109 protein-coding genes and 1 riboswitch (2 of these 110 only partly in view) are annotated in these 115343 nt (G+C 63.3%); of the genes, 38 read left to right on the top strand and 71 right to left on the bottom strand.

Going from position 1 to position 115343, the window contains the following annotated elements; all coding sequences use genetic code 11:
* From BB934_RS15705 to flgF, 15 genes are all read right to left on the bottom strand, one after another.
* On the bottom strand, positions 1–169 hold the 5' end (the start) of the coding sequence (locus BB934_RS15705) for a hypothetical protein (protein ID WP_237049984.1). Its footprint begins 281 nt before the window's first position; the window shows 169 of its 450 coding nt (coding positions 1–169); its start codon is at positions 167–169; its stop codon lies beyond the left edge, outside the window.
* Positions 166–510, bottom strand: coding sequence for a magnesium transporter CorA family protein (locus BB934_RS15700; RefSeq protein ID WP_099510467.1), 345 nt, complete (start codon positions 508–510; stop codon positions 166–168). The genes BB934_RS15705 and BB934_RS15700 overlap by 4 nt, the downstream gene beginning before the upstream one ends.
* A gap of 44 nt (positions 511–554) precedes the next feature.
* On the bottom strand, positions 555–1016 hold the full coding sequence (locus BB934_RS15695; protein ID WP_099510466.1) for a rod-binding protein: 462 nt from the start codon (positions 1014–1016) through the stop codon (positions 555–557).
* Between the two features lie 50 nt (positions 1017–1066).
* The gene (locus BB934_RS15690; protein ID WP_099510465.1) at positions 1067–1465 is read right to left on the bottom strand and encodes a hypothetical protein; all 399 of its coding nucleotides are present in this window, start codon (positions 1463–1465) and stop codon (positions 1067–1069) included.
* A 6-nt stretch (positions 1466–1471) separates the two neighbouring features.
* On the bottom strand, positions 1472–2227 hold the full coding sequence (fliR, locus tag BB934_RS15685; protein WP_099510464.1) for a flagellar biosynthesis protein FliR: 756 nt from the start codon (positions 2225–2227) through the stop codon (positions 1472–1474).
* Positions 2224–4299, bottom strand: a complete 2076-nt coding sequence (gene flhA / locus BB934_RS15680) for a flagellar biosynthesis protein FlhA (protein WP_099510463.1) — start codon at positions 4297–4299, stop codon at positions 2224–2226. The genes fliR and flhA overlap by 4 nt, the downstream gene beginning before the upstream one ends.
* A 98-nt stretch (positions 4300–4397) precedes the next feature.
* On the bottom strand, positions 4398–4664 hold the full coding sequence (locus BB934_RS15675; protein WP_099510462.1) for a flagellar biosynthetic protein FliQ: 267 nt from the start codon (positions 4662–4664) through the stop codon (positions 4398–4400).
* 2 nt (positions 4665–4666) lie between these two features.
* A complete protein-coding gene (gene flgD / locus BB934_RS15670) occupies positions 4667–5068 on the bottom strand; it encodes a flagellar hook assembly protein FlgD (RefSeq protein ID WP_099510461.1) in 402 nt (133 codons plus the stop codon).
* Positions 5069–5083: 15 nt separating this feature from the next.
* Positions 5084–5494 carry a flagellar biosynthesis repressor FlbT gene (gene flbT, locus BB934_RS15665; protein ID WP_237049983.1) on the bottom strand — a complete coding sequence of 137 codons (411 nt, stop codon included), beginning with the start codon at positions 5492–5494 and terminating at the stop codon, positions 5084–5086.
* Positions 5491–5838, bottom strand: coding sequence for a flagellar biosynthesis regulator FlaF (gene flaF / locus BB934_RS15660; protein ID WP_099510459.1), 348 nt, complete (start codon positions 5836–5838; stop codon positions 5491–5493). Before flaF ends, flbT begins: the two co-directional genes overlap by 4 nt.
* A 16-nt stretch (positions 5839–5854) precedes the next feature.
* Complete coding sequence (locus BB934_RS15655) at positions 5855–6916, bottom strand: flagellar hook-associated family protein (protein WP_099510458.1); 1062 nt, start codon at positions 6914–6916, stop codon at positions 5855–5857.
* 3 nt (positions 6917–6919) lie between these two features.
* Positions 6920–8383, bottom strand: coding sequence for a flagellar hook-associated protein FlgK (gene flgK / locus BB934_RS15650; protein ID WP_099510457.1), 1464 nt, complete (start codon positions 8381–8383; stop codon positions 6920–6922).
* Between the two features lie 33 nt (positions 8384–8416).
* Positions 8417–9619 (bottom strand): flagellar hook protein FlgE, encoded by a 1203-nt coding sequence (locus tag BB934_RS15645; protein WP_099510456.1) that lies wholly within the window; start codon positions 9617–9619, stop codon positions 8417–8419.
* Between the two features lie 96 nt (positions 9620–9715).
* Positions 9716–11038, bottom strand: coding sequence for a flagellar protein export ATPase FliI (gene fliI / locus BB934_RS15640; RefSeq protein ID WP_099512906.1), 1323 nt, complete (start codon positions 11036–11038; stop codon positions 9716–9718).
* 8 nt (positions 11039–11046) lie between these two features.
* Entirely contained in the window at positions 11047–11772 is a 726-nt protein-coding gene (gene flgF / locus BB934_RS15635) for a flagellar basal-body rod protein FlgF (RefSeq protein ID WP_099510455.1), read from the bottom strand.
* A 197-nt stretch (positions 11773–11969) separates the two neighbouring features.
* Between flgF and motA the strand changes: the two genes are divergently transcribed.
* The 8 genes from motA (at position 11970) to BB934_RS15595 (ending at position 17920) form a co-directional block, all read left to right on the top strand.
* Positions 11970–12851 (top strand): flagellar motor stator protein MotA, encoded by an 882-nt coding sequence (gene motA, locus BB934_RS15630; RefSeq protein WP_099510454.1) that lies wholly within the window; start codon positions 11970–11972, stop codon positions 12849–12851.
* Positions 12852–12853: 2 nt separating this feature from the next.
* Positions 12854–13783: a flagellar motor switch protein FliM gene (locus BB934_RS15625; RefSeq protein WP_099510453.1), complete on the top strand. Its 930-nt coding sequence runs from the start codon at positions 12854–12856 to the stop codon at positions 13781–13783.
* Positions 13764–14078, top strand: a complete 315-nt coding sequence (locus BB934_RS15620; RefSeq protein WP_237049982.1) for a hypothetical protein — start codon at positions 13764–13766, stop codon at positions 14076–14078. The genes BB934_RS15625 and BB934_RS15620 overlap by 20 nt, the downstream gene beginning before the upstream one ends.
* 110 nt (positions 14079–14188) lie before the next feature.
* The gene (gene fliN, locus BB934_RS15615) at positions 14189–14464 is read left to right on the top strand and encodes a flagellar motor switch protein FliN (protein WP_335645626.1); all 276 of its coding nucleotides are present in this window, start codon (positions 14189–14191) and stop codon (positions 14462–14464) included.
* A 31-nt stretch (positions 14465–14495) separates the two neighbouring features.
* Positions 14496–15506: a flagellar motor switch protein FliG gene (locus tag BB934_RS15610; protein ID WP_099512903.1), complete on the top strand. Its 1011-nt coding sequence runs from the start codon at positions 14496–14498 to the stop codon at positions 15504–15506.
* 131 nt (positions 15507–15637) lie between these two features.
* Positions 15638–16702, top strand: a complete 1065-nt coding sequence (gene flhB, locus BB934_RS15605; RefSeq protein WP_099510451.1) for a flagellar biosynthesis protein FlhB — start codon at positions 15638–15640, stop codon at positions 16700–16702.
* Positions 16699–17199, top strand: a complete 501-nt coding sequence (locus BB934_RS15600; protein WP_099510450.1) for a hypothetical protein — start codon at positions 16699–16701, stop codon at positions 17197–17199. The genes flhB and BB934_RS15600 overlap by 4 nt, the downstream gene beginning before the upstream one ends.
* A 25-nt stretch (positions 17200–17224) precedes the next feature.
* Positions 17225–17920, top strand: coding sequence for an AprI/Inh family metalloprotease inhibitor (locus BB934_RS15595; protein ID WP_099510449.1), 696 nt, complete (start codon positions 17225–17227; stop codon positions 17918–17920).
* A gap of 27 nt (positions 17921–17947) precedes the next feature.
* Here the strand turns inward: BB934_RS15595 and BB934_RS15590 are convergent, their stop codons facing one another.
* From BB934_RS15590 to flgB, 16 genes are all read right to left on the bottom strand, one after another.
* Positions 17948–18457 (bottom strand): transglycosylase SLT domain-containing protein, encoded by a 510-nt coding sequence (locus BB934_RS15590; RefSeq protein ID WP_418294757.1) that lies wholly within the window; start codon positions 18455–18457, stop codon positions 17948–17950.
* Positions 18458–18509: 52 nt separating this feature from the next.
* Positions 18510–19901, bottom strand: coding sequence for a flagellar hook-length control protein FliK (gene fliK, locus BB934_RS15585; RefSeq protein WP_099510447.1), 1392 nt, complete (start codon positions 19899–19901; stop codon positions 18510–18512).
* Between the two features lie 12 nt (positions 19902–19913).
* Positions 19914–21158: a chemotaxis protein MotC gene (locus tag BB934_RS15580; RefSeq protein ID WP_157934186.1), complete on the bottom strand. Its 1245-nt coding sequence runs from the start codon at positions 21156–21158 to the stop codon at positions 19914–19916.
* Between the two features lie 5 nt (positions 21159–21163).
* The gene (locus BB934_RS15575; protein ID WP_099510445.1) at positions 21164–22375 is read right to left on the bottom strand and encodes a MotB family protein; all 1212 of its coding nucleotides are present in this window, start codon (positions 22373–22375) and stop codon (positions 21164–21166) included.
* Positions 22376–22381: 6 nt separating this feature from the next.
* The gene (locus BB934_RS15570; protein WP_099510444.1) at positions 22382–23026 is read right to left on the bottom strand and encodes a hypothetical protein; all 645 of its coding nucleotides are present in this window, start codon (positions 23024–23026) and stop codon (positions 22382–22384) included.
* Positions 23026–24669 carry a flagellar basal-body MS-ring/collar protein FliF gene (gene fliF / locus BB934_RS15565; RefSeq protein WP_099510443.1) on the bottom strand — a complete coding sequence of 548 codons (1644 nt, stop codon included), beginning with the start codon at positions 24667–24669 and terminating at the stop codon, positions 23026–23028. The genes BB934_RS15570 and fliF overlap by 1 nt, the downstream gene beginning before the upstream one ends.
* Positions 24670–24792: 123 nt before the next feature.
* On the bottom strand, positions 24793–25530 hold the full coding sequence (gene fliP, locus BB934_RS15560; protein WP_099510442.1) for a flagellar type III secretion system pore protein FliP: 738 nt from the start codon (positions 25528–25530) through the stop codon (positions 24793–24795).
* A 52-nt stretch (positions 25531–25582) separates the two neighbouring features.
* The gene (locus BB934_RS15555) at positions 25583–26092 is read right to left on the bottom strand and encodes a flagellar basal body-associated FliL family protein (RefSeq protein ID WP_099510441.1); all 510 of its coding nucleotides are present in this window, start codon (positions 26090–26092) and stop codon (positions 25583–25585) included.
* A gap of 24 nt (positions 26093–26116) precedes the next feature.
* Entirely contained in the window at positions 26117–26815 is a 699-nt protein-coding gene (gene flgH, locus BB934_RS15550) for a flagellar basal body L-ring protein FlgH (protein WP_099510440.1), read from the bottom strand.
* Positions 26812–27312 (bottom strand): MotE family protein, encoded by a 501-nt coding sequence (locus tag BB934_RS15545; RefSeq protein ID WP_175608885.1) that lies wholly within the window; start codon positions 27310–27312, stop codon positions 26812–26814. Before BB934_RS15545 ends, flgH begins: the two co-directional genes overlap by 4 nt.
* 11 nt (positions 27313–27323) lie before the next feature.
* A complete protein-coding gene (gene flgI / locus BB934_RS15540) occupies positions 27324–28421 on the bottom strand; it encodes a flagellar basal body P-ring protein FlgI (RefSeq protein ID WP_099510439.1) in 1098 nt (365 codons plus the stop codon).
* On the bottom strand, positions 28421–28888 hold the full coding sequence (gene flgA, locus BB934_RS15535) for a flagellar basal body P-ring formation chaperone FlgA (RefSeq protein ID WP_237049981.1): 468 nt from the start codon (positions 28886–28888) through the stop codon (positions 28421–28423). Before flgA ends, flgI begins: the two co-directional genes overlap by 1 nt.
* A 9-nt stretch (positions 28889–28897) precedes the next feature.
* Positions 28898–29686, bottom strand: coding sequence for a flagellar basal-body rod protein FlgG (flgG, locus tag BB934_RS15530; protein WP_099510438.1), 789 nt, complete (start codon positions 29684–29686; stop codon positions 28898–28900).
* Between the two features lie 10 nt (positions 29687–29696).
* Positions 29697–30026 (bottom strand): flagellar hook-basal body complex protein FliE, encoded by a 330-nt coding sequence (gene fliE / locus BB934_RS15525; RefSeq protein ID WP_099510437.1) that lies wholly within the window; start codon positions 30024–30026, stop codon positions 29697–29699.
* Position 30027: 1 nt separating this feature from the next.
* A complete protein-coding gene (gene flgC / locus BB934_RS15520) occupies positions 30028–30444 on the bottom strand; it encodes a flagellar basal body rod protein FlgC (protein ID WP_099510436.1) in 417 nt (138 codons plus the stop codon).
* Complete coding sequence (gene flgB, locus BB934_RS15515; protein ID WP_237049980.1) at positions 30444–30830, bottom strand: flagellar basal body rod protein FlgB; 387 nt, start codon at positions 30828–30830, stop codon at positions 30444–30446. The genes flgC and flgB overlap by 1 nt, the downstream gene beginning before the upstream one ends.
* Before the next feature lie 344 nt (positions 30831–31174).
* Here flgB and BB934_RS50570 point away from each other — a divergent pair, with 344 nt between their 5' ends.
* The 3 genes from BB934_RS50570 (at position 31175) to BB934_RS15500 (ending at position 37361) form a co-directional block, all read left to right on the top strand.
* Positions 31175–33922, top strand: a complete 2748-nt coding sequence (locus tag BB934_RS50570; RefSeq protein WP_099510434.1) for a PAS domain-containing sensor histidine kinase — start codon at positions 31175–31177, stop codon at positions 33920–33922.
* The gene (gene fixJ / locus BB934_RS15505) at positions 33888–34508 is read left to right on the top strand and encodes a response regulator FixJ (protein WP_099510433.1); all 621 of its coding nucleotides are present in this window, start codon (positions 33888–33890) and stop codon (positions 34506–34508) included. The genes BB934_RS50570 and fixJ overlap by 35 nt, the downstream gene beginning before the upstream one ends.
* Positions 34509–34622: 114 nt before the next feature.
* Positions 34623–37361, top strand: a complete 2739-nt coding sequence (locus tag BB934_RS15500; RefSeq protein WP_099510432.1) for a heparinase II/III domain-containing protein — start codon at positions 34623–34625, stop codon at positions 37359–37361.
* A 5-nt stretch (positions 37362–37366) separates the two neighbouring features.
* On the opposite strand, the gene BB934_RS15495 is transcribed toward BB934_RS15500, so the two are convergent.
* From BB934_RS15495 to BB934_RS15470, 7 genes are all read right to left on the bottom strand, one after another.
* Positions 37367–38068, bottom strand: a complete 702-nt coding sequence (locus BB934_RS15495) for a protein phosphatase CheZ (protein ID WP_099510431.1) — start codon at positions 38066–38068, stop codon at positions 37367–37369.
* Between the two features lie 20 nt (positions 38069–38088).
* Complete coding sequence (locus tag BB934_RS15490) at positions 38089–38472, bottom strand: response regulator (protein WP_099510430.1); 384 nt, start codon at positions 38470–38472, stop codon at positions 38089–38091.
* Positions 38473–38584: 112 nt separating this feature from the next.
* A complete protein-coding gene (locus tag BB934_RS15485; RefSeq protein ID WP_099510429.1) occupies positions 38585–39073 on the bottom strand; it encodes a chemotaxis protein CheW in 489 nt (162 codons plus the stop codon).
* A 2-nt stretch (positions 39074–39075) separates the two neighbouring features.
* A complete protein-coding gene (locus BB934_RS15480; protein ID WP_099510428.1) occupies positions 39076–41874 on the bottom strand; it encodes a hybrid sensor histidine kinase/response regulator in 2799 nt (932 codons plus the stop codon).
* A 460-nt stretch (positions 41875–42334) separates the two neighbouring features.
* On the bottom strand, positions 42335–43774 hold the full coding sequence (locus BB934_RS15475) for a methyl-accepting chemotaxis protein (RefSeq protein WP_099510427.1): 1440 nt from the start codon (positions 43772–43774) through the stop codon (positions 42335–42337).
* Positions 43714–44007, bottom strand: coding sequence for a hypothetical protein (locus BB934_RS47110; protein WP_157934185.1), 294 nt, complete (start codon positions 44005–44007; stop codon positions 43714–43716). Before BB934_RS47110 ends, BB934_RS15475 begins: the two co-directional genes overlap by 61 nt.
* A gap of 83 nt (positions 44008–44090) precedes the next feature.
* Positions 44091–44777, bottom strand: coding sequence for a response regulator transcription factor (locus tag BB934_RS15470; RefSeq protein WP_099510426.1), 687 nt, complete (start codon positions 44775–44777; stop codon positions 44091–44093).
* 765 nt (positions 44778–45542) lie between these two features.
* On the opposite strand from BB934_RS15470, the gene BB934_RS15465 reads away from it, so the two are divergent.
* Both BB934_RS15465 and BB934_RS15460 read left to right on the top strand, forming a co-directional pair.
* Positions 45543–48542 (top strand): bifunctional diguanylate cyclase/phosphodiesterase, encoded by a 3000-nt coding sequence (locus BB934_RS15465; RefSeq protein WP_099510425.1) that lies wholly within the window; start codon positions 45543–45545, stop codon positions 48540–48542.
* A gap of 75 nt (positions 48543–48617) precedes the next feature.
* Entirely contained in the window at positions 48618–49493 is an 876-nt protein-coding gene (locus tag BB934_RS15460) for an aldose 1-epimerase family protein (protein ID WP_099510424.1), read from the top strand.
* A gap of 21 nt (positions 49494–49514) precedes the next feature.
* Here the strand turns inward: BB934_RS15460 and BB934_RS15455 are convergent, their stop codons facing one another.
* On the bottom strand, positions 49515–49904 hold the full coding sequence (locus BB934_RS15455) for a response regulator (protein WP_099510423.1): 390 nt from the start codon (positions 49902–49904) through the stop codon (positions 49515–49517).
* Positions 49905–49973: 69 nt separating this feature from the next.
* Here BB934_RS15455 and BB934_RS15450 point away from each other — a divergent pair, with 69 nt between their 5' ends.
* Positions 49974–50210 (top strand): hypothetical protein, encoded by a 237-nt coding sequence (locus BB934_RS15450; RefSeq protein ID WP_099510422.1) that lies wholly within the window; start codon positions 49974–49976, stop codon positions 50208–50210.
* 65 nt (positions 50211–50275) lie between these two features.
* On the opposite strand, the gene BB934_RS15445 is transcribed toward BB934_RS15450, so the two are convergent.
* Positions 50276–50491, bottom strand: coding sequence for a hypothetical protein (locus BB934_RS15445; RefSeq protein WP_099510421.1), 216 nt, complete (start codon positions 50489–50491; stop codon positions 50276–50278).
* Between the two features lie 235 nt (positions 50492–50726).
* On the opposite strand from BB934_RS15445, the gene BB934_RS15440 reads away from it, so the two are divergent.
* The gene (locus tag BB934_RS15440) at positions 50727–51917 is read left to right on the top strand and encodes a YihY/virulence factor BrkB family protein (protein WP_099510420.1); all 1191 of its coding nucleotides are present in this window, start codon (positions 50727–50729) and stop codon (positions 51915–51917) included.
* Between the two features lie 15 nt (positions 51918–51932).
* On the opposite strand, the gene BB934_RS15435 is transcribed toward BB934_RS15440, so the two are convergent.
* The 5 genes from BB934_RS15435 to BB934_RS15415 form a co-directional block, all read right to left on the bottom strand.
* On the bottom strand, positions 51933–52223 hold the full coding sequence (locus BB934_RS15435; RefSeq protein WP_099510419.1) for a hypothetical protein: 291 nt from the start codon (positions 52221–52223) through the stop codon (positions 51933–51935).
* Between the two features lie 71 nt (positions 52224–52294).
* Positions 52295–52756 carry a hypothetical protein gene (locus BB934_RS15430; protein WP_099510418.1) on the bottom strand — a complete coding sequence of 154 codons (462 nt, stop codon included), beginning with the start codon at positions 52754–52756 and terminating at the stop codon, positions 52295–52297.
* A gap of 101 nt (positions 52757–52857) precedes the next feature.
* Complete coding sequence (locus tag BB934_RS15425) at positions 52858–54402, bottom strand: SpoVR family protein (RefSeq protein ID WP_099510417.1); 1545 nt, start codon at positions 54400–54402, stop codon at positions 52858–52860.
* Positions 54399–55703 (bottom strand): YeaH/YhbH family protein, encoded by a 1305-nt coding sequence (locus BB934_RS15420; protein WP_099510416.1) that lies wholly within the window; start codon positions 55701–55703, stop codon positions 54399–54401. Before BB934_RS15420 ends, BB934_RS15425 begins: the two co-directional genes overlap by 4 nt.
* Before the next feature lie 29 nt (positions 55704–55732).
* Positions 55733–57679: a PrkA family serine protein kinase gene (locus tag BB934_RS15415; RefSeq protein WP_099512899.1), complete on the bottom strand. Its 1947-nt coding sequence runs from the start codon at positions 57677–57679 to the stop codon at positions 55733–55735.
* Between the two features lie 587 nt (positions 57680–58266).
* Between BB934_RS15415 and BB934_RS15410 the strand changes: the two genes are divergently transcribed.
* Both BB934_RS15410 and BB934_RS15405 read left to right on the top strand, forming a co-directional pair.
* On the top strand, positions 58267–59331 hold the full coding sequence (locus tag BB934_RS15410) for an NAD(P)-dependent alcohol dehydrogenase (protein ID WP_099510415.1): 1065 nt from the start codon (positions 58267–58269) through the stop codon (positions 59329–59331).
* 225 nt (positions 59332–59556) lie between these two features.
* Positions 59557–60420, top strand: a complete 864-nt coding sequence (locus BB934_RS15405; protein ID WP_099510414.1) for a YihY/virulence factor BrkB family protein — start codon at positions 59557–59559, stop codon at positions 60418–60420.
* Between the two features lie 63 nt (positions 60421–60483).
* On the opposite strand, the gene BB934_RS15400 is transcribed toward BB934_RS15405, so the two are convergent.
* A complete protein-coding gene (locus BB934_RS15400; protein ID WP_099510413.1) occupies positions 60484–62199 on the bottom strand; it encodes a catalase in 1716 nt (571 codons plus the stop codon).
* A 161-nt stretch (positions 62200–62360) separates the two neighbouring features.
* Positions 62361–62660 carry an HlyU family transcriptional regulator gene (locus BB934_RS15395; RefSeq protein WP_099510412.1) on the bottom strand — a complete coding sequence of 100 codons (300 nt, stop codon included), beginning with the start codon at positions 62658–62660 and terminating at the stop codon, positions 62361–62363.
* A 193-nt stretch (positions 62661–62853) separates the two neighbouring features.
* Here BB934_RS15395 and BB934_RS15390 point away from each other — a divergent pair, with 193 nt between their 5' ends.
* Genes BB934_RS15390 through BB934_RS15380 form a run of 3 tightly spaced genes read left to right on the top strand, consistent with a single transcriptional unit; the run spans position 62854 to position 64592 of the window.
* Positions 62854–63207, top strand: coding sequence for a DUF6152 family protein (locus BB934_RS15390; protein WP_099510411.1), 354 nt, complete (start codon positions 62854–62856; stop codon positions 63205–63207).
* A gap of 7 nt (positions 63208–63214) precedes the next feature.
* Entirely contained in the window at positions 63215–63682 is a 468-nt protein-coding gene (locus BB934_RS15385; protein WP_099510410.1) for a hypothetical protein, read from the top strand.
* 58 nt (positions 63683–63740) lie between these two features.
* Positions 63741–64592, top strand: a complete 852-nt coding sequence (locus tag BB934_RS15380) for a lytic transglycosylase domain-containing protein (protein ID WP_099510409.1) — start codon at positions 63741–63743, stop codon at positions 64590–64592.
* Positions 64593–64650: 58 nt separating this feature from the next.
* On the opposite strand, the gene BB934_RS15375 is transcribed toward BB934_RS15380, so the two are convergent.
* From BB934_RS15375 to BB934_RS15365, 3 genes are all read right to left on the bottom strand, one after another.
* Positions 64651–65388 (bottom strand): CYTH domain-containing protein, encoded by a 738-nt coding sequence (locus tag BB934_RS15375; RefSeq protein WP_099510408.1) that lies wholly within the window; start codon positions 65386–65388, stop codon positions 64651–64653.
* Between the two features lie 470 nt (positions 65389–65858).
* Complete coding sequence (locus tag BB934_RS15370) at positions 65859–67334, bottom strand: aldehyde dehydrogenase family protein (RefSeq protein WP_099510407.1); 1476 nt, start codon at positions 67332–67334, stop codon at positions 65859–65861.
* 2 nt (positions 67335–67336) lie between these two features.
* Positions 67337–68515: a fumarylacetoacetate hydrolase family protein gene (locus BB934_RS15365; protein WP_418294694.1), complete on the bottom strand. Its 1179-nt coding sequence runs from the start codon at positions 68513–68515 to the stop codon at positions 67337–67339.
* 269 nt (positions 68516–68784) lie between these two features.
* Between BB934_RS15365 and BB934_RS47105 the strand changes: the two genes are divergently transcribed.
* From BB934_RS47105 to chrA, 4 genes are all read left to right on the top strand, one after another.
* A complete protein-coding gene (locus BB934_RS47105; protein WP_157934184.1) occupies positions 68785–69033 on the top strand; it encodes a hypothetical protein in 249 nt (82 codons plus the stop codon).
* Between the two features lie 55 nt (positions 69034–69088).
* Positions 69089–69877 carry an LOG family protein gene (locus BB934_RS15355; protein WP_099510405.1) on the top strand — a complete coding sequence of 263 codons (789 nt, stop codon included), beginning with the start codon at positions 69089–69091 and terminating at the stop codon, positions 69875–69877.
* Positions 69878–69999: 122 nt separating this feature from the next.
* Positions 70000–70824 carry a chromate resistance protein ChrB domain-containing protein gene (locus BB934_RS15350; RefSeq protein ID WP_099510404.1) on the top strand — a complete coding sequence of 275 codons (825 nt, stop codon included), beginning with the start codon at positions 70000–70002 and terminating at the stop codon, positions 70822–70824.
* 49 nt (positions 70825–70873) lie between these two features.
* On the top strand, positions 70874–72223 hold the full coding sequence (chrA, locus tag BB934_RS15345) for a chromate efflux transporter (protein WP_099512894.1): 1350 nt from the start codon (positions 70874–70876) through the stop codon (positions 72221–72223).
* Between the two features lie 49 nt (positions 72224–72272).
* Here chrA and BB934_RS15340 read toward each other — a convergent pair whose 3' ends face one another.
* From BB934_RS15340 to BB934_RS15325, 5 genes are all read right to left on the bottom strand, one after another.
* Positions 72273–73052: an SDR family oxidoreductase gene (locus tag BB934_RS15340; RefSeq protein WP_099510403.1), complete on the bottom strand. Its 780-nt coding sequence runs from the start codon at positions 73050–73052 to the stop codon at positions 72273–72275.
* A 21-nt stretch (positions 73053–73073) separates the two neighbouring features.
* A complete protein-coding gene (locus BB934_RS15335; protein ID WP_099512892.1) occupies positions 73074–73985 on the bottom strand; it encodes a dihydrodipicolinate synthase family protein in 912 nt (303 codons plus the stop codon).
* A 101-nt stretch (positions 73986–74086) separates the two neighbouring features.
* Positions 74087–74209 carry a hypothetical protein gene (locus tag BB934_RS50235; RefSeq protein ID WP_257792373.1) on the bottom strand — a complete coding sequence of 41 codons (123 nt, stop codon included), beginning with the start codon at positions 74207–74209 and terminating at the stop codon, positions 74087–74089.
* Between the two features lie 103 nt (positions 74210–74312).
* Positions 74313–77099, bottom strand: coding sequence for a phosphoenolpyruvate carboxylase (ppc, locus tag BB934_RS15330; protein ID WP_099510402.1), 2787 nt, complete (start codon positions 77097–77099; stop codon positions 74313–74315).
* 92 nt (positions 77100–77191) lie between these two features.
* The gene (locus BB934_RS15325) at positions 77192–78502 is read right to left on the bottom strand and encodes an Hsp70 family protein (protein WP_099510401.1); all 1311 of its coding nucleotides are present in this window, start codon (positions 78500–78502) and stop codon (positions 77192–77194) included.
* Between the two features lie 184 nt (positions 78503–78686).
* Here BB934_RS15325 and BB934_RS15320 point away from each other — a divergent pair, with 184 nt between their 5' ends.
* The 4 genes from BB934_RS15320 (at position 78687) to BB934_RS15305 (ending at position 84517) form a co-directional block, all read left to right on the top strand.
* Positions 78687–81017: a Tex family protein gene (locus BB934_RS15320; protein ID WP_099510400.1), complete on the top strand. Its 2331-nt coding sequence runs from the start codon at positions 78687–78689 to the stop codon at positions 81015–81017.
* A gap of 46 nt (positions 81018–81063) precedes the next feature.
* Positions 81064–81171: riboswitch (TPP riboswitch) on the top strand.
* A gap of 69 nt (positions 81172–81240) precedes the next feature.
* Entirely contained in the window at positions 81241–82245 is a 1005-nt protein-coding gene (gene thiB / locus BB934_RS15315; protein WP_099512890.1) for a thiamine ABC transporter substrate binding subunit, read from the top strand.
* A 9-nt stretch (positions 82246–82254) separates the two neighbouring features.
* On the top strand, positions 82255–83829 hold the full coding sequence (locus BB934_RS15310) for an ABC transporter permease subunit (RefSeq protein ID WP_099510399.1): 1575 nt from the start codon (positions 82255–82257) through the stop codon (positions 83827–83829).
* The gene (locus tag BB934_RS15305) at positions 83816–84517 is read left to right on the top strand and encodes a thiamine ABC transporter ATP-binding protein (protein ID WP_099510398.1); all 702 of its coding nucleotides are present in this window, start codon (positions 83816–83818) and stop codon (positions 84515–84517) included. Before BB934_RS15310 ends, BB934_RS15305 begins: the two co-directional genes overlap by 14 nt.
* 205 nt (positions 84518–84722) lie before the next feature.
* Here BB934_RS15305 and BB934_RS15300 read toward each other — a convergent pair whose 3' ends face one another.
* The 4 genes from BB934_RS15300 to BB934_RS15285 form a co-directional block, all read right to left on the bottom strand.
* Positions 84723–85814 carry an ABC transporter ATP-binding protein gene (locus tag BB934_RS15300; RefSeq protein ID WP_099510397.1) on the bottom strand — a complete coding sequence of 364 codons (1092 nt, stop codon included), beginning with the start codon at positions 85812–85814 and terminating at the stop codon, positions 84723–84725.
* Positions 85815–85837: 23 nt separating this feature from the next.
* Positions 85838–86665, bottom strand: a complete 828-nt coding sequence (locus BB934_RS15295) for a carbohydrate ABC transporter permease (protein ID WP_173909458.1) — start codon at positions 86663–86665, stop codon at positions 85838–85840.
* 13 nt (positions 86666–86678) lie between these two features.
* On the bottom strand, positions 86679–87641 hold the full coding sequence (locus BB934_RS15290; RefSeq protein ID WP_099510395.1) for a carbohydrate ABC transporter permease: 963 nt from the start codon (positions 87639–87641) through the stop codon (positions 86679–86681).
* Between the two features lie 74 nt (positions 87642–87715).
* Complete coding sequence (locus BB934_RS15285; protein WP_099510394.1) at positions 87716–89005, bottom strand: ABC transporter substrate-binding protein; 1290 nt, start codon at positions 89003–89005, stop codon at positions 87716–87718.
* A gap of 370 nt (positions 89006–89375) precedes the next feature.
* On the opposite strand from BB934_RS15285, the gene BB934_RS15280 reads away from it, so the two are divergent.
* From BB934_RS15280 to BB934_RS15260, 5 genes are read left to right on the top strand one after another with little or no spacing between them, the layout of a single operon-like run.
* Positions 89376–90257, top strand: a complete 882-nt coding sequence (locus BB934_RS15280) for a glucosamine kinase nucleotide-binding domain-containing protein (protein ID WP_099510393.1) — start codon at positions 89376–89378, stop codon at positions 90255–90257.
* Positions 90254–91039 (top strand): GntR family transcriptional regulator, encoded by a 786-nt coding sequence (locus BB934_RS15275; RefSeq protein ID WP_099510392.1) that lies wholly within the window; start codon positions 90254–90256, stop codon positions 91037–91039. The genes BB934_RS15280 and BB934_RS15275 overlap by 4 nt, the downstream gene beginning before the upstream one ends.
* Positions 91032–92084 carry an SIS domain-containing protein gene (locus tag BB934_RS15270; protein WP_099510391.1) on the top strand — a complete coding sequence of 351 codons (1053 nt, stop codon included), beginning with the start codon at positions 91032–91034 and terminating at the stop codon, positions 92082–92084. Before BB934_RS15275 ends, BB934_RS15270 begins: the two co-directional genes overlap by 8 nt.
* Entirely contained in the window at positions 92084–93217 is a 1134-nt protein-coding gene (gene nagA / locus BB934_RS15265) for an N-acetylglucosamine-6-phosphate deacetylase (protein WP_099510390.1), read from the top strand. The genes BB934_RS15270 and nagA overlap by 1 nt, the downstream gene beginning before the upstream one ends.
* A gap of 14 nt (positions 93218–93231) precedes the next feature.
* Entirely contained in the window at positions 93232–94299 is a 1068-nt protein-coding gene (locus tag BB934_RS15260) for a Gfo/Idh/MocA family protein (RefSeq protein WP_099510389.1), read from the top strand.
* 158 nt (positions 94300–94457) lie between these two features.
* Here BB934_RS15260 and BB934_RS15255 read toward each other — a convergent pair whose 3' ends face one another.
* From BB934_RS15255 to BB934_RS15240, 4 genes are all read right to left on the bottom strand, one after another.
* Positions 94458–94895, bottom strand: a complete 438-nt coding sequence (locus tag BB934_RS15255; RefSeq protein WP_157934183.1) for a GNAT family N-acetyltransferase — start codon at positions 94893–94895, stop codon at positions 94458–94460.
* A complete protein-coding gene (locus BB934_RS15250; RefSeq protein WP_099510387.1) occupies positions 94892–95716 on the bottom strand; it encodes an ABC transporter permease in 825 nt (274 codons plus the stop codon). Before BB934_RS15250 ends, BB934_RS15255 begins: the two co-directional genes overlap by 4 nt.
* Before the next feature lie 4 nt (positions 95717–95720).
* On the bottom strand, positions 95721–96668 hold the full coding sequence (locus BB934_RS15245) for an ABC transporter permease (protein ID WP_099510386.1): 948 nt from the start codon (positions 96666–96668) through the stop codon (positions 95721–95723).
* 66 nt (positions 96669–96734) lie between these two features.
* Entirely contained in the window at positions 96735–98234 is a 1500-nt protein-coding gene (locus BB934_RS15240) for an ABC transporter substrate-binding protein (RefSeq protein WP_099510385.1), read from the bottom strand.
* 142 nt (positions 98235–98376) lie between these two features.
* On the opposite strand from BB934_RS15240, the gene BB934_RS15235 reads away from it, so the two are divergent.
* The 5 genes from BB934_RS15235 (at position 98377) to BB934_RS15215 (ending at position 103653) form a co-directional block, all read left to right on the top strand.
* Complete coding sequence (locus BB934_RS15235; protein WP_099510384.1) at positions 98377–99474, top strand: anhydro-N-acetylmuramic acid kinase; 1098 nt, start codon at positions 98377–98379, stop codon at positions 99472–99474.
* A 7-nt stretch (positions 99475–99481) separates the two neighbouring features.
* Positions 99482–100498: a serine hydrolase domain-containing protein gene (locus tag BB934_RS15230; RefSeq protein ID WP_099510383.1), complete on the top strand. Its 1017-nt coding sequence runs from the start codon at positions 99482–99484 to the stop codon at positions 100496–100498.
* A 102-nt stretch (positions 100499–100600) separates the two neighbouring features.
* Positions 100601–101491 (top strand): N-acetylmuramic acid 6-phosphate etherase, encoded by an 891-nt coding sequence (locus tag BB934_RS15225; RefSeq protein WP_099510382.1) that lies wholly within the window; start codon positions 100601–100603, stop codon positions 101489–101491.
* Between the two features lie 57 nt (positions 101492–101548).
* A complete protein-coding gene (locus BB934_RS15220; protein WP_099510381.1) occupies positions 101549–102457 on the top strand; it encodes an N-acetylglucosamine kinase in 909 nt (302 codons plus the stop codon).
* 293 nt (positions 102458–102750) lie between these two features.
* On the top strand, positions 102751–103653 hold the full coding sequence (locus tag BB934_RS15215; RefSeq protein WP_099510380.1) for a sugar kinase: 903 nt from the start codon (positions 102751–102753) through the stop codon (positions 103651–103653).
* Here BB934_RS15215 and BB934_RS15210 read toward each other — a convergent pair.
* From BB934_RS15210 to BB934_RS15175, 8 genes are all read right to left on the bottom strand, one after another.
* Complete coding sequence (locus BB934_RS15210; protein ID WP_099510379.1) at positions 103626–105236, bottom strand: ABC-F family ATP-binding cassette domain-containing protein; 1611 nt, start codon at positions 105234–105236, stop codon at positions 103626–103628. The two genes, BB934_RS15215 and BB934_RS15210, sit on opposite strands and share 28 nt — an antisense overlap.
* Positions 105237–105398: 162 nt before the next feature.
* Positions 105399–106982: a peptide chain release factor 3 gene (locus tag BB934_RS15205; protein ID WP_099512888.1), complete on the bottom strand. Its 1584-nt coding sequence runs from the start codon at positions 106980–106982 to the stop codon at positions 105399–105401.
* A gap of 457 nt (positions 106983–107439) precedes the next feature.
* Positions 107440–108555 carry a succinylglutamate desuccinylase/aspartoacylase family protein gene (locus BB934_RS15200; protein WP_099512886.1) on the bottom strand — a complete coding sequence of 372 codons (1116 nt, stop codon included), beginning with the start codon at positions 108553–108555 and terminating at the stop codon, positions 107440–107442.
* Positions 108556–108607: 52 nt separating this feature from the next.
* The gene (locus BB934_RS15195) at positions 108608–109546 is read right to left on the bottom strand and encodes a glucokinase (RefSeq protein WP_418294756.1); all 939 of its coding nucleotides are present in this window, start codon (positions 109544–109546) and stop codon (positions 108608–108610) included.
* Between the two features lie 212 nt (positions 109547–109758).
* Positions 109759–111567: a glycoside hydrolase family 15 protein gene (locus tag BB934_RS15190; protein WP_099510377.1), complete on the bottom strand. Its 1809-nt coding sequence runs from the start codon at positions 111565–111567 to the stop codon at positions 109759–109761.
* A 1-nt stretch (position 111568) separates the two neighbouring features.
* Positions 111569–112321: a trehalose-phosphatase gene (gene otsB, locus BB934_RS15185; protein ID WP_099510376.1), complete on the bottom strand. Its 753-nt coding sequence runs from the start codon at positions 112319–112321 to the stop codon at positions 111569–111571.
* A gap of 22 nt (positions 112322–112343) precedes the next feature.
* Positions 112344–114545 (bottom strand): alpha,alpha-trehalose-phosphate synthase (UDP-forming), encoded by a 2202-nt coding sequence (locus BB934_RS15180; protein WP_237050331.1) that lies wholly within the window; start codon positions 114543–114545, stop codon positions 112344–112346.
* Positions 114546–114831: 286 nt separating this feature from the next.
* Positions 114832–115343, bottom strand: partial view of an HlyD family type I secretion periplasmic adaptor subunit gene (locus BB934_RS15175; protein ID WP_099510374.1) — the 3' end only. 814 nt of this gene lie beyond the right edge of the window; 512 of the gene's 1326 nt are visible here — the last part of the coding sequence; the start codon falls outside the window, past its right edge; the stop codon is at positions 114832–114834.

The following is a 115343-nucleotide window of genomic DNA, read 5'->3' as shown; positions in this document are numbered from 1 at the left end:
CTTCCGCGACGATCGGAATGTTCATGGCCGGCAGCTTCTTGTACTGCAATCCCTCGTAATGCGTCTGCTCTTCCGCAGGCGCTCTTCCGACGATCCAGGTCACCGCCGCATAGCAGGATGCCAGCGTGACGGCACAGACCCAGAATCCGGCCATGACGTTCTTCATCATGCGCCGTAACCGGTCCTGGCCGAATAGGCGGAGTATGTGCTGTCCGACTCGGCGTGCTGGATCGCGTTCGAGATGATGCTTGCCACTTCCTGCACCGCGTGCATGTGGCGCTTCAGGATATCCTGATTGGCTTCGATCTTGACCTGGAGATCCTGAAGGCGCTTCGTTGCCTTGATGTCCAGGTTCCGGATATCGGCCGTCCGCACGATCCGGCTGATCTCGAGAAGGCACTGGCTCTTGCGGCGGTTGAACTCATCGAGGTGGGACAGGTCCCGTGCCATGAGCGCGGCGGTTTCCATGTCCAGGGTTTCTTCAAGGCGGTCGAGCGACTTCATCAACATGTTCCTGTTTCCTGTTTTCGAACCGCGGGCCGATCTGGTGCCTGCTAAACCTTATCGGGCGTCACGCTGACCTTGGGAGCGCCGAGAATATGCTTCGCGATGCCGATCCCGCCCGCCCACGACAGCTGCGCGCCGATCTGCTCGGCCATCATCGATTTCCAGATGGAACCGGCGCTGCCCTTGCCATAGGTGTTCTCCGCGTCCTTCGGCAGCATCGACTCAACGAAGGTCTGGAGGACGAAGGCTTCGAATTCCTGGTGCGCTTTCTTCGCTTTGGCCGCCTCGATGGATTCGGCATCGTTGCGAAGGGAATTGCGCAGCGTATAGATATCGGCACCCGCCGCCATCAGCGGCTGACCGGCTGCCGCCTTGACCGCATCCTCGAAGCTCGCGCCACCGACGGGGGAAGCCCCGTCGAGCAGCTTCTGGGCCGCGGCCTGATAACGGGCGGGATCCGCCGCCCTGGCGACGTCGTTGACAATATCTGAGGGCGGGCTGATCGCCATCTCGCGTCTCTCGGCTACTTTGACTTTGAATAACCTGTAACCCGGCTAGCTTACGGGAAGCTTGTGCCGTCCCTGCCTGCAAGACTCTCGAGGATGGCGACAAGGTCCTTCTTTTCGGTCTGCTGGCGCTCATCGTCCTTGAGGCCGGACAGCATCTTTTCCGTACGCTTCGCCTGCATGGCCCTGACGAACGTCACTGCCTTCTGAGCCGTCTTCGCCGTATCGACGCGGCTGGCCTGTGCCGATAGAACCTGGAGGCGTTTGGCCGCGACATCGACGAACAATCCGTGCAGGGTCTCGTGATCGTTCATCGTGTGGATGAGGATTTCCTGCGCGTTCCTGATCTCGTGCGACTCTCTCTCGAGCTTGGACAGCCTCAGCTCCGCCTCACGCTGGAGATGCTGTTGCACCTTCAGGATACGCTCGATCTTCCGGACCCGTTGCTTCATCTGCGCTCACCCATCCCGCAGCCAGGTCGAGAAGGCCTCCATGAACAGGAGGACATAATCCGTCGCGGCGAAGTAGAGGACCAGCAACCCGCCGATCATGACGAAGGGCGTGGCGAGGAAATAGACCGGGATCTGCGGCGTCAGCTTGTTGGTCAATCCGACCGCCAGGTTCACCACCACCGAGTAGAGAATGAAGGGCGCGCTGATCCGAAGAGCGAGGACGAAGGCGGTGCCGATCTGGTCGACAAGCTGCGTCAGGGAAAGCCGGGCACCCAAGCCCTCGCCGAGCGGCAGCCGGTCATAGGAGGCGATGAGCCCGCGAAAGAACTCCCAATGGAGATCCGAGAGGAAAAGGACGGCTGTCGCAACCATCATGATGAAGGAACTTACGGGTGGGAGCGGCTCGGCGTCGTCCACCGGCGTTCCCGGCATGCCGCCGAGGCCCAGCGCCATGGCGACGCCGTTCACCATGGTCTGGAGGGACAGGAAGTAGACGCGTCCCAGAAGCCCGATCAGGAACCCCGTCAGCAGCTCCGATCCGATAGAGACGAGGATGACCGCAGGTGCCGGGGAGTCGACGCCGCCGCGAATCTTTTCGTACAGGACAGGCGTCAGGGCGAGGCTGGTGGTCAGAGCGATGAACAGGCGAACTTGAACAGGGATCCTGTTGCTCGAGAAACCGGGGGCGATCATCAGACATCCGCCGATCCGGCAGAATATCAGGAAGATCGCCAGAAGAACCTGGGCCGCCTCCTGGCTCACGCGACCGTACCGAGGGAGTTGACTTCGACGCCGCGGGCGATTTCGAGATGGGACAGGACCGGCAGGGACGAGAACATGCGCTCGACGATCATGCGCACATAGGGCCGAGCATCCGGCGCGGTCACGATGGCAAAGGTCTTCACCTGCCCCATGCGGGTCTTGATGGCGTCGGAGGCTTCCGCTCCGAACTGCTCGACGAGGCGCGGGTCGATGTCGAACTCCACCACATCGCCTTTGGGATCGCGCTTCAGGCTCTGATGAAAGGCGATGTCCCATTTGTTGCCGAGGCGAAGCACATTCAGCGCGCCGCCTTCCGCAAGATCCCCGCAGATCTGCTGCGCGATCCGAACCCGGACATGCTCCACCAGCTGCTCGGCACGGCGTGCATGCGGCGCGATCTCGGCGATGGCCTCGAGGATGAGGCTCAGATTGCGGATGGAGACCCGTTCGGCCAGGAGAAGCTTCAGGACGGATTGAAGGCCCGAATACGAGATCTGCGACGGACAGATGTCGTCGAGCAGCCGCTTGTACTCGGAATCGAGCCCATCGAGCAGGTTGCGCACATCCTTGTAGGAGAGAAGCTGAGGCAGATTGTTGCGGATGACCTCGCTCAGATGGGTGAGCAGCACCGAGGCTCCGTCGACGGCGGCAAAGCCCTGCCGCTTGATCTCGCTCACATAGACGTCCGACACCCACATCGCCTTCATGCCGAAGGCAGGTTCGCGCACCTCATCCCCGGGCACATCCGGAACCGGGCCGTCGCCGAGCACCACGAGCAGGTCGCCCGGACGCACCTCCTGCGCTGCGACAACGGTTCCATGAATTTTGATCTGATAGCTCTTCGGCGGGATGATGAGGCTGTCGGAGAGCTTCACATCCGGAAGCACGAAGCCGTAATCCTGCGCGAATTTCTTGCGCATCTTGCTCACCCGGTGCGCCAGGTCGCCGTGCGAGCTCGCAAGATGGGAGGCCAGGTGCTTGCCGAGGCAGAGCTCGATTTCCGCCAGCTTGAGGGATTCCTTGACCGAGTCGCGCGATTCGAGAAGGTTCTGCTGCTGCTCCTGCGCCAGCTTGGCCTTTGCCTGGGCCGCCTGATCAGCCCGCTGCTTCGGGATGGAATAGGCGACGAAGCCCATGCAGCACCCAAGCACGAGGAAGGGAATCATGGGCAGGCCGGGCACGATGGCGAACACGAACATCAGGGCGGCGGACACCATCAGAGCCCGGGGATAGGCACCGAGCTGGCCGAGCACGGCCTGCTGCGCCTGCCCTTTTGTACCGCCTTTGGAGACCAGAAGACCAGCCGCGAGAGACACGACGAGCGCCGGGATCTGGCTGACAAGACCATCGCCGACGGAGAGCTGGACGAAGACATCGGCCGCCTTCGACAACGGCATGCCGTGGCGCGTCACGCCGATGACGATGCCGCCGAAGATGTTGACGGCGATCGTGATCAGGCTGGCGACGGCCTCGCCGCGCACGAACTTGGACGCGCCGTCCATGGAGCCGAAGAAGGCGCTTTCCTCCTCCAGCTCCTGCCGCCGCTTCTGCGCCTCCTTCTCGTCGATCAGACCCGCCGAGAGGTCGGCATCGATGGCCATCTGCTTGCCGGGGATCGCGTCGAGCGTGAACCTTGCGCCCACCTCGGCAATACGGGTCGCGCCCTTCGTGATCACGAGGAAGTTGACGGTGATGAGGATGATGAAGACCACGATACCGATGACGAAGTCACCGCTCATCACGAATTGGGAGAAGCCGCTGATCACGTGGCCCGCGGCGTCGATTCCCTTGTGCCCGTCCGATAGGATCAAGCGGGTCGACGCGATGCTCAATGCCAGACGCAACAGAGTTGCGATCAGAAGGACCGTCGGAAAGGCTGAGAATTCGAGGGGCTTCTGAATCCAGAGCGCCACCATCAGGATCAGGACGGAGATGGCGACCGAGAATGCCAGCCCCATGTCGATCGCCAAAGGCGGGATGGGGAGGAAGAGAATGGCAAGGATGCCGACCACGGCGCCAGCGAATGCCAGATCCCTGCCGCGGCCCTGTGTCGTGACTTCAGCTGCGTCCATGTGCCTGTCAGCTCAGCAAACGAATGTTCAGACCGACAGATGAACCATGAAGCTTGCGCGAGGGTCGCAGCGCTTCGCCCGCAGGCGGATCGGGCTTCTCAGAACCCCGTGACAATCCGTCCGTAGGCCAGTTCCGTGAATGCAAATATCTGCGATCCGACGAAGGTTCCCGTTACCAGGGCCACCACGAGGATCGCGATGATCTTCGGAATGAACGTCAGCGTCACTTCCTGGATCTGGGTCAGCGCCTGAATGAGAGCGATGACGATACCGATGATCATCGCGGCGGCGACGGCCGGCCCTGCCGCTATGATGACGGTCCAGATCGCTGCTCGAACGAGTTCAAGGGCATCGACTTCGTTCATGGTCAGCTCACGACGACGCCAGGACCCAGGAGAAGCGCCTCGCCGCCCTTCAGCTTCGCGACGGCGCCCTCGTTCGTGATCACGACCGAAATCACCTCGCCGGTGACCGTTCCGTCGACGGTCGAAACCGTACGGCCGATGACACCATCCACTTGGGTGAGCGCAGCCGATGTCAGAAGGGCATCGAGCTTGGTGTTGGTCTTGACCGTCTGCTCCACCTGCGAGAAGGTGGCGAGCTGGGACATGTATTCCGTTGATTTCATCGGCTCGGTGGGATCCTGGTTCTTCATCTGAGCCATTAGAAGCTTCAGGAAGTTTTCATAGGTTGCAGTCGCCGTCGAGGATGTCCCGGAGGTGCCGTTGCCCTGGGCGGAATAGGAGTTCGTGACAGAGTTGACATTCATGGTGATACTCCTGGATCAGGCCGCCCGTTCCGCGGCGACGGGGGCTTGAGAAACCTCAGGCTCGAACAGGATCCTGATAGCCTTGAGCGCATCGAAGATCCTGTTCTTCGCCACCAATTCGCCGGCGCCGAGGAGCGCCTGCTTGATCGTCTCGTCCGTCGCGGACTGGAGCAGCGACTCGTGCAGTTTCTGGAACGCTCCCATGACCTTCTCGGCCTCCTGGGGGTTGATCAGCAGCGACTGCACGACGAAATAAAGCTGGCGCATGGGCGTCGTGGCCTCGAACAGCTGCAGGACATGGCTCTCGAGGAGAAACCGCGCCTCGTTCAGTAGGCTCAGGGTGACCTTCTGGCTGACCGTTAGGACGGCGCCGTTGATGAAGATGCGCTCGCCGGCCTTGAGAGAGAATCGCATTTTAGCTTTCATTTCAGGCCCTCCTGAATCATGGCATTGATATCGATCAGAGCCTCGAGGCTCTTCTGCTCGCCCCTGATCACACGGTCGGATTCGCGCATGACCCAGAGGCCGATGGAAATGAGCTGGCCCTTCAGCTTGTCGGGCAATCCATTGTCCGGATGTCCAAGATCCTTGATCAGGAAGGTCCAAAGGCGCTGGACGAATACGATCGCTTCGATCATTTCCTGCGACTGGGCTGGCCTTCCCGCAGCGCCCTTCATCAGTTTGATCGCCTGTTCGAAAAGCTCGAATTCGCGCTGCCGGCATTCCGCTGAGGAGTCTTCGATCACTTCGGCGTAAGAGAAACGGTACATTAGTCGACTCCAACAATCAGATATAATTGATCAGGTTCAGGCCCTTGAGCTGCGCTGTGAGCGAATAGGACGTCTGGATCTGCGTCATCAGCTGATCGACCCTGATCTTCGCCTCGGCAGGATCGACGGCTTCCAGATGAGTGACCTTTTCATCCAGTATGTCCTTCTGAAGGCTCAGGCGTTCGTTGGCCTGCTCGATCTTTTCCTGCGCGGCGCCGAGCTTCGACTGCATCGTGGTCAGGCCGGTCGTCGAAGCCGACAGGATTTCCACCACTCTGCTCACGAGAACGGCCCGCGTCTCGTCATTAAGATTGTCGATGCCGAGATCGATCATCATGGTATAAGCCATGGTCAGTTTCTGGATCGCCTCATCGTTCGCGTTGACGGAGGATTCGACCTTCTCCTGCGGCGAGATGCGGCTTTGGACGTTCTCGCTCGAAGCGGACGACCAGTTCTGCCAGTTGGTTCCCTTGAAGAGATCGGCAAACGGTCCGTCCAGGAAAGCCGTCATCTGGGCGGGCGTGATGGCCGATACACCGGCCGCGCCCTGAGCGATGCCGAAACCGAGCGGCGGCGCCCCAGCGAACGCGGCATCGACGGCAGCTTTTGCAGCCGATGGTCCGAGATCCGAGAAATATGGACTCAACGGCTTCGTCTGAGAGTTCAGGCCGCCGAAGATGAACTGGTCGCCGACACTGCTGTTGAGCGACGATATCGCACCCGTAAGATTGACCTGAGCCTGGTACTTGAGGGTGGCAATGCTCGACTCGCCGACCGGGGTCGCGATCAAGGCGTCCCTGAACTTGTCGGCATTCGTCCTGATCTGGCCGAGCCCCGTCGTTGCGGATTTGATTCGCAGCAGCGCGGAGGCGTTGCTGTCGGCCAGTGCGTCCAGCTCGGCTCGGTCCTGGCGCAGCGATAGGGTCTTTCCCGTCTTGTAGCCGAGCTTCAGACCGACATCGGCTTCGCGACCGGAGACGAGTTCCTTGTTGGCCTTGATCAGGTTTGTCTGAAGCTTGTCCAGCGACGACTTAGACGAGTTCCAGAGGGACATTGTGGAGACGAAAGTCGTTCTCATGGCTTAGCCTACGACGCTGAGAAGAGTTTTGAGCATCTGGTCGATGACCGACAGCAGCTTCGCCGAGGCCGAGTAGGATTTCTCCAACTGCAGCATGAGGGCGGTCTCATCATCCATATTGACGTCTGTCGCATTCGAAAGTGCTTCCGAGGCATGGCCGAGGAGCGTCGTCTGGTATTCGACGCTCTGGCTGGCGCTCTGGCGTGCATTCTCGATCCAGCTTCCGGAGAGAGAAGCCAGCCCCTGCAGCGATGCGGTGGGACCGAACCCGAGTCCCGCGGCGATGGGGCGCTGCGCGGTCATCCCATCCGCAAGCGCGTAGAGACGCTTGGAGAAAGCGGCATTCGTGCTGCCGGCGGGGTTGTAGACATAATCCGCGCCGTTGATGCCGCCATCCCGGATATTCTCGAACTTGCCGCCCTTCGTTGGATCGACGGCGTCACTGACCTTGATCAGACCGGCGAGCCCGGCGGAAGCCGGCATGGTCGGGACGCCAGTGGCACCACCGAAGGTGAACACTCCCGGCATGTCGGGTTGCGCAGTGCCGCTCTGATCGCTTTCGGCGAAGGCCGCGATCAGGCCGCGGGCGATTTCGTCGAGCTGCGTCTGGTAATCGACCGTCACCTCGTCGCGAAGCTTCGCCAGTCCGACGAGATTGCCGGAATTCAGGGGCATCAGCGCCCCCTCGCCCGTCACGCGAATCCCGTCGATGAAGACGTCGCCACCCGTCGTCCCCGCCCCGAACACCGTCGTCGGGTTGAACGTCACCGGTCGCGCGGTCCGGTCGAACAGCGGCACGCCGCCATCCGTATAGAGCGCGATATCGTTGCCGGCGCGCGGAACGACCGTGATGCCCATCTCTTCGGACAACTGGGCGATCAGCCCGTCCCGCGTATCCATGGCATCGCTGACGTCGGCCCCGAGCGCGGTGCCGCTCACGACCTGCTGATTGACCTGCTCGAACTTGGTGAGGAGATCGTTGATCCGCGCGACGGACGCCGCCATGCCTCCATCGGTCTCCAGGCGGACAGCCTGGATCGCAGCCGTGGCCTGGTTCAGGGAATTGGCCAGGTTCGAAGCGGCCTTGATGAAGGCCTGCGCCATCGCGGTGCTGTCGGGAGCATTGGCATATTGCTGGAAAGCGCTGTTCAACGCGCCGACCCGCGCCGCAGGGGATTGGTCGAGTTCCGGATCGCCGATCGTCTGGCTCAGCTTCTGCAACCCCTCGAGCAGGGCCTTCTGGGTGGCAGACGTGGAGGTTGTCTCCAGCATCTTCGTCAGAAGAGCCTGATCGCTTGCGCGAAAGACGGTGACCCGCGCAAACCCACCCGTGGTCGTCAGGACGGCCAGCTTGCGGGAATAGTTGGGATCGGAGGCACCCGACGTGTTGCGCGACACAACCGCTATCTGGGATTGCGACGCCTGCAGCGACGAGCGTGCCGTGTTATAGGCGACAGACAAGGACATGGATCATGGACCCCGGAGCAAGAGAGAACAGGACTACCGCTTCAGGTTCATCAGCACGTCGAGAAGCTCGGATCCTGTCTGGAACACCTTCGAGTTCGCCGTGTAGCTCGTCTGGGCTTCGATCATGGCGGTGAGCTCGGTGCCGATATCCACGTTCGAGCCCTCGAGCGCGCCGGATGCGATGGAGCCGAAGCCGGACATCTCCGGGAAGCCCACCTGATAACCGCCGGAGCTGGCCGTCGTCTCGTAGACGTTGCCGGCGCGGGGATCGAGGTTGTCGGGGCTCGGAACCGTGGCGAGCGGGATGCGGTACGCGCCGACGCGGGTGCCGTCCTCATAGACCGCATAGACCGTGCCGTCGGCGGCGAATTCCACGTCCTTCACCGCGGACGGAGCATTACCGTTGGAGGTGCCGGTGACGTTGTACTCGCCGGCGAGCTGCGTCATGCCCGCCATGTCGAGCGTGAAGGGCTCGCCGTTGGGAATGTTGAAGTTCATGCTGGAGGTACCGGTCACCTGGCCGTCGGCGTCGAAGGTGAGAGCCATCGTCGTCGTTCCGGTGATCGGATCCAAGGGATTCGTGCCGTTGGCGACGCTGATGGTCCATTGCGTATCGCTTATCTTGGCGAGGGTGATGTCGACCTTCACCGGATTGCCGACCTTGTCGTAGACCTGAAGCGACGATTGCTTGCTGACGGCAGGAGGCACGACGGTCGGGGCACCATCGGGCAGGTTGCCCTTGAAGGTTCCGCCCGTCGAACCCGCCGCCTGCATGGCGAAGGAGGACATATTGACCGGCACGACGCCGTCGAGGCTGTTGAGGGAGGGCTCGACCGCCCCCGCGCCCAGCTTGTAGCCCATGAGCGTGAAGCCGTAGGCATTGACCAGATTGCCGGTCCGGCCGTCTTTGACGAAATTGCCGGCGCGGGTCAGATAAGGCGATCCGCCCGGGTCCGTGACGACGAAGAAACCGTTTCCTGAGATGGCGAGGTCCGATGCCGAGGTCGTGTAGGCGATCGGCCCCTGATCGGCGATCGTGTAGCGAACCCTACTGGTGACCGAGCCGGAATTGTAACTCCCCTCGCTCGACGGCAGAATCAGGGACGAGAATTCCGTCGAAGCACGCTTGTATCCGGTCGTGCTCGAGTTCTGGATGTTCTCGGCGACGGTACCCAGCTTGTTCGATTGTGCGTTCATGCCAGAAACGCCGCTACGAAGAACGCCATAAAGACTCATGAGAAACTCCTAGGGTTTCGAGCTGAACTAAACATCACCACGCTTGTGCGAAGCTGTGTTGCGATCCGGAACCAGATGTCCATGGGGCCGGCATTTCTATTGCTTGAGGGCCTGAGCCAGATCCATGAACGCATCGCGGCTCACGGGGCTGGACGGATCCTGGCGCAGCGCCTCATAGATCTTCGGAACCAGGACAACGGCCTGATCGAGCTCTTGGTCGTTGCCCGGGTGATAGCCCCCCATGAGCCGGAGATCCCTGGTGTCCTCGTAGCGCGCGATCAATCCGCGCAGGCGCCGGACGAGCTCCTTCTGGTCCGGCGACCAGACATTGTCCGCAAGGCGCGAGATCGATCCGAGGACGTTGATCGCCGGATAGCGACCCTGGTCGGCGATGGAACGGTCCAGAACGATGTGCCCGTCGAGGGTGCCGCGGATGTTGTCGGCGACCGGGTCGTTATGATCGTCGCCGTCGATGAGGACGGAGAAAATGCCGGTGATCGACCCCTGCCCTTCCTCGCCGGGCCCGGCCCGCTCCAGAAGGCGCGGCAGGTCGCTGAAGACGCTGGGCGTGTAGCCGCGCGCAACCGCCGGCTCTCCGGCGGCAAGCGCAACGTCTCGGGCGGCATGTGCGTAGCGCGTAACCGAATCGACGATCAGCAGCACCGAATCGCCGCAATCGCGGAAATATTCCGCGAGCGTCACGGCCGTTCTCGGGGCCTGGCGGCGCATCATTGGACTTTCGTCGCCGGTGGAGACCACCATGACCGATCTGGACAGGTTGGCGTGGATCGGACCTTCCAGGAACTCGCGCACCTCCCGGCCGCGCTCTCCGACCAGCGCGACGACGATCGTGTCGAAGCCTTCGCATTTCGCGAGCATCGTCAGGAGGGTGGATTTTCCGACTCCGGAACCGGCGAAGATTCCGATGCGCTGCCCCTCGCAGATGGGGGTGAACAGATCGATGGCCTTGACGCCGGTTCGCAACGGCGTCTTGACCCGAGCCCGCGTCATCGCCAGAGGCGGCTCAGCATCGTTCGACACCGAATGATGCCCGGGCACGAGGGGCCCGAGGCCATCGAGCGGCTCGCCGAGCGCATTGATGACGCGCCCCTTCCAACTCGGATCGGGACTGAGATCCATATCGCCGACGATGAAGGCAGGCATGCCGATCGCTGCATCGATCCGGCCATTGAAGGGTTTGACCGTGATGCCGCCGTCGTCAATGCGGACGACCTCGCCGATCTGGGTCCTGTCCTGAGCGGAGAAGCCGACGCGATCGCCGAGCCGCACGAACTGGGACAATCCTGCGACGCGATAATAACTCGGACTGATCTCGCGGATCGTGCCGCTGATCCTGACCCTGCGCTGCACTGCGGTCTCGGTCAGGACGAATTGCTCAAGCTTCTGGAGAGCGTTCATCACTGCCATCAGGAGCTCGGCCCAAGGGACCGGATGGCATCCATGAAGGTCGATTCGCTCTCCTGAATCGTCGTCGCGGCGCTGTCGAAGCTGCGCTGGACGGCGATCATCTTCGTCATTTCCAGGACCGGATTGACGTTGGATCCTTCACTGAAGCCCTGCTGGACCCCGCTCGAGGTGAAATCCTGAACGACCTCGCCGGGGATACTCGACAGGACGCCCGAATTCCCGAAGCGGGTCAGCTTGCTCTCGCTCCGCAGATTGAAGACGCCAATCGCTCCCACCTGATTCGTGCCCTGGCTGACCGTTCCATCCCGTCCGACGATCGGTGATCCCGCCATTGGATCGAGTGCGATGGGTGCGCCGCCGGCATCGAGGACCCGATAGCCGTCGACAGTCAGAAGATCGCCGTTCTCGTTCATCTTGAAGCGGCCATCCCGCGTGTAGATGGGACCGCTCGGGCCCTGGAACGCGAACCAGCCATCGCCCTGAATCGCGACATCCAGCGGGTTGTCCGTTTTGGTCATCGGGCCGGTGCGCCGAGATATGAAATTCTGTCCCGAGGAGGCGAAGGAGACGTTCTCCTTCGCGGCAAGAGAGAGGATTTCCTCGAACTTGACCTCATCGGCGCGGAACCCGCCCGTGTTCATGTTCGCAACATTGTTCGCAATCGTGTTGAGGCGCCGTTCCATGGCCACTTGCGCGGACAACGCGACATAAAGCGAAGATTGCATCGAGAACTCCGGCTTTCCATCGGTCCTATCGTTCAGTCGGGACCGGGCCTTTTGCGCGGCATCTGGCTGCCGCCTGTCTTGTCGCTTCGATAGCCGAACAGCCTTGCACGAGGCTTGCTCTTCCGTTTCCAGCTTCGCGCAAGCCTCCGCAGTTAGGACATCTTCAGCAAACCGGAATTCTCAGAAGGATCATAGCTTTGGGCGTCTTGATCGGACTGGCCGTCGCCATCGGCTCGCTTGTCAGCGGCTATGTCGCCATGGGCGGTCACTTGGCTGTCATCTGGCAGCCTTGGGAATATGTCATCATCTGCGGCATCGCGATCGGCACCTTCATCATCGCCAACCCGATGGCGCTCGTGAAGGACACGGGCCGGGCCGCGCGGGAGGCGATCTCCGGGGCTGTCCCGAAGAGAGACCACTACCTCTCGATCCTCGGCCTTCTATATGCGCTCATGCGGGAGCTGAAGAACCGCCCCCGCAACGAGGTCGAAGGTCATATCGATCAGCCGGAAGAATCCGAGATCTTCAAGGCGTTTCCGAGCGTGCTCAAGGACAAGGATCTCACGCTCTTCATCTGCGACTACGCTCGCCTGATCATCATCGGAAATGCCCGCCCCCATGAGATCGAAGCGCTCATGGAAGAGGAAATCAACACCCTGAAGCGCGACCGGAGCAAGCCCTATTACTCCATCAACACGGTCTCGGAGGCGCTCCCCGCTCTCGGCATCGTCGCCGCCGTTCTCGGAATCGTGAAGGCTCTCGGCGCCATCGACCAATCGCCCACCATCCTCGGCGGACTGATCGCATCGGCGCTCGTGGGAACCTTCGCCGGCATCTTCATCTCCTACGCCTTCCTGTCGCCGCTCGCCAACAAGGTGAAGGCCACCCGCGAGAAGCAGACCCGCGTCTACATCATCGTCAAGCAGGCACTCATCGCCTACATGAACGGCGCCCTCCCCCAGATCGCCGTGGAGCACGGGCGCAAGGGCATTTCCGTCGAGTATCGCCCGACGATCGATGAAGTGGAGGCCGCCACCACCTCGGGCGGTCGTTCCGAAGAGCTGAAAGAGGCAGCCTGATCATGAGTGCAGCCCATAGCGCCACCGATATCCGCGACATGCTTCTAGATGCGGCCGGCCTGTCCGTTGACCGCCTGCCGATGCTGCATGTGATCTTCGACCGTATGTCGACGAGCTGCGCCGAACATCTGCGCCACATGGCGGCCTCGCCCATGTACTACTCGCTAAGCGGGATCGAGAGCGGGCGCATCACCGAGATCCTGGAGATGTACGAGGCCAATGCGGTCGCAGGCATCTTCCATGCTCCCGAATGGGACAGCCATATCCTGATCGGCTTCGACCGCGACTTCATCTACACCATGGTGGAGGTCCTGTTCGGCTCGGACGGATCGGAACCCCCCATCGAGGAAGCGCGCGGCTTCTCGAATATCGAGCTGAGGATGGCCCAGACGCTCTTCGAGCAGGTGGCGAAGGCGCTTCAAGCCTCCTTCTCGCTGATCGCCGACACGAAGTTCAAGCTCGAGCGCATTGAGACCCGCATGGACTTCGCCATCATTGGCCGGCGGAACAACCAGGCGGTCGCGGCGAAGTTTCTTCTCCAGGCGCTCAACCGCGGCGGCGAAATGTTCGTCATCATCCCGCAATCGGTCCTGAACCCAATGCGCAAAGCCCTCTCCCATGTGGTCACCGGCGAATCGTCCGGCCGCGATCCGCGCTGGATGAAGCAGATCGCGACGGAAGTGAGGAAGACCGAGGTCACGCTGAAAGCCGTTCTTGAAGAGCGCTTCCTCTCCCTCGGCGAGATCGCCGATCTGAAAGTTGGCGACGTGATCGAATTGCAGGCAACGCCGCGCAGCAGGGTCAAGCTCGAAGGCAGTCACCAGGGCCTGTTCTGGTGTCATATCGGGCAATCCGAAGGATCCTACGTGCTCAAGGTCGACGAGCACATCGACCAGGAAAAAGAGTTTCTCGATGATGTCCTCCCTCGCTAACACGATTCTCTTCCTTGCCCTCGTGACGACCAGCATCATGGTCGCCGTGATGTACGTGAAGCTCCGGAAGCTCGACCGGTATCATGCCGAGTATCAGCAGATCTTCGATAAGACTGGAACGGCGCTGACAGCGGCTCAGAAGGCGGTTGTGAGCTTCGGCACCGAGGGGAAGGAAACTCTCGCGGCGTTGGCGCAGCGCATCGAGGAAGCCCAGGCCATCACGCGGCAGCTTGAGGCCCTGACTCAAGAAGCACGCGACCAGATCCACTCCCGTTCCGGCACCGTCCGTTCGTAAGGTAGTTTCCCATGACAAATCCCTTCGAAACCAAATCCCAAGACAAGGCGACCTGGCAGGACAGCGCCTTCGGAAAAGGCACCGACGGTCCGTCCAACCAAGACGATAAGCTGGGCGGCCGACGAAATCTGGATTCCATCCTGCGAATTCCCGTGACGATCCAGGTCGTCCTGGGTTCTGCAACCATGCCGGTTGCCAACCTGATGAAGCTGGGACGCGGCGCGATCGTTCCCCTCGATCACAGAGTCGGCGAGCCCGTCGACGTGGTCGTGAACGGACGCATCATCGCACGGGGAGAAGTCGTCGTGGTCGAGGACGACAACTCGCGCTTCGGCATTTCGCTGACCGAGATCGTCGGTCCTCCGACGAATGATATGAACAGCTGATTGGCTCCCCGGCATGGTCGCGCATGTTCCAATGAAAGCAAGCGGCACCAAGGTCCTTAAAGGACCCGAGCGTGTCGCCACGCTCCTCTTCGCCATGGGGAAGCCTGCTGCCAGCAAGATCCTCAGGCATTTCTCCGAGGAGGAAATCCGTCTCGTCACCAAATCTGCGGCTCAGCTGGGTCCCGTCTCGCCCAGCCAGATCGAGCAGCTGGTGGAGGAATTCGCCTCGAACTTCTCCGACGGCGCCGATCTGATCGGCGGCGCGGCGCATATCGAGAAGCTGCTGACGGGAATCTTGAGCCCGGAACAGATCTCCAACATCATGAGCGAGGTCGTCGGCAACGCCAACCGGAGCATCTGGGAGCGGATTTCCACCGTCTCCGAGAGCGCCATCGCCTCCTACCTGATGAAGGAGCATCCGCAGACGGCGGCGCTCATCCTGTCCAGGGTGAAGCCCTCCTGTGCGGCCAAGATCATGACGCAGCTGCCGCAGCCGCTGCGCAACAATCTCATGCGTCGCATGCTCAGCATGAAGCCCATCGTCGACGAGACGATGAAGAGTATCGAGAAGACCTTGCACGACGACTTCATGGCAAACTTCTCCAAGAATGCAGGCGCGGACACGCACGCGAAAATCGCCGACATCATCAACAAGATGGAGCGCGATCACATGGAGGATGTTCTGAGCAGCCTCTCCGCCGTGCGGCCGAAATCGGCCGAAATCCTCCGAGGCCTGCTCTTCACCTTCGACGATATCGTGAAGCTCACGCCCCGGGACCGCACCACCCTCTTCGATCAGGTTCCGCCGGATCGTGTCGTCCTTGCCCTCAAGGGGACGAACGAGGAGTTCCGAAAGGTCGTTCTCTCCGCTCTGTCGTCGCGTGTGCGCCGCATGATCGAGCACGAGCTGAACAGCAAGGAACCATCCGCGCACCGCGATATCGCGGAAGCAAGGCGGACGATCACCGACTTGGCGCTCGAGATGGCCGGCAGGGGAGAGATCGTCATCAATTCAGAGGCTGAGGATGAGGCCTACTTCTAGAGCATCGGACCTAAGAACGGACCCACTTTTGGGGTCAGCTCCGATGCTCCTTCTCCTGGCCGGCGCATCGTTGAGGGCGAAAATCCGGATCCACTTGCCCGCACGATGCGCTAGCGAGCGAAGCTTGGCCGATGTCTGATACCGACGACAAGGACAGCAAGACAGAAGCGCCGTCCGACAAGAAGGTTCGCGACGCCATCGAGAAGGGGAACATCCCCTTCTCGAGAGAAGCGCCGATGTTCGCTTCCCTTCTCGGCATCCTCCTCGTCCTCGCCTTCGCGGCTCGCAGCACGACGAAGTCGTTGACGGAGAAGCTGTCGCTGTTCGTCAATCGCCCGGAAGATTTTCGCCTGGAAAGCGGATCGGATGCCGTGGCCCTGATCCACGCGGTGGCGCTCGAGGTCGGCCAGCTTCTCATCCCCACGATCGTGATCCTGGCCGGCTGCAGCCTCGCGGCCTCGATCCTGCAGAACGTGCCGTCCATCGTCACGGAGCGGATCAGACCTCAATGGAACCGGATATCGCCGGCGGGCGGTTGGAAGCGGATCTTCGGCCGCCAGGGTTTGGTGGAGTTCCTAAAGTCGCTGTTCAAGTTTGGGACGGTGTCTCTCGTCAGTCTTCTGCTCCTGAAGTCGGAGCAATATAAGGTCTTGAATGCCATGTTCAGTGATCCCTCTCTCCTGCCGGAGCTGATGTTGACCATGGCGATGCGCCTTGTATCCGCCATCGCGATCGCCACGATCGTTCTCGTAGCAGCCGACCTCCTGTGGGCGCGCTTCAAATGGCAGAGCGACCTGAAGATGACGAAGCAGGAAGTCAAGGAAGAATACAAGCAGATGGAAGGCGACCCGATGGTCAAGGCGCGCATGCGCTCGCTGGCTCAGGATCGCAGCCGCAAGCGCATGCTTGCCGCGGTTCCGAAGGCGACCTTCGTGATCGCCAATCCAACCCATTTTGCCATCGCCCTACGCTATGAGCGCAGCGAGGCGAACGCACCAATCGTCGTGGCCAAGGGCAAGGACCTCATCGCGCTCAAGATCCGCGAGATCGCCGAAGCGAGCGGCGTTCCGGTGATCGAGGACAAGCCTCTGGCAAGGTCCATGTATGACCATGTGGAAATCGATCGAATGATTCCTCCCGACTTCTACAAAGCGGTCGCCCAGATCCTGTTCTACATCCTCACGAGGTCGAAATGAGAAGCCTGCGCAGCGTCGATACGGCATCCCCGGTGAGAGAACATTGGGAAATGCAAGCCTTCGAGGAAGTCCTGGCATGCAACATCAAGGATGTGATCGCCGATTTCTGCCTGACCGATGCGGATATCATCAGGTTCTACGCCGACAATCGACTGCACGGCAACATGGACGACATCATGATGTCCTCGGCAGAGCTCTTCTTCAAGGGCGAGACCCTGTCCTACGGCTATGCCGCCAGTGCCGACACCGATCGGGATGATTCGTCCATCGTCTTCGACATGGAGTTCGTCCATGGCGCCGTCACGGTGCTCTTCCAGCTGATATTCGGCAACCGCGACATCGGGGTGACGATCAACAAGATCATCCTCGACGACGGTCTCGATGGATCCGAGTTCGATCCTTCGGCCTTCGCACGCATTCTCTCCTCCGCCCGCTTGAGGCCACTGCCGCTGCGGTTCATGTCTTCCTATTGCCTCGGCGAGACCGTTCGGCACTGAGCGCGGGCCGCCTGAAGCCAAGATCATGCAGCGAAAAAAACCAGTCATCGCGATTCTGCTCGGATTGTCAGGCACGGTCTCGGCCTGCAATTCGACGGACATGCTTTACAGCCAGGGTCCGTGGGGGCCGGTGCATGTTCGCAGAAGCTATCCGGAATACTCGGCTCCCTGGGGCCGGCCGGTCATTGTCACGGCGCAGGATGCCGTCGACGGGTCTGTGGCCGTCTATCCGGATGTTCCCGTAATCGACGCTCCTGCGGCCCGAACGCGGCGCTATGAGGTATTCGCGGAGGTCGATATGCTTCCGGCTCCGGGCTTCGGCGACAAAGCTCCAGCCGATCCTGTCCTCGACCCGCCTGGGATCTCCGCGCTTTCGTCGCTGCCCGCGGGTAGCCAGGCGGCCGCGCCGATCCAGGCAAGTCCGCCCGGCGTCTTTGCGAATCCCAAGCGCGCCTCCTCCTATGCAGGATCCTGGAAAGCTACCGTCGGATCATCGAGCTGCAAGGTCCAGCTCTCGAGCGTTCCCTCGTTGGACCTCTACAAGGCTTCGACGCAAGGGTGCTCTCAGGACGCCATGCGAGCCGTGAATGGATGGAGCTTCCGCGACGATCAGGTCGTTCTCTTCTCGCGCGGGCAGCCGGTAGCCCGCCTGTCCGGCGCCGAAGCGTCGCTTGTCGGAACGCTGAGCAACTCAAGCGCCGCTATCGAAATGACACGATAGGACGCGGTATGCGCCGCCGGCGGAGCATCAGCCGTCCGACGACGCCGTCTGTCCCTTGCTCAGGCCTGGAGCGTCGGCGCAGAAGACGCGCGCCGCAGGCGTCCACTGCCCGAACCCGGTTGCGACCATGTTGGCGATCACGCGGCAAACATAATGCTTCTGCGCCGGATCGTTGTTCGGGCCGGCGTGATAGCGGGCAACCGCCATGGTCCAGGTGTCGTGACGGGTCTTGAGCTCCCGCAGGAAGCGGGCGGCATATTCCACATTGGTGCGCGGATTGAGCATGCCTTCCAGGGACGGAAAGTTCTCGCGGTGATAGAGATGATTGATCTGCATGCAGCCGAGATCGATCAGCCTCGCGCCGGACCGGCTCGCTGCTTCGAAATGCTGGACCGCCTCGGCCGCGCTGTTGGCGAACACGGCTCGTCCTTCGATGTTCATCGCATAGGGCTGCAGACTGCCCCTTCGGCCGGTTTCGGTGAGCCCGACGGAATAGAGCATTCCTAGCGGCACGCCGTATTTCGCTGAGGCGCGGATCATTTCCCGCTCGCACAAGCCCGTCTGGGATTGGGCAGCGGCGGGCTGGACACTAAAGATAGACCCCGCCAGAGCCGCTACTGCCAGGGGTTTGAGCTTGGTCCGAGCCTTTGCGGACATCCGGACCGCCACGCTCCTGCTGGCCCTGCCGGTGACGGGACGAGTCGCCCTGCCCGGATGCTGCGCCCTGCTCGAAGGATTGACCTTGCGATTGGGATCCCTGTTGGGGACGCTGGAAGGAGGAACGATCATGTGCAGCGGCTTCGGTGGAGTGAATGGTGATCGCGTCCGGGCGGTACCCGGAGACCCGCAGAAGGCTCGACAGCTTCTCTGCGTCGTTTCTGAGGAGTTCGGCCGTCTCCTCGCTTTCTGTCTGAAGTTCCATCTCGAGGCCGTCGCCGGCAAGCCGCATCTTGATCGTCACGAGGCCGAGTTCAGCCGGCTTCAGCTGAAGGTGAAGGACCCTGAGCGCACCGGCGGAGGCTTTCGCCGTGGCGACGCGGTTCGAACCGTCACCCGGCAAGGATGTAGGTTGCGACCCCGACAGGCTCTCGGCATCGTCAATGATCGTCCCGGCAATCTGCTGAAGGGTTGCAGGAGGCAAAGACGTGCCCTCCGCCTTCGTCCCGCCTGCCGGCGAAGGCCCTTGCACGTCAGAGCGGTCGTTGCGTGTGCCGGGCGAAATCCTATTGATGCCCTCGCGCTCGTCGGCCGTCTGCGCCGACGCGCTGTCGACCGCCTCGGCCGGCGCCGCTTGGGTCGGCAACGTGCGATCGCTCTGCTGCAGACCGCCCGATCCCGCCGCTTTGAGCGCCCGGGTCAGCACGTCATTTACCACCGGACCGGGCTCGCTTGGGTCAACGGCTTCCGGATTCGAGGACGCGAGATCGAACCCCTCCACGATGGGCCTGAAATGAGTTTCCTGTTTCTGGACATCGATCGGAAGCCTTGCTCCCAATCCCGGGTTCGCCAGATCGATCTCCTCGCTGCCCTGCTGCAGTAGAAGCAGATTGGGCACGCCTGACGACGAACCCGATTGCCTGTCACCGACTCGCTCGCCGTTGCTCGCCTGCTCGAGGATGCGGGGCAGAAGCGCTTCGAGCGTGGCAAGGGCGGCGCCGGACGCCTGGAAACCTGTCGCATCGCCGAAGCCGTTGTCCGTCAGCGCGTTCGAAAGCAGCGCCTGCAGCGAATCGCTGTCATCCGGCGCCGGCTCGCCAGTCGCGCGATCCGCTTCATCGCCCGCGAGAGTGGAAACGTCCGAAGCGGATGCGTTGCCGTCCTTTTGAAGATTTCCCGACAGGCCCTCGAGCAAGGCGTCGAAGCCCTGCGCCGCGGAATTGCCGCTGCTCCCCTGTCCATCCGGCGTGGCCGAAGAGCCACGAGCGGATGGAGTGTCAACAAATCTCGGTGCAGCTTGCGGCAGAATGTCGAGTCGGCTCATGCTTCTTCAAGCCTATTTCTTGATCAGTTGGTCGACGCGGCTGAGAGCGTCACGAGCCCTGGATAGCGATTGAAGCTGTTCCAGTCCTTGCGTCGGCTGGCTTTCTGCCACTTTCGTCACGACGGGCTTTGCCTCTTTGGCCTGATCGGCCACCATCCCCGGCAGGGTGCGGATCTGGCTTGCCATCGCGAGGGCCGAATCCAGAAGGGTCAGATCGCTCGCCGCGAGAACGGACCGGTCGAGGCTGCGCAGATCCCCGACCGCGCCGTTGATGCCCTCCGGTGAGGTAATCGCAGACGCGGCCTGATAGAGCTTTGCTCTCGCGGCACTCGGCTTGTCCTGTCCGGCGAGCTCCTGGGCCTTGTCCGCCATCATCCGGGCCGATGTGGTCAATCCCTGCTCGATCGAGGCGCGGGCGGCTAGGAGATAGAGCTCGCGCCGCGCTTCCGGCTCAAGCTCGGACATCATCGCCACGATGCCGTCGAAGCGCGCCGATTCCTTTCCGAAATCGATCCGCGTCAGAGCCGAAGCCAGGCGCTGCCGGAAGTTGCCTGCATAGATGGAATGCCTGTAACGCCGCAGATAATCGGTCGCCAGAGACTGGAACTTCCCGATATCGTTGGTCTGGCTCGCGACGAAGACCTGCCTTCGAAGCGCCGCCTCCTCGAGAAGTGTTCCCGGCGCCTGCAGCCGCACGAAATCGAGCAGCTCGTCGGACTTCGCCGCGCTCTTGCGCACGACCAGCGCCGACTGAACCAGCGCCAGCTGCGCACCGAGCGTGGGAGGAAGCACACGGGGGTCCAAAGCGGCCAGAACGTTCTGCGCCGCCTCCTCCCGCCCCTCCACATAGGCAAGGGCTCCCTCGATCAAGGGACGGTCGGTCTCCGACACCACCGATGAGCCCTGCTCCAGGAGCTTTCTCAGAATATCCGGCTTGCCTCCGCTGAGGACCAGCGAGACCGCAGCGCGGACATTCCTGCTGCTGTGCCAGGTCTCGGGCGGCAGGTTCATGAACCGGTCATCGAGAATCCCGAGAAGACCGCGCTGCCCGAGATGTGCTTCCGTGGATCCCAGGGCAATCTGATCCTGCATCAGTTGCAATGTCCGCACCAGCTGAACCGGGACGGGAGTGCTCGCGACGTGAACATCCTGTTCGACCGGCTGTTCCCCGGTGGATGGCTGCTCCGTCTCAGCCGCCGCCGGGATGGACGAAACCATCAGCGAGGCTAGGAGAATCGCCCGAGATAGACCTTTCACCGCGATCACTCCTGCAGAAGGATCTCAACCCGACGATTCTGATCCGCTTTCGGATCGCTTGGGATCTTCGGCTCCCTGTCGGCATGCCCTTCGACGCGCACGATCCGGCTCTCGTTCAAGCCGCCCCGCACTAGCATGTACAGGGCCATCTGCGCCCTCGCATGAGACAAGCGCCAGTTGTCGTAGTTTGCCGATTTGAAGGGCCGCGCATCCGTATGGCCCCTGATCACGATCTTGCCCGGACGGGACTGAAGGATCTTGGCGATTTCCGCCATCGCGCGCACAACCTTCGCATGAGGCTCTGCCGACCCGACGGCGAACATGGTGAAATCGAAGTCGTCCGTGAGGCTGATGAGCGTTCCGGCTCCCGTGCGCCGCACCTCGACATGAGGCTGCGGCGAGACATCTTTCGATGCCTGGACGGCTTTGAGGATCTCACTCTTCAGCTCGGCGGCCTTCCGATCCGCATCCGTTACTGCGCTCGCATCCGATGCAGCGGATTGAGAGCCGCCATCCGCCGGTGTGTCATTCGGCGCTGGCTGTCCAGGCCGAGCAGCGGCGGCCTTCGAATCCTGTTTACCGGTCGGCGCCTTCAAGGCCGCCACGGCATCCATCACCGCCTTCGACGGTGCGGGAGCGGCGGTTCCCGGCTTTGCGGGCGTCTCCGTCTTCAGCTCATCGATGGGAGCGACCTGCCAGTAGAGAGGATCGAACGGGTCTCTGAACGCTTCACCGGCCTTGAGACCCGGCATGTCGCTTTCGCCGGGCGTGACGTCGGCCCCGAGCGTGTCGTGCGGGGTGGCTTCGACCTCGTCGGCAATGCGCGCGAGCACCGCATAGGGATCCTGGAAGAGAGCGCCTTCCTTGAACCGGGGCTTGCGCAACTGGTGGGACTTGCCGCCGGTCCCCTCGCCGCTTCCTTTTTCCTTGCCGTCCTTGGTGTTGTCCGTCTCGTTGTCGGGCGGCACGTTCTGCGGGTCGTCGAGCCCCTTCTTGTTCGGCGTCGATTCCGCGAGCTGGACGGGGTTGAAATAGTTGGCGACGCCGCTTCGCGTCTCTTCGTCGGTCAGACTGATCAGCCACATCACGAGAAAGAATGCCATCATGGCCGTCATGAAGTCCGCATGAGCGATCTTCCATGCGCCACCCTTGACGACATCCTCGCCATCGCCGCTTCGGCGGACGATGACGATTTCCTGCTTTTCCGCACTAGCCATGACCTGTCAGCCTTCCAGGGCCTGCTTCAGCCGGCTTGACCACGCGTCAAACTGCGTCCGAAGAGTTGTGTCACGGGCGACGACGCTGACCTCGACGTGCTCGCCCGGACTAAATTCGATTGCGTCCCCGTGGGACCCCATTCGGTCTTTCATCGACAGCAGCAGATCCTCAGGGCCTGTGATCTTGAGAAGCTTCGCCTCACCTCCCGACAGGATCGTCGCAAGAGTCTCCTCGAGCTCTTCGAGTGTCTTCTGGCGCATCGCGTCCGATACGAAGGGTCTGAGGATGCTTGCGACCCGTTCGGACAGGAATGCTTCGATGCGCCCCAGGCCTTCCAGGAGCTGAGTCGTGATCTGCAGCGCCTGCTGGTCGATCCACGCCGCGCGCTCGGCCTGCATCTCCTGCTCGTAGCGTGCTCTCTCCGCTGCCACTGCCTCCTCAAGGGCGAGACGAGCGCCCTCCCGTTCCTCGGCGCGTGCCTTCGCTTCGACGGCCTTCAGCAACTCGGCCTGCCGGTCGACCACCAGCTGAACAGGCTCCGGCATCGGCTCAGGCGCGGCCCTGGCAGCTCTCAGAAGTCCGATACCGAGCGCTTCGCCGCCCGACTTCGGCGAGAAGTCCGCCAGCAGGCTTGCGATCGTCACGGCCATTATGCAGCCTCCCGCCCGAGCCACTGCTTGAGCACTGCTGCGGCCTGCTCCTCGCTGAGCTCGACGATCTGCTCCAGCTTGCGCTGCGGTGTCCGCGGCATCTCGATCAGATTCTGACCGGCCTCCGCATCGGCGAGCTGCAGGGCAGTCCCAGCCTCTCCACTATGCTCGAGAGCCTCCTCGGCCTCAGCGGCAGCCAGCGCCGCAGCCTGCTCTCTCTGCAGCTCGAGATCGGCTTGATGGCGTGCCACGAGCATCCTGACCGCGGGACGCAATCCGAACCAGATCATCATGGCGCACAGGGCGAGAATGGTGAGCGCATTCACGACCGTTCCGAACTGGCGCATGAGAATCTCGGCCATGGACGGCCCGGCAACCGGCTGGAGCATGCCGCCATCATCGACGAAGCTCACGGCCGCAACCTTGATCTGGTCGCCACGGGGCTTGCTGAAGCCCGTTACAGACGACACGAGCTGCTCGATCTCCGCAATCTTGGCATCCATGTCCGCCGGCGTCGCATTCTCCCCGAGCAGGGCGGCGATGCGTGACTTGTTCACCAGCACGGCCACCGACAGATTCTTGATCTGGTAGCCGTCGCTGATCGTCTGGATCGTCTTCGAGGAAATTTCGTAGTTCGTCAGTTCCTCGCGGCGCTGATTGTCCTCGCTGGCGCTCTCGCCCGACTCGGCGCGAACGGTCTCGTCCGGCAGGTTCTGCTGGACCGTCGTGGGCTTTTGGCCGCTGCGGTTCTGAGAGACTTCCGTCTCCTTGATGGTCCGTGTCGACCGCTCCACCTTCGATTCCGGATTGAAGATCGTCTCGTTAGTACTGACCTTGTCCGTGCTCAGGCGCGCCGCAACGCTGACCTCGAAATTGCCCGTTCCGAGATAGGGCATGAGCGTGCGCCGGACATTATCCTGGATCTCCAGGCCGACGGTCTTCTCGAGGCGGGCCATCTTGCCGGTCGATGCGTTCGCCGCATCGTCGCCCGACATCAGCAGGGTGCCGTCGGTATTCATGACGGTGACCTTGTCGACGGCCATCCCGGGGATCGCCGCGGCGACGAGATGCCTGATCGCCTGGGCCGACGAGGCGTCGTCTGCGGGAACCGTGCGGATAACGACGGAGGCGGAGGGCGGCTGCTGCTCGCGGCGGAAGGAACCGCGATCCGGCAAGACGATGTGGACACGGGCGGCCTTGATGCCCTTCATGCCCTGGATCGTCCGGGCGAGCTCGCCTTCCAGCGCCCGCACCTTGGTGACCTCCTGCATGAAGGAGGTCAGGCCGAGCGAACCGAGATCGTTGAAGAGCTCGTAGCCGGATTTCGTGCTGTGCGGCAGGCCCTTCTCCGCAAGAAGCATCCGGGCCTGGGCCGTATTGCCGTAGCTGACGAGGAGCGCCGTTCCGTCCGCGCTCACATCGAAGGGGATGCCAGCATCCTTCAGGACGGCGCCCATGCGGCCGACATCCTCGCGATCGAGACCCGTATAGAGCGTTTCCTGCGCCGGGCGGCTCAAGTAATAGGCTCCGATGCCGACCGACAGGAAGACCGCGAGACCGATCGCCGCCAAGGCTGCCAGACGCCGAGCGCCCAGCAGCATCAAACTACTCCATAGTCTTTCGGCATGTTGACGACCAGGCATAGGAAATCTCGATATTATGTGTCTTGTCGAGACCAGTTCTGCGCCGTCAACCTTGTGCGAAGGTTGCTGGTCGTTCCACGGCCGTCAAAAATTGTGGCCGGCTGAGAAAGAAGAGCCAGATGATCAGAAATACGACCGGACCAGCCCGCTCACGAGAATGTTCCAACCGTCGATCAGGACGAAGAAGAGGATCTTGAACGGCAAGGCGAGGACCGTGGGGGGCATCATCATCATGCCCATCGACATCACCAGGGTCGCGACGATCATGTCGATGACGAGAAACGGGAGCGCGATCAGGAACCCGATCTCGAAGCCGCGCCGGAGCTCGGAGATCATGAAGGCCGGGATGAGGATCCTCAGGTCGATCCTCTCTCCCTCGCTGGGCTTGGGATAGTTGACCGCGGCCAGATCGCTGAACATCTGGAGATCCTTCGGCCGCACATGGGTCAGCATGAACTCGCGGAACGGCTCGGTCGTCTTGGTGAACGCCTCGGCCTCCGAGATCCGGTTTTCCGTCAAGGGCCTGACGCCGTCGTTCCACGCCCGGTCGAAGGTGGGCCCCATGACGAAGAACGTCATGAACAGCGAGAGGCTGATCAGGAAAATGTTGGCGGGGGTGCTCTGAAGACCGAGACCCGAGCGCAGGAACGAGAAGGCGACGACGAACCGGGTGAAGCTGGTCACCATGATCAGGAGGCCCGGCGCCAGCGACAGGACGGTCAGCAGAACGACAAGCTGGATGATTCGTCCGCTGACGGCCCCGTCTCCGGCAGGAATGAGCGATTCGAGGCTCGGGACCTGAGCACCGGCGCTCGTTGCCAGAAGCAGAAACGCGCCTGCGGTCATGAAGCGAAATGGCATGAAACAAATTGCTTTCGGATAAGTGGGTCTCAGTACGCAAACGCAATACGAATTACTGAACGATCAGGGTCTCGAGAACCAGTTCCTGAATAGTTCCCTTCGAGCGCAGCCTGACGCGCTCGTTGAGATCTTCCCTCAGGTGGAGCAATCCGCTCGGCCCCTGAATCTGGGCGAGCGACAGCGTGCGGATATAGGCGAGGACATCCTGCCTCGTCTCGGCGGCGATCACGTCGGGATTCTGTTCCGCGTTTGCCTTGTAAACGATCGAGGCTTCCAACCTGACCCAATCGCTCTCCGAGCCCGTCAGATTGGTCACGACGGGAGCGAGCTTCTTGATGGCGATGTCCCCGGTATAGGGACTGACAATTTCAGGCTTCTTCGGCAGGGCCTTGTACTTCTCTTCGACCTGCTTCTGAATTCCCGACACCATGACAAGGCCGAACCCGCCGCCGATGGCGGCCGAGAGCAGCGTCAGAAGGCCGAGCGTCAGAAGCCATCGCAACGATCCTTCTTTTGGCGTCGCGCGGTCGGAAGGCGGTGGGAGCGCCAGAGCCTTGGCCATGGGAGTCGCGTCCTGTGGTTTTTGCTAGAAGGGCGTCACGATGTCGTAGAGCTGCTGCCCGTAGGCCGGCTGCTGGACCTCCATGAGACGCCCACGGCCGCCATACGACACCCGCGCTTCGGCAATCTTGTCGTAGCTGATCGTGTTCTTTGGCGAGATGTCGCGCGGCCGCACGATGCCGGCGATGTTGAGCACGCGCACCTCGAAGTTCACGCGGACCTCCTGCGAGCCGCTGATCACCACGTTTCCGTTAGGCAGAACCTCGTTGACGATCGCCGCCACCGAGAGACGCAGCTTCTCGGAGCGATCGATCGTGCCCTGTCCTTTCGAGGACGACGAGGAATCGAGGCCGAGATCGCCGGTGCCGTCCGCATTCCAGCCCTGGAAGGAAAAGGCATAATCCAGCCCCGCACCGATCGAAGAACGACGCGATCTGTCGCTCGCATTGTCGAACTCGGCCTTGTCGTCGATCTGGATGTTGACCGTGACGATGTCGCCGACCTGCCGCGCCCGCGGGCTGGTGAAGAGGTCGGCGCTGGCATTGCTCCAGGTCGAGTTCGGAGCGGTTCGCCCCGCTCCCTTGAACAGGTGCGGGAGCGGCTCGCGCGCCACCGCGATCCCAGAGCCGACCGGCGTCATGCCCGGCTCGCGCCCGAAATCCTCGGGTCTCGTTGCGCAGGCAGCAAGAAAGCACAGGCCGGCAATGACGATAAGGTTTTTCAATTTTGCCTCACAGCGTTCTTGTCCCGCTTGGGAGCGTCGGTGATGACATTGGCCAGCTGAGCCGCCCGTGCCGGCTCCATCTCGTTCAGCACCGCACTCGCGACCCTGGGATTCAGCCTGGCGATCACGGCGGCCGCGATTTCCTCGTCCATATTGGCCAGCTGGAGGGCAGCGGCATCCGGGCGCATGCGGGCATAGATCGAAACCACCGTCTCGTCCGCCTTCTCGAGAACCTCATTGCGGCGCCGGAGCCACTCCTCGTATTCGGCGCGCTTGGCCTCCAGCACCTTGATGCGGCTCTCGATTTCCCTCTCCATGTCGGCAAGCGCCTGCTTCTGGAGAGAAAAGCGCGCATCCGCGGCGGCATCGGCAATGTTGGCGCAGAACTGGTTGTTCTTAAGAGCAGCATCCGCATTCTGAGCCAGAGCGGTGCACGGCGCCACGAGCCCGAGAGCCAAGCCTGCAAAAGCCACTGCTTTATGAATTGCCTTGATCATCACGGCACTCCTTATTGGATCACCAGTTCTGCCTGCAACGCACCCGCGGTCTTCACCGCCTGGAGAATGGCAATCACATCGGAAGGTTTGAGACCCATCTGGTTGAGGCCCTTCACGAGGGTCTGCAGATCGGCTCCCCTGACGATCGCGAGAGGAACGCGCTCCTCAGTGGCCGTAATCTGGGTGCGCGGGACGACCACGGTCTGGCCCATGGAGAACGGATCCGGCTGCGAGACCTCCGGCGCTTCCGTCACGCGGATCGTCAAGGCGCCATGCGTGATCGCGACCGTCGAAATCTGGACGTTCCTTCCGATGACCACCGTACCGGTCCGCTGATCGACCACGATCCTCGCTGGCGTATCGGGCCTGATCTCGAGATCGCCGAGTTCCGCGATGAAGCGCGTCGCCGCAATACTCTTCGGCTTCTGCAGGACGACGGTCCGATAATCGCGCGGGGATGCAACGCGGGTGCCGAACCGCTGCTGGGTATATTGATTGATGGCATCCGTGATCAGCGTCGCCGTCTTGTAATCGGGATTCTTGAGCTCGAAGGCCATGGGACCTGCGACATTGAATCCTCCCTGAACCTCGCGCTCGATGAGGGCTCCGTTCGGGATCCGTCCCGCGGTCGCGACGCCCGACGTGAGGGTCTCGGCCTGTCCCTGTGCGGAGAATCCGGACACGGCAATCGCACCCTGCGCGACCGCATAGACCTGCCCGTCGCCGCCCTGCAGAGCAGTGAGCATCAGGGTGCCGCCCTTCAGGGAGGTCGCATCGCCCATCGATGTGACGGTCACGTCGATGCGCGATCCTGCTCCGACGAAGGGAGGAAGGTCGGCCGTCACGATCACCGCCGCGACATTGCGCGTCCGCAGGTTGAGATCGCGGACGTTGACGCCCATGCGATCCAGCATCGATTGCAGGGACTGCTCGGTGAACTGCGAATTGCGCAGCGTATCGCCCGTTCCCTGGAGACCCATGACGAGCCCGTAACCGATCAGCTGGTTGTCGCGAACGCCCTGGACCGAGGCCACGTCCTTGATGCGGGTCGCAGCCTGAGCCTCGAAGGCGAAGATGGCCAGAAGAATGAAGGCGACGATGCGGAGCATTACTGGATTCCGATCCGGATCCGGCCGTCGGACTGAACCCGGCCGGTGATGATCCGGCCGCTATCCACGTTCTTGACCTGGATCGTTTCGCCCAAGGTTCCGGATTGCAGAGGGATGCCGGTTCCCATGATGGACAGGCCGCCCTCCTCGAAGACGATCTGAGTCTGGGTGCCGCGCGTCACGAGCTTCGGATCGTCCACGGCGCTCATCGGAATGGGCTCGCCGGGCAGGAGCGTGCGTCGCGCCATCTTGCCCGCAAGAACCCGCGGCGATTCGACCACGGCGGTGCGATAACGGTAGTTCTCCGGGAAGGTCCGGTCCTTCAGCATCGACTCGTTGATCGTGTCGCCGGGATAGATGGTGACCGAAGGAACCGGAAGAATGCGCTCCTCCGCCAGAGCGCCCTGGCCGGTTGCCAATGCGAAAGCAAAGGCCGTGAGAGCGATGTGAGAAAGAGGCTTCATCATAACCTGACCTTAGCGGATGCCCTTCGAGACCGTTCCGGCCATGTCGTCGGCAGCCTGAATGACCTTGGAGTTCATCTCGAAGGCGCGCTGAGCCGAGATCAGGTTCGTGATCTCCTTGATCGGATCGACGTTGGACGCCTCGAGATAGCCCTGATGGATCTTGCCGTAGCCGGGATCCGACGGAATTCCGACCGCCGGAGCGCCCGATGCCAGGGTCTCACGATAATAGTTGCTGCCGATCGGCTCCAGGCCGACATCGTTGGCGAAATTGGCCAGCGTCAGCTGCCCGAGATTCTGCGGCTGAGCCTGCCCATCGACCTTGGCGAAGATCTCGCCCGATTCGTTGATCGTCACGTCGACCGTGTTCGGCGGAACGATGATCGGCGGATTGAGGGTGTAGCCGTCCAGCGTCACGAGCTGGCCGTCGCCGTTCTTGTTGAACGAGCCCGCGCGGGTGTAGACGATCTCGCCGCTCGGAGCGTTCACCTGGAACCAGCCCCGGCCGTTCAGGGCGAGGTCGAACTGGTTGGACGTGTTCGTCAGCGATCCCTGGCGGTGCAGGTTCCGGATTGCGGCCGTGCGCACGCCGAGGCCCAGCATGGCGCCTTCGGGAACCGGGCTCGACCCAGCCTGATTGGGAACCGCCTGCGAACGCTCGGTCTGGTAGAGCAGATCCGTGAACTCCGCGCGCGCTCCCTTGAACGCAGTGGTGTTGACGTTCGAGATGTTGTTGGCAATCACTTCGACATTCAGCTGCTGTGCATTCATACCTGTTGCAGCAATCGCAAGCGCCCGCATCGTATCCTCCTTAGATCGCCATCCGCGCAATTTCCTGGTAGGCGGCAACCACCTTGTCGCGGATCGCGATCGCCGTCTGGAGAGTCTGCTCTGCCGACATGACGGCTTCGACCACCTGCTGCACCGAGGCCTTCCCCTGCACGCCGGATATCGACGCGGCCTCTCCTGCCTTCATCGTATCGATCGCATTCGTCGCGACCTGGGCCATCACGTCGCCGAAGCTCGCCGGGGAGACGCCCGAGACCGCACCGGCTCCCGGCTGGATGCCGAAGGTGCTTACGCCTGCGACGGCCGCAGGGCGATCAATCATCGAGGAAATCGAGGAAACTGCACTGACCATATCAGCCTCTCATGAGATCGATTGTTGCAGAGATCATGGCTCTCGCCTGTTTCATCATCTGAAGATTGGCCTGGTACGAGCGGTTTGCTTCGCGCATGTCGGCCATTTCGACGAGCATGTTGACATTGGGCTTCTTGACCATGCCGTTTTCGTCGGCAGCCGGATTTCCCGGATCGTACTCGACGGGAAAAGCGGACTCGTCCTCCCCGACATCCTTGACTGCGACGGACGCTGCTCCGAGCGCGCGATCGAGTTCGGATCGGAAGGTGATCGTTTTGCGGGTGTATGGGTCGGATCCGGGCGTGCGACCCGTCGATTGCGCGTTTGCGATGTTCTCGGACACCACGCGAAGCCGCGCCGACTGGGCCTCAAGGCCGGAACTCGACAATTTGCTGGATGCAACCAGGGGATCGATCATCACGAAGTCCTCACGCTCGACAGCAGCATCCGGTGGAATGACTTGACGATGCTCGTGTTCAGCGAATGCTGCCGGTTCACCTCGCCGGCCTTGATGAGTTCCTGCTCGAGGCTGACCGAGTTCTTGGAATAGACGGTGTCCCAGCTCTCGGACTTCTTCACCTTCGCGGAATCGGCGTGAGATGGCTCGAAGCCGATATGGCCGCCATTGGTCGCCGCCATGGTCAGCTTGGTCTTGTCCAGAACGTCGGCGAAAGGCTCGACGTCCCTGGCCCGGTACCCGGGCGTGTTGGCATTGGCGACGTTCCCGGAGATCGTGGTCTGACGGGCGGCAAGCCACTGCGCCTGTCGCGATGTCAGATCGAAGAGATAGACAGGTGACGTCACAGGGATCTCCAGGCAGGTATGGTAAAGAGGCATTTAACCCTTCAACCTTGCCCGAGGCTGACCTGGCAGACTGTTGCAGGCCGCAGAGCGGCAACTCTGACGGTGAACCGCCGGATAATGAAACGTTACTCCATATGTAAAACTTGATCGGACCTGCGGCGCACTTTCGGCGCTACGATGTCGCAACCGAATCAGTTGCTTTCCAGGTGTTTCCCCTCAAGAAGTGCCGGAGGTCGAAAACATTGATTTTTTGTTACCGGGCAAGCCTATCGACTATGCTGCTTTCGTGATCTTACGCTATTAAGTTCATCGTTGCATGCAACGCAGCCGTGGGTTGGGGGAAGATGACTCATACTTCTGCGTTAGACGACAGATTCGACGTGCGCGCCGACCGGAAATCCTTTTCGAGCGCCGACGCTGGACGCGTGCTCAATTCCATTCGCGACTTCGCGCTGATTACGCTTGATCCGCAAGGCAATATCGTATCCTGGAATGCCGGCGCCGAGCACATCTATGGCTGGGAGGCTGAAGAGATTCTCGGCCTTCACTTCTCGCTTCTCTACCCATCCGACGCACGCGCACAGGAAAAGCCGCTGCGCGATCTGAAGGCTGCGAAAAGCCTGGGCCATTCGGCGGATCAGGTTCGTTGCGCGAAGAAGAACGGGATTTCCTTTCTCTGTCGCATCACCATCGATGCGGTCGACGACGAGCAGGGCAATCTATGCAACTTTGTTCTGACGGCCCGCGACATCAGCCGCTTCATGGTCGCGGAAGCAGCCCTGAAGACGCAGGAGCAGCGATACCGGGCCCTGATCGAGGCAAGCGCCGCCATGGTCTGGCGTGCCTCGCCCAATGGGTCTCTTATCGAAGGCTTCTCGGGCTGGGCAGGTTTTCCAAGCCAGCCCTCCGACGAGCTTAAGGACTACGATTGGCTCGATGACGTTCACCCCGATGACCGAGAGCGGGTGACATCCACATGGCTGGAAACGCTCGCATCGGAAGAAGCCGCAACGACGGAGTATCGCGCCCGCGGTCCCGATGGCGGCTATCGCTGGGTCCTGACGAGGGCAGTTCCCCTGCGCGCGCCCGACGGAGAGGTGCAGGAATGGGTCGGCACGGTCACGGATATCCATGATCAGAAATCCGCCGCAGAGCGCCTGCGCCAAAGCGAGGAGCAGTATCGCGCCTTGATCGAAGCCAGCGCGGCCATCGTCTGGCGCGCGGCCACGGACGGTGCGATCACGAAGGTATGGGGATGGGAGGCGTTCAGCGGCCAGCCCAAGAGAGAGTATACGGGCTTCGGATTCCTGAGTGCCGTCCATTCCGACGACCGTGAGAAGCTTCTCTCCCAATGGCAGGCGATTCGGGCCACGGAAGAGCCCGGTATGCTGGAATACCGCATCCAGCGCGCGGACGGCCGGTACCGGTGGGTCCTGGCCAGAGCCGTGCCGCTCCTGAACGAAGATGGGACCGTCCAGGAATGGGTCGGCACGGTCACGGACATTCACGATCAGAGACAGGCCGAGATGAAGCTGCGCAGCAGCGAAGAACGGCTGCGGCTGGCAATCGAGACGACGGCGCTCGGAATCTGGGACCTGGACCTCCTGACGGGGCGCCGCCAGTGGATGCCGGAGGCCCGGCAGATTCTTGGCCTGGATGCCGGCATCACCATCACCCGCGAGATCCTGCTCGGCTGCATCCACCCGGACGATCGCGAGCGCATGGCGCACATGTTCTATGACGATGGGATCGGCGGCAGCCTGACCTATAGCGGTACCTTTCGAGTCGTTCGCAGCGATACGGGAGAAGAGCGATGGGTTTCGGCGATCGGCCGCACGATGGTCGATGAGGAGGGGCGCCCCGTTCGCAAGATCGGCACGGTTCAGGACATCACCGAGCGCAAGGTCGCGGAGAACGCCCTGCGCTCGAGCGAAGAGCGCCTGCGCACAAGAGAGGCCCATCTCAGATCGATCCTGGAGACCGTGCCTGATGCCATGGTGGTGGCGGATGAAGGCGGCATCATCCGCTCCTTCAGCGCCACGGCAGTGAGCATGTTCGGCTACGCTCCCGAGGAGGTCGTCGGGACCAGCGTCAAGTTTCTCATGCCCCTCCCTTATCGGGAGCAGCATGACGGTTATATTCGGCGATACCGCGAGACGGGAGAACAGCGGATCATCGGGAGCGGCCGCGTCGCCGTCGCCCAGCGCAAGGACGGCTCGACCTTTCCGATGGAAGTCCAGGTCGGCGAGATGGAGTCGGACGGCGAGCGCTTCTTCACGGCCTTCATTCGCGATCTCACGGAGCGCCAGCGAACCGAGACGCGCATGCAGGAGCTGCAATCCGAGCTGGCCTACATGTCCCGGTTCACGGCCTTGGGCGAGATGGGCTCGACGCTGGCCCATGAGATCAATCAGCCGCTCACCGCGATCACGAGTTATCTCAAAGGCTGCAGCCTGATCCTGGCCGGCAACGAGGATGAGAAGGTTTCCCTCGTACGTCATGCCGTCAATGAGGCCGCCGAGGAAGCCCTGCGGGCCGGCGAGGTCATCCGGCAGCTCCGCGAGTTCGTATCCCGTGGAGGAAGCGAGCATCAGATCGAGGCGCTGCAGAGGCTCGTCGAAGAGGCGAGCGCCCTGGCTCTCGTGGGAGCCAAGGAGAAGGAGATCAAGGTCGAGTTCGACTTTCCCTCCGACAGCCCGCTGGTTTTCGTCAACCGGGTCCAGATCCAGCAGGTCCTCCTCAACCTGATCCGCAATGCCATCGAGGCCATGCAGGATGTCGCCCGGCGCGAATTGCGGATCAAGGCGAGGGCCAACCAGCGTGACGCTCAGGTTCGGATCAGCGTTCAGGACACCGGTTCCGGGATCGCTCCGGAAGTCTTGAAGAACCTGTTCAAGCCGTTTACGACCACCAAGCAGAGCGGCATGGGCGTGGGCCTCTCAATCAGCCGAACGATTGTCGAATCCCATGGCGGTAAGATCTGGGCGGATTCGACACCCGGCGAAGGCACCACTTTTCATTTCACCCTCAGAACCGTCGATAAGGAGGACATGGCCAGTGTCGAATGCGCCGATCGTATATGTGGTGGATGATGACGTCGGGGTGCGCAAAGCCCTTTCGTTTCTGCTGGTATCGGCTGGCCTGAACGTTCGTCTGTACGAATCCGCCAAAGCCTTTCTCGAAGAGGTCGTCGATCCCGGCAGATGCTGCATCGTGACGGATGTTCGCATGCCCGGCATCGACGGGCTGGAGTTCATCCGGCGTCTGCAGAACCGCGGGATCAATGCCCCCGTCATCGTCATGACAGGTCATGCCGACATCGCCCTGGCCGTCGAGGCGATGAAAGCCGGCGCGATCGACTTTCTCGAAAAGCCCTTCAGGGAAGACCGCTTCCTGGAGGTGGTTCGCTTCGCCCTGGTCTGCGACGAAAAGAGTGTGCGCAAGAGCCAGGAGCTTCTGAGAACGCAGGCGCGATTGCAGTCTCTGTCTCAGAGAGAGCGGCAGGTGCTCGATGGCCTCGTCGCCGGCAAGGCCAACAAGATGATCGCCCACGAGCTGAACATCAGCATCCGGACGGTCGAGATCCACCGCTCCAACGTGATGGCGAAAATGGAAGCCAAGAGCCTGTCCGAGCTGATCCGCATGGCCCTCTTCCTGGAGGTCGCGAGCGGCTCCTGATCTCCAGCCGCCACTGCGCGCCGTCGATGCTAGCTTCGATCGCGCGGCGCGTCGCACAGCGAGCTTCAAAGCCACTTAGGCAATTCTCCCAACCAATAGAAATCTCGAAAATCCATGCTCGACGTCAGACGCATTGCTCCGGTTTCAGTCGACGGGACGGCCGACCCATCGTCCGGCGCTGCGGATGGACACCACATCGTCTCCAACAACAATCGCTGGTCGAAGGCGGATTTCGAGTTCAGGGATCTGACGAGCGAGGCATGGTGTGAACTCAGCTTTCGGATCGCGTGGCATCCCGAGGAGACCAGCAAGACGGTTCATGACTTCGCGGTCATCGGCGTGAACTTCCTCGCCGAGGATGGATCGGTCATCGATTTCGCCTATGTTCCCGGCCTCGCAAGAAGCCAGATCGATCCGCACAGTTCCACTATCGCAGGACCTGCCCACCACGGCCGCGGCGCGGCATCGTCCAACAGGATCGCGTGCACGTTTCTCGTGCCGGCACCGGCGAGACATCTGTCTCTCACCATCCGCAGCTGGCGCAACTCCCACCCGTTCTCGATCAGCGATCTTGAAATACGGCAGCATGATCGACCGTCACCGGCTGCCGACGGATCGTCGATTGGCATGCATCCTCGGAACGAAGCAGGAGCCGCGTCCCGCAGCACCTGGCTCCCGTTAAGCGGCGAGCCGACCTGGCTGAACTACGGCATCGTTCCCGGCCACCCGCTCGTCGTCCGAGGGCAACTCATCCGTGACGGCGCGGGAGCGGAAGGGGCTCTCGTGCGGGTGGCTTTCCGCGACGCCCGAGGGCAGGAGCTGCCGCTTCCCTACGACGGGATTCCCGTTGCGCCGGAGGTCGGAGCCTTCATCGACATTCCCGTTCACCGGCGGGCGCGTCGGTTCACCCTTGAGCTCTCTCCTCCGCGACATGCGGCAACGGTCGATCTCGGCTTCCAGCTGCGTGCGAGCGACGCCTCCATCGACCTGGCAACGCCGCTCGAGGTTTCCGCCGGAGACAGCCTGCTGCTCGAGGACATTCTGGGAGAAGATACTCCGGACGCCGCCGGTTTGCTCGAGAAGGCACTCGAACGCCTGCAGCGGCGCTCCGACACCGCCAACACCCATTTCAAATCGGCTTGGGATAGCGATGCACTCGCGGCGCTGTCGACAATGCACGACAAGCTGCACATTGTTCAGCACGGGGATAAGCCCATTGCGGCCGATGGCAAGCTTGCACTTTGCGGGCACGAGCCCTGGACTCTCCCCGACGCGCTCACATGGAGCGAAGATCCCTATCAGTCGCCGGGCTGGCGTCTCGAGTTTCAGTCGCTTGCGTGGCTGCTCGCCCTGGCTGACGGACCGGGACGCGGGGCGCGCTCGCGCGCGATCGACCTTGCAATCGCCTGGTCTAATGCCAATCCCTGGGGACAGCCTGCAGATCCTCTCAGCACCTACCCCTCGTCAGTAGCGGTTCGCACGGAGGTGTTCCTGCATCTTCTCAGCCAGAACGCCGCATCGTCGAGTCCTGCAGCACTCAAGCGGCAGCGGCTCCTCTTTGCTGAGGTTATCAGGCACGGCTTTGCCCTAGCCGAGATCGTCAGCCAGAACGTCTTCTCGCATTCGCTCTTGCAGATCCGCACCGCCGCAGCGCTGTTGTCGCTGGCTCGCGCGGTTCCGCGCTTTCCCATGGCTCTCTATTGGAGGTCCGTTGCCCTTGCCCAGCTTCGCAGCGGCTTCGATCAGTTGCTCGCACCGGACGGCTCTTCGGTCGAGGCCTCCTGGCATTACCGGCTGGAGACCGCTTCGCTCGCTCTGATCCTGGCACACAACCTTGAAGGCGATGCGGACACGGAGGAATTCCGCACCCATCTCCTGGCGCTCGTCAACGAGCCTCTCAGGCTGACGGTTTCGATCACGGATCCCGCCGGCATGCTTCCGGCCATCGGCGACATGCCTCATGGCCACCATTACGCCTCTTGGCTGCGACGGCTGATTTCCACCTATGGCCGATCGCTGCTCGCCGACCGAAATCTCGCCGAGGAATTGTCCTATCCCACCGGCACGAGAGCGATCATCGCTGAACGCGCCGGGATCGCCGCCTTCCGGCAGTACGAACGCAAGCCGAACTGGGCCAATCTCTGCACATCGTTCAATGTACAGCGCCACGAGAACGGTCACTTCGACTGCACGTCGTTCGTATATGCCGCCAACGGGGTGCGCTGGATCGCAGATCCGGGTGGCTCAGGCCTCCACGATGCCGGCCCCGCCAGGCAATATCTGCTGTCGTCGCGGGCCCACAATCTCGCCATTCCCGACGGCCGCGAACAGACGGCCGGAACGGGCTGGGTCGAGGCCGATCACGGCTTCAGCGGGGCCAGGCTCCTGCGGATCGGGACGAACGTGCACGGTCCGGATTACGGGCATGCCCGCACGTTCCTCTGCCTGGACGACCTGAGCGCGATCGCCGTTCTCGACCGCTTCCAGACATCGAGAAATCACGCTTCGTTTCAGGGTTTTCTGCATTTCGACGAGAGCGTCGCGGTCGCATTGGCGCAGGCAGGACTTGCCATCGGCTTTCGCGGCAAGAACAGGCTGCGCATCATCCCCCATCTCGTCGCAGGAAACTTCGACGGCATGGCGGTGGAAAACGGGCGCGGCGGCGGGCCCACTGTCCTGCAGGGCTTCGTCTCCCATCCCGCGGGCGGCCTCCAGCCCGCCAATGTCCTGAACTACCTGTTCTCAGGCCCGGGCACCGCATGCGGCGGCGTCATTCTCGCAGCGAGTGAGCAAGGCCTCCGGAGGATTCAGGAGCTGCTCGCGTCGCCGGAGGTTCAGAATCGTCTTCGATAGCTCGCCTAATCGAACAGGGCGTCGATGTCATCCTGGGACGTGACGCCCTTGTCGCTCGCCAGAGCGGGGCCGTTCAGCAGCGCCTCGTCCCCCTTGCGCCTTGCATCGTACAGGGTCTCGACATCCTTGAAGCTCTCGAGCCCGCCCCAGATCTCGATCATGTGGTGGACGCGCTCCTCCACGAACCGCATCGCGCCGACGACCTTGCCGATGCGCTGCCCGGTAATGTCCTGGAAGTTGCAGGCCTCGAAAATGCTGATGACCTGATCGAGAATCTCGCGGGCGATCTCCTGGTCCCCGCCGGTGAGGCGGGACGACAGGTTGCTGGAAAGCTCGTCGATCCTCTCGGCGGACGCCAGGATCGAGTTGGTCGCGGTTTCCGTCCCGAGCACGATGGCACCGAGCTCGTCCGTGACGCGATTGATCTCCTGCCCCTGAGCACCGGCATAGCGCAGGGTCGCGATCTCCCGCTTCGTGCGTGCGATCGCCTCGTAGATCGAGTCGAGCTCCGACTTGAGACGCAGCGCCTCCTGCATGTCCCGTCGGTGCTCTTCGAGCAGGGAGGCCGAGATCTCACGGGCCGGGACGATCGATTCCTTGATCAATCCGAGCATGTTCATGACCTCGGAATGCCGCTCCAATGTCCCCTCGTCGCTCGGGACGACACCGAGGCTCGCCTCGATACGATAGCTCTTATGTGGCTTCATGGCCGTTGCTCGCGTGACACTCATACACCGAAGACGGCACTGATCTTGGTTCGCAGCGTTTCCGCATTGAAAGGCTTGACGATGTAATTGTTGACGCCAGCCTTCTTGGCCGCCACGACGTTCTCGGTCTTTGCCTCCGCAGTCACCATGATGAAGGGCAGCGAACTCAGATCCCCATCGGCGCGCACCTGCTGGAGCAGTTCGTAGCCTGTCATGGGCGCCATGTTCCAGTCCGAGATCACCAGGCCGTACTTTCTGGCGCGCAGCTTCTCCAGAGCAGCCTGCCCGTCCGATGCATCGTCGACATCGTTGAAGCCGATCTGCTTGAGAAGATTGCGCAGGATGCGGACCATCGTCTGATAATCGTCGACGACGAGAACGGGGGTGGACAAATCTAAACTCACGGAACTCATCCTAACTAGACAGAAGGGCTTTCAGCTCACCGAGCCGGCTCTCAAGCATCGGACGAATCCCAAAAGTGGACGCCACTTTTGGGATTCGTCCGATGTTTCTTCTTTATGCGGCTTCCCGCTCGGTTTCGAAGGCGAGGACGGCGTCGACATCAAGCACGATCAGCAGCTTGTCGCGAAGCTGGTGCACGCCCTGCGACAGCCCGACCCAGATGCGATCCATATGGACCGGATTGGGCTGCATCTCATCCGGATCGAGCTTGAGCACCTCGCCGACGTCGTCCACGAGCAGGCCATAAGCCTCTCCGTGGTTTTCGAGACCGACGGCCATCCGACGCTCCGTGCTGCCCGAATCGCCGAGGCCGAGGCGTCGGCGAAGGGAGACGGCCGTGACGACCCGTCCGCGCAGGTTGAGCAGGCCCGCGATTTCCCCGGGCGCCAGAGGCACGGTGGTCATCTCGCTGACGACGAAAACATCGTGCACGCGGCTGATCGGAAGACCGAGAAGCTGCCCCGCCACCGTGACCGTGACGAACTCCATCTGCCTGGAGGTTGCCTTCGCCCCTCCGGGAGCGATCGACTCGATTGACTTCATGATTAAGCAGCCTCTTCAAACGACGCATTGAGTTCGGCCAGGGCGGAGAGCAGGCCCCGCCGGTCGATCTTCGACACGATTTCGGAGATCCTCAGCTTCCTCGCCAGGGCGATCTGCTGCGGGTCCGGCTTGACGGTCATTCCGATCACAGGCGTGTTGGCGTGTTGCGGATCGGCGCGCAGCGAAGCCACCAGCGCGAAGCCGGAATGGCCCGAAAGTTCGAGATCCGTCACGACGATGTCGGCATGCAGGCCGCCCGACAGGAGACGAACGGCCTCCTGCGCAGTCGCAGCCGTCTGAACCTTGTAGCCGGAGGCCTTGAGCACGGGCACGAGCATGTCGCGGAAGAAGGTGGAGCTGTCCACGAGAAGCAGGGACTTCTCCTGGCTGGCTCGGCGATCCTTGCGCGCCCAGGTTTCGAGCACCATCGGCAGGTAATGCGCCACGTTGACGATCTCGGTGGTGCGCCCGCGCACCACCGCCGAGCCGACGAGATCGGAGCGCTCGGCAAGAAGCTCGACATCGAGCTTGTCCTCGACGATGTCGACGATCTCCGCGACCGCCAGCCCCATGGACACGTCGCCGTCGGAGAAGACCAGCAGCGACTGAATGCCCTGCCGCTTGATCGCCAAGTCTTCATCGCACGAGACCAGTGGCATCAGGCGTCCACGATACTGGACGACCGGGCGTCCGCTCGACCATTCGATGGTCGAGGCTTCGATCTCCTCGAGGCGCGTTACGAGCGACAACGGCACCGCCTTCAGGCTCTCACCGCCACCACGGAAGACGAGCAGGCTCGTCATGTCGTCGGCCGCTGCGACCGTCTGCTCCATGCCGGCATCGCTCTGGAACTCGTTGCTGTCGGCTTCCGACCCGACCATGCGCGCCAGACCGTTCGGATCGATGATCAGAACGACCGCGCCGTCGCCGAGGATGGTGTTGCCAGAGAAGAGCTGGATATGCCGCAACTTGGAGGACATCGGCTTCACGACGATTTCCTCCGTGTGGAAGACCCCGTCGACGAGAATGCCAAAGCGCTGATGGGCGACCTGGGTCACGACGACGAAGCCGTGATTGGCATCCTCGTTGCCGGACAGTCCCATGACCTTCGACAGCGGCACGATCGGCAGCAAACGATCGCGCAGACGCAGAATCGGCGTGCCGTTGATGCGCTCGATGGAATGCTCCGAGGATGGCGAGACCCTGACGAGTTCGGAGACCGCAACTTGCGGAATGGCGAAGCGCTGATCCTTGGACGACACGATGAGCGCAGCCACGATGGCGAGCGTCAGCGGGATCTTGATGGTGAATGTCGTCCCGCGACCCTGCTCGGAGCGGATGTCGACCGTTCCGCCGATCAGCTCGATATTCGTCTTGACGACATCCATGCCGACTCCGCGGCCGGATACCGAGGTGACCTTGGCAGCGGTCGAGAAACCGGGATGGAAGATGAACTTCGCCACCTGGGCGTCGCTCATCCGCTCCACTTCCGAATCCGTCGCAATGCCTCTCTCGGCAGCCTTCTTGCGGATGGCCGCGAAGTTTAGGCCCTTGCCGTCGTCAGCGATCTCGATGGTGATCGAGCCGCCTTCGTGATAGGCGTTGAGGCGGATCGTCCCCTTTTCCTGTTTGCCCGCGGCCTTGCGGTCGGCGGGATTCTCGATGCCGTGGTCGGCCGAGTTGCGGACCATATGGGTGAGCGGGTCCTTGATGACCTCCAGCACCTGCCGGTCGAGCTCGGTATCCGCTCCCTGCATGACGAGCTCGATCTTCTTCGAAAGCTCGTTCGACAGGTCACGGACCACCCGCGGCAGCTTCTGCCATGCATTCCCGATGGGCTGCATGCGGGTCTTCATGACGCCGTCCTGCAATTCGGCAGTCACCTGCGACAGGCGCTGCAGCGGTACCTTGTAGCCGTGATCCTCCGAGCTTCTGCGCGCGATTTCGAGCAGCTGATTGCGCGTGAGCACGAGCTCGGACACCATCGTCATCAGGTGCTCGAGCGTATCCACGTTGACGCGGATGGTCTGGACCTTGCCGGCAATCGCCTCGCCGCCCTCGCCCGCGTCGGATGTCTCGGCATTCTTCTTGGCCGCCGGCACCGGGGTCGTCGCAACAGCATCGGCTTTCGGAGCGCTGGCGGTGGGCTTCTCGATGACGAGAGGCGCCGGGCCTAGCGCCTCGCGGAAAGCCCGCTCGAGTTCGTCCAGCGACACTTCGCCGGGCTTCAGGGGCCGTTCGAGCACCTGATAGGTCAGCGTGCCGCTTGTCGGCGCCGTCGTCGGACCGGGAGCCTCCTGGAAGGCCCGCTCGAGTTCGTCGAGAGAGACCTCGCCGGGCTTCAGCTCGCGCTCCAGCACCTGATAGACCATCGTTCCGGCATTCTGCGGCTTGGCAGGCTGCGGGGGTGTCACGGGCTGTGGTGTCTCCGCAGCCGCCATCTTCTCGAGCATCTCGATCAGATCGGAATCGGAGCCTTCCGGCTCCGCGCCCTGGCGCTCCAACTCTCCCAGGATCTCCTTGATCCGGTCGAGGGTGGTGAGGATCAGCGACACGGCGGGAGTCGTCACCGCCATCCCGTCCCGGAATTTGCCCATGAGCGTCTCGGCCGCATGCGCAAGCGCTTCGAGACGCGGCAGGCCGAGGAAGCCGCAAGTGCCTTTGATCGTATGAACTAATCGAAAAATGTTGCTGAGAATTGCTTCGTTGTTCGGGTCTTGCTCGAAGCGGACCATCTCCACGTCGACCGTCTCGAGATGCTCGTTGGTCTCGGTAAGAAACTCTAGAAGGAGGTCGTCCATTGCCGTGTCTCAACTCTTACTAGCGAACTGATGGGCACCAAATCCAGCGCCTCAAGATGAATGGATCACGCGGCCATAATGCCAATATGAAAGCGCTGAACCTCATGTCCATGCTTGAGGGATTGCTTGGAAATCCCCTGAAGGCGCCGCTGCACCGCGATGCGCCCTGTTCACCCGTCAGAGATTGACGTCCCGTTGACAGATCCCGATCGTCCGGAACACCTCTCCTGGCCGCCAGCCTCCGTTCTGACGCTGGGTAAGTTTAGATCTCCGTTTCCTGCAATAAAGTTAACGGCTTGTCGTTTTGGACGTACAATTTGTGTCGAGGCAAGTTAAAGCAGAGTGGAATTATGGTTTATGAAGAACTAACCGGGAGCTGGCACAAGTAAGCGGATCGCTCGCGCCGGCATAGTGCCTTGGGAGATATCCGCTCGTTCGCTTGAGGCTTTCGGTGCTCGGCTCAAGCCGCCTTGATGCCCGAAAGAAACGCATCCACTTCTCGGCTGAGATTCGAGGAGTGGTGAGAGAGCTCGCGTGCGGCTCCCAGGACCTGCGATGCGGCCGATCCGGTCTCGCCGGCGCCCTGACGCACGAGAGCGATGCTTCCCGTCACCAGCTCGGTTCCGCGCGCCGCCTCCTGGATGTTGCGCGAGATCTCGCCGGTCGCAGCGCCCTGCTCCTCCATCGCCGCGGCAATCATGGTGGAGATATGCGACATCTCCCCGATGGTCTTGGCCACGTTCTGGATCGCAGTCACCGATTCCTGCGTGGCCTGCTGAATCGCCGTGATCTGGGCCGCGATCTCGTCCGTCGCCTTGCCGGTCTGGCTGGCGAGATCCTTCACCTCCATGGCCACCACCGCGAAGCCCTTACCGGCCTCGCCGGCACGGGCCGCCTCGATCGTCGCGTTGAGAGCAAGCAGGTTGGTCTGGCTCGCAATGGTGTTGATCAGCTGAATGACGGTGCCGATCTTGTCGGCCACGGTCGCAAGCGTCTGCACGGTCTCATCCGTCCGCTTCGCGTCCTCCACAGCCTGACCCGCGATGCGGGACGACTCGGCCACCTGGCTGGCGATTTCGCGGATCGAGATCGAGAGCTCTTCCGTCGCCGCGGCGACGGTCTGGACATTGGCGGTGGTCTGCTGCGCGGCCGAGGCGACATTGACCGATTGGTCATTGGTCTGATCGGCAACGGAGGTCATGGACTGCGCCGTCGTCTCCATGTCGGACGCCGCATTGGCGAGGGCATGGGTCATGGAGCTGACATTCACCTCGAATTTTCTGGTCATCTCGTCGAGAATCTGCGCCCGGCGCGTCTTCGCTTCCAGCTCAAGCATGGCGGCTTCATCTGCGAGCCTCTTGGCGATGATGGCATCCTTGAAGGTCCGAACGGAGCGGGCCATCGCCCCAATCTCATCGGACCGGTTCACGGAGGGAATGTCGATCTCGGTCTCGCCGGCGGCGAGCGAATCCATGGTCGCAGTCAGGGCCTGGACCGGCTTGACGAGGCCTCGGGCGAGGAACCAGGCGCAGGCAATCATCACGGCCAGCAGGCCCGCCACCCAGGCGCCGGCCTCGAGCACACGGTCCTTGAAGATCGCATCGATGTCGTCGGTGTAGACGCCGGTGCCGATCACCCATTGCCAGGGCGCGAACGCAACCGAGTAGGCCAGCTTCGGAGACGGCTCGGGCTGTCCGGGGCGTGGGAAGAGGAAGTTGACATAGCCGCCGCCCTGCTTTGCCGCCTGCACGACCTCGAACATGTAGCGCACGCCGTTGGCATCCCGCTGGTCCATCAGGTTCTGACCTTCCAGCTTCGGGTTCACGCCGTGGGCAAGGTTCACGCCGTCGTAGTCGTAGACATAGAAGTAATCGTTGTTGCCGAACCGGATCGCCCGCATCGCCGCCTTGGCGCGGGACTGCCGTCCTCCTTGGACACACGGCCCGCATCGGCCTCCGTCGCGATGCTCTTGACCACCGACAGCGCGGCCTCGACCTGGCCTGCAATGGCAACGCGCCGTTCACGGACGATGGAATCGCGGACGGCATAAAGCTCCACGACGATCGCGGCGACACATAGCAGAATGGCTGTCGCGACGAGGACGGCAAGGCGGCGGGAAATCGTGAAAGACATCGAATGAACCTGATTGATTGCGTTTCATACGAAAACGACTGCCCGGACGCGTTCGCCGGGCAGTCGCTTCCATCGTTCAAATGCTAGGATGCTGCGCCGACGTAGGAATAGCCGATATACCTCTTGGCATCGATCGGGTCGTAGCCTAAGCGCTGGCGCAGCTTCTTGCGCAGCTTGCTGATATGGCCCTCGACCACGCTGTCTTCGACGTCGTCGCTGTAGATTCCATAGACCGCGTCGAAGATCTGCTTCTTGGTGAGCCGATGACCCCGCTTGCGGACGAGATATTCGAGGATGTGCCGCTCACGGCGCGGAAGAGCCAGCGGAAGGCCGTCGATCTCGGGGTCGCGCCCGTCGAAGAACACCTTGAGCTTGTCGCCTTCGTTCTGCGTCTTCTTGCCGGCATTGGCATTCACGCGCCGCCAGACGGCCTCGGAGCGGGCAAGGATTTCCCGCACGTGGACCGGCTTGCGGACGACGTCGTCGAACTTCGCCGTGAAGAGTTCGAGGGTCTCCTCGAGGGAACGGATGTCGCTCAGAGCGATGATGGGCGCCTTGGAGTAACGCCGGATGCTTTCAGCCGACTGGACCCGCTCGTCGAAGGTGCCGAGGACGAATCCCTGGATGGCTTCGAGATCGGAATCCGAGGCCGTTTCCAGCCAATCGCTGAATTCGGTTGCGTATAAGCCAAGGGAGGATATGCCTTCACGCTTGAAGCTCGCAACATATCCGGACGTAACCATCTGCCGGTCATCGACGACGATATACATTTTTGTCTGCCCCGCCTTAGTAATTAAGTGCGTCTAATCTATTTTTTCTGGCCGCTTGCAGTTTTTATACTCAACAGCGTCGCTCTTTGCGGCTGACTTGGAAGGTATATTTTGCCGAGTCCTCGGACAATACGTAAAGAATGGGACCCTCCGACCGCTTATGGTTAATGGCTCTTAATCAAGCTTAATCGGCCGGTAAGATGTTGCCGTCGAAGCGCCAGATCCCCTCGCGAAACGCGCCAACAGGTTGATGGGACACATATTTTTTCGGGCTACCCTACCCAAGCCGAAGGGAGCATTCGCGCAAGGCCGCTATCGGCAACATCATCACTACGTAGTTTCCGCAATCACGGCATACGTAGGAACACTTACATCCTCGGGAGAAGATTGCGGCTGGCCGCGAGGTCGTCAGGCTGGAATCGGGTGCGACAAATGCGAATCCGATCACGTCGCCTCGCGAGCGGGTCGCCGCATTCCATTAACTCTAAGTGATCGTGAGGGTCCGCCGATTCTTGACCTCAATCTGCGCCACCAGTATTTCCTGAAGCTGACTATCGTTCATGTCATTGCGGACAATACGTCATCAGCACTATGGCACGCCTTCTTGAAGGCCGGCATGATGCTCTGCCATTTTACCGGTCTTGAGCCCGGATCATGAATGCAACGGATCGAGTTTTTCTCGAGGCATGATGCCGTTCCGTTGAAGTCGGTTGAACTCCGGCATCTTTCGAAGAGCTCACATGCTTCCGAGCAGGCATTTTCCGTATGATCGAACGTCAAGGTTCCAGCTATCTGCCTGAATGGAAGGAGGTCGACCGCCTTGCTGCGCTCCAGAAGTTCGACATTCTCGATACGGAGCCGGACGTCGAGTTCGACAGCATCGCGAGGATAGCAGCCCAGATCTGCAACGCTCCGATCGCCTACATTTCCTTCATCGATGAGCGGCGGCAATGGCTCAAGGCGAAGATCGGACTGGACGTCACGGAGGTTCCTCGGGAGGCATCGGTTTGCAGCCAGGCGATGCTGCAGCCGGGATTGTCCATCGTCTCTGATCTCACACACGATCCGCGCTTCAAGGATCTCCCCGCCCTCGACGGCACTCCCATGCCGTCCTTTTATGCCGGAGCACCGCTGACCACTTCAGATGGCCTGCCTCTCGGCATGCTCTGCGTGCTCGATCGCGACGCTCGCCCCGAGGGATTGAAGCCGCAGCAGGCTGAGGCGCTAAGCGCCCTGGCGCGTGCCGTCATGTGTCAGCTCGAGCTGAAGCTCGCGAGCAGGGCCGTGGCGGAGAGCGAGGAGTTCTCGCGCCGGCTGCTTGCAAGCTCCGAGGATTGCATCAAGGTCTTCGACCTGCAGGGCCGGCTTCGCTTCATGAGCCAGGGCGGCATGCGCGCCATGGAAGTCCCGGACTTCAGCACGGTCGAGGGACGCAGCTGGTCCGACCTCTGGAGCAGCCTTGCCGGAGAGGATGCGGACAAGGCAATCGACGCCGCCAGGGCCGGGGGCACGGGTCGCTTCCAGGGGCCGTGCGCGACATCGACGGGAACGCAGAAATGGTGGGACGTAGTCGTCACTCCCATCATGGGCAGAAATAGCACGCCGCAGGGTTTCCTATGCATTTCCCGCGACATCACGGAGTTTCGCCACACCGAGCAGAGCCTGCGCAGAAACGAGCAGCGCCTGCGCACGCTCGTCGACGTGATGCCGCTTTCCTTCACCTCACCGCAGGTGGTCTGGTTCACCGATCTGGATGGCGAGTTCACCTACTGCAACGACGTCTGGTACGAGTATACGGGCCTGCGCTCCGACACCTCGCCGCCAGAAGAGTGGACTTCCATCGTCCAGCCTTCGCATTGTGAGCGGAGCATGGGCCAATGGAAGGAAGCCCTTGAGAAGGGCCTCTCCTTCGAAATCGAGATGCCGCTCCGCCGGGCCTTAGACGGCATGTACCGATGGTTCATCGTTCGCGGACAGCCTCTCAAGAACGAACAGGGCAATGTCGAGCAATGGTTCGGCATCGCCATGGACATCCATGAGCGCAAGCAATCGGAACAGGCGCTGAGCGACAGCGAGGAGCGGCTGCAGCTGGCCTTGAAGGCCGCTCACATGATCGCGTGGGAGTTCAATCCGCAAACGGCCGCCACGACGCGCTCGAAGAACTCGCTTGCTCTTCTGGGGATCCATCCCGGCCCGGACAGAACCTTCATGACGGGCATCCATCCGGAGGATCATCAGAAGGTCGAGGGATTTCTGAAGCGGATCCAGACGAGCGGTTCGGATTCCATCGAATGCCGCTATGTGATGCCGGGCGGCGAGGTGCGCTGGCTGCGGGCACGCGGAGAGCAGGCCGCGCCCGACCGCATCGTCGGCGTGACGTTCGACATCAGCGAACACAAGGAAGCCGAAGAGGAGATCTGGCGCTCCGCCAATCACGATGCCCTCACCGGTCTTCCGAACCGCAACCTCTTCCAGCACCGTCTTGAAGCGGCCCTCGCCCAGGCCGAACAGGCCGGCACGAGCGTGAGCCTGCTCCTGATCGACCTCGACGACTTCAAGGACATCAACGACACGCTCGGTCACGATGCGGGCGATGCCCTGCTGCAGGAAACCGCTCGCCGCCTGTCTGCCATGGTCCGCAAATGCGATACGGTGGCGCGCATCGGTGGCGACGAGTTCGCGGTTCTCGTCGTGGAACCGCTCAAGCTCGAAAATGCCAACAGGCTTGGCTCGCTGATCGGAGAGATGCTGCGTCAGCCGTTCGCGTATCAGAAGCGCACTCTCGTCAGCAGGGTAAGCATCGGCATCGCCGCCTATCCCGATCACGACGGGACGCCGACCGAACTGGTCAAGGACGCGGATATCGCGATGTACCAGGCCAAGTCGCAGGGCCGCAACCGGGTCGTCACCTACTCATCCGAGATGCGAAGGGTAATCGAGCAGCGTGTGTCCCTCGGCAGGGGAATGCGCGAGGCGATCGCCAACGACGAGATCGTTCCGTTCTATCAGCCGAAGGTGAACCTCGCGACGGGAGAGATCGTCGGTCTCGAGGCGCTCGCGCGCTGGCGGCATCCCAGCGAGGGCATCCTGACGCCCGCCTTCTTCGGTGCCGTCTTCGAGGATCACGAGATTGCAGCGTCCATGGGCAAGCTGCTGACCTCGAAGATCGCCGCCGATGTGCGCGAATGGCTCGATCAGGATCTACCCTTCGGCCGGATCGCGTTGAATCTGTCTCCGGCGGAATTCGCCCAGTCGGGCGTGGTCGACAACATGCTGCGGACGCTCGACTGGCTCAAGGTGCCACCGACCTTCTTCGAAGTGGAGGTCACCGAGACCGTGCTTCTCGGGCGCAATTCCGACAGCGTATCCCGCGCGCTGGCACAGTTCCGGCAGCACGGCATCCAGATCGCCCTCGATGATTTCGGCACCGGCTACGCCTCGCTGACCCATCTGAAGCAATTCCCCGTCGACCACATCAAGATCGACCGCAGCTTCGTGCGGGATCTCGAGCAAGATTCCGACGACGAGGCGATCATCGCTGCCGTCATCAGCCTGGGAAGAAGCCTTCAGCTCGCGATCACGGCGGAAGGGGTCGAGACGCACGGGCAGGCGCGTCGCCTGCGGGAACTGGGCTGCGATCATGCCCAGGGTTATCTCTATGCCAAGCCGATGGCGGCCGCTCAGGTGCCGGAGCTTCTCAGCCGCTGGAATTCCATGCTGGTAAAGCCCCGTCCGGAGAGGAATGCCAAGCTGCTCATCGGCTGACCGGCATTCGGGCCTTCATCTCCCCGATCCGATGCGCCATGCTAGAGTGTGATCTCGGACAAGGAGCCCCGCCGAATGAGCGTACGCATTGCAAGTCCCCAACTGAGCGCCGAGGTGTCAGAGACGGGAGCCGAACTCATCCGGCTTCAGGACGAGCAAGGACGCGATCTGTTGTGGGACGGCGATCCCGCCTTCTGGACCGGACGCTCCCCTCTGCTCTTTCCCATCGTCGGCCGTGTTAGAAACGATCGGATCCGTGTGGGCGACGCCGAATATGAGCTTCCGCGCCATGGCCTTGCGCGCACCTCACCCTTCGACATCGCCGAGGCCAACCCGTCCCGCTGCCGCTTCAGCCTCCGCTCCGACGAGACCACGCTCGAACGCTACCCCTTCCCATTCCAGCTCGACGTCACTTATGCCATCGAGGGCAATACGCTGACCATCGAAGCTGCCGCGATCAATCCCGGCTCTGCGCCGATGCCCGTTTCGTTCGGCTTTCACCCGGCCTTTCGCTGGCCTTTGCCCTATGGGGCGCCTCGTGAAACCCATGCGCTCCGTTTCGAACACGAAGAAACGGCCCCCATTCGCCGGCCGGTGGACGGCTTGATCGCGCGGGAGGTCTATCCCACCCCGGTTCAGGGCCATTCCCTTCCGCTGCAGGACAGCCTCTTCGAAAAGGACGCCATCGTCTTCGACGATCTGAAGAGCCGCTCGGTCGAGTATGGAGCACCGGACAGCGGCACGATCCGTGTCGATTTCCCAGGCATGCCGCATCTAGGGATATGGACCAAGCCCGGCGCCGGCTTCATCTGCATCGAACCGTGGCAGGGCTATGCCGATCCAGAGGGTTTCGAGGGCGAATTTGCAGATAAACCGGGAATCGTAGTCATTCCGCCCGGCCAAAGCCGTGCATTCACGATAGCGATTACGGTCGACAGCAAGGGGTTCTGATACCTCGGGATGTGACGCCTTTTATTTCACCGGCACATCCACGAGTTGGCGGATGTGCTGAACCACATCCTCGCTGCAATAGGGCTTCGATACGAAGCGGCCATCATCCGGAATCTGCTGGGGACAGGGCTTGTGATAGGCCGACGACACCAGAAGCGAGATATGCGGCCAGCGCCGGTGGACGCTCTCGGCGAGATCCAGGCCATTCATGGAGCCCGGCATGTCGATATCGGTGAAAAGCACCTGCACGTCTTGGGAGCAGGATTCCAGAACGGCCAGGGCGATATCCGCATTGGCGGCCTCGAGCACGTGAAAACCGGCATCCTGCAAATCGTCGGCTGCAGCCATCCGAACGAGCGGCTCATCTTCGACCAGCAGGACGACAGGACTGTTTTCTGAATACTCGTTCATGTGGCAGGGAACGAAGGTAACCTATGTTAGTTCCTACTGCTCAGGTGGTTTTCGAGCGGGAGCAAAGCCATGACGTCGCACAAATTCAAGGTCGGCGACCGGGTCCGTCTGGTCAAGCTTGCGAGCACGAACACGGTTGAGGCCTTCCTCAACATGGTGGCTGCCACCGACGTCACCAAGATCGACGACACCTGGGAGATCACCCGGCTCCTGCCGGCGGACGGAAGCGGCTTCCAGTATCATGTCCGCGGAACCCAGGAGGGACCGGACCGCCTTGTGCGGGAAGAGCAATTGCAGGCTGCCTGAACCGGAGCAGCCATCGAAGGAGTGCCGGAGCCTGCCCTTGCGAGCGGCTCCGGCATGGCGTCGCCTCAGCTGGCTTTGCGCAGCGGAGCATCAAGGGTTCGGGGGGCCTGATCTGCGGAAAGCCGCTGCCGACGGAAGGCATGTAGCTCTTGGCGGACCGACTCAAGAACCGGATCGAAATTCGGTCCGTGCTCCTTCGCAAGATCGACGAGCACGTCGATCGCCCGGAGCAGGCGCTCCTCGGTTACGGGCTCCCACTTGCGGCCTGACCATTCATCCATCTCAGATCCTCCTCATGGACTGCGACAGACACTGATCCAGAGAGTCTTGCATCCGGGTTAAAGCCGGCGATCGAGGCGGCCTCGGACTCGACCCATCCACATCGCAGGGATCGTCGGGCTTCCAAGTGCTTGGCCAAGCGCGTGGCCAAGTGCGTGGAACCCCTAGCTTATTCCTGCGGTTTACGGTTGGGCCGGCCTGTCCTGACCGGCGCCCGACGAGTGAGGTGGTCCGATCATGGCGAATAATCCGGCTGTTCAGCAACCTGGAACGAGGCAAGCCTCCTCGTCGGCAGTCACGACCCTATGGGCCGTGGTGCTCGGATGGGCCCTCGTCAGGCTGGTCGCCGGAGGCGAGCGTCGTCGGCCGCCGGTTGCCGACGGACACCCGTCGCCACGCCCTCCCTCGGCCGCGGGCGGACAGGGCGACGAGGACAGGGGCTTTGGGGAAAAGCAGCACGCTCCGCCGCATGCTGCCCATGAGAAGGGCCGTGGTCGCGAGGCCGATACGCCGACCGAGATTCCCGCCCGCGGATGGAAGGACATCCTCTGGCGCACCTACGAGGAATTTCAGAAGGACCGCATCATGTCGGTTGCGGCGGGCGTGACCTATTATGCGCTGCTTGCCGTGTTTCCAGCGATTGCCGCCCTAGTGTCCATCTATGGGCTCTTTTCCGATCCCTCAACGATCCAGAACCATCTTAGCGCCCTGTCCGGCGTCTTGCCCGGCGGCGGCGTCGACATCATCCGCGAGCAGGTGGTCCGCATCGCCTCCCAGGGCAGCGGCACTCTCGGCTTCGGCTTTGTCTTCGGCCTGGGGCTGTCGCTGTGGAGCGCCAATGCCGGCATGAAGGCTATCTTCGATGCCCTCAACATCGTCTATGACGAGGAGGAGAAGAGGAGCTTCATCGCGCTGAACCTGCTGTCCCTCACCTTCACCCTCGGAGCCATTTTCTTCATTCTGTCCGCGCTCTTCGCGATCGTCGTTCTTCCGATCGTCTTCAACTTCATCGGGCTCGGCACGCAGACGGAATGGATCCTCGCCATCGCCCGATGGCCGCTTCTCCTGGTCGGCATCGTGCTGGGACTCTCCGTCCTCTATCGCTTCGGCCCGAGCCGCGACAAGGCCGAATGGCGCTGGGTCACGCCCGGCGGCATCGTGGCTGCGGTTCTGTGGATTGTCGTCTCGATGCTGTTCTCTTGGTATGTGGCCAATTTCGGCAGCTACAACGAAACCTATGGCTCGCTCGGCGCCGTGATCGGCTTCATGACCTGGATCTGGCTGTCGACCATCATCGTGCTGCTGGGTGCGGAGATCAACGCCGAGATGGAGCACCAGACGGCCAAGGACACCACCGAGGGCTCTCACCAGCCGATGGGGACTCGCGGCGCGCGGATGGCCGATACGATCGGCGTCGCCAAGAGCTGAGTGTTCCCCGGCGGATCAGGCGTCTCTCTCGGCGCTCTTTTCGGAGACGTACTCCATGCGCGCGGCGCTGCCCGGCTCGACGCCTTTCTCGGCGCACCAGCGGGCGAAGGCGTCGGGTTCGATCGGGATGCGGGCGATCTGAAGACCGGCCGCCCGGCCGACGCTTTCATTGTTTTCGGCGGCTGCCAGCCAGGCATCGTAGGTGGGGGCGAGATTGTGCCGGTCGCTCATCATGTCGCGGATGCGGGGATAATCCTCTCGGCGGTACCAGGGCAGGCCGATCCGGCGGGTCGGCGTGTCCGTCATGCGGCTCTCCCTCGCTCGTTTTGCGGCGATCGAGCCCTCTCGAAACGAGGGCTCGATGCCGGACCATTCTTTCAACTCAACAGATAGAGCGCAGCCGGCACGGCCGTCAGGAGGCCGGCGGCCGTGAACAGCATGAGGCGATGATCGGGATTGGCGATGCGATGCACCTTCCGCGCCGTCGATCCCGCCTCCATGCTCCACCCGTTCATGCAGGAGCACAGGAGCCGGTGGGAGGCTCCCTCGGACAATTCGAAGAACTCCATGGCATCCCCGAGCGTATCGCCTTTCAGGCCGGCTGCGCGCAGGACGGGGTCCTCGAAGGCGACGGTGATGGGGGATTCGTCGGACCGCAATTCCGGGCGCTTGTTCTTGGGAACGAACTCGATCTCGCCCAGGGACCTCAGGCGCCGTTTCGGCTGGCGCTCCAACACTTCGGCCCAACGCTCGAGGCGCTCGCGCCGTGACAGGAAACCTTGCGTGAACTCATGCACTTCAGCGACGCTACGCAGCTTCTCTACAGGCTTGTGTTCCATAGGTATTCTCCTGCAAGGGAGCCGACCCTGAAATCCAGGGCCGAGCCCAGGGGAGCCTATCATCGCCCGAGTCCCGGGCTTTTTTGCGTCAAAGTTGCCCGTCAGAAGAGAGTTTCATGCGGGTGGGCCACGTGTTCCTGGAAGATCGCGCCGGTCGCCGGCTCCACCTCCTTGAGCACGACCGCATAGCCCCAGAGATTGGCCACCATCTGAAGTACCCGCTGCGCATCGTCCTTGTGCAGCAGCGTCCTGTTGAGCACGTGATGGTGAAGGATCAGTCGCCTGTCCCCGGCGAGATCCACATCGATCACCTGGATGTCCGGGTCGCTCCAGCCGACATCGTAATGCCGCGACAGGGAGCGCCGCAGGCGGCGATAGCCGCGCTCGTCATGAATGGCCTCGATCAGGAGTTCCGGCTGGTCCGGATCGTCGACGAGGTGGAACATGCGCCATTGCCGGATCAGGTGCGGACTCAAGAACTGCGAGATGAAGCTTTCGTCGCGGTAATTCGCCCAAACGTCGCGCAAAACCGCCATGGTGTCGCCGCTGCCGGCGATGTCGGGGAACCAGCCGCGGTCCTCCGCCGTCGGCTGGGTGCAGATGCGCTCGATGTCCTGCATCATGCCGAAACCGAGTGCGTAAGGATTGATGCCGCTGTAATGCGGATCGTCGAATTCCGGCTGCCGTGTCACGTTGGTGTGCGATTGCAGGAATTCGAGGAAGGCGCCGTCGCTGATCTGACCACGGTCGTGCAGCCTGGTCATGATGCGGTAATGGCAATAGGTGGCGCAGCCTTCGTTCATCACCTTGGTCTGGCGCTGCGGATAGAAGTATTGCGCAATCTGGCGCACGATGCGCAGGATCTCGCGCTGCCAGGGCTGCAGGCGCGGCGCCGACTTCTCGAGGAAATAGAGGATGTTCTCCTGCGGCAGTTCGAGTAGGGCCCGGCGGCGCTCCTCGCTCAGCTGCGGCTTGGCCGCGGCTCCCTTGGTCGGCACTGTGCGCCACAGGTCGTTGAAGGTCTGCTCCTGGTGGCGATGGCGCTCCTGCTCCCGCCGCTCCTCCGAGCGCAGGTCGGGCCGCTTCTTGCGCGGATAACGGTGGACGCCGTGGGACATCAGGGCATGCGCCGCATCGAGCACGCGCTCGACGGCCGCGTGACCGTAGCGCTCCTCGCAGCGCGTGATGTAGCCCTTCGCGAATTCGAGATAATCCAGGATCCCGTCCGCGTCCGTCCATTCCTTGAACAGGTAGTTGTTCTTGAAGAAGTGATTATGCCCGAAAGCCGCATGGGCGATCACGAGCGTCTGCATCGTCGCCGAGTTCTCCTCCATGATGTAGGAGATGCATGGATTCGAGTTGATGACGATCTCGTAGGCCAAGCCCATGAGGCCCTGCCGATAGCTCGACTCGTGAAGCGCGAAGCGCTTGCCGAAGGACCAGTGCTTGTAGAACAGGGGCATGCCGATGGAGGCATAGGCATCGAGCATCTGCTCGGCGGTGATCACCTCGATCTGGTTGGGATAGACATCGAGCCCGAGCTCGCCCACGCCGATCGCCTCGACTGCATCATGGATGCGCTGGATCGTGCCGAAATCCCAATCGGCTCCCTGGTAGAGCAGGCCCTCGTGCTCGATCACGCTCATGGTACTCTCGCTCCTGCCTCCGCGTCGCGCCGGCGGAAGAGCTCGCGGAAGACGGGGTAGATCTCGCGGCGGTGATTCACCTTGCGCATGGCGAGGTTGGCGCCCTGCTCCTGCAGCGATTCATAGGTCTGCCAGAGCGACGTCTTGTGATTGATGAAGCCCGTCTGCATCCGGTCGCTGTCGCTGCCGACCTCGAGATAGGCGTAGTATTGGCATACCGGCAAAATCTCGTCGCGCAGGAGCGCGGCGCTGGTGGTGCCGTCGTTCGGGGAATTGTCGCCGTCGGAGGCCTGGGCCGCATAGATGTTCCACGCATCCGGCGAATAGCGCTCCTCCACGATCCGCTGCATCTCGCGCAGCGCCGACGACACGACTGTTCCGCCGGTCTCGGGGCTGTTGAAGAAGGTCTCTTCGTCCACTTCCTTGGCCTCGTGGGTGTGGCGGATGAAGACGATCTCCACGTGCTTGTAGCGCCGCGTCAGGAAGATGTAGAGCAGCATGTAGAAGCGCTTGGCGAGGTCCTTCATGTGCTCGGTCATGGAGCCTGAAACATCCATCAGGCAGAACATGACCGCCTGTGCGACCGGCCGCGAGACAGGCTCGAAGCGGCGGTAGCGCAGGTCGATGGGATCGATGTAAGGGAAGCGCTTGGTGCGTTGCTGCAGCTGTTCCAGTTCCAGCTGCAGCGCGGTCAGGCGGTCGGACGGCCCTTCCTGCTCTTCGAGATGCGCGATCTCTTCCCGAAGACGGATCAGATCCTCCGTCTTCGGCCGCCGCATGGCGATGCGTCTGGAGAGCGCATTTCTCATGGAGCGGAGCAGGGCGAGATTGACCGGCGAGCCGGTGACCGTGTAGCCCGCCCGTCGCAAACCTTGCGTCTCCACCGTCGCGACGCGCCGCTTGGCGAGGTCGGGAAGCTCCAGGTCGTCGAGAAAGAGATCGAGAAACTCGTCGCGGGTCAGCACGAAGCGGAAATCGTCCTCGCCCTCCCCGTTGTCGCCACCGGCTGCGCTACCGCCTCCGCCGGGCGGCCTGTCGACGGTGTCGCCTTCCACGAAACGCTTGTTGCCGGGCAGGATGTGGTCGTGCACGCCGCCTTCGCCGGACCGTCGGAAGCCGGGTTCACGGACACCGTCGGCCGGGATCGAGACCTCTCCTCCCCTTTCGAGATCGGTGATGTCCCGATCACCCGCGGTCTGGCGTACGGCCCGCTGAATCTGCGCTTTCGCCCGGCGCAGAAAGCGTTGGCGATTGGCCAGACTCTTGCCCCCTGGGTTAAGGCGCCGGTCGATAATGTACATAGGAACGCCTGATCTGCCTCCGTCTTCTGTCAGCCCGCCTGCTTCACGCGCATGTACCACTCGACGAGACGCCGCACCTGGCGCTCGGTGTAGCCACGCTCCATCATCCGCCGCACGAACTCGCCGTGCTTCTTCTCCGAGTCGCTGTCCTTCTTGGAGCCGAAGCTGATCACAGGCAGGAGCTCTTCCACCTGCGAGAACATCCGGCGCTCAATCACGTCGCGGATCTTCTCATAGCTCGTCCAGGACGGGTTGCGGCCATGGTTGCCGGCCCGTGCGCGAAGCGAGAACTTGACCACCTCGTTGCGGAAATCCTTCGGGTTGGCGATGCCAGCCGGCTTCTCGATCTTGGTCAGCTCCTGGTTCAGAAGCTCCCGGTTGAGAAGCTGGCCGGTATCCGGATCCTTGAAGTCCTGATCCTCGATCCAGGCATCGGCATAGGCCACGTAGCGGTCGAAGAGGTTCTGGCCGTAATCGTGGTAGGATTCGAGATAGGCCTTCTGGATCTCGTGGCCGATGAAGTCCGCATAGCGGGGCGCAAGCTCCGCCTTGATAAACTCGAGATAGCGCCGCTCCACGTCCTGCGGCAGCTGCTCGCGCCTTAAGGACTGCTCCAGCACGTACATGAGATGGACCGGATCGGCCGCCACCTCGATGGTGTCGTGGTTGAATGTCGCAGACAGGACCTTGAAGGCGAAGCGGGTCGAGATTCCGTCCATGCCCTCGTCGACGCCGGCGGAATCCTTGTATTCCTGCAGACTGCGCGCACGGGGATCGACCTCGCGCAGGCTCTCGCCGTCATAGACGCGCATCTTGGAATAGAAGTTCGAATTCTCGTGCGCCCGCAGCCGCGAGAGAACCGAGAACCGGGCGAGCATTTCCAGCGTGGCCGGAGCGCAGGGCGCACCTGCCAATTCAGAGCTGCGGATCAGTTTCTCGTAGATCTTCTGCTCCTCCGTGACGCGCAGACAGTACGGCACCTTGATCACATAAATGCGATCGATGAAGGCCTCGTTGTTCTTGTTCGCCCGGAAGGTCTGCCATTCCGCCTCGTTGGAATGGGCCAGGATAATGCCGCTAAATGGAATGGAGCCGATATTCTCCGTCCCGACATAATTGCCCTCCTGCGTCGCGGTCAGCAGGGGATGCAGCATCTTGATCGGCGCCTTGAACATCTCGACGAATTCGAGAATGCCCTGATTGGCGCGGTTGAGGCCGCCGGAATAGCTGTAGGCGTCGGGATCGGCCTGGGACAGGGTCTCCAGCTTGCGGATATCGACCTTGCCGACGAGGGACGAGATATCCTGGTTGTTCTCGTCGCCCGGTTCCGTCTTGGCGACACCGATCTGACGGAGCCGTGACGGATTGATCTTGACCACCCGGAACTTCGAGATGTCGCCCCTGAACTCGTCGAGGCGCTTAATCGCCCATGGGCTCAGGAGGTTCGTCAGCCGGCGCCGGGGAATGCCGTAGCGCTCCTCGAGCATGTCTCCCATCTGCTCGGAATCGAACAATCCGAGCGGACTCTCGAAGACCGGGCTGATCTCGTCGCCCGCCTTCAGGACGTAGATGGGATTGACCTCCATCAGCAGCTTCAGCCGCTCGGCCAGGGAGGATTTGCCGCCGCCCACGGGCCCGAGCAGATACAGGATCTGCTTGCGCTCTTCCAAGCCCTGCGCGGCGTGGCGGAAGAAGCTCACGATCATCTCGATCGTCTCTTCCATGCCGTAGAATTCGGAAAAGGCCGGGTAGACCCGGATCGTCCGGTTCATGAAGATGCGGCCGAACCTTGCGTCCTTCGAGGTATCGACAAGCTGCGGCTCGCCTATCGCCGCCAGGATGCGCTCTGGAGCGCTCGCGTACATCATGGGATCGTTGCGGCACCCTTCCAGGTAATCCGCCAGGGACATCTCCGCCTCGCGGCGGGTTTCATAGGTCTTCAAGAAACTCGAGAACAGGTCGTCGGAATGAAGCATGGCGCCACCGAAATCCAATCCCTCTCAGAGACAACTATTGTAGCACCGCTAAGGTTGCCCAGACCATACGATGCCGCTATGCGGTCAAATGATGCGGCGTACTCCTTTCGTCACGGCGGAGAATCGTCAGTCGGGCTCGCATCGGGAGCCTCGCGACTGGAAAATTTGCCCGCCCTCGACACCTAGACTCGCGGATTGCGGGCAGGACAGCAAGTTAAAGTTTCCGGCAATCCCGGAAATCCACTGTGCCGCATTGCCGCCTGCACGAACTTGTGACGCATTTTTCATCAGCCTTCGCAAGGTTTCGCGACCGATCCGAGCGACTTGAACGCCTTCCATCACGGGCGCGTTACCAAGCATTGAAACGCGTGGGCCCTTAACCGATGCTGAATCGGATCGGCGATCCTGCAAACAAACCCTTCGCCATCGGTTGACGATGGGTCGACCGAGCCTATCGTTTGTTGCGTTCGGCTTACCTCTACAGACCCGCCGCGCCGCGGCGTGTGGTTCGGCTTACCTCTACAGACCCGCCGCGCCGCGGCGTGTGACTGCATCATCCGCCGGCCGACAATTCGGAGAATATTCCCGTGATCAAAGCTTTCGGCTACGCTGCCCAAGACGCGACCACTCCGCTTTCTCCTTTCAGCTTCGAGCGCCGGAATCCGGGCGAGCGCGACGTCCAGATCGAGATCCTCTACTGCGGTGTGTGCCATTCCGACCTGCACACGGTGCGCGGCGAATGGGGCGGGACGCTCTATCCCTCCCTGCCCGGCCACGAAATCGTCGGTCGCGTCACCCGCGTCGGCTCAGGCGTTCAAAGGTACAAAGCCGACGACCTCGTCGGGGTCGGCTGCATGGTGGATTCCTGCCGCACCTGCCGCAGCTGCCGGGAAGGTCTGGAGCAATACTGCGAGGTCGGCTTCACGGGCACCTATAACGGCCCGGAGCAGGGCACCGGCGCGAACACCTATGGCGGCTATTCCAACACCATCGTTGTGGATGAGAGCTTCGTCCTGAAGCTGCCGGACGGGCTCGATCCCGCAGCGGCGGCACCTCTCCTGTGCGCCGGCATCACCACTTACTCGCCCCTGCGCCGCTGGCGGGTGAAGGAGGGGCAGAAGGTCGGGGTCGTCGGGCTCGGTGGCCTGGGCCACATGGCGGTCAAGCTGGCAAGTGCCATGGGGGCGCATGTGGTGCTGTTCACCACCTCGCCGAACAAGCGGGAGGATGCGCTGGCGCTCGGCGCGCACGAAGTGGTGGTCTCGCGGGACCCGGACGCCATGAAGGCGCATGTGAACAGCTTCGACTTCATCCTCGACACCGTCGCCGCTCCGCACGATCTCGACGCCTATCTCGTGCTCCTGGCCCGCGACGGCGCCATGGTGCTTGTCGGCGCGCCCGCCGAGCCGCATCCGGCCACCACGGTGTTCAACCTGATTATGAAGCGGCGCCAGCTTGCCGGCTCCTTGATCGGAGGCATCCCGGAAACCCAGGAGATGCTCGATTTCTGCGCCCAGCACGGGATCGTTTCCGAGATCGAGATCATTCCGATCCAGAAGATCAACGAAGCCTATGAGCGCATGCTCAAGAGCGACGTGAAGTACCGCTTCGTCATCGACATGGCCTCGCTGAAGCAGGACGCCGCCGCCTGACGCGGGCTCTAACCTCCTGCACCGCTCCATGCCTCCCGCTTCCGGGCAGCATGGGGGTTCCGTTACGGCAGCTGTGAAGCGCCTTGGCACTCGAGGTGCTTACCTGCCAAACCAGGAAATCGGGAGCACACGCAGCCGCCAGGAACCGAGAGAAGCGCTTCCGGTTAACGGCCAAGGCAGCATTGGCAGCGCCGGACCGATCGGTCCGGCAGGATCGGTTCTTGCATGTTCTCCGACACCGGGCGGCTCCTGAAGGTGGCACTGGCAGGCTGGTGGAACGACCGTGCCATGAGTCTGGGTGCCTCCATCGCCTTCTTCGCGGTATTTTCGCTCGCGCCTATGCTGCTGGCGGCCATCGCCGTGGCAGGGCTGGCCTTCGGGCGCGAGGCGGCGCAGGGTGCCATCGTCGGCGAGCTCGGCGGCCTCATCGGCACCAATGAGGCAACCGCGCTCGAAACCATGATCGCCAGCGCCAGCAATGTCGGATCCGGGATCGTCGGCACCACGATCGGAATCGTGACCTTTCTCCTGCTCGTCACCGGCGCCGTGGTGGAGCTGCAGGACAACCTGAACATCATCTGGAAAGCGAAACCGCCGGCAAGCTACGGCGTGATGTCCTTCGTCCGCACGCGGCTCGTCAGCTTCGCGCTGGTGCTCGGGATCGGTTTTCTGCTGCTGGTCTCGCTCGTCATCGACACGGGGCTGACGGCTGTGGGGCATTATCTCGAGGCGAATTTTTCCGGCGCAACGATCATCCTGCGCTTCCTCAACAACCTCGTGTCCTTCGCCGTGGCCGCGGTTCTGTTCGCGATGATCTTCAAGATCCTGCCGGCCGTCGACATCACCTGGAACGACGTCTTTATGGGAGCCCTGGTGACAGCTCTCCTGTTCACATTCGGCAAGTTCCTGATCGGGTACTATCTCGGCAAGAGCAATGTCGCGTCGAGCTACGGCGCGGCCGCCTCCATCATCACCATCCTGCTCTGGATCTACTACTCATCCCTCATCCTGCTGTTCGGCGCGGAATTCACGAAAGCCTATGCGGAAAGCCGCGGCAGCCTGGGCCCCGGACACACAGCAGCCTCATGAACGGAAACGGGCCAGGATTTCCCGGCCCGTCCCATTCATCGCATCCCGTGAAGGATGCAACGCCTATTCGGCAGCCTGACCCATGGCGCCGTTCGCGGGAACGTCGCGCATGCCGCCAAGAACCTCCTCGGCCGAAGCCTTGTAGTTCTTCACGGAGCTCGTCCATGGGCCCCAGGCGGCCGGGACGAGCTTGTCGCCGTTCTTGCCGAGGTTCTTCAGCCGGCGCTGCTCCTCGTCGGTCAGCACCTGCTTCGGCAGCGGCGGCAGGCTGCGGACATCGTCGGGCTTGATGCCGAGCGACTTGCCGACGCGGGTGCCGTAATCGTCGTGCACCATCAGGAAATGCCACACCATGCGCTCCTGCACGTCGCGTTCGCACTGGCCGAGCAGCGTGCCCATGTTGTTGACGAGGTCGTCGCGCTCCCACTCCATCATGGTGCTGTAGCGGCCCCGGGGATGGAGGTAATCGTTGCGCCGCTCGATGACGCTGCGGGTGAGCCGCCCGCGGACCTCGGGCGGATTGTTCGGCTCCTCGCGGGGCGTTTCATGCAGCCCGTTATGGATCGACGGCTCGAAGTTCACATGCGGGTTCTGCCCCGGCGCCAGATCCCGCCGGTAGGACATCTGCCCGCCGTTCAGGTTGGTCGAGACCCTGGCGTTCTTGGCCTGATTCACCGGCAGCTGCAGATAATTCGTGCCGACGCGATAGCGCTGAGTGTCCGAATAGGAAAAGGTGCGGCCCACCAGCATCTTGTCGTCGGAGAAGTCGAGACCGTCCACCAGCACGCCGGTACCCATGGCGATCTGCTCGTTCTCGTTGAAATGATCCTCGACATTGCGGTTGAGCGTCATGACGCCGAGATGCCGCAGCGGAAAGTCCTTCTCCGGCCAGACCTTGGTGTCGTCCAGCGGATCCCAGTCGAGTTCGGGATGATCGTGGTCCTCCATGATCTGGACGTACAAGTCCCATTGGGGATATTCGCCGCGCTCGATCGCCTCGTAGAGATCCTTCGAGGCGGAGCCGAGATCCTGGCCCTGCACCTTGGCCGCCTCGTCCGCCGTCAGGCTGGCGACGCCGCAGCGCGGGTGGAAGTGATACTTGACCAAAACCGTGTCGCCCTTGGCATTGACCATCTTGTAGGTGTTGACGCCGAAGCCCTCCATATGACGGTAGCTCGCCGGAATGCCGCGCGGGCTGAACAAGTGGGTCAGCATGTGCATGGATTCGGGCGTCTGACTCATGAAGTCGAAGATGCGGTTCGCCTCTTGGCGGAAGGTGATCGGATCGGGCTTGAGCGAGTGGATGACATCCGGAAACTTGATGGCATCGCGAATGAAGAAAACTGCCAGGTTGTTGCCAACCAGATCCCAGTTGCCGTCCTCGGTGTAGAATTTTACCGCAAAGCCGCGCGGATCGCGCGCCACCTCCGAGGAATCGCGACCGCCGATCACGGTCGAGAAGCGAATGGCGAGAGGAGTCTTCTTGCCGGCCTGCTGGAACAGCTTGGCCCGGGTGTATGTGGAGGCCGGCTCGTCGCCGATCTTGCCGGTGACCTCGAGCTCGCCATAGCAGACGAAGCCGCGGGCATGGACCACGCGCTCCGGGATGCGCTCACGGTCGAAATGGGTGATCTTTTCCAGGAACTGGTAATTTTCCAGCGTGGCCGGACCGCGACTGCCCACTGTGCGCTGCGATTGGTTGTTGGCGACCGGATGCCCCTGCCTGTTCGTCAGAACACGGTCGGACGTTCCGGACGGTGCCTTGGGGGTCTTGCCCATCGGTTATCTCCCTTGAGTGATCGGCCATGGCCCGATGTTCGGAGCCCAACCTCCGGCGCGCGATCATGAATGCGCGTGCGCCCGCGGAGGTCGCGTTAGGGGAGATACCTGATGCAGAATCCTGGAAAGGGAATAGAGAGCGACGCCCGATGAGCGGATCGTCAGCGGAAGAGGCGATCCCCCTGCTCGTCGATGATCTGCTTGGCCTTGGTGACGGAGAAGGCTAACGCTTCGTCCTTGCTGGGATGGGTTTCGGCGCGCACGAAACGGTGCTCCTTCACTCCGGCCTCGAAGTCCTTCTCGATGATTCCAGCGGTCTGATAGCCGCCCCTGGCGGAATAGGGCTCTGGCCGGATACGGAAGCCCTTGTACTCCACAGCCTCGGCGGCGGGCTCGTTAGGCTCGCCCGCAGCGCTTCCGCCGGCAAACCGGTTCCACAGGTCTTTCAAGATCGAAGCCATCGCTGCCGCCACTGAACAAAAGGTGATTCGCGATGCGCAGCATAGCGGGGGCGCGGCAGGGGCGCGAATCGCCGGTCGACCATCACGATCCGATGATCGAGCCGCGGCGGAGGCCCGAACGCCTTGACGCCGCCCTCCCCTGCGGCCAACTCTGGAAACCGGTTCAGCTCGACGGATACAGGGGTCCATCGTCATGAAGCATCCTCTGTTCGGGTTATGCATTTCCGCGGCCCTCCTGACGGGCGGCGTCGCCTTCGCCCATCACGGCTGGGGGAGCTACGACGCGGCGAAACTCATCACCATCGCCAGCAATGTCGAGCGGGCCGACTGGGAAAATCCCCACGTGACGCTGGTCGTGCCCTACCAGGGCAAGAGCTGGGACGCGGTCCTCGCCCCTCCGTTCCGCATGAATGCGCGGGGCCTGAATCCCGAGATGATCAAGCCCGGCACATTGGTGCGCATCGAAGGCTATCCCTCGACACGCGTGGCGACGGAAATGCGGGCCGAGCGCATCATCGTCGGCGGAACGACCTACGAATTGCGTTAAGCGCGCGATGTATCTCGATCTGCTCGCAACCCTGGAGAACTCCTGGCTCGGCCATGTGGGACGCCATTCCGCTTGGCTCTACATGGCTACGAACCTGCTGCATGTCCTCGGAGCTGCCTTCGTCGTCGGCGGCATCGCCGTGTTCGACCTGAAGGTTCTGGCGGAACGCGGAAAGCATGCGTGGCAGGTGGGTCGCTATGCCATTCCGCTCGCAGCGACCGGGCTGGCCTTGCAGATCCCGACCGGGCTCCTCCTCCTGGCAGTGGAGGCGCGCGCCCTCGGCGTGAATTCGGCCTTTTATCTCAAGCTTGCCTTCATTGCCCTCGGGCTGACCAACGTCGCCCTGTTTCACGCCCGTTTCGGATCAGCGCTCAAGGCCGGAGCCCTGCCGCCGGAAGCCCGTGCCTATGCGCTCGTTTCGCTGATTGCCTGGATCGTCGCGCTCTTGGCGGGGCGAATGATCGCCTATCTGTAGCTTGGCATGGAGCGTAGCATCCATCCCTGCTGCTGCATCGAGAGAGGCGAGGTTTTTGATGCGCTTGCGGCTGACGCTTTGCGGATTGGTTCTCTGCTGCGGCGCAGCTTCGGCCCAACCGGGTCCTTCGACCGAGACGGTGGAGCAGGCCCTGTGCCGGCTGATCGAGGGAGCGGCAAAGGCACAACGGGTCCCCCATGACCTGCTCACGAAGCTGATCTGGCAGGAGAGTTCGTTCCGCCCGCATGTGGTCAGCCGAGCGGGCGCTCAGGGCATTGCGCAGTTCATGCCGGGCACCGCCAGGGAGCGCGGTCTCGCCGATCCTTTCGATCCGGAGCAGGCGATCCCAAAGGCCGCCGAATTCATCGCCCATCTCAACGAGCAATTCGGCAATCTCGGTCTTGCGGCCGCGGCCTATAACGGCGGCCCCGCCCGCGTCGCTTCGTGGCTAGCGGGCCGCGGAGACCTGCCCGCGGAGACCAGGAGCTACGTTCTGATTGTCACCGGCCGGACGGCCGAGGAATGGGCGGAAGACATCAAGGAGCCGAAGGCCGCCGACGATGACGCGGCGCCCACCGCCGAGCCGCAATCCTGCCGGCAGATCGTTGCCGCCCTGCGCATTCCGGGACGCGGCGACGAGACGATCGAGGCGCCCTTCGCCCCGTGGGGCGTGCAGCTGGCGGGCAATTTCTCGAAGGAACGAGCCCTGGCGACCTTCCGGCGCACCAGCCAGACCTACGCCTCGCTCCTGAAGGACATGAGGCCGATGATCATCGGCACACGGCTGCGCTATCGCGGCACGCGCACCTTTTATCGCGTCCGCGCCCCGGCCGAGACGCGGCAGGCGGCCGAGCAGCTATGCCGCAATATCCGCACGGCCGGCGGCAGCTGCATCGTGCTGCCGAGCTAAAAAAAGCCTGCACCGCGGGGCGGTGCAGGCTCGTAGAAATCCTTCAGGAAGCGGACGATCAGCGGCGCTGGGGCCGAAGCGAGCGCGCCAGTTCGCGGATCACGTTGTCCTCGATGTTGAGGTTCAGATCGTTGTCGTCGTTCGCATCATCGTCGCCAAGATCGGCATCCACCGGAGCGGCGGGCCGGGACAGGACGCCACGCTGGGCAGGCGCTGCTCGCTCGGCGGGGGGCTGAGGAGCAGGGGCGGCGGGCGGCTGATTGCGCTGCTGCCCTGCTCCGGCTTCGGTCCGGGAGGGAGCGTAGCCGCGAGGAGCCGCATAGCGGTTCTCGAGCGTATCAAGCAGGCTGTTGAGCGCCGCATTGGACATGGGCACGTCGGGAGCCTGCGGTGCCCCTTCAAGGGCGATGGACCGGTTCTGATAGACGACTTCCGTCGTCACATCCTGGCCGAACCACGAAAGGGGGCGGAAATCCCTCGCCTCTTCGTCGCTCTCGAACGGGACCGAGATCAGGTCCAGAGGCCCAGGCGTCACGAAGCGGAGGATCTGGATGTCGCGGGTGCCGACCGACAGGTGCGTCAGCAGGTAATCGAGCTTTCCCGGAGTCACATCGAGAAGCGCTTCGGCGTGCGCCCGCGGCACCTCGGTGCGCTCCTCGATCGGCCCGTTGGGGCCGGAATGGAGCAGCACGAGGCTGCCCTTGTCGCCCTCGACTACCACGAAGGAGCTGCGGTCCGCCTGGTTGGGGAAGTGGCCTTCCGTGACACGATTGCCTCCCCTCTCTTTGCGGACCAACCGCGCAAGCGAAGAAGCAATAAGATAACGCCTGGAAGTAACCATATTAAGTTTCTCTACTATTAACGGAGCGCCACATACCAGCTCGTAGAACTTGCAGCAGCCCTGCTCAATAGAACGGAGTTGCAGTTTATATGATCGAGGCAATGTGCCTCAATTCGACACGCAACAACGTTTGCAGTGCAAGTGTTTGAGCCTGTTAGCACAGTTCTTTGGAAGCCTATGATGGCGTTCCCATGGCAAAGTTCAATGGATTGGGCCAAAAGCCGCCAGAGTTTTGTCGATAAAGTTAACGGCCCTCCGAAGCATGTGGCCGCCGCTCGAAATCCGACGGCAAAAACCGATTCCGTATGGCAGGATCGTGTTTCCCGCATATGAGGCTATCACATAAGTTAACGACCCGACATTTCGGATGAGAAACGCCGGGTCGAACAGACCAGCCGGTTGAAGCGCGTAACGCGCTTCCCGAGTTATTCGCTTCCCTTGGTCTTCGGCACGTAGGGCCCGTTGCCGTCGAAGGTGTAGGCGGTCTTCACAATGGTGTAGAATTCCTGCGCGTAGCGGCCCTGCTCGCGCGGACCGTAGCTCGAGCCCTTCCGGCCGCCGAACGGCACGTGATAATCCACGCCTGCGGTGGGCAGGTTCACCATCACCATGCCGGCCTCCGCATTGCGCTTGAAATGCGAGGCGTATTTCAGGCTCGTGGTGCAGATGCCCGAGGACAGGCCGAATTGCGTGTCGTTGGCAAGCTCCAGCGCCTCGTCATAATCCTTGGCGCGGGTCACGGTCGCCACCGGCCCAAAAATCTCCTCGCGGGCCACGCGCATCTCGTTGCTCACCTCGGTGAACAGGGCCGGAGCCAGATAGAAGCCGGGCGCTTCGCGCTTCAGCAACTCGCCGCCGGCGACGAGCTTGGCGCCCTCCTCCTGACCGATCTGGATGTACTTCAGGTCCTGGTCGAGCTGGCTCTGGTCGACGACAGGCCCGATATGCGTGCCGGCCTTCAAGGCATCGTCGATGACCAGGCCTTGCATCCGCTCCTGCATCGCGGCCACGAACTTGTCGTGGATGCCCTCGGTCACGATCAGGCGCGAGGAGGCCGTGCAGCGCTGCCCGGTCGAGAAGAAGGCGCTGTTGACGGCGCATTCCACCGCCACCTTCAGGTCGGCGTCGTCGAGAACCACCATCGGGTTCTTGCCGCCCATCTCGAGCTGGACCTTCTTCATCGGATCGGAGGTGATGCAGGTCTGGGCGACCTTGCGCCCCGTCGGTACTGAGCCGGTGAAGGAGATGGCGGACACCTTCGGGCTCTTCAGCATCGCCTCGCCGACCACGGAACCACGGCCCATGACGAGGTTGAACACACCCGCCGGCACGCCTGCGCGGATGATGATCTCGGACAGCGCATGGGCCGAGCCCGGCACCAGATCGGCCGGCTTGAACACCACTGTGTTGCCGTAGGCGAGCGCCGGCGCGATCTTCCAGGCCGGAATGGCGATCGGGAAGTTCCACGGCGTGATCAGGCCGACGACGCCCACCGGCTCGCGGGTGATCTCCACGTCGATGAAGGGCCGTACGGAGGGCACCTTCTCGCCGGCCATGCGCAGGCATTCGCCGGAGAAGAACAGGAAGATCTGGCCGGCGCGGGTGACCTCGCCGATGCCCTCGGGCAGGGTCTTGCCTTCCTCGCGCGACAGCAGGCGGCCGAGCTCTTCCTTGCGGGCGAGGATCTCGTCTCCGACGGCTTTCAGGATGTCGTGGCGCTGCTGGATCGAGGAACGCGACCAGGCCGGGAAGGCATCGTAGGCGGCGGCAATCGCGCGCTCGGCCTCGGCAGCCGAAGCGCGGGCATACTCGCCGACAACGTCGTTGGTGTTGGACGGATTGACGTTCGCCGATGCTTCCGTCGCGGAGAGCCACTCACCCGCAATATAATTCTTCGTCATCGTTAACCTGCCTGTGTGGTGTTGATAAGGCCCCGTCGGGCCAGGTTGGACATGAGAGCGCTGATGCCGAAGGTCCAAGGCTCACATTCGGCGCTCGACTTCATGCGGTTCACCAGCGAACCGAGCTTGGGAGCAGCGATAGTGACGATGTCGCCGCGCTTATGCGTGAAGCCCATGCCGGCCTCGCCCCGGTCCTGCGTCGGCGCGAACATCGTTCCGAGGAACAGCGCGAATCCATCGGGATACTGATGGTGAGGACCGACGGTCTGTGCCACCAGATCCTCGGGATCGCGGCTGATCTTGGTGATCGACGAGGAGCCTTCGAGCTTGAACCCGTCCTCGCCTTCCACCGTCAGCGTCACATTGGTCTTGCGGACGTCGTCGAGAGAGAATGTTTCATCGAAGAACCGGACGAACGGGCCGACCGAGCAGGATGCATTGTTGTCCTTCGCCTTCGAAAGCAGGAGTGCTGAACGCCCCTCGAAATCGCGCAGGTTGACATCGTTGCCGAGCGTGGCGCCGACGATCTTTCCTTGAGCGGTGACGATCACCACGACTTCCGGCTCGGGATTGTTCCAGGTGGATTTGGGATGAAGGCCCGCATCCATGAACGCTCCGACGGAGGACAGGGTCGGAGCCTTGGTGAAGACCTCGGCATCGGGCCCGATTCCCACCTCGAGATACTGGCTCCACGCTCCCTGCGAGACGAGAACCTCCTTCAGGGCCATCGCTTCGGGCGATCCGGGCTTCAGCCGGCCCAGATCGTCGCCCACCAGCCGCAGAACCTCGGCACGGATGGCGGCGGCCGCGCTGGCGTCGCCCCGCGCGCGCTCCTCGATGACGCGCTCGAGCATGGATACCGCAAAGGTGACGCCGGCCGCCTTGACGACCTGAAGGTCGATGGGCGCCAGAAGCCAGGACTTCGACGAGTCGCGGCTGTCGGACGGCGTGTTCGCGGCAATCTCCTCCAGCGAGCCGATCCGCTCTCCTTGCGCCGTCTTCACGACGCGCGCCGGATCGGCCATCGCGGCAAGTCCGCTCACCGTCGAGCAGGCTGCGGAGATGTCGAACAGACCGTCCTCTCTGACCGCCACGACGGATGGCCCGATACCCGGGCGCCAGACGCGTCCGACGAGCGTGCCCCGATAACCGTCCTCCGGCAGAAGACGGGCACTATTCATTGAAGACAGGTGGTCCATCGGCTGACGCTCGCTTTCCATCAAGGCTTGTCTCGCCCTCATCCCCGAAACTGCGGACGCGTGGCGAACCGACCATTTGGAGTTCATCCGCGTCACTGCGTTCGATGTGCGCCCTTGATATAGCGACCCTAGCGCAAGCGGCTATAGGGAAAATGCTTCTCCAAGCCATCCGCCAGGGAAAGCGGGAACAAACCCGGTTCATCTCCCGTTCGCAGCTTAGTCAATGCCATCGCCGAGAGGAATTCCGGCCCATGTCCGATACACCGTCTCCGAATCCGACGCCGCAACCGGACGTTCCCAATCCGCCATCGCAGCCTGGCGTGCCGAACCCGGCGCCGCAGCCGGTTCATCCGGACCCCGGCCCGCCGGGAATTCCGAGCCCGGGAGAACCGGTCGGCGTTCCGCCGGACGTTCCAAGCGAAGCTCCCAATCCGTCTGAGCCGGTCGGCATCCCGCCCTCCGGACCGCAGGAGCTGCCGATCGGCCCGATGGGGAATTAACCCGGCTTCGAAAGTGTGCTTTGTGCATGGCTGGGTGACCAGGGAGCCCCGCCCGATGGATGACAGCAAACCTTCGAATTCAGCCCGTCTCGATTCCCCGTCCTACCGGCTGGCGGCGATGGACCAGGATTTCCTGCTAGGCGATTCCATGCGGGGTGTGCGGTTCCTGCTGGAATATGCCAAGGCCGAGGAGCATCTGCGGACCTGGGGCGTGCGCTCCACCATCGTCGTATTCGGCAGCGCCCGCGTTCGGGAGAACGGGTCGGGAAAGCACCGGTTCTGGTATGAGCAGGCCCGCAAATTCGGCGCCATCGCCTCGCAGCGCGGCGGCGCCATGACGGTGACGAGCGGCACGCGGGACAACGTGATCGCCACCGGCGGCGGTCCCGGCATCATGGAGGCCGCCAACAGGGGCGCCTTCGACGTGGGCGCGCCCTCCATCGGCTTCAACATCACCCTGCCGCACGAGCAGGAGCCCAATGCTTACTCGACCCCTGACCTGACCTTCCGCTTCCATTACTTCGCCATGCGCAAGATGCACCTGGCGATGCGGGCCAACGCGCTCGTCGTCTTCCCCGGCGGCTTTGGCACCCTGGACGAACTCTTCGAGATCCTGACGCTTCGCCAGACCGGCAAGGCGCCACCCCTGCCCATCGTCCTCTTCGACAAGGCCTATTGGCAGTCCGTGATCAAGTTCGAGGCGCTGCTGGAGCACGGCATGGTGAGCGAGAAGGATCGGGAGTTGGCCCACTTTGCCGACAGTGCCGAGGAGGTGTGGTCCGCCCTTATCGAAAACGGCCTCGTGGTGCAGACGCTGGAACGCGATTCCGAGCAGGATTTCTGATCACCCGAATTGATTTGACAAAACCGGAGGGTTGAATTCTCATCGATCGCATGGGGATCGCGATCTCCCCACGAGGCGACATGCCCAAGCATCGCATCCGCTCTAACCGTCACGGATGCACCATGTCGTCATTCAACACGATCTCCGCTGAAAAGCTTGCGCGCCTTATCGGCACGCCGAAATGTCCCGTGCTCGTCGATGTTCGCACCGACGAGGATTTTGCGAGTGACCCGAGACTGGTTCCCGGCTCCATCAGGCGCCCCTTCGCTCAGGTCGCGGATTGGGCTCATGAACTTACCGGCCGAGCCGCAATCGTGGTCTGCCAGAAAGGGCTCAAATTGAGTCATGGCGCGGCGGCTTGGCTGCGTCATGCGGGCATTCCCGCCGACTCGCTGGAAGGTGGCGCGCTGGCATGGGCGCAAGCCCAATTGCCGATGGTGCCTGCCGCCAGGATCCCACCGCTCGATCTACAAGGCCGCACGATCTGGGTCACGCGCTCGCGTCCCAAGATCGACCGCATCGCCTGCCCCTGGCTGATCCGCCGCTTCATCGATCCCGGCGCCGTCTTCCTTTTCGTTCCGACCTCTGAGGTTCAGGGTGTGGCGGAGCGGTTCTCGGCGACGCCGTTCGACATTGAAGGCGAAGATATCTTCTGGACGCATCGTGGCGAGTTCTGCACCTTCGATGTGATGGTGGACGAGTTCGGCCTTGCCACGGAGCCTTTGAAGCGGCTCGCCATCATCGTCAGAGGCGCCGATACGGCGCGGCTCGATCTGGCGCCGGAGGCACCTGGGCTGCTGGCGGCTTCTCTGGGGTTGTCACGCATGTATGCGGACGACCTCCCACAGCTCGAAGCCGGACTTTCGCTCTACGATGCCTTCTACCGCTGGTGCCGTGACGCGACGGATGAAACCCATAACTGGCCTTCGAAGAAGCCCGGAGCCTGACGTGAACGACACCTCGCAAACCTCGGTGGGGCCCTCTTCTCGGGTCCCGATGGATCATGGAGTGTCTCTCGGCGAAGCCTTCCGGGTCTGGTTGCGTGTCGCCGCCCTGAGCTTCGGTGGACCGGCAGGCCAGATCGCCGTGATGCACCGCATCCTCGTCGAGGAAAAGCGCTGGATTTCCGAAAGCCGTTTTCTCCATGCGCTCAATTACTGCATGCTGCTGCCAGGCCCGGAAGCGCAGCAGCTCGCCACCTATGTGGGCTGGCTCATGCATCGCACCCTCGGCGGCATCATGGCCGGCGGCCTGTTCATCCTGCCGGGCATCGTCGCCATCATGGGCCTCAGCTGGGTCTATGCTCTCTATGGCAAGGTCGGCTTCGTCTCGGCGCTTTTCTTCGGCCTGAAGGCCGCCGTGCTCGCCATCGTGCTCGAAGCGGTGGTGCGCATCGGCAGGCGAGCGCTTAAAAACCGCGTCCTGATCGGGCTTGCCGCAGCAGCCTTCGTGGCGATCTTCTTTCTCGACGCACCGTTCCCGCTCATCGTTCTCGCCGCTGGCCTGATCGGCTTCCTCGGAGGCCGGGCGGATCTGCCACAATTCCAGGTCGGCGGGCATGGCGGCGATGAAGCGGAAAACGGCGATCTGCTGGGCAAACATCTTCCGGACCACGTCCGCCCCGACACGGCCCGAAGCCTGCGGGTGGCCGCCTTCTGGCTGGCGCTGTGGCTCACGCCTTTGCTCGTTCTCGTTCTGACCTTCGGCCCGAGCAACGTCTTCAGCCAGATCGCCATCTTCTTCTCCAAGATGGCGATGGTCACCTTCGGCGGCGCCTATGCGGTTTTGGCCTATGTGGCGCAGCAGGCTGTCGAGACCTATGGCTGGCTGCAGCCCGGCGAGATGCTGGACGGGCTCGGCATGGCCGAGACGACGCCGGGTCCCTTGATCATGGTGCTGCAATTCGTGGGTTTCATGGCGGCCTTCCGGGATGCCGGCACGCTGTCCCCGCTGCTGGCGGGCACGCTCGGCGGCCTCCTTGCGACATGGGTGACCTTCGCACCGTGCTTCCTCTGGATCTTCCTGGGCGCTCCCTACATCGAAGTCTTACGCGGCAACCGATCCCTGAGCGGGGCCTTGACCGCTATCACCGCCGCCGTGGTCGGCGTGATCCTGAACTTGGCGATCTGGTTCGGAATCCACACGATCTTCAGAGATGTCCAACCTGTGGAATGGGGGCTCTTCAGCTTCGATGCGCCGGTATGGCGAAGCGTCGATCTTTGGGCGTTGCTGCTCTCGGGCGCAGCCATCGTCGCGATGTTCCGGTTCACAATCGGGATGCTGCCGACATTGGCCGCGACATCGGCAATAAGCATTGTTCTTTATTGGGCCGGCATGATCGCATGAAGGAATCGGGGTGAGACGATGCCTCACCTCACCCCAGTGTTTGCAGGCATCAGGTCGTGGACGAGATCTGCCCGCCATCGACGCGCAGGATGCCGCCGGTCATGAACGACGCCTTCTCGCTGGCGAGGAAGACGGCCGCGGCTGCGAATTCCTCGATCTCGCCATAGCGGCCCGCCGGAATGCCGGCGCGCGCTGCCGCCGCCACATCCTCCATGGAACGGCCGGTGCGCTCCGCATTGGCGGCATCGAGCTGCTTCAGGCGATCCGTGGCGATGCGGCCCGGCGCGATGGCGTTGACGGTCACGCCCGACGAGGCGACCTCGCTCGCCAGCGTCTTGCCCCAGCCGACGAGAGCCGGGCGGATGGCGTTCGAGATCGCTAGATTCGGGATCGGCTGGATCACACCGGAGGAGATCACCGAGATGATGCGGCCGAACTTGCGCTCGATCATGCCTGGCAGAAGCTGGTCCGCAATCCGCACCAGATTGACGAACATGGCATCGAAGGACTGGCGCCACTGATCGGACGACACGCCCTGCGCCTTGCCGGGCGGCGGGCCGCCGCTGTTGAGCACGAGGATATCGACGCCGCCAAGCGCTGCCACTACGTCCTTGACCAGGGCATCGACCTGATCGGCCTTGCCCGTATCGCAGACGAAGGGCAGGACGCCCTTGCCGATCTTCTCGGCTGCAACCTTCGAGCCGTCCATGGTGCGGCTGGCGATGGCGACGCGGGCGCCCTCCTCCGCCAATCCTTGAGCGATGCCGAAGCCCAGCCCCTTGCTCGCGCCGAGCACGAGCGCGCGCTTTCCGTCCAAACCTGTTTGCATTCCTGACAAACTCCCTTTGTCTTACGAGCGCTCGATGCGCTCCATCAGCCATTCGATATCGGCAATGGTTTCCGGGCTCAGCTTCGGCCCAGGCTTGCGCTGCGTGTCGGAGGCGATGATGCCGCGCCGCTTCAGAACATATTTGCGCACGGCGAGGCCGACTCCGGGCTGCGTCTCGTAGCGAACCAGCGGCAGGTGGCGATCGAACAGATCGTGCGCCTCCTTGCGTTTGCCCTGGTTGATGAGATTGACCACGCCCACCAGCATCTCGGGATAGGCATAGCCCGTCATGGCGCCATCGGCACCGCGCTCCATCTCGAAGGGCAGGAACATGCCGCCGTTGCCGCAGAGAATCGACACGCGGCGCACCTGGCCCGCATCGCTCGCGCGGCGCAGAGTCGTGATCTTGTCGAGACCGGGCCAGTCCTCGTGCTTGAGCATGACGCAGGAGGGGCTCTGCTCGATGATCCGCATGATCACTTTCGGTGTCATGACCACGTTGGTGGTGAGCGGGTAATCCTGGATCACCCACGGCACATCCGCGCCGATGGCCTCGACGGCGTCGGCGTAGTAGGAGACGATCTGGTCGTCGGTCTTGAGGGTCGAAGGCGGCGCGATCATCACGCCTGCTGCACCCGCATCCATGACCTTGGAGGACAGGCTCGACATGGCGGCAAAGCCCGCGGCCGAAACGCCGACGATGACGGGAACGCGCCCCGCCACCGTGGCGATGACCTGACGGGCGAAGGCCAGAGCCTCATCGGCGGCCAGCTTGGGCGCCTCGCCCATGATGCCGAGAATCGTCAAGCCAGTGGCGCCGGCCTTGAGATAGGCCTCGACCATACGGTCCGTGGAAGCCGCATCGACCCGCCCGTCGCTCTCGAAGGGCGTGGGGCAGATGACGTAGACGCCGGCGGCAGAACTCGTGAGCAAGGCTTCCTCCTGGACAAAGCGGGGCAAGAGAGATCAGGGCCTCTCCATACACCCGCTTTCGGTCCAGTGCACTACCCGGCCGAAGCGTATCCGGTATGAGCTTAGCGGTGGCCGGAACCGCTCTTGTTGGCGGTGGCCCAGGCGCGCCGCTCGGCCTCCTTCTCGGAGACGCCACGGCTCTCGTAACCCTCCTCGATATGCTCGGACTTGCGCTTCTGAGGCATGGCCCTCCATTTCGATCGATATCGGAGAGAGGTGCCCAAAGGCGCTTCCTCTCTCGGCATAAACCGAACCGGAGAAGCCGGGTTATGCAATTCTGTTGCGGGATTAGCCGCTGTTGCGCAGGCCCGCCGCGATGCCGTTGATGGACAGGTGAATGCCCTGCACGACCTGCTCGTCCGCATCGCCCGAACGGTGGCGCTTCAACAATTCGATCTGCAGATGGTTCAACGGGTCGAGATAGGGGAAACGGTTGCGGATCGAGCGGGCCAGCAGCGGGTTGTCGTCGAGCAGCGATTGCTGCTGCATGATGGCGAGCAGCTGCTGGATCGAATCCTCCCATTCCCGCCGCAGGCGCGGGAAGATGGCATCGCGCAGGCCCTCGTCCTCGACGAGCTTCGCATAGCGCGAGGCGATAGCGATGTTGCTCTTCGCCAGCACCATGTCCATGTTCGAGAGCAGCGCCTGGAAAAACGGCCATTCGCGGTACATTTCCTGCAGGAGCGCCAGACCTTTATCGGGCCGCTTCTCGAGCCATTCATTGACGGCGGATCCGAAACCGTACCAGCCCGGCAGCATGAGGCGGCACTGCGCCCAGCCAAACACCCAGGGAATGGCGCGCAGATCCTCGATGCGCCGCGAATTGGTGCGCGAGGCAGGCCGGCTGCCAATATTCAGGTTGGCGATCTCGCCGATCACCGTGGATTCCCAGAAATAGCGCTCGAAGCCTTCCGTCTCGTAGACGAGCGCGCGATAGGCCTTGAAGGCGCCGTCCGAAAGCTCCTCCATGGCGTTGAGATATTCCTCCCGCGGTGCGGACTGGCCGGAATGCAGCAACGTGGCTTCGAGAGTCGCGGAGGCGAGGATTTCGAGGTTGCGGCGCCCGAGATCCGGATTCGAATATTTGCCCGCGATCACCTCACCCTGTTCCGTGATGCGGATGGCGCCCTGCACCGCACCGCCCGGCTGGGCGAGGATCGCCTGATAGCTCGGCCCACCGCCGCGGCCCACGGAGCCGCCCCGGCCGTGGAAGAGGCGAAGCGCAACGCCATGCCGCTTGAACACCTCGATCAGCTCGATCTCCGCCTTGTAGAGCTCCCAACCCGAGGTGAGGAAGCCGCCGTCCTTGTTGCTGTCGGAATAGCCGAGCATCACCTCCTGCGCCTGGCCGCGGCTGCGCAACAGTCGCATGTAGTCGGGCAGTGCGAAGAGCGAATCCATCACGCCGCTGCAATGGCGCAGGTCGGCGATGGTCTCGAAGAGCGGGATGATGTTCACATCCATCTCGCCTTCGCGCGGACGCAGCAGGCCAGCCTCCTTGAGAAGCAGGGCGACCTCGAGAATGTCGGACGGGTCGCTCGCCTTCGAGATGACGTAGTTCGGCACGGCGGTGCGTCCGTACTGGCGGTGCGCCCCGGCCGCCTCGTGGACGATGGCAAGCTCGGATGAGGTTTCGGGGGAGTATTCGAGATAGGGCGATGTCAGGAGGCGCGGCGTCCGGAGCTCTTCCAGGAGCAGGGCGACGCGCTTGTCTTCCGGCAGCCCCTCGTAATCCGTGCCGGGGATGGCCTTCTCAAAGAGCTCGGCAATCACGCGCTGATGGACGTCGGAATTCTGGCGCATGTCGAGGCTCGCCAGATGAAAGCCGAACACATCGACCGCGCGACGCAGCTTGCGCAGGCGGCCTCGCGTAAGGGAGCCCGATCCGTTCGAGCGCAGGGAGCGGTGCAGGATCGAGAGATCACCTTCGAATTCCTCAAGGCTGTCATAGGCCGGCGCCTCGCCCACCGCATGGCGCGCCACGTCGCCATGCCCCAGCCGCGCGGCGGTTGCCGCAAGGCGTGCATAGATGCCCGTGATGGCCCGGCGATAGGGCTCGTCCTGGCGATGGAGCGATAGATCGGGAGAGGATTTGGCGAGTTCCTGGACCTCGTCGGAGACGTTCACATAGCGCCCGTCGAGCGACAGTTCGGCGCCAAGGCAATGGAGCTCGTCCAGATAGAAGCCGAGGGCGTGCTTGCTCTGCAGCAGCAGAGCCTGACGCAATGCATCCGCCGTCACGAAGGGATTGCCGTCGCGATCGCCGCCGATCCAGCTCCCCATGCGCAGGAAGGACGGGACTTCCACATTGCCCCAGGCGGGATCCATGGCCGCGAGCTGGTCCTCCAGGGAGGCGTAAACGTGCGGCAATTCCTTGAAGAAGGTATTGTCGTAATAGGACAGGCCGTTCGTGACCTCGTCGATCACTTTCAGTCTATTCCGGCGCAGAATGCTCGTCTGCCAGAGCGTGAGGATGGCGCGGCGCAGGGATTCCTGACACGAAGCCTCCTCCTCCGGTGTCAGGCGCTGACGGTCCCGCCGTGCCAGAACCTGTGAGATCTCCATCTCCCGATCAATGGTGCTCTTGCGGCGCACTTCCGTCGGATGCGCGGTCAGAACCGGGCAGACAAGGGCGGAGCCGAAGAAGGCCTGCAGCGCCGTATGGCTGATGCCCGCCTCCTGGATGAGCTTGAGCGCGCGCCCGAGCGTTCCCTCGCGCGGCACCGCAGCCTCCATGGCATGAACGCCCGCCATCGCATGGGCTCGTGAGCGGCGGACATGGTGCTGGTCCTCGGCCAGATTCGCCAGATGCGAGAAATAGCTGTAGGCCCGGATGATCTGGTTGGTGCGTCCGCGCGACAGGCTGTTCAGGATCGTCTCGAGCTCACGACGGGCAATTTCATCCTCGTCGCGATGGAAGCGGATCGAGGTCTGGCGGATGCGCTCGACGATCTCGAAGGTCGCCTCGCCCTCCTGCTCGCGAATCGTGTCGCCGAGGATGCGTCCCAGAAGCCGGATGTCGTCGCGAAGGGGAAAATCCTTCTCGGGTGTGACGTCGGGATTGATCAGGGACATCGGAGGCGCTCGCTTCAGCCGCATTATGCTGCACTGCGAAATAGAACCCTTTGTCACCAACGCGGCAAGCGTAATTTTATTTTAAATTCAGCCTAATTCGTGACCGACCAGCGCTCCGGCGCCTCCGTCTGGCCGATCAGCGCCAATCCATAGGCGATCGACTCGAACTGGTCCGCGGAGGTCAGACGGGTCTCGCCGAAGCGGTCCACGAACAGATTGCGGATGGCAGGGACGAAGGACGTGCCGCCCGTGAGGAAGACCCGCTCAATCTCGCCCGGTTTCACGCCAGCCTTGGACAGTGCCGCATCGACAGTGTCCGCGATCCGGCCGACATCCTCGGCGATCCAGCCCTCGAAATCGGCGCGGGCGATCCTCGCCTGAATGTCGACGCCCTCGCCCTGGAACCGGAAATCGGTCTCGTCCTGGCTCGACAGCGCCACCTTTGCCGAGGATACGGCGCGATAGAGGGCAAATCCCAAATCGTATTCGATGATGTCGATGAACTTTTCCAGCGGCCCGGGCTCGAGCGCGGTGCGGGCGAGCTCGCGCAATTCCTTCAGGTCGCCGCTGCCCTTCATCATGGCGAGTTGGTTCCAGCGCGCGAAATTGGCGTAATAATGATTCGGGATCGACAGGATCTTGTCCATGGAGCGGTAGAGCCCACCCTTGCCGAGGCGGGACGAGACGACCTTGTCGACGATCCTGTAATCGAAAGCGTCCCCGGCAATGCCGATGCCTGCGTGGCCCAAAGGCTCGGCTCGCAGCACGCCGCCAGCTTTCGAGAAGCGCATTACCGAAAAGTCACTGGTGCCGCCGCCGAAATCCGCCACGAGCACGGTGGAATCGTGATCCAGCTGCCGGGCATAGAAGAAAGCCGCTCCCACCGGCTCGTAGACATAATGGGCGTGCTCCGCCCCGAGCCGGCCGAAGGCGGCCCGGTAGCGCTGCATGGCAAGAGCATCGTCCGGATTGTAGCCGGCGAACTGGACCGGCCGCCCGACGACGACGTTGCGGGCGCCCCAATCCAGGCGCGCCCCGCCATGGCGCATGAGGGTGCGCAGGAAGGCGCTCAAAAGGTCTTCGAAGCCGTACCGCTCGCGGAAGATCCGGGTCTCCTTGAAGGTGGCGCTTGCCGCAAAGGTCTTGAAGGACTGGATGAACCGGTGGGCGTGGAGCCCTTCCAGGAACTGGTCGATGGCCCAGGGGCCGCCCTCGACGTGGGTGCGCAAGCCATTGCCGTGCCGCTCGTCCCAGAAGCACAGGGCGGTCACGTAGACCTTCAGGTCCTCGCCGCCATGGGCGAAGGTCAGCGCCTCCACGCGCCCGTTCGGGTCCGCGATGGCCACGACCGTGTTGCTGGTGCCGAAATCGATGCCGATGGACAGATCGTGGGACGGGGGCATGGCGACCTCGGAGGACGGGCGAAGGGCCGGACGGTCTATACGCCAAGGCTTCCCAAGCCAAGCGGAAATGTCGGAAGGGCCGCATTCCCTATCGGCACTGCGACCCCGGCGCTGCGGACGGGCCGTTGACCCGGGGGCGTCCGGCACCGTAGAAGCCGCGCCTTACGCTTTCTCGGAGACTTTCATGCTATCCATCGGTCAGCGCATTGCGAACGAACTGAGTGTGCAGGAATGGCAGGTCAAGGCGGCCGTCGATCTGCTCGACGGCGGTTCCACCGTTCCCTTCATCGCGCGCTACCGCAAGGAAGTCACCGGCACCCTGGACGATGCCCAGCTGCGCACCCTGGAGGAGCGCCTGCGCTACCTGCGCGAGCTGGAGGACCGGCGCAAGACGATCCTCGACAGCGTCCGCGAGCAGGGGAAGCTCACCGACGAGCTGGCGCTCCAGCTCAACACCGCCGATACCAAGGCGCGGCTCGAGGACCTCTACCTGCCCTACAAGCCCAAGCGTCGCACCAAGGCGCAGATTGCCAAAGAGGCGGGCCTGGATCCCCTGGCCGACCTGCTCCTCGCCGAGCCTGCCCGCGACCCGAAGGCGGCGGCGGCTGCCTTCGTGAGTACGGAGAAGGACATCGCCACGCCGGAGGCGGCACTGGAGGGCGCACGCTCCATTCTGGTCGAGCGCTTTGCCGAAAATGCGGAACTCTTGGGCTCTTTGCGCGAAACCTATTGGGAGCGCGGCAGCCTCACCTCCAAGGTGCGCGACGGCAAGACGACGGAGGGCGCAAAATTTTCCGACTATTTCGACTTTGCCGAGCCGCTGACGAAGCTTCCCTCGCACCGCATTCTCGCGCTCTTCCGCGGCGAGAAGGAAGAGATTCTCGACCTGCGCATGGAGGAGGACAAGGAGAGCGCCGAACCCGGCTACGTGAGCCGCTACGAAGGCCGCACGGCGCTTGCCTTCGGCATCGTCGATCAGGGCCGTCCGGGCGACAAGTGGCTTCTGGATACCGTGCGTTGGGCCTGGCGCACGAAGCTGCGCTTCTCGATCGAGCTCGATATGAAGATGAAGCTCTGGCAGCTCGCCGAGGACGAGGCCGTGAAGGTGTTCGCCGGCAACCTGCGCGACCTGCTGCTCGCCGCGCCGGCGGGTGCGCGCGCCACCCTCGGCCTCGATCCGGGCTACCGCACCGGCGTGAAGGTGGCGGTGGTGGATGCGACCGGAAAGGTTGTGGCAACCGATACCATCTACCCGCACGAGCCCAAGCGCCAATGGGATGAATCCCTTGCCACGCTCGCCCGACTCTGCCGCGTTCATCGCGTTGAGTTGATCGCCATCGGCAATGGCACGGCCTCGCGCGAGACCGACAAGCTCGCTGCAGAGCTGGTCTCGAAGCATCCGGACCTGACGCTCACCAAGATCATGGTCTCGGAAGCCGGCGCCTCGGTCTATTCCGCATCGGCCTTTGCCAGCCAGGAGCTGCCCGATCTCGACGTGTCCTTGCGCGGCGCCGTCTCCATCGCGCGCCGCCTGCAGGATCCGCTGGCGGAACTCGTGAAGATCGACCCGAAATCCATCGGCGTCGGGCAGTACCAGCATGATCTCGCGGAATACAAGCTCTCCCGCTCCCTCGACGCGGTGGTGGAAGATTGCGTGAACGCGGTCGGCGTCGATCTCAACACCGCTTCCGCCCCGCTGCTCGCCCGCGTGTCCGGCCTCGGCGACTGGGTCGCGCAGAACATCGTGACCCATCGCGATGCCAACGGCCCGTTCAAGACGCGCAAGGCGCTGACCAAGGTCTCGGGCCTCGGCCCAAAGACCTTCGAGCAGGCGGCGGGCTTCCTGCGCATCCCGAACGGCGACGATCCGCTCGATGCCTCCGGCGTTCACCCGGAAGCCTATCCGGTGGTGCGCCGCATTCTCGAGGCCACGAAGAGCGACATCAAGGTGGTGATCGGCAACGGCGGCGTCCTGAAGAAGCTCAACCCGCAAAACTTCACGGACGAAAAATTCGGCGTGCCGACGGTGAAGGACATCCTGAGTGAGCTGGAAAAGCCCGGCCGCGACCCGCGCCCCGAGTTCAAGACCGCCACCTTCATGGAGGGCGTGGAGAAGATCGGCGATTTGAAGCCTGGCATGATGCTGGAAGGCGTCGTCACCAACGTGGCAGCCTTCGGCGCCTTCGTCGATGTGGGCGTGCACCAGGACGGCCTCGTGCATATCTCCGCGCTCGCCGACACCTTCGTGAAGGATCCGCGCAATGTGGTGAAGCCGGGCGACATCGTGAAGGTGAAGGTGCTCGAGGTGGACATTCCGCGCAAGCGCATCTCGCTCACCATGCGCATGAGCGACCCGGCCGAGAAGCGGCCGGTGGGGCGCCAGGACGACAACCGGGCGGCGTTCCAGAAGCATCGCGCCCAGGCCGAGAGGAAGCCGGCCGCCCCGGCCTCTTCCGGCGGCGCGCTCGCCGATGCCCTGCGCCGGGCCGGCATGGACAAGGGCGGCCGGAAGTAGCCGCGATCGGGGCGCTTGTGGCCGCCCCCGAAGTGATTTAGAAGCAAAGCGTCTCACGGGGAGCCTCAAGCCGAGGCTGAGAGGTGGTCAGGCCACCGACCCGTCGAACCTGATCCGGGTCATGCCGGCGGAGGGAATGAGCATGCGACATCGCCACAAAAGCCATGCCCTGTGCAATCTGCGCCGCCCATCGGCCTGCCTCATGCATGGGAGCGCCCTTAAGATGTTACGCCGACTGCTTCTCACCCTCATGTCGCTCGGGCTCGCCACCGGCCTTGCCCAGGCGCAGACCAAGCCGACGCTCACCGTCTACACCTATAGCTCGTTTTCCGGAAAATACGGCCCCGGCAAAACCGTGAAGGAGCGCTTCGAGGCGACCTGCGGCTGCGAGCTCACTTGGGTCTCGGCCGAGGATGCGGGCAGTCTTCTCGGGCGGCTGCGGTTGGAGGGCGAGAACACCAAGGCCGATGCCATCGTCGGTCTCGACATGAACCTCGTCGCGGAAGCAAGAGCCCTCAACCTCTTTGCTCCGCATGGGGTGGATGAAAAGGATCTGACACTTCCTATCAGATGGAGTGACAACACCTTCATCCCCTTCGACTGGGGCTACTATGCCTTCGTCTACGACGCCAACAAGCTCGCCAACCCGCCCAAAAGCCTGAAGGAGCTGGTCGACAATCCCAATGGGCCGAAGGTGGTGCTGCAGGATCCCCGCACCAGCGCGCCGGGCCTCGGCCTGCTGCTCTGGATGCAGAAAGTCTATGGCGACAAAGCCGGCGAGGCCTGGGGCAAGCTCAAACCCCGCATCGTCACCTTCACCAAGGGCTGGTCTGAGGCTTACGGCCTCTTCCTCAAGGGCGAGGCCGACATGGTGATGTCCTACACCACCTCGCCGGCCTATCACGTCATCGCGGAGAAAAAGGACAACTACAAGGCTGCCGCCTTCACGGAGGGGCACTACCTCCACGTGGAGCTCGCCGGCATGACCCGCACGACGAAGCAGCCGGAGCTTGCCAGGCAGTTCATGGCCTTCATCCTCAGCGAGCCGTTCCAGTCGGCCATGCCCGAGGGCAACTGGATGATGCCGGCGAAGACGCCCGCTGCCGGCCTGCCGGCCGCCTTCAAGGATCTCGTTCAGCCGAGCCAGGCGCTTCTCTTCACGCCGGAAGAGGTGCAGCAGAACCGCCGTGCCTTCACCGATGCCTGGCTCAACGCCACGGCGCGCTGATCGCCCGGCATGGTTCTGAAGCTGCCCCATCCCGGAAGCCTAGTGGCCCTTGCCATCCTAGGGCTGGTTGCGGGCGGCTTCATCGCATTGGCCAGTTTCGATGGAGGGACGCCGAGGCTTCTCTCCATCGGCCCCTATCTCTGGCGCGTGCTCGCCTTCTCCATCACGCAGGCCGTTCTCTCGACCGTGCTGTCCCTTCTGCTCGGCATCGGCCTCGCGCTCGCGCTCGCCCGCCGCCGATTTCCCGGTCGCGACGTCGTTCTGGCCGTTCTTGGAACGACGATGGTGCTGCCGACCATCGTCGCCGTCTTTGCCGTCTTTGCGGTCTACGGGCGCAGCGGATGGCTCGCCGAGGCGCTGACACTCCTCGGATGGACGGAGGGTTTCAGCATCTTCGGCTATCCCGGCATCCTCATCGCCCACGTCTTCCTCAACGGCCCCTTCGTCGCGCGGATCACGCTCGACGGGTTGAACCAGGTGCCGGCCGAGCACTGGCGCCTCGCCACCGCCTTAGGCTTCACGCCCTTTCAGATCTTCCGCCATCTCGACTGGCCGGTCCTGCGCGGGGAACTTCCCGGCATCGCCGGCCTGATCTTCCTGATGTGCTTCAAGAGCTTCGCCATCGTTCTGGCGCTCGGCGGAGGACCGAGCAGATCCACGCTCGAAGTGGCGATCTTCGAGGCGCTCAAGATTGATCTCGATTTCGGCCGCGTCGCCTGGCTCGCCCTGATCCAGCTTGCGATCTGCCTGTCGATGGCGGGTCTCCTGCACTGGGCCTTTACCCGTCCGCCCGTCGGCCACACGATCCGCAACCTGATCCATCGGCCGGATGCGAAAAACAGAAGCCTGAAGGTCCTCGACATAATCGTGCTTGTCGTCAGCGCGCTCTTCATCGGGCCGCTTGCCTTCAGCGTGCTGACGGGCTTTCGCACCATGCTCGCGGTGATCGACGCCGATCTTCTCCGGGCATTCGTGACGAGCCTTGCCATTGCGACCGCAGCCGCCATCCTCGCCTGCGTCCTGGCCTTTGCGCTCGCCTCCGCCGCGCGGCGGCAGCGCCTCGTGCTGCGCTCGCCGCGCATCGCGACCTTTTACGACCTCCTGCCCGACGCGCTCCTCGCCGTGCCGCCCTTCGCGCTGACCGCAGGTCTCTTCCTGCTGATCCAGCGTTTCGGCGATCCGTCGAATGCGGGGCTCATCCTGCTGCCGCTCATCAATGGGCTCGCGGCCGTGCCGTTTGCCTATCGCTATGTGGCGCCGCATCTTCTCACGACGGAGGAGCGCTATGGCCGCGTCGCGGCGTCGCTCGGCCTCACCGGCTGGTCGAAGCTGACGATCATGGACTGGCCCGCCCTCAAGCGTCCGCTGGCGGCGGGCTTCGTCCTCGCCATGGCGTTGTCGTTCGGCGATTTCGGCATCATTGCGCTTTTCGGCGGCACGGAACTGGTGACCCTGCCCTATCTGCTCTACGAGCGTCTCGGCGCCTATCGGCTCGACGAAGCGTCAAGCATCGGCCTCGTCATCGTTCTGTTCGCCGTCCTTCTCGCTCACGCCTCAGGTCGTCTGTCCCATGCTGGTGATTGAGAATTGCCGCCTGACCTGGCCGGATTTCACGGCCGATTACTCGCTGACGGTCGAGACGGGGCACCTCTGCGCCGTCATCGGGCCGTCGGGCGGGGGCAAGACGACCCTGCTGCACATGATCGCCGGATTCGAGCGTCCCGAAAGCGGCACGCTGAGCTTCAACGGCCAAAGCCTCCTGCCGCTCGAGCCGGCCAAGCGCCCGGTCGCCATCGTGTTCCAGGATCACAACCTGTTTCCTCACCTGAGCGCAGCGCAGAACGTGGCGCTCGGGCTGCGCCCATCCCTGCGGCTGACGGAAGACGAGATATCGCTGGTCGCAGAAATGCTGGACTCGGTCGGGCTCAAGGGCTTCGACGACCGCAGGCCAGGCGAGATGTCGGGCGGCCAGCGTCAGCGCGTAGCGCTGGCACGCGCGCTCATCTCGGGCCGCCCGCTGATCCTGCTCGACGAGCCTTTCAGCAGCCTCGATCCGGCCTTGCGCCGCGACATGATCCTGCTCGTGGACGAGATGCGGCGCAAACGCGCCGTCACGATTCTCATGACGATCCATACGCCGGAAGATGCGGCCGACGTGGCCGATCAGATGGCCTTCGTGGCCGACGGTCGGGTCGTGGCGTCGGGACATCCCGGGACCATTCTGAACAGCGCGCTCGCGCCGAGGATCGCGGCAGCCGTTTCGGATTCGTGAACGGCCTGTATCGCTCAATACTTTACTCTGCCCTCATCCTGAGGAGGGACAAAACGTGGATGGCCGGAACGAGTCCGGCCATGACGTCGAGGGTGTCATCCCCGGCGGCCTTTCGGCCGGGAAGGGGATCCACTCTCACGCTCGGCGCTGTGGATTCCCTTCCCCTCCGATGGCTGCGCCATCTCCAGCCGGGAATGACATCGGTTCATCCCCGCTCCGCCAGAGCCGATACGCCCGCCGCATCGAACACATGCAACGCCCGAACCGGAACATGGGCGGTGTATGACCCGCCCGGAGCGGCTTCCGTTTCGCCCGGCGCGCGGACGATCACGTCGTCGCCGCTCGCGAGCTTCATGTAGACGTAGCTCGACTCGCCGAGCTGCTCCACCGCATCGATAGTGCCGCGCACCGGCGCGACTCCCTCGCCGCCTGCTTCCATGTGCTCAGGCCTGATCCCCACCGTCACCGCATCGCCAGGCTTCAGGCTGCCGGGCTTCACCGGCAAAGCCGCTTCGGTTCCGGCAAAACCAATGGTCGCGATGATGCCCTCCACGCGCAGAACCTGCCCCTTGATGAAGTTCATCCGCGGCGAGCCGATGAAGCCGGCGACGAAGAGGTTGCGCGGATGGCGATAGAGCTCCAATGGCGCGCCCACCTGCTCGATCCGGCCGTGGTTCATGACCACGATCTTGGAGGCGAGGGTCATCGCCTCGACCTGATCGTGCGTGACGTAGATCATCGTCGCACCGAGATCCCGGTGGAGCTTGGCGATTTCGAGGCGCGTGTTCACGCGCAAGGCCGCGTCGAGATTCGAGAGCGGCTCGTCGAACAGGAAGACGCTCGGGTTGCGCACGATGGCACGGCCGATGGCCACACGCTGGCGCTGGCCGCCGGACAATTCCCGCGGCTTTCGGTGGAGAAGCGGCGTCAGCTTCAGGATTTCCGCCGCCTGGCGCACGCGGCGATCCACCTCCGCCTTGTCGGTCTTGGCGAATTTCAGGCCGAAGGCCATGTTCTTGTAGACGTTCATATGCGGGTAGAGCGCATAGGACTGGAACACCATCGCGATCTTGCGATCCGCCGGCGGCAGCTCGTTCACGCGCCGGTCGCCGATCCTGATCTCGCCGCCGCTGACCGTCTCGAGACCGGCGATGATGCGAAGCAACGTCGACTTGCCGCAGCCCGACGGGCCGACGAAGACGACGAACTCGCCATCCTTCACCGCCAAGTCGATGTCGCGCAGGATCTCGGTCGCTCCAAAGGATTTGGCAACACCTTGCAGGGAAACTTCGGCCATCTTTCATTTCCTGGAACGGGACATCACTTCACGGCGCCGGCGGTGAGGCCGCGCACGAGATAGCGCGAGAAGAGGAGATAGAGGACGAGGACGGGCGCGATCGCCAAGGTGAGCGAGGCGAGCACCGCATTCCAGTCGGTCACGTATTGCCCGATGAACTGCTGCACGCCGAGCGTGATCGTCTGCTTGCCGTCGCCCGGCGCCAGGATCAGCGGGAACCAGAGATCGTTCCAGACCGGGACCATGGTGAAGACGGCGACCGTCGCGATGGCGGGGCTGATCAGGGGCAGGATGATGCTGAAGAAGATCCGGTATTCGCTCACCCCGTCGCAGCGGGCGGCGTCGCGCAGATCCTTAGGAATCTGCTGGATGAACTCGCCGAGGATGAGGATGGCAAGCGGCAGCCCCTGCGCCACATAGACGAGGATCAGCGCGGTCAGCGTGTTGACGAGGTTGAGCTCCACCATCATCCGCAGGATGCTGACGCTGCCCAATCGGATCGGCACCATGATGCCGACGGCGAGATAGAGGCCGATCAGGGTGTTGCCGGGAAACTTGTACTCCGTCAGCGCCCAGGCGGCCATGGCGCCGATCAGGACGATGAGCACCAGCGAGACCAATGTCACCGTGAGGCTGTTGAAGAAATAGAGCCCGAAATCCGCATTGGCGAAGACACGGTCGAAGCCGATGGTGGTGAAGGTCTGGCCGTTGGGGAGCCCAAGCGGGTCGGCGAAGATCGCCCGGCGCGTCTTGAAGGCATTGATGAGGATGAGAACGATCGGGCCGAGGGCCAGGATCGTGTAGAGGATCAGCGCGATATGGACGGCGATGCGGCTGGGCCGAACATTCATTGCCACGCCTCCCCTAGAAGCTATGCCGCTGCAGCCGCCGCTGCACGCCGAAGAGATAGATCAGGACGCCGATCAGGATGATGATCAGCATGGCGGTCGCCACCGCCGCCCCCATGGTCGGGCTGCCGACCTGGAGCTGGAAGCCGAAGAAGGTGCGGTAGAAGAACGTGCCGAGAATGTCGGTGGAAAAATTCGGTCCCGCCAGCGCGCCCTTGATCGCATAGATCAGGTCGAAGGCGTTGAAATTCGCCACGAAGGTAAGGATCGAGACCACGCCGAGCGTCGGCAGGATGAGCGGCAGTCGCACGAACCAGAACACGCTGAAGGGGCCTGCCCCGTCGACGGTCGCGGCATCGAGCAAGTCGTCGGGAATGTTGAGGAGCGCTGCGTAGATCAGCATCATCGGAATGCCGACGAATTGCCAGACCGAGATGAGCGAGACTGTCAGCAATGCTGTCGATTCCTGGCCGAGCCAGGGTCCGAACAAGCTGCCGAGACCCACAGCCTTCAAGAGGCTCGGCGCGATGCCCCAGAGCGGATTGAGAATGAGCTGCCAGATGAAGCCGATGATGACGACCGAGAGCATGGTCGGCAGGAAGATCAGCGTGCGGTAGACGCTGCTGCCCGTGAGCCGCGGCAGGCTGAGCAGCATGGCGAGCCCCAGACCGATGCCGTTCTGCACCACCATGTGGATGGCGAAGAAGATCAGGTTGTTGGTGAGCGCATTCCAGAACTGGCCCGACCAGTTCGGATCGTTCAGAAGTGTGTCGAAATTCTTCAAGCCGACGAAGCTGCGGGCTCCCGTTTCATCGCCGGCATAGAGGCTGAGGCGGATCGTGTCGATAAGCGGGTAGATCGAGAACAGGGTGTAGATCGCAAGCGCCGGCGCGAGAAACACCGCGATGTGGACGGGAAAGCGCGAACGGGCCGGAATCGCATCCGCCCGCTGCACGCTCGAGGCCGTGAGATCCGTCATGCTGCCCTGACAAGCGAAGAGAACAAGAGAAGCGGGCTGCTCCTGACGAGCGGCCCGCCTCGGTCATGAAAAGCTTACTTCTTGTGCGGCGCGTACCAGCTGGCGAGGCCGTCCTCCACCTTCTTGGCCGCCTCTTCCGGCTTCATGCTGCCGTTCATCACCTGGGCGCTCACGTTCCAGAGCTCGTTCTCGAGGCTCGGCGTGCCGCGGGCCAAGATCTGATAGGAGTTGCGGATCGAGCTTTCGCAGGTGCCGCGCCAGCCGACGAACTTGGCCGCTACCGGATCCTTGACCTCGACCTTCGCATTCAAGAGCGGGAAGAAGCCCGGCAGCTCGTTGGCGTAGATCTCGGCGAATTCGGGCGAAGCCACCCAGGACAGGAAGGTCTTGGCGGCTTCCGCATTCTTCGACTTGGCATTGATGCCGATCGCGATATCCGTGTGGTCGCTGATGTAGCACTTGTCGCCAGCCTTCGCGACGGGCGGCGCGAAGGCGTCGAACTCGAAATCCGCCTGCTTGCGGAAGATCGGCACGTCCCAGGAGCCGGCCGGATAGATCGCCGCGCGCCCGAGAGTGAAGAGGTTCTGCGTGTCGGGATATTTCTGGGCCTTGTAGCCGTCGCCCATATAGGGCGCCCAGGTCGCCAGCTCCTTGAACACGTCCACATAGGCCGGATCGGTGAACTTCTGCTTGCCGTCGATGAGCGCCTTGCGGCCCTCCTCGCCCTTCCAGTAGTTCACGCCGATATTCTGGAAGCCCATGGTGGCGGCCTCCCATTGATCGGCCGTGCCCATGGCAAGCGGCGTGTACTTGCCGTCCGCCTTGATCTTGTCGAGAACTGCGTGGAACTCGGCGAGAGTCTTCGGCGGCGTGAGCTTCAGCTCGTCGAAGATCTCCTTGTTGTAGACGAAGCCGTGGATCACGGAGGCCATCGGCATGCAGAAGGTGGTCTTGCCGTCGTCCGTGGACCAGGCGCTCTTCGCCACGTCGGAAAAGTTCTCGATCCCCTTCACGTCGTTGACGGAGGTCAGGTTGCCCTTCTTGAACATGTCGAGGGAGGTATCGAAGGGGCGGCAGGTGATGATGTCGCCGGCGGTGCCGCCGGCAAGACGCGCATTGAGCGCGGCGTTGTATTCGGTCGGCGGATCGGCCTTGAACTGAACCTTGATGTCGGGGTGCTTCTTGTTGAAGGCCGGGATGATCTTGGTGTTCCAGACATCCGCATCGTCATTGCGCCAGCTCTCGATAGTGAGAGTCTGGGCCGAGGCGGCATTGGCGAAAGCAAGCGCCGCTGCGGCCACCGAGGCGGTCGCGAGCAAATGTCCTGCGCGGCGCAGGGACGCTTTCGAACCGAGTTTCGTCATCGTCTTTTTCCTCCTAGCGGAGAGGCGTCTGGAAACGCCCCTTGAGAATGTGTCCCTCTCATTGTCCCGTGCCGCTTCTGCTGCATTCTCGCGCTCTTCGCAGCGGACGAACCGACTGTTCCACCGGAAAGCGTTCTGGACAAGTGACCTCATATTGGTATCGGCAAAACTCAAACACAACTCTTCTTTGACGGCTGCGCAGGAAGATTTGCAGCCTTCGTGTTTGCAATTTCTTGCGCTCTTGCCACCCTGCACGAGGGGCGCGCCCGGCGAGGCATCTGGGTATTCTTCTGCCGCCGCCTCTTCCCGAACTGGATATTAAGTGGCATGGTGCCTGTCCGTAAGAGCGCCCGCGAGATCCGTTCCCGATATGACCGACCTTCTGTTCCTTGGCATCGATGGCGGCGGCACCAAGTGCCGGGCCCGCCTGCGCAATGCCGAAGGTCGATTGCTGGGCGAGGGAACCGGCGGGCCGTCGAACATTCGCCTCGATCCCGATCTGGTCTGGAACTCGCTTCTCACAGCCTGCCGCGAAGCGCTCGCCCAAGCAGGACTGCATGAGAGCGATCTCAAGCGGATCCATGCCGGCATGGGAGCCGCCGGCGCCGGGCAGACCTCCGCGGTCGAGCGCCTCCTGTCGCGTGCCCACCCCTTCGCGTCCTTCGAGATCGAGACGGACGCCCATACCGCCTGGCTCGGCGCCTTCAACGGCGGCGACGGGGCGATCCTGATCGTCGGCACCGGCTCGTGCGGCTATGGCGGCACGAGCGGCGATTGCCATTATGTCGGCGGCTGGGGCTACGAGATTTCGGACGAGGGCAGCGGCGCCGCCATCGGGCGCGAGTTGCTGCGCCGCTGCATCTGGGCCCATGACGGACGCGAGCCGGCGACGCCGCTCTCGGATGAGGTCCTGGCCGAGTTCAACAACGATCTCGAAGTCCTGGTGGACTGGGTCGGCAAGGCGCGCCCCGCCGATTACGGACGCTACGCGCCGCTCGTCCTCGACCATGCCGGGAAGCGCGATCCTCTCGGCGTCGCGATCGTCTCGAACGCCGCCGCCGGATTGGGGGCGATCGCCACGCGCCTGCTCGATCTCGGCGCGCCCGCCATCTGCCTGTTCGGAGGACTGGCCGAGCCGCTTCGGCCCTGGCTTCCGCCGCCCGTTCAACGCACCATCACCGCTCCTCTCGCAGATGCGGTCGACGGCGCCATCCTTCTCGCCCGCGTCGCGCTTCAGGGGAGGCAGACATGACCGAGCCATCGGGCGAGGCGCTGGCCTTCCTTCCCCTGGATGACGGCAATCCCACGCCGCTTTATCTCCAGCTCCAGCAATCCATCGAGGATGCCGTCCGCAAGGGCGCGCTCAAGGCCGATGCCGCGCTTCCCGGCGAGCGCGATCTCGCCAAGCAGCTCGGCATTTCGCGCGTCACGGTGCGCAAGGCGATCACGGGCCTGGTGCAGAAGGGCGTCCTCGTGCAGCGCTGGGGATCGGGCACCTTCATCGCGCCGCAGATGCGGCTCGAGCAGCCCCTCTCCCGCCTGTCGAGCTTCACCGACGACATGTCGGCCCGCGGGCTGAAATCCTCGGCCGTGATGCTGAGCCAATCGACCGGCCCTGCCTCCACGGACGAGCTCATGGCGCTCGGTCTCTCGCCGGGCGATCTCGTGAGTCGCGTGAACCGCCTGCGCCTTGCCAACGGCATTCCGATGGCGATCGAGAATGCCGTCGTGCCGTCCCGGGTCCTGCCCGATCCGTCGCTCGTCAAGCAGTCGCTCTACGCCGTGCTGCACGACCAGGGCTTCATGCCGACGCGCGCCCTGCAAAGACTGCACGCGGTTCTGTTGAGCGAGGAACAGGCCTCCCTGCTCGGCGTTCCGCCCAAGAGCCCGGCGCTGTATATCGAGCGCCGCTCCTTCACGGCCGGGGGTGAAGTGGTCGAGTTCACCTCGTCCTATTACCGCGGCGATGCCTATGATTTCGTGGCCGAGCTGACCATCAGCCAGCCCGAACGGATGCAAAACGACGATGCCTGACAAAAATGACACTGCCTCCACCCTGACCGCCATGCTGCGCGAGGCTCGGGAAGCGCCTCAGGTCGTCGCGCGCCTCATCGAGAGCAACGCGCCCCTGTGCCGTGACCTCGGCAAGCGCCTGCGCGCGTCTCCGCCGCCCTTTGCCGTCACCTGCGCGCGCGGCAGCTCGGACAACGCGGCGACCTTCGTCAAATATCTGCTCGAGATCCATTCCGGCCTCGTCACCGCCTCCGTCGGTCCTTCCGTGACCTCCGTCTACGAGGCGCGCCCGCGCATGCGCGATGCGCTCTTCCTCGCCGTGTCGCAATCGGGCCGCAGCCCGGACATTCTCAACCTCGCCCAGGCCGGGCGTGACGACGGCGCGCTGACGGTGGCGCTCGTGAACGACACCTCCTCTCCCCTCGCCTCTACCTGCGAGGTCGTGCTGCCGCTGCATGCGGGACAGGAGAAGAGCGTCGCCGCCACGAAGTCCTTCATCGCGGCGCTCGCCGCCGGGTTCCAGCTCGTCGCCCATTGGTCGCAGGACCAGGAGCTGCTCGATGCGCTCGACACCCTGCCCGATGTGCTCGCCAGGGCCTCAGCAACCGATTGGTCGGCAGCGGTTCCCATCCTGACGGAAGCCGACAACCTCTTCGTCGTCGGCCGCGGCGTTGGCTTCGCGGTGGCGCAGGAGGCGGCGCTCAAGCTCAAGGAAACCTCGGGCATCCATGCGGAGGCGATGAGCGCCGCCGAACTGATGCACGGCCCCTGGACGCTGGCGGGCGACCACTTTCCGATCCTGGTGCTCAGCCAGCAGGACGAGACCTTGAGCGGCGTCAACGATCTCGTGACGAAGCTGAAGGAGCAGGGCGTTCCCGTCATCGTCGCCGGAGCGGCGGAAGGCCCGGCCAGCGTGATGCTGCCCTCGGTCGAGGACGTGCATCCCTATCTTGCGCCGATCGCCCTGATCCAGAGCTTCTATCCTCTCGTGAACGCCACTGCCTTGGGCCGCGGACGCAATCCGGACAATCCTCCGCGCCTGCGCAAGGTGACGGAGACCCTCTGATGACCATTGCCCTGACCGGCGCCCGGATCTTCGACGGGTCGCACATGCTCGACGGCCGCGCCGTCGTCATCGAGAACGGCCGCATTCGCGCCTTGCCCGAGGAGAAGGATCTCGGCGCAGGTATCGAACGCCGGGCGGCGCAGGGCCTCCTCGCTCCCGGCTTCATCGACGTGCAGGTCAATGGCGGCGGCGGCGTTCTCTACAACGACGTGCGCAGCGTCGAGGGCGTCAGGACCATCGCGCAGGCCCACCGCGCCTATGGCACCACCGGGCTGCTGCCGACCCTCATCACCGATACCCGTGAGACCGTGGCGGAAGCGGTCGAAGCCATGCGCGCGGCGCTCGATGCCGGCATTCCAGGCGTTCTCGGCATCCATCTCGAAGGCCCCTTCATCAGCCCCGAGCGCAAGGGCGTGCACAATCCCGCCTTCATGCGTCCGATGGAGGATGAGGACATCGCCATCATGACCTCCCTGAAGAAGGGCCGCACCCTGGTGACCCTGGCGCCGGAGCGCAACGGCATGGACGCCATCGCGCGCCTTTCGTCCGCCGGCGTGCTGGTATGCGCCGGTCACACCGCGAGCGACTACGAAACGGTGATGGAGGCGATCCGTCACGGGCTGCGCGGCTTCACGCATCTGTTCAACGCGATGCCGCCCATGGCCGGACGCGATCCGGGCCCCGTGGGCGCTGCGCTCGACAGCCGGGATACGTGGTGCGGCCTCATCGTCGATGGGCATCACGTGAGCGATGCGGCCCTGCGCGTCGCCATTGCCGCCAAAGGCACCGAGCGGATGATGCTGGTGACCGACGCCATGGCGGTGACGGGGACCGACCTCGCCAGCTTCGAGCTGCATGGCCGGACGATCTACCGCAAGGACGGTAGGCTCACCACGGCGGACGGAACGCTCGCCGGCTCCGATCTCGACATGGCAGGCGCCGTGCGCAACAGCGTGGAGCGCCTGGGCCTCGCCCTGCCGGACGTGCTGCGCATGGCATCGCTGATCCCGGCGCAGTTCCTGCGGCTCGATCACGAGTTAGGACGCATCGCGCCGGGCTATCGCGCCGACCTCGTGCTCCTCGACGACAGCCTGCAGGTCAGGCAGACTTGGATCGGCGGAAACAGCAACTGAGGGGGGAGCCTTCGATGGGCGCACAACGGGTTCTCGTGGTCGGGCTCGGCAATATGGGCCTGTCCCACGCCCTCGCCTATAGCCGTATCGACGGCTACGAAATCGCGGGGCTCTGCACGCGCAACATCGACACCATGCAGCTGCCGGCCGCGTTGCAGGATGCACCGCGCTTCACCGACTTCGACGAGGCGCTTGCCGCCACGAAGCCAGACTTGGTGTCCATCAACACTTGGTCCGACACGCATGCACCGTATGCGATCCGCGCCATGGAAGCGGGCGCGCATGTCTTCGTCGAAAAGCCGCTCGCCGATACGGTAGCGGATGCGCAGCGCGTGGTCGAAACGGCCATCCGCACCGGTCGCAAGCTCGTCATCGGCTATATCCTCCGCCACCATCCGTCCTGGATCAAGTTCATCGAGATCGCGAGGACGCTGGGCACGCCCCACGTCTTCCGCATGAACCTCAACCAGCAATCGAGCGGAGCGGCCTGGGAGGCGCACAAGCGCCTGCTGCAATCCCTCTCCCCCATCGTCGATTGCGGCGTGCATTACGTCGACGTGATGTGCCAGATCACCAAGGCCAATCCGGTGCAGGTCCACGGGGTCGGCACGCGACTGACCGAGGACATGCCGGCGGGCATGTACAATTACGGCCATCTCCACGTGAGTTTCGACGACGGTTCCGTCGGCTGGTACGAGGCCGGGTGGGGACCGATGATGAGCGAGACGGCCTATTTCGTGAAGGACGTGATCGGCCCGAAAGGCAGCGTCAGCATCGTCATGGCCGAGACCTCGGGCGACATCCGCTCGGACGACATCAACGCCCACACCAAGACCAACCAGATCCTGCTGCATCATGCGGCACTCAAGGACGATGGAACCTTCGCGCAGGCGGACGAGCGCATCGGCACCACGGACGAGCCAGACCACGATGCCCTTTGCGAACGGGAGCAACTGTTTCTCCTGCGCGCGATCCGGGACGATTTGGATCTCACGGACCATATGAACGACGCCGTGCGCTCGCTCCGCATCGTGCTGGCGGCCGACGAGGCAGTGCGGACGGGGCGCGTCGTTTCGCTATAGCAACGGCAATATATCCTGAACCCTCATCCTGAGGAGCAGCCATCAGGCTGCGTCTCGAAGGAGCTTCCAGAGAACACTGGATCCTCCTTCGAGACGGTCGCTGCGCGACCTCCTCAGGATGAGGTCGTTATGTTGTGGGCCTTTATAAAGCCAATCGTTCAGCCCTTCTCGTAAAAAACGAAGCTGCGGCTTTTTCCGGCGAACTCTCGCTCATACTCCCGTGTCATTCTCCAGCCATAGCGCTCATAAAAGCGGCGGGCTCCGTGGTTGTCACGAAAGCATTCGAGGCTTTTCGCGCCGCGCGCTTCCGCCTCTGCCAGGAGAAGCGAACCGCCGCCTCTGCCGCCGGCATCCGGGTCCATGAACAGCATGTCGATATGGCCGTCGGTCATGAGAAGGAAGCCGATGAGCTCTTCATGGGAGAGGACAACCAGCATGCGTTCCCAAGAAGATGCAAAGCGCTCGGCGAAGAAGGCGGCATCGCGACCGTCGATCACATCCCGTTCCAGAATACCGGCAAAGGCGGCCCGATAGGATCGCTCGGCAATCGTGGTTAGGGCCGGAATGTCGGCAGCCCTGGCAGGCCGCACAATCACGGCTGCCCCCGCAGGCGCGGGTCGAGGGTGTCGCGCAGGGCATCGCCCAAAAGATTGAAGCCGAAGGACAGGAAGAGGATGGCGAAGCCGGCGAAGATCGCGCTCCAGGGCGAGAGCAGGAGGAAGTTGCGGCCTTCCGACAACATGAGTCCCAAAGACGGCGTCGGCGGCTGCGTGCCGAGGCCGAGGAAGGAGAGCGAGGCTTCTACGAGGATCGCAGCGGAGAGCAAGAGGCTCGTCTGCACCAGGATGACCGAGGCGAGGTTCGGCAGGATGTGCAGGAAGATGATGCGGGGATCGGACGCGCCGATGGCCTTGGCGCCGGCCACGTATTCGCTCTCGCACAAAACCAGCGCCGGGCCGCGCAGGAGCCGCGCGAAGATCGGCGTATAGACCACCGCGATGGCGGCGGCTGCGCTGTAGGTATGCGGCCCGAGAACCGCGATGATGCCGATGGCGAGCAACATGACGGGGAAGGCGAAGAGCACATCCATGACACGCATGATGATGCGGTCGAGCCAGCCGCGGTAATAGGCGGCGACGAGACCGAGCGTTCCGCCGGCGAGAAGCGCGACACCGACCGCGAGCAGGCAGGCGATGAGCGAGGTGCGATAGCCGTAGAGGATGCGGGTCAGCACGTCGCGCCCGAGCTGATCGGTGCCGAACCAGTTCAGCGCGGACGGCGCGCGCAGGCGCCGGGCGACGCTCTGCGCCATGGGATCGTAGGGCGCGAACAAAGGCGCCCCGACGGCGAGGATGATCTGGATCGCCACCAGGATGACGGCGAAGGCGAGAAGCTTGTTCTTGGCCAGACGCGACACGGCTTTAGGCTCTCACGCGGGGGTCGACGACGATGTAGAGGAAATCGACGAGAAAGTTCACGAAAACGAAGCCTGCCGTCACCACGAGGATGGTGGCCTGGATCAGCGGATAATTGCGCTCGGCGATGGCGCCGAGGATCAGGCGCCCGAGGCCCGGGATGGCGAAGACCTGCTCGACGACGATGGCGCCGCCGAGAAGATAGCCGGTCATGATGCCGACGCTGGTGAGGAACGGAATCAGCGCATTGCGCAGGGCATGCTTGTAGACGACGCGCCGCTCCGACAGGCCCTTGGCGCGGGCGGTGCGGACGTAGTCCTGTCCCAGCGCATCGAGCATGGCCGAGCGCACGAGGCGCGAGAGATTGGCGAGGATCGGCAGCGCCAGCGCGATGGCCGGCAGCATCATACGCTGGAGATTGCCCAGCGGATCCTCCGAGAACGGTACATAGCCGAGCGACGCGAAGCCCGGCGCCCAACTCGAGAGCAGAAGGATCAGAACGATTCCGAGCCAGAAGGAAGGGATCGTCAGGCCGGCGATCGCCGTCACGCGCATGACAACATCCGCCGCGCCGCCGCGCGTCTGCGCCATCAGGCAGCCGACCGGCACCGCGAGAACCGCGCCGACGAGGAGCGCAAGGAAGGTGAGCTCCAGCGTCGGCCACAGGTGCAGGAGGATTTCGCCCGCGACGGGACGGCCGGTCCAAAGCGACGTGCCGAAATCGCCGCGTAGCGCATTTCCGGCCCAGAGCAGGTATTGCTCGACGATCGGACGGTCGAGACCGACACGGCGGTTGAGCTCCGCCATGCGCTCGGGCGTGATCTCGGTGTTCGCCCCGAGCATGATCGCCACCGCGTCGCCCGGAATCAGCCGGATCATCAGGAACACGATGACCGACACACCGAAGAGGACGATGACGAGATCGATGAGGCGTGCGAGCAGGACGCGGTTCATGCGGATGGGCTCTTAAAGCAGAGCCCCGACGCCGCATGAACGCGGCGCCGGGGCGAGGATGGCAGATCAGTACGACGCGTTGCGCAGAGTCAGCAGCGAGCGGTTCGGCATCACGTCATAGCCCTGCAGCTTGGCGTTCATGGCCGAGAACAGGGTGCCGTAGGTCAGATGCGCCACGGGGCCCGAGCAGGCGAGCTTCTGCTGCACCTTGTCGTAAGCAGCTTTGCGCGCAGCCTGATCCTGCGTCGTCCGTGCTTGGTCGAGCAGGCCGTCGATTTCCGTGTCGGAATACTTGAACACGTTGGTCGAACCGCCCGTGCGGAAGGTGCGGAAGAAGTAGTCGTCGGGATCGGGCTGGCCGGCATTGAGCGAGGCGAACAGATCGAAATTGCTGTTACGCCAATCCTGGATGAACTGGCCCTGCTCCTGGTTGATCAGCTCGACCTTGAAGCCGGCCTTGTTGAGCTGCTCCTGCACCACCTGGGCGATGTCCTTGATGTCCTGGCGCGGCAGAACCTTCATCGACACGGCCACCGGCGTGGCGACGCCCGCTTCCTTCAAGAGCGCCTGGGCTTTTGCCGGATCGGGCTTGTAGCAGGCAAACTGGTTCACGTTGAGTGCCCACGACTTCAGGGCCGGCGAGAGCGGGCCGCCGGGAACGCCTGCGCCGAAGAGCGCCGCATCGACGATCTCCTGGCGGTTGATGGCGTAGTTCACCGCCTCGCGCACCTTCGGGTTGTCGAAGGGCGGCTTCGAGGTGTTCATGCCGATCAGCGTGTAGGCGAGATCCATGGTCTCGGCGAGCTTCGCGTTCGGCTTGCCCTTGAGCTGCAGCGCGGTCGCCGCATCGATGTTGGGCAGGAGCGCGTATTGCCCATTGCTCAGGCCGACCTGACGGGTGGCGGATTCGGGCAAGATGTTGAACTTGAGGCCTGCGAGCTTCGGCATGCCCTTGTCCCAATAGGCCTCGTTTTTGGCCAGAAGAATGAAGCCGTTCGGCTGCCATTCTTGGAATTTGAACGGGCCCGTGCCGACCGGCGTCTTCTGCAGGGCGTCCTTGTTCGCCTCCATGGAACTCGGCACGATGGCGATGGTGGCGAGCGAGCTCAGGAGCGCAGCGGAGGGCTCCTTGAGCTTCATCTCGACGGTCGTGGCATCGACCGCGTTGGCGCTGTCGACGGCCGAGAGGCGGCTGGCGAGCGGCGAGGCGATGTCCTTGCTCAGCACGCGCTTAATCGTGGACACCACATCTTCGGCCTCCATAGCGGAGCCGTCGTGGAATTTGACGCCGGAGCGCAGCTTGAAGGTATAGGTCTTGCCATCCGCCGAAATGGACCAGGATTCGGCAAGGCCGGGAACGGTCTTCAGGTCCTTGTCGATGGCGGTGAGGCCCTCGTAGATGTTGCCGTTCACCACCATGAAGCTCGGGAAGGCGGTGGTGACATGCGGGTCGAGCCCGGTCGGGCCGTTATCCACCCCGATTTCGAGGACCTGAGCCGAGGCGGAGGCCATCATTGCCGCCATAAAACCTACACCGAGGGCGGTGCGCAGTACTGACCTGACCATTTCTTTTATCTCTCCCTTGGAAGCCGCAGGAGATTTATAGGCCATCGCCGTGGACCTGTCATGGTCCAATATCATACCACTCTGGACCGGATCGCGGCATATGCTATGGTCGGCGCCGAACCAGAGAGGACCGGAGAGAGCGATGTCGCAACGCCCCATCGTCAAAGCCATCGGCGCCATCAGCGGCACATCGATGGACGGCATCGACGTCTCGATCGTCGAGACCGACGGCGACACGGTCGTGAAGCCCGGATCGGGGCAGACCTTCGCCTATCCGGAGCCCTTGCGGAAGATCCTCCAGACCCTGATCGCCGAGCCGGCGCGGGCGCAGAGCGAGCCGCTGGAGGATCTCGAACGGGCGGTGACGGAGGCGCATATCGGCGCCATCCGCCGCTTCATGACGGAAGCCGGGATTGCGGCCAAGGACGTGAGTCTCGTCGGCTTCCACGGCCAGACGGTCTATCACCGGCCGGAGGTGCGCTTCACGCGCCAGCTCGGCCTCGGCGAAAAGGTGGCCGAGGCGCTCGGCATCGATACCGTCTATCGCTTCCGCCACGCGGACGTGGCCTCCGGCGGCGAAGGCGCGCCGTTCGTGCCGCTCTATCATCGTGCGCTGGCGAGCAAGCTTCCCCAGCCCGTGATGATCCTCAACCTCGGCGGCGTCGGCAACGTCACCTATATCGACGGCGACACGGTGATCGCCTTCGACACCGGCCCGGCAAGCGCCCTGCTCGACGATTTCGTCCTGCGCCGCCGGGGCCTGAGCTTCGATGAGAACGGGCAGCTCGCCGCCTCCGGCAAGGCCGATGCGAGGCTCGTCGCGGAGTTCATGACCAATCCGTTCTTCGACCGCCCCGCTCCGAAATCCCTCGACCGGCAGGATTTCCATGCCCGCGCCAAGGGCGCCGAGGCGCTCTCCGATGCGGATGGTGCAGCGACCCTCGCGGAGTTCACCATCCAGTCCGTCATCGCCGCCCTGCGCCACGTTCCGCGCGCGCCGCAGCGCTGGCTCGTCACCGGCGGCGGGCGGCGCAACGCGCATTTCATGAAACGCCTGCACGAGGAGCTGGGCGTCGCCGTCGATCCGGTCGAGGCGGTGGGCTGGAACGGCGATTTCCTGGAGGCGCAGGCCTTCGGCTATCTCGCCGTAAGATCCACGCTCGGACTGCCCTTGAGCCTGCCGACAACCACCGGCGTGCCGCATCCGATGCCCGGCGGCGAATTGCACCGCGCGGCTTAAGCCCATCATGTCCCTAGCAGCCTTGATCGACGGGGCCTTCGCGCCTGCCGCCGTGTCCATTCGGGACGGCAACATTCCCGGCGCGGTGCTCGGAAGCGTCACCGCCGACGGCGAGCGCGCCGTGCAATGGGCCGGTCATGCGCAGATCGAGCCGGAGCGCGAAACTGTTTCCCGTGAAACATGGTTCGATCTGGCGTCGCTCACCAAGGTCATCTTCACGACCACGGGCATTTTACGCCTGGTCGAGGCGGGAACGATTTCGCTCGACGATCCGCTCATAAAGGTCATCCCGGACCTGCGCCAATACGACATGAACGCCGCCGAGCGGCGCCTCACCTTCCGGCAATGCCTGGCGCATCAGACGCATCTGCCCGGCGTCGAGCCGCTCTACACCTACGGCCAGGATCCCGAGACCCTGCGCGCGTTCATCCTGCAGCGCGTCTGGCAGAGCGGGCCACCGGTCTATTCCGACATCAACTTCATGCTGCTCGGCATCGCCATCGAGCGCATCACCGGACAGCCGCTCATCGATCAGCCGTTGCCTGAACAATTCTCCTTCCGGCCTGACCCGACGCTCTGCGCCGCAACCGAGCGCTGCACTTGGCGCGGGCGCGTGATCCGGGGCGAGGTGCATGACGAGAACGCCTATGCGCTCGGCGGCGCCTCGGGCCATGCAGGGCTCTTCGGCACCATCGACGGCGTGCTCGACTTCGCCCATTCGCTCCTCGACGGCTCAGCGCTTGCGCCCGAATCCATCAAAGCCATCCGCACCCGCGAATCGGAGAAGCGGACGGTGGGATGGGAAGGCTTCTATCCCGGCTGGCACGGCGGCGATTCCTGCTCGCCCGACGCCATCGGCCATACGGGGTTCACAGGCACCGGGCTATGGCTCGATTTCGAGCGCGGGCTCGCCTGGTCTCTGCTCACCAACCGCGTGCATCCAAGCCGGCACAAGGACAGCGGGATCCTTTCCCTTCGCCGTGCAACGGGCGAGCAGGTGATCGCGTTGTTCGACCGACGCTAGCGACTTTAAGGATGCCGAGAAAAATTGCCCTGCACGAGGTTGTGCGGGCCATTGTTGTGGCCACCAACTGGTCCTATACTGGTCTGGAAGAAAGTTGGCACAATGGCGACAGAACATTTCAGTACCCGCTACCACGACCTCGACACCTGGCCGAGCCTCGACATCCTTTCCGCTTTCTATGAGGGCCAGCTCTCGGCGGTCGCCGCGGTCAGGCCTTCCCTCCCAGCCATCGCCGCCGCCGCGGAAGAGGCGGTCGGGCGCCTGCGCCGGGGCGGACGGCTCGTCTATGCGGGCGCCGGCACCTCCGGCCGCATCGGCGTCCAGGACGGCACGGAGCTGCCGCCGACCTTCAACTGGCCCGATGAGCGGGTGGTCTACCTGATCGCCGGCGGCACCGGCGCCATCATGCAGGCGGTGGAGAACGCCGAGGATTCGGTCGAGGACGGCATCGCCGGGATCCGCAACAACAACGTCGGCCCCAACGACGTGGTCATCGGCGTCGCCGCCAGTGGCCGGACGCCCTTCACCATCGCGGCCCTGAAGGAAGCGGCCTCCCGCGGGGCGCAGACCATCGGCATCTCCAACAATCCCGATGCACCCATCCTCGAAGCCTGCTCGCACCCGATACTCGCCGATACGGGCGAGGAGGTGATCGCCGGTTCGACCCGCATGAAGGCGGGCACGGCGCAGAAGATCATCCTCAACCTGCTCTCGACCCTCATCATGGTACGCCTCGACCGGGTCTATCGCGGCCTGATGGTCAACATGCGCGCGACGAACGCCAAGCTGCGCCGCCGCAGCGAGATCATGGTGTCCCAGATCACCGATTGCGACGACGCCACCGCCGTCGAGGCGATCCGGCAATCGGACGGCGACCTGAAGACCGCCGTGCTCATCGCCCTCGGCGCAAGCCCGGGGGAAGCCCGCGGCGCGCTCGAGCGCAACGGTGGCAATCTGCGCAAAGCCCTGGCAGACTTCTCCAAGTCATCCTAACAAGGAATTGTTGAGAGAGCCGGCCGGGCCGGCTGGCAGGAAGAAGGCGCGAGATTCATGGGGCTGGGGCTTGGCATCGACGCGGGCGGCACCGCCACGCGCTGGCGGCTGGCGGATGCGAACGGCGCCTGCGTCGCTCAAGGCACCGTCGCTCCCCTGACCGGCCATCTCTTCTCCGCCGCCGCCGAGGAGCGCGCCCGGCAGATCGTTCTCGACATGGCCCAGGCGGTGCTGAAGACCGGCCGACCGCTCGGCATCATCGCGGGCATCACCGGGCTCACCCGCGACACGCCAGCGGAAGCCACCATGCGCGCCCTGTTCGCGGAAACGTTTGAACTTCCCGCGGACAAGGTCTTCGTCGCCGAGGACATGTGGATCGCCTACCTGTCCTATTTCGCGCTCGGCGAAGGCATCCTCGTCTATAGCGGCACCGGCTCCATCGGCTATTACCTGTCCGAGGCCAAGGACGTGATCCGGATCGGCGGGCGCGGCAATTTGATCGACGACGGCGGCTCCGGCTTCTGGATCGCCCGCGAGGCCCTCAAATCGGTGCTCCGGACCGAGGAGGAGAGCCCGGGTAAAGGCTGGACCACGACACTCGGCACCTGTCTCGCAGCGGCCCTCGGCGGCACCGACTGGAACATCGTGCGCTCCTTCGTCTATGGCGGCGACCGCGGCAAGATCGGCTCGCTCGCCCGCGCCGTGGGCGAGGCGGCGAAGGCGGACGATGCCACCGCGCTTAGGATCCTGCGCGAAGCCGGGGTGGAGCTGGCCCGTCTCGCAAACGCGCTCATCAAGCGCCTCGGGCCACGGCCCGTGGCCCTGGTGGGCGGCTCCGCGCGGCTTCACCCTGTCCTGTCCGATGCCTTCCGGAAGGAACTGGTGGCCCCGGTCGAATTCATCGCCACCGATCTCGACGCGGCGCTCACAGCGGCACGGCTTGCGGCGACGCTCAACAGGATGTGATGAGCAGTCAGCCTGCATTCGCTGAACTGGCGGCCCTACTTGTTCCCTGAAATCGGTGAAGGCGGGTTCACCTCTCCTTGAGGGAGAGGTCGACGCGCGTCAGCGCGGCGGGTGAGGGGTTACGCGCTATCCGGATAGACCTGTGCCCCCTCACCCTCGCTGCGCTCGACCTCTCCCCACCGGGGAGAGGTGGGTCGCCGTGGTGTCTTCGACCAGCCCGGAAGACCTTGCCTAATCGGCCTCGCTCGTCCAAGACTTTGGCGGCGATTCCGGATCACAGACGAAATTTTGCGATGCATGCTCTCTTCGTGGGCCAGACCTATATCGACGTGACCTTCCTGGCGGACGAGCTTCCGACGGGAGACGAGAAGACCGTGGCGCGGGATTACGCGATCTCGTTCGGCGGCAATGCGGTGACCGCAGCCTTCGCCTGCGCCAAGCTCGGCATCGCGCCCGACCTGCTGACCTCGATCGCGGACGATTGGCTCGGCCGCATGTTCATCGACATGGCGGCGAAATACGGCATCTCGGTGCATCACCGGAAGGTCCACGAATCGTCCCTGTCCTTCATCATGCCGCGGGGCGGCAAGCGCGCCATCGTGCGCTGCCGCGACGACCATTACCTGCACCCGGTGCCGCCGCTGAACCTCCAGGGCTGCAAGGCGCTGCATCTCGACGGTCACCAGGCCGATGCGGCCATGCATTATGCCAGGATCTGCCGCGAATCCGGCATCCTCACCTCGCTGGACGGCGGCGGCCTGCGCTCCAACACCCATGAGCTTCTGGAATTCATCGACGTCGCCATCGTCGCCGAGCGCCTGTGCGAGCAGATGAACCTGACGACGTCCGAGATGCTCGCCTATCTCAAGGGCCGCGGCTGCAAGATCGGCGGCGTGACCCTCGGCGAGCGCGGCCTCGTCTGGTACGACGAGACCGGCCAGGAGAGCGTTCTTCCGGCCCTCAACGTGCCCGGCGAAAAGGTGGTGGACACCAACGGCGCCGGCGACATCTTCCACGGCGCCTATGTCTATTCCGCCATGGCCCGGCCCGACCTGCCCTGGCGCGAGCATTTCATCTTCGCCCGCGCGGCCTCAGCCCATGCGATCCAGCACCTCGGCAACGAGGCGAGCCTGCCGACCATCGAGAACATCGCGCAGGTGCAGGAGCGCTACACGGAGCGCAAGCTGGCGGCCTGATCCAGACCAAGATCCAGCCTACGCGAGACCCCGATGGCCTCCAGAAAGGTCTCGTCGTGGCTGACGACCAGCAGAGCGCCGTCATAGGCCCGTAAACCTGCCTCGACCGTCTCGATGGAATCGATGTCGAGATGGTTCGTCGGCTCGTCGAGGATCAGGAGAGCCGGCGGCTTCGGCCCGCCGAGCACGCAGGCAAGCCCCGCCCGCAGCAATTGCCCGCCGCTGAGAGTGGAGACGGGCTGCAAGGCCGCATCGGCCCGGAACATGAACCGGGCCAGTGCCGCGCGGCAGGCATTCTCATCCGCATCCGCGTTGATGCGACGGAAATTGTCGCGGATCGAAACAGAACGGTCGAGCAGGCTCACCCGCTGGTCGAACAGCGCGAAATCGCTCATGACCCGCGCGCTCCCGCTCCAGGGCTGCAGCCGCCCGGTGATGAGGGCGAGCAGGGTCGTCTTGCCCGAACCGTTCGGCCCGACGATGGCGACGCGCTCCGGGCCGGCGATAGACAAGGAAAAGTCGCGCAGGATCGGCCGTTCCGGCTCGTAGCCGGCGCTGATGTCATCGATCGTGAGAACCATCCTGCCGGCCGGGAGGTTCGTCGGCGGCAGCACCACGGAAAACGGCTGCAGGATCTCGATGCGCTCGCGTGCGGAGGCGGCCTCGTCGAAAGCCTGCGCGCGGCGACGCTCGGCGAGGCGGGCGTTCCTGCCGCCCGTCTCCTCGCTGCGGGCCTTCAGCCCGTTCATGAGAATGCGCGGCATGTCGCCTTTGGCGCGCTTTCGTTTGGCCACACCGTCTTTGCGTGCCTTCCTCTCGGCGGTCTCCTGCGCTCTCCGGTCGATCTCGGCAACGCGCTTCTCGGCATCCGCCAAGTCGCGCCGTGTCGCCGCGAGTTCCAAAGCTTTGCGTTCGCGGTACTCACTCCAGTTGCCGCCATAGCGCGTGGCGCCGAGCGAGGTCAGTTCGACGATGGCATCCATGGTGTCGAGCAATTCCCGGTCGTGGCTGACGACGATCGCACCGCCGCGCCAGCTCGCAAGCAGGTCGATCACCGCCTCGCGGCCCTCCCGGTCGAGATTGTTGGTCGGCTCGTCGAGCAGCAGGAAATCGGGCTCCGCGAAGACGAGCGCGGCGAGAGCCGCGCGCGTGCTCTGCCCGCCCGACAGCGTGGACAGCGGCGTGTCCGGCTGCGCATCGAGGCCCACCTCGGCGAGAGCAGAGGCCATGCGGGCCTCCAGCGTCCAATCGGCGTTGGCCAGCTCCCCGGCCGAGGCTTTGCCGGCCTCGGCGCGGCGCAGCACCACCAGCGCATCGACGACGCCGAACAGGGAGGAGATGGTCTCCTCCGGGCCGACCTGGACGATCTGGCGCAGGAATCCCAGCCGTCCGTTGAGGGCGACGCTGCCGGAATGGGGCTGCAGCTCGCCGGAGATCAGCTGGAGAAGCGTGGTCTTGCCGACGCCGTTGCGGCCGACGAGTCCGATCCGTTCCGGGCCGAAATTCAGGTCGAGATCGGAGAGAAGCGTTCGGCCCTCAGGCGTGGACCATGACAGATGAGACAATGTGATTGAGGCAGGCATGGATGTTCCCCGTGGCAAGGCAGATCGGCATTGCTGTCGGGTTGAAATCCATTGCGGCACACATCCTGTCGGAACCGACGCCTCTCGGGCGTCGGTGCCTGATATACAAAGGCTTGCGCTCCGCCGCAAGGTTGCGGCGGGCGCCCTTCACGAAGGCGGGTGTCAAGCCGCCTTCTTCTGGTAATCCTTCACGTCCGAGAACCGGATCGCCTTGTAGCGGTCGACCTCGTATTGAAGGTTGAACTGGTTCGGCGCCATGAAGACCGGCGCCTCGTCGAGATCACGCGCCATGGACGACAGATGGCTCTCGATGAACTTGTCGAGCTCTTTCTGATCGTCCGCCGTGATCCAGCGGCATATCGAGAAGCGCGTCGGCTCGTAATCGATGGGCAGGCCGTATTCGGCGGAAAGCCGCTCTTTGAGCACGTCGAGCTGCAGCGCGCCGACGACGCCGACGATGGCGCCGGAGCCGTCCTGCGGCACGAAGAGCTGCACCACGCCCTCCTCCGCCATCTGCTGCAGGGCCTCACGCAGCTTCTTCGCCTTCATGGCGTCCTGCAGCTTGATGCGGCGCAGGATTTCCGGCGCGAAGCTCGGCACGCCGCGGAAGACGATGTCCTCGCCCTCGGTGAGCGTATCGCCGATGCGCAGCGTGCCGTGATTGGGAATGCCGACCACGTCGCCGGCCCAGGCCTCGTCCGCGATGGCGCGGTCCTGGGCGAAGAAGAATTGCGGCGAGTTCAGGCTCATGGGCTTGCCCGTGCGCACGAGCTTCGCCTTCATGCCGCGCTGGAGCTTGCCCGAGCAGATGCGCATGAAGGCGATGCGGTCGCGGTGGTTCGGATCCATGTTGGCCTGGATCTTGAACACGAACCCCGACATCTTGGGCTCGCCCGCCTCGACGAGACGCTTGTCGGCCTCCTGGCCGCGCGGCGGCGGCGCATATTCGGCGAGCGCATCGATGAGATCGCGCACGCCGAAATTGCGCAATGCCGATCCAAAGAACACGGGCGTGAGATGGCCCTCGCGAAAGGCCTGCAGGTCGAAGGGCTTGCAGGCCTCCTGAGCCAGAGAGACCTCCTCCTGCCAGGCCTCGGCCTCTTCCGGCGGCAGCAGGCTTAAAAGCTTTTGATCGTCGGGGCCGGAGACCTGTGTCGGCTCCTCGTCCGTATCGATGCGGCGGACCATGTTGCGACGCAGGTCGAAGGTGCCGGCGAAGCTCCGGCCCTGGCTGATTGGCCAGGTCACGGGCGAGGTGTCGAGCGCCAGCGTCTTCTCGATCTCGTCGAGCAGGTCGAAGGGGTTGCGCGCCTCGCGGTCCATCTTGTTGATGAAGGTCACGATCGGGATGTCGCGCATGCGGCAGACTTCGAAGAGCTTGCGGGTGCGTGCCTCGATGCCCTTGGCCGCATCGATCACCATGATGGCGGAATCAACCGCGGTGAGCGTGCGGTAGGTGTCCTCCGAGAAATCCTCGTGGCCCGGTGTGTCGAGCAGGTTGAAGACGCAGCCGCCATATTCGAAGGTCATGACCGAGGTCACCACCGAGATGCCGCGCTCCTTCTCGATGCCCATCCAGTCGGAGCGGGTCGAGACGCGGTTCTTCTTGGCCTTCACCTCGCCGGCGAGCTGGATCGCGCCTCCGAACAGCAGCAGCTTCTCGGTGAGCGTGGTCTTACCCGCGTCAGGGTGGGAGATGATCGCAAAGGTGCGGCGGCGGCCCACGGGGGCCGGAAGGTCGGTCATGGCGGTCAAAAGATTTCTCTGGAAACGAGGTTAAGGGACAGAACGCCGCAGCAGCCGGCCCTTCCGTTGTGCTCTTCTCAACCCATATGGGGGTTTCCCGTCAACAGCGAAAGGAGGTGATCCAGTGTCTCATTGTCATACCCTACGGTCCCCGGTTGCCGTGACCTGGATCTTGGCCTCTGCCGAGATTGGTGCGTAACGCACGAAATGGCCGGCTCTAACGGGCCGTGGAACCGACAATGGAAAGGCCGCCCCTCAAGGGCGGCCTTTCTTTTTGACTCCAAGGGCTAGCTCATAAGACTCGACCTCATCCTGAGGAGCAGCGCAGCTGCGTCTCGAAGGAGGTTCCAGTGAAAGCTGGAGGCGCCCTCGTCCTTCGAGACGGTCACTCCGTGACCTCCTCAGGATGAGGGCTTAGGGCAAGCCAGCGAGATTGAGCCAACAAGTCAGAGAGCTTTCAAGCCCCCAGCAGCTTGCCCGTCCGGGTGGCCTCGGTGCCGGCGACCTTGGCCATGCGCATGCCTTTCGTGACGAAGCGCATTGCGATCCGGGCGAACATCACGCCATCCGATGGGGCCTTGGCAGGCGTCACTGCGCCGGTGAGCGGATCGATCACCTCGGCGATCGCCTCCCCCGCCTTCACCTTCGTTCCCGGCTCGGTCTTGAACACCAGGATACCGTAGGCCGGGGCCAGGACCGGCTCGGAGGCCGCCAGCGGCGTCGCCCGGCAGAGGGCTTCCGGCACGCTCGGGGCCTCCCCGGCGATGATTCCGCGCAGGGTCAGGTAATCGAGGATGGCCACGGCATCGGTCCCGGCGGTCGCGTGGTCCACGTCCCGCTCGCCGCGGAACTCCAGGGTCGTCGAGTGGCAGCCGAAGGGGATGGGGCGGTCGGAGAAGCGTGCGGCGATTTCCGCCCAGGGACGGCTGCAGGCCTCGTCGAACGGCTCGTCGCCGGATTCGTCGGCGAGCAGATAGGCATGGGCGCCGATGAGCGCCGAGAGCGGGGCGAACTCCTCCTCGGACTGTGTATGCGTGTAGAGGTGCACCACGGCCTCCGAGTCGCAATGCAGGTCGAGGACGAGATCGGCCTCCTGCCCTAGGCCCAGCAGGGTCTTCTTCAAGGCCTCCGCCGGATTGGCCGGCTCCCAGGCATCGAGCTCGGCGCGCAGGGCCTTCCGGATCAGGCGGACATTCGCCGCCCCGTCGCCCGTCAGCTTGCCCTCGACGCGCTCGGCCGCCTTCGGGACGAGATGGGGATAGCCGCGGTTGAAATTCACGCCGTCGGCGAGATTGAAGCGGCCGATGGGATCGCCCATCACGCGCTGGGCCAGGCCGATGGGATTGGCGGAGGGCACGAGCACGATCTCGCCCTTGATCCTGCCCTCGCCCTCGAGGGCTTTCAGGCGCTCGCGCAGGTGGTGCGCCACAATCATGCCGGGGACCTCGTCGGCATGAAGCGAGGCCTGGATGTAAACCTGCGGGCGGGCGCCCTCCGCGCCGAAGCGCTGGACGGTCAACGACAGGCTCGCCCCGGGGGCGAGGGGCGAAAGGGCGATCTGTTCTGTTCTCATGATCAATCGATGGGGTTCGGGAGGGAAAGCGCCGCGGGGCGGCGAGCCCCCGTCAGGTAGCCTGCCACCCTTGGGATTGGAAGACGAAACCCTGCGGATTCGAGACGATGGCCGCAAGTCCCTGCAGGGCCGGCTCCGGATTGACGATGGCGTAGACCGGCACCTTGCTCGCCCAGGCATCGTGCGGGGCCTTGCGGTCGAAGGCGTCCCGGAAGTCTCCGGCCTGGAGAATGTCGACCATGCGCGGCGCGATGCCGCCGGCGATGAAGACGCCGCCGGAGGATTCGAAGGTGAGCGCCAGATCTCCCGCGAAGCGCCCGAGGAAACGCGCGAAATGGGACAGGGTATCGTTTGCCAGCGCATCGCCTTCGCGGGCGGCAGCCAGCACGTCGTTGGGGATGGTGAACGGGCACTCGACGCAGCGATGGGCGGCAAGGGCCTTGGCGATGCGGAACAGGCCGGGACCGGACAGCACCACCTCGCCCGAAACGCGTCCGCCGACCCGCTCCAAGTGCGGCCAGATGGCGGTCTCCTCATCGTTCGTCGGGCCGAATTCCATGTGGCCAGCTTCCGTCGCGAGGATGGCCAGGCGATCCTCGACCGGCACGAGCGCGCCGGCGCCGAGGCCCGTTCCGGGACCGAGCACGACACACGGGCCGGGCTTCCGCGGCGGGAAGGTCCCGATAGGGGCAAGATCGCCTCGCGCCTCGTCGAGCACGGCCACGGACGCTGCAACGGGCGTGTAGTCGTTGACGAGGGTCACGCGCTCGAGAGTCAGCGCCTTGCCGATAGCCTCGGCATCGATCACCCAATGGGCGTTGGTGAGACGGATCGCAGGAGCGTCGACGCGGGTCGCGACCGCGATGATGGCCGAGCGGGGCGCGGGTCCTTCATAAGCTTCGAGCGCGATCCTGATCGCTCCCACGGGATCCGGCGTCTGCGCCGTCAGGGTGCGCGGCAGGAGCTGAACATTTTCCCCCGGCGCAGGCAGGACGGCGAAGCGGGCATTGGTGCCGCCGATATCGCCGAGCAGAACGGGAAATGCGAACATCGAAGCCTATCGTCCTTTCCGCTGCATCGGACCCAAAAGTGGATTCTACTTTTGGGATCAATCCGATGCTCCACTCCTTAAAGAGCGCATCGTTCGGGGCGGAAAACCGGGTCCACTTTTCCGCACGATGCGCTGACGCCGAACACTCATGATCAGAACGCCTCCTCCCAGCTGCGGCTCAGGCGCACGGCCGAGTTGATGAGACCGACCATCGAATAGGTCTGCGGGAAATTCCCCCACAGCTCCCCTGTCGTGTAATCCGCATCCTCGGAGAAGAGGCCGAAGGAATTGCGCAAGCTCAGGATGTGCTCGAACAATTCCCGTGCCTCGTCCTTGCGCCCGATGACATTCAGCGCATCCACGTACCAGAAGCCGCAGATCATGAAAGCGGTATGCATGAGCCCGAAATCGTCTTCCACATCATAACGCAGCAGAAGATCGCCGCGCCGTAGCTTCGCACCGACCGCATCGACGGTGGCGATGAAGCGGGGATCGTCCGGCTTCACGAAATCGAGCTCGGCGAGGAGAAGCAGCGTCGCATCGAGATCCGCGCCGCCGAAGGAGGAGACGAAGGTGCCCGTCTCCGGATTGTAGGCGTTCTCGTTGATGACCTGGTGCATGCGGCTCGCATTCTCGCGCCAGAAGGCGGCCCGGTCCTCGCGCCCCATGGCTTCGGCGATCTTGATCAACCGGTCGCAGGCCGCCCAGCACATCACGCTCGGAAAGGTGTGCACGGCCGCCTTGGTGCGCAGTTCCCACGGACCGGCATCGGGCTGGTCGAAGACCTCGATGGCCCGGTGCCCGAGCTTCTCGAGATGCGCGAACAGCGCCCGGTTGCCGGTGCGGATCAGGCGCTTGTCGAGGAAGGCGTGGACCGAGGCCAGCACGATGCTGCCATAGGCATCGTTCTGGATCTGCGTATAGGCGGCGTTGCCGACGCGCACGGGGCCCATGCCGCGATAGCCGGCAAGCGCCGTCGCCTCGCGCTCCTCCAGGTCCGGCGAGCGCGTGATGCTGAACAGCGGCGGCATGTCCTTCTGGTCGGGAATGGCCTCCATGTCGTCGACGATGTTGGTGATGTAGGTGAGGTATTCCTCCATCGTCTTGGTGGTGCCGAGGCGGTTGAGGGCCTGTATCACGAAATAGGCGTCACGCAGCCAGCAATAGCGGTAATCCCAGTTGCGCTTCGTGTGCGGCGCCTCCGGCACAGAGGTGGTCAGCGCCGCCACGATGGCGCCGGTCTCCTCGTAATTGCACAGCTTGAGCGTGATGGCGGCGCGGATCACCTCCACCTGCCAGTCGAAGGGGATCGAGAGCGAGCGCACCCAGTCGCGCCAGAAATCGATGGTGCTGTCGAGGAAGCTGCGGGCGGTCGTGTCGGTCTCGGATCGAAGCGGCTCGTCCTCGCCGAAGAAGAACGACATCGGCCGGTCGACCACGAAGGGCCGCTCCTCCTGCACGTAGGAGACGGAGGCATCGGTGGTCAGGCGCAGGGAATAGGCCGGGCCGACGAAGCGCAGATGGTTGCTGCCTCGAGTGAGGTTCGGCGATTGCCCGCCCCAGTCGTAATGGGGCCGTAAGCGCACGCGGATGCGCGGACGGCCCTTCACCGGCTGGACCCGGCGGACCAGCATCGGCGGACGGAAGGTGCGATCGTAATGCTTGAAGCGCGGCACGAAATCCGTGATCTCGAGGATGTTGCCGAACGAATCCGTCATGCGCGAGAGCAGAACCGCCGTGTTCTCGATATAGCTCTGCTCGCAGCTCACCATGCCGACCATGTCGATGGCGAAGACGCCCTTCTGCTCGGCATCGCTCCGGCCTTCGGGGCTGTCGAGCAGGGCGGAGAAGACCGGATCGCCGTCGAAACGTGGAAAGCAGCTCCAGACGATCTGCGCACGACGGTCCACCAGGGCCGAGATCGTGCAATTGCCGATGACGGCAAGGTCCAGCGAATTCATGTCAGCAATCATCCCCTTTGAAAGGAAGAGAACCCTCGAAGGCCCATGTGGACAGGCAATGTCGCAACTCCGCAGGCGTTCCCAGGCGCACCTTGGCAATGGTCTCGCCGGCGCCGATGCGCACCGAGAGGCCGCCGTGGGCGTTCACGATCTTGAAGCCGTTCTCGTCGGTCAGGTCGTCGCCGACGAAGATCGGGCACCGCCCTTTATACGGTGTTTCGTGGAGAAACCGTTCGATCACCTTGCCCTTCCCTGCCGCCGAGGGAAGGATTTCTGCCACAGCTTTTCCGTGTTGAACACGGTAATCGCTCCCTAAGGCCTCGACGGCGGCCTGCGCGGTCGCGAGGGCGAATTCTTTCTCATGCGGCGCCAGCCTCCAGTGGATGGCGACCGAGCAGCCCTTGTCCTCGATCAGGATACCCTCCTTGCCGGCGACGATCTCCCGCAAGCGGCCGACCATCGCGCGCAGGGCGGGATGGTCGACCGGGTCGCACATGGAGAGCTGTCCGGCGATGCGGTGCTCCAGCCCATGGAGACCGGCCATGTCGAACTCATGCGGCACGAAGCGCCCGTCGAGAAATTCGACCGGGCGACCGCTGATGATCGCGAGCGCACCGCCGAGCCTTTGCTCCAGTCGGGTCAGGATCTCCGGCAAGCCCGGGTCCACCACGACCGCATCGGGCCGTTCGACGATGTCGACCAGCGTCCCGTCGAAATCGAGGAAGAGAGCATAAGTCCCATCCGTCTCTGGCATCGAAACTTGTCCTGCAGGAATCTCACGCATTGGCCGGCGCGGGCCTCCGTCCCCTGGCGATCAGGCGCCGGATCCGCTGCTGCTTGCGCAGGCGCGAGGCGGCCAGAAGCATCTGCCCGGCCCAGCGATAGACGTTCCGCTCCTTGACCTGATCGCGCATCAGCCGCATCCGCTCCCGCTGCTCGTTCTGCTGCATGGTCAATGCGCGGTTGATGGCCTCGCCCATGGCATGGGCGTTGTAGGGATTGACGATCAGCGACTCCGACAATTCGCGGGATGCTCCCGCGAAAGCCGAGAGAATGAGCACGCCCTGCTCGTCGTCCCGCGCAGCCACGAATTCCTTGGCAACGAGATTCATGCCGTCGTGCAGACTCGACACGATGCAAAGATCCGCAGCGCGAAAAAGTTCAAACACCTCGTGGGGCTCGTGATGGCGGACGAGGAGCTTGATCGGCTCGTATCCGTCGCGGCCATGTCTCTCGTTGATGTCGCGCGCCAAGGCTTCCGCCTCTTCCTGGAGCTGGCGATAGTTGGACAATTTGCTCCTTGTCGGCGCGGCCACCTGAACGAAAGAAAAATTGCCGTGCCATTCCGGATGCTCCGTGAGGAGCGTGTCGATGGCCTGCATGCGGTCGATGATGCCCTTCGTGTAGTCGAACCGCTCGATGCCGACGCCGATGCGCATGTCCGGCGGCACCCCCAGCCGCTCCCGCACGATCCGCCGGCATTCCTCCACGGATTTCTGGCCTTCCATGGCCGTGGGCGGCCATTCGATGGAGATCGGATAGGGACGGATCAAGGTTTCCTCGCCGCCGAAGAACACCGAATCCTTCTCCCGGTCGATCCGGCTTTCCACGTAGGAATCGACCGAGTCCAGGAAGTTGTTGCAATGGGCTTGGGTGTGGAAGCCGAGGATCGAGGAGCCGAGGAGACCGTCGACGATCTCCTCCCGCCAGGGACAGATGCCGAAGGTCTCGGCATTCGGCCAGGGGATATGCCAGAAGGTGACGATGGTCGCCCGCGGCAGCCGGTTGCGGATCATGCGCGGCAGGAGCGAGAAATGATAATCCTGCACGAGAATGATCGGGTCCTCGCGCTTGGCTTCGGCCACGATCGCATCCGCGAATTTCTCGTTCACGGAGCGGTAGTACTGCCAGTCCGCCTCGCGGAAGATCGGCCGCACGAAGGCGATATGGCATAGAGGCCAGAGGCCCTCGTTGGCAGCGCCGTAATAATACCCGTCCTGCTCCTCTTCCGAGAGCCAGACGCGGCGCAGGGTGTAGGCGGGATGGTTCGGGGGCACCGGCACCCGGTCGTTGGCATCGACCGTCTCCCGGTCTGCGCTGCCGCTGCCATGGGCGACCCAGGTGCCGCCGCAGGCGCGCACCACCGGCTCCAGGGCCGAGACGAGGCCGCTCGCCGGAATCTGCAGGGTGATCTCGCCGCTGTCGGTGCGGTTGTGGATATAGGGCTCGCGATTCGAGACCACGATGACCTCCGAGCCCGACAGCTCGTTGGACAGGGCCGCTCTCAGGGTCTCCGGCGACCAGTCCGTATGGGCCGCATCGATGGTGCGCCGCGAGGCCTCGAGCTCCTGGAGCACGTCCCGGATTTCCTGGCCGAGCGGGATGATGTTCTCTTCCGCAGGCGGGTTGGCATTGCCGGTGCGGGCGCTCTCGAGGGCCTGCCGGATGGAGGCGAGCCAGCGGCGCATGATGATCGCCGCGATCATGGCCGCGAGCGCCGCGGCGCCGAAGGCGACCCCGGCGAGGGCCAGGAACAGATAGTTCCGGGCCTCCCCGCCGCGCTGGTCGGCATAGCTCAGGTCGTGCAGGACCACGAGGTGCCCCGGCCGGCCTCCGGCATTGAGAGGGAAGGAGCTGACGAGGACGTTGTGATCCTGGTTGCGGACGATGGAGAAGCTCTCCGCGTCGGACCGGGACGCCTCCGCGCAGGAGAAGGAGGGCGGCATGTTGCTGGTGGGGAAGCGCAGCTCCTGCCCCTCGCAATAGCCGATGGCGAGCACCCGCTCGTCGGTGGCGATGCGCTCGAACAGGATGCCGGCCTGCTGGGCATCGTTGCGGGCGAGGAGGCCGCTGACCTGGTCCCTCACGGAATTGAAGACGAGGCGGGATCGCAGCTCGACGTCGCGACGTGTCCATTGTTCCACGAAGGATGTCGCAAAGGGCAGCACGGCCAGGATGACGATGGCCGCCACGAGCATTGCGATGCCGCCGAAGCGGAAGATGATCCTCAAAACGCTAAGTTCCTCAAGATGTTCGGTAGTTTCATCGGCCCCGTCTGGCATGGCGCCATGCAGCGAGATGCTCGCTCGGGTGTCGATGGAGGACCGCAGGAGAGTGCGGCCTCCGCCCCTGTTATGGGTTCGCGCGCCCAACTTTCCAGGCTTGACCGCAGTCTTGAGGTGGCTTCCGCAGCCCTTCAAACGAAAAACCGCGGCCGAGGCGTTCTGCCCCGACCGCGGTTTCCGAAGGATCGCGTGGAAAGGATCAGTGCTCGCGGAACGCGCGGGCGATCTGCTCCTGCATGGGCTTGAAGAAATATTCGAACGGGGTGCGCTGGTTCACCTCGACGAACACCTCCGCCTGCATGCCGGCGATCAGATGGATGTTCTCGAGCTTCTTGATCTCGTCCTGCGGCAGCGCAACGCGGATCGTGTAGAAGGTCGTGCCGGTCTGCTGATCCCGCGACACGTCCGCCGAGATCCGGCTCACGCTGCCATGCAGATCGGGCACCATGCGCGCGTTGGCGGCATGGACCTTCACCGTCGATTTCTGCCCGAGCTTCACCTGATCGATCTCGTGCGGGAGCACCTTGGCCTCGAGCTCGAGCTTGTCGTTAATCGGGACGATGTTCATCACCGGCTCTGCGGGCGAGATCACGCCGCCGATGGTGTGGACGTTGAGCTGGTGGACATAGCCGTCGCTGGGAGCACGGATGTCGATGCGCTTCAGCTGGTCCTCGGCCGCCACGCGGCGCTCGGTATATTCCGCGATCTTGC

Source organism: Microvirga ossetica (assembly GCF_002741015.1).
Classification (GTDB): Bacteria; Pseudomonadota; Alphaproteobacteria; order Rhizobiales; family Beijerinckiaceae; genus Microvirga; species Microvirga ossetica.
The sequence above is the reverse complement of the archived record's forward strand: the minus strand, read 5'-3'. Positions and strand labels throughout refer to the sequence as shown.

Bases quoted from the DNA above. Each gene is read 5' to 3' on its own strand.
- BB934_RS15430 (WP_099510418.1), bottom strand. From the start codon at position 52,756: ATGGAACACAAGCCTGTAGAGAAGCTGCGTAGCGTCGCTGAAGTGCAT.
- BB934_RS15545 (WP_175608885.1), bottom strand. From the start codon at position 27,312: ATGATCAAGGCAATTCATAAAGCAGTGGCTTTTGCAGGCTTGGCTCTC.
- BB934_RS15455 (WP_099510423.1), bottom strand. From the start codon at position 49,904: ATGAACGAGTATTCAGAAAACAGTCCTGTCGTCCTGCTGGTCGAAGAT.
- BB934_RS47105 (WP_157934184.1), top strand. From the start codon at position 68,785: ATGTCCGATACACCGTCTCCGAATCCGACGCCGCAACCGGACGTTCCC.
- flgI (WP_099510439.1), bottom strand. From the start codon at position 28,421: ATGCTCCGCATCGTCGCCTTCATTCTTCTGGCCATCTTCGCCTTCGAG.
- BB934_RS15370 (WP_099510407.1), bottom strand. From the start codon at position 67,334: ATGACGAAGAATTATATTGCGGGTGAGTGGCTCTCCGCGACGGAAGCA.
- BB934_RS15435 (WP_099510419.1), bottom strand. From the start codon at position 52,223: ATGACGGACACGCCGACCCGCCGGATCGGCCTGCCCTGGTACCGCCGA.
- BB934_RS15415 (WP_099512899.1), bottom strand. From the start codon at position 57,679: ATGCTTCATTCCGACGACCTGTTCTCGAGTTTCTTGAAGACCTATGAA.
- BB934_RS15420 (WP_099510416.1), bottom strand. From the start codon at position 55,703: ATGTACATTATCGACCGGCGCCTTAACCCAGGGGGCAAGAGTCTGGCC.
- BB934_RS15645 (WP_099510456.1), bottom strand. From the start codon at position 9,619: ATGAGTCTTTATGGCGTTCTTCGTAGCGGCGTTTCTGGCATGAACGCA.
- BB934_RS15180 (WP_237050331.1), bottom strand. From the start codon at position 114,545: ATGCTCGTGGCGGCCATCGTCATCCTGGCCGTGCTGCCCTTTGCGACA.
- BB934_RS15465 (WP_099510425.1), top strand. From the start codon at position 45,543: ATGATCGAACGTCAAGGTTCCAGCTATCTGCCTGAATGGAAGGAGGTC.
- BB934_RS15400 (WP_099510413.1), bottom strand. From the start codon at position 62,199: ATGGGCAAGACCCCCAAGGCACCGTCCGGAACGTCCGACCGTGTTCTG.
- BB934_RS15690 (WP_099510465.1), bottom strand. From the start codon at position 1,465: ATGAAGCAACGGGTCCGGAAGATCGAGCGTATCCTGAAGGTGCAACAG.
- otsB (WP_099510376.1), bottom strand. From the start codon at position 112,321: ATGCCAGAGACGGATGGGACTTATGCTCTCTTCCTCGATTTCGACGGG.
- BB934_RS15445 (WP_099510421.1), bottom strand. From the start codon at position 50,491: ATGGATGAATGGTCAGGCCGCAAGTGGGAGCCCGTAACCGAGGAGCGC.
- BB934_RS15475 (WP_099510427.1), bottom strand. From the start codon at position 43,774: ATGCGGGCGATCCGGTTCGGCAACAACGATTACTTCTATGTCTACGAC.
- BB934_RS50570 (WP_099510434.1), top strand. From the start codon at position 31,175: ATGACTCATACTTCTGCGTTAGACGACAGATTCGACGTGCGCGCCGAC.
- BB934_RS15675 (WP_099510462.1), bottom strand. From the start codon at position 4,664: ATGAACGAAGTCGATGCCCTTGAACTCGTTCGAGCAGCGATCTGGACC.
- BB934_RS15230 (WP_099510383.1), top strand. From the start codon at position 99,482: ATGTCCCTAGCAGCCTTGATCGACGGGGCCTTCGCGCCTGCCGCCGTG.
- fliE (WP_099510437.1), bottom strand. From the start codon at position 30,026: ATGGTCAGTGCAGTTTCCTCGATTTCCTCGATGATTGATCGCCCTGCG.
- BB934_RS15595 (WP_099510449.1), top strand. From the start codon at position 17,225: ATGCAGCGAAAAAAACCAGTCATCGCGATTCTGCTCGGATTGTCAGGC.
- flgD (WP_099510461.1), bottom strand. From the start codon at position 5,068: ATGAATGTCAACTCTGTCACGAACTCCTATTCCGCCCAGGGCAACGGC.
- BB934_RS15355 (WP_099510405.1), top strand. From the start codon at position 69,089: ATGGATGACAGCAAACCTTCGAATTCAGCCCGTCTCGATTCCCCGTCC.
- BB934_RS15245 (WP_099510386.1), bottom strand. From the start codon at position 96,668: ATGAACCGCGTCCTGCTCGCACGCCTCATCGATCTCGTCATCGTCCTC.
- flgK (WP_099510457.1), bottom strand. From the start codon at position 8,383: ATGTCCTTGTCTGTCGCCTATAACACGGCACGCTCGTCGCTGCAGGCG.
- BB934_RS15495 (WP_099510431.1), bottom strand. From the start codon at position 38,068: ATGAAGCCACATAAGAGCTATCGTATCGAGGCGAGCCTCGGTGTCGTC.
- BB934_RS50235 (WP_257792373.1), bottom strand. From the start codon at position 74,209: ATGCCTCAGAAGCGCAAGTCCGAGCATATCGAGGAGGGTTACGAGAGC.
- BB934_RS15280 (WP_099510393.1), top strand. From the start codon at position 89,376: ATGACCGACCTTCTGTTCCTTGGCATCGATGGCGGCGGCACCAAGTGC.
- BB934_RS15350 (WP_099510404.1), top strand. From the start codon at position 70,000: ATGTCGTCATTCAACACGATCTCCGCTGAAAAGCTTGCGCGCCTTATC.
- BB934_RS15340 (WP_099510403.1), bottom strand. From the start codon at position 73,052: ATGCAAACAGGTTTGGACGGAAAGCGCGCGCTCGTGCTCGGCGCGAGC.
- ppc (WP_099510402.1), bottom strand. From the start codon at position 77,099: ATGTCCCTGATCAATCCCGACGTCACACCCGAGAAGGATTTTCCCCTT.
- BB934_RS15275 (WP_099510392.1), top strand. From the start codon at position 90,254: ATGACCGAGCCATCGGGCGAGGCGCTGGCCTTCCTTCCCCTGGATGAC.
- BB934_RS15210 (WP_099510379.1), bottom strand. From the start codon at position 105,236: ATGCCTGCCTCAATCACATTGTCTCATCTGTCATGGTCCACGCCTGAG.
- BB934_RS15305 (WP_099510398.1), top strand. From the start codon at position 83,816: ATGCTGGTGATTGAGAATTGCCGCCTGACCTGGCCGGATTTCACGGCC.
- BB934_RS15555 (WP_099510441.1), bottom strand. From the start codon at position 26,092: ATGGCCAAGGCTCTGGCGCTCCCACCGCCTTCCGACCGCGCGACGCCA.
- BB934_RS15695 (WP_099510466.1), bottom strand. From the start codon at position 1,016: ATGGCGATCAGCCCGCCCTCAGATATTGTCAACGACGTCGCCAGGGCG.
- BB934_RS15205 (WP_099512888.1), bottom strand. From the start codon at position 106,982: ATGACCGACCTTCCGGCCCCCGTGGGCCGCCGCCGCACCTTTGCGATC.
- BB934_RS15325 (WP_099510401.1), bottom strand. From the start codon at position 78,502: ATGCCCCCGTCCCACGATCTGTCCATCGGCATCGATTTCGGCACCAGC.
- BB934_RS15365 (WP_418294694.1), bottom strand. From the start codon at position 68,515: ATGAATAGTGCCCGTCTTCTGCCGGAGGACGGTTATCGGGGCACGCTC.
- flhB (WP_099510451.1), top strand. From the start codon at position 15,638: ATGTCTGATACCGACGACAAGGACAGCAAGACAGAAGCGCCGTCCGAC.
- BB934_RS15570 (WP_099510444.1), bottom strand. From the start codon at position 23,026: ATGGCCGTGACGATCGCAAGCCTGCTGGCGGACTTCTCGCCGAAGTCG.
- BB934_RS15300 (WP_099510397.1), bottom strand. From the start codon at position 85,814: ATGGCCGAAGTTTCCCTGCAAGGTGTTGCCAAATCCTTTGGAGCGACC.
- BB934_RS15225 (WP_099510382.1), top strand. From the start codon at position 100,601: ATGGCGACAGAACATTTCAGTACCCGCTACCACGACCTCGACACCTGG.
- fliK (WP_099510447.1), bottom strand. From the start codon at position 19,901: ATGAGCCGACTCGACATTCTGCCGCAAGCTGCACCGAGATTTGTTGAC.
- flhA (WP_099510463.1), bottom strand. From the start codon at position 4,299: ATGGACGCAGCTGAAGTCACGACACAGGGCCGCGGCAGGGATCTGGCA.
- BB934_RS15295 (WP_173909458.1), bottom strand. From the start codon at position 86,665: ATGAATGTTCGGCCCAGCCGCATCGCCGTCCATATCGCGCTGATCCTC.
- BB934_RS15190 (WP_099510377.1), bottom strand. From the start codon at position 111,567: ATGAATTCGCTGGACCTTGCCGTCATCGGCAATTGCACGATCTCGGCC.
- BB934_RS15600 (WP_099510450.1), top strand. From the start codon at position 16,699: ATGAGAAGCCTGCGCAGCGTCGATACGGCATCCCCGGTGAGAGAACAT.
- flgA (WP_237049981.1), bottom strand. From the start codon at position 28,888: ATGATGAAGCCTCTTTCTCACATCGCTCTCACGGCCTTTGCTTTCGCA.
- BB934_RS15575 (WP_099510445.1), bottom strand. From the start codon at position 22,375: ATGGCTAGTGCGGAAAAGCAGGAAATCGTCATCGTCCGCCGAAGCGGC.
- BB934_RS15320 (WP_099510400.1), top strand. From the start codon at position 78,687: ATGCTATCCATCGGTCAGCGCATTGCGAACGAACTGAGTGTGCAGGAA.
- BB934_RS15500 (WP_099510432.1), top strand. From the start codon at position 34,623: ATGCTCGACGTCAGACGCATTGCTCCGGTTTCAGTCGACGGGACGGCC.
- BB934_RS15290 (WP_099510395.1), bottom strand. From the start codon at position 87,641: ATGACGGATCTCACGGCCTCGAGCGTGCAGCGGGCGGATGCGATTCCG.
- BB934_RS15310 (WP_099510399.1), top strand. From the start codon at position 82,255: ATGGTTCTGAAGCTGCCCCATCCCGGAAGCCTAGTGGCCCTTGCCATC.
- BB934_RS15200 (WP_099512886.1), bottom strand. From the start codon at position 108,555: ATGAGAACAGAACAGATCGCCCTTTCGCCCCTCGCCCCCGGGGCGAGC.
- BB934_RS15380 (WP_099510409.1), top strand. From the start codon at position 63,741: ATGCGCTTGCGGCTGACGCTTTGCGGATTGGTTCTCTGCTGCGGCGCA.
- BB934_RS15425 (WP_099510417.1), bottom strand. From the start codon at position 54,402: ATGAGCGTGATCGAGCACGAGGGCCTGCTCTACCAGGGAGCCGATTGG.
- BB934_RS47110 (WP_157934185.1), bottom strand. From the start codon at position 44,007: ATGTCTTTCACGATTTCCCGCCGCCTTGCCGTCCTCGTCGCGACAGCC.
- BB934_RS15700 (WP_099510467.1), bottom strand. From the start codon at position 510: ATGTTGATGAAGTCGCTCGACCGCCTTGAAGAAACCCTGGACATGGAA.
- BB934_RS15220 (WP_099510381.1), top strand. From the start codon at position 101,549: ATGGGGCTGGGGCTTGGCATCGACGCGGGCGGCACCGCCACGCGCTGG.
- BB934_RS15620 (WP_237049982.1), top strand. From the start codon at position 13,764: ATGATGTCCTCCCTCGCTAACACGATTCTCTTCCTTGCCCTCGTGACG.
- BB934_RS15395 (WP_099510412.1), bottom strand. From the start codon at position 62,660: ATGGCTTCGATCTTGAAAGACCTGTGGAACCGGTTTGCCGGCGGAAGC.
- flgC (WP_099510436.1), bottom strand. From the start codon at position 30,444: ATGATCGATCCCCTGGTTGCATCCAGCAAATTGTCGAGTTCCGGCCTT.
- fliP (WP_099510442.1), bottom strand. From the start codon at position 25,530: ATGCCATTTCGCTTCATGACCGCAGGCGCGTTTCTGCTTCTGGCAACG.
- chrA (WP_099512894.1), top strand. From the start codon at position 70,874: ATGGATCATGGAGTGTCTCTCGGCGAAGCCTTCCGGGTCTGGTTGCGT.
- BB934_RS15610 (WP_099512903.1), top strand. From the start codon at position 14,496: ATGAAAGCAAGCGGCACCAAGGTCCTTAAAGGACCCGAGCGTGTCGCC.
- BB934_RS15260 (WP_099510389.1), top strand. From the start codon at position 93,232: ATGGGCGCACAACGGGTTCTCGTGGTCGGGCTCGGCAATATGGGCCTG.
- BB934_RS15240 (WP_099510385.1), bottom strand. From the start codon at position 98,234: ATGGTCAGGTCAGTACTGCGCACCGCCCTCGGTGTAGGTTTTATGGCG.
- BB934_RS15385 (WP_099510410.1), top strand. From the start codon at position 63,215: ATGTATCTCGATCTGCTCGCAACCCTGGAGAACTCCTGGCTCGGCCAT.
- fliI (WP_099512906.1), bottom strand. From the start codon at position 11,038: ATGAACGCTCTCCAGAAGCTTGAGCAATTCGTCCTGACCGAGACCGCA.
- BB934_RS15440 (WP_099510420.1), top strand. From the start codon at position 50,727: ATGGCGAATAATCCGGCTGTTCAGCAACCTGGAACGAGGCAAGCCTCC.
- BB934_RS15655 (WP_099510458.1), bottom strand. From the start codon at position 6,916: ATGAGAACGACTTTCGTCTCCACAATGTCCCTCTGGAACTCGTCTAAG.
- BB934_RS15270 (WP_099510391.1), top strand. From the start codon at position 91,032: ATGCCTGACAAAAATGACACTGCCTCCACCCTGACCGCCATGCTGCGC.
- BB934_RS15450 (WP_099510422.1), top strand. From the start codon at position 49,974: ATGACGTCGCACAAATTCAAGGTCGGCGACCGGGTCCGTCTGGTCAAG.
- BB934_RS15480 (WP_099510428.1), bottom strand. From the start codon at position 41,874: ATGGACGACCTCCTTCTAGAGTTTCTTACCGAGACCAACGAGCATCTC.
- BB934_RS15485 (WP_099510429.1), bottom strand. From the start codon at position 39,073: ATGAAGTCAATCGAGTCGATCGCTCCCGGAGGGGCGAAGGCAACCTCC.
- flgG (WP_099510438.1), bottom strand. From the start codon at position 29,686: ATGCGGGCGCTTGCGATTGCTGCAACAGGTATGAATGCACAGCAGCTG.
- thiB (WP_099512890.1), top strand. From the start codon at position 81,241: ATGTTACGCCGACTGCTTCTCACCCTCATGTCGCTCGGGCTCGCCACC.
- flbT (WP_237049983.1), bottom strand. From the start codon at position 5,494: ATGAAAGCTAAAATGCGATTCTCTCTCAAGGCCGGCGAGCGCATCTTC.
- flgF (WP_099510455.1), bottom strand. From the start codon at position 11,772: ATGCAATCTTCGCTTTATGTCGCGTTGTCCGCGCAAGTGGCCATGGAA.
- BB934_RS15405 (WP_099510414.1), top strand. From the start codon at position 59,557: ATGTTCTCCGACACCGGGCGGCTCCTGAAGGTGGCACTGGCAGGCTGG.
- fliF (WP_099510443.1), bottom strand. From the start codon at position 24,669: ATGCCTGGTCGTCAACATGCCGAAAGACTATGGAGTAGTTTGATGCTG.
- flaF (WP_099510459.1), bottom strand. From the start codon at position 5,838: ATGTACCGTTTCTCTTACGCCGAAGTGATCGAAGACTCCTCAGCGGAA.
- BB934_RS15215 (WP_099510380.1), top strand. From the start codon at position 102,751: ATGCATGCTCTCTTCGTGGGCCAGACCTATATCGACGTGACCTTCCTG.
- BB934_RS15460 (WP_099510424.1), top strand. From the start codon at position 48,618: ATGAGCGTACGCATTGCAAGTCCCCAACTGAGCGCCGAGGTGTCAGAG.
- BB934_RS15470 (WP_099510426.1), bottom strand. From the start codon at position 44,777: ATGTATATCGTCGTCGATGACCGGCAGATGGTTACGTCCGGATATGTT.
- BB934_RS15285 (WP_099510394.1), bottom strand. From the start codon at position 89,005: ATGACGAAACTCGGTTCGAAAGCGTCCCTGCGCCGCGCAGGACATTTG.
- nagA (WP_099510390.1), top strand. From the start codon at position 92,084: ATGACCATTGCCCTGACCGGCGCCCGGATCTTCGACGGGTCGCACATG.
- BB934_RS15235 (WP_099510384.1), top strand. From the start codon at position 98,377: ATGTCGCAACGCCCCATCGTCAAAGCCATCGGCGCCATCAGCGGCACA.
- BB934_RS15390 (WP_099510411.1), top strand. From the start codon at position 62,854: ATGAAGCATCCTCTGTTCGGGTTATGCATTTCCGCGGCCCTCCTGACG.
- BB934_RS15625 (WP_099510453.1), top strand. From the start codon at position 12,854: ATGAGTGCAGCCCATAGCGCCACCGATATCCGCGACATGCTTCTAGAT.